The sequence below is a fragment of the Chryseolinea lacunae genome (genome assembly GCF_016735595.1).
GTDB lineage: Bacteria > Bacteroidota > Bacteroidia > Cytophagales > Cyclobacteriaceae > Chryseolinea > Chryseolinea lacunae.
Map to the genome: position 1 here is coordinate 1 of NZ_JAERRB010000008.1, position 115,343 is coordinate 115,343.

Below are 115,343 nucleotides of genomic sequence, written 5' to 3' on the forward strand. Positions count from 1 at the left end.
AACTGCTCCAGGGCTTTTTTCTTGATCTCCTCTAAATTGAATTCCTCTTGCTTTTTCTTTTTCATATTCTGTATCAAAGTTGGTGTTTTTTCACGCTTTGACACAGTTCACTTTACAGCCTCTAATCTCATGTTGAAGAACAAAAAAAGCATCAACGTTAACATTGCATACAACTTTTTAATGTTTTCCAATCCGGAATTAATGACTGTTAATGTGCGTAATATTAATATCAGCAATGACAACAAAACTATGCTAATAAACGCCTCAATTGACCTTGAGAATGTGTCGATCAACAGAGTGTTAGTCGAAAAATGTGAGCTCGTTAAATTGGTCCTTGTCACCATAAAAGATGATCTAGTTTATGTAGTTTCCCTTCGCAACCTATATGGCCATGGAAGCAATTCCTCCGAAGATGAAGCACTTACAAAACTTTTTGAATCTTTTAAGGTTGTAACGAAATGATATGGTACTACACCCTTCTAACCAAATAACGAAACTCAAAATAGCTGACTCGATCTTCAGACTTCAATGGCACGCACCTTCAGGTCATCTGGCGTTATAATTCAATCAATCCCCACCCATTCCTCACTGCCTCCAACCTCGGAATCAAACACGACTTCCCCTCATCCACCGGCGACACAAACACCTTAATCACATCCCCATGCTTCTTCCCGTTTAACACCAGCAAATCATTGGTCCACGATTCGGCCAGAATTTTCTGTCCGGAGCTGGTGGTGTATTGGTAGTGAACATCCACCGCGGGGCGCATTCTTTGCTTGGCTCCTCCGCGCCGGGGAGAAACGGAGATCAATTCGGCATCCACCACTTTTCCATAGCGAAAAAGATCCAGTTCGTGCTTGGCGCGAAAGAAGAGGTATATCAAAAATGAAAGGCCCACAATCAGAAAAACAGTGATGCCACCATAGATGTATTTCGTAGGCGAACCAAATTGATCAAGCCCTACAATGATCGATTCCTGCCCCAGATACTTCACGTCGACTTTATCGCCCACTTTCATGCGGTCTACTTGATCCGGCGCGAGAGTTCTGAATTTTGATTCTGTGTTGCCGTTTTCCGAGGAATAGGTATAGGTAAGAATTGACGGGTGTTTGTTGTTGATGGCGATGTTGTCTTGTGTTTCGATGTTGGTTAGCGTGGGCGTGGTTTGTTTGCCGTTGGCGTTGATGTTGTCGTAGTCAACGTCTTTCGCGCCCATGTCCATGTCTAAGTTGAAGATCGTGAACATAATGATCCATGAAAGAGGAATGAAGGTGAAGACTGTGCCCAGGATAAAAAATACGGAGTGGCGTCTAACCACTTCAACCTGGGTGCGGAATGTTACAGGTCTCGCTTGTTGAATCATATTCTGCAATGTATTCGTTTCGATTTGAAGTTAAAAGGTGTCGCGCACTTGCAGTGGCTTGTAGTTCTTGTAACGCACGTAGCCTTCCTTGTTGGCGGTGTCTCTCCGTATGACGTTTCTCGTTCCGTCCCAGTCAATTGTGCTCACCGTAAGTCCCTCAAACAAATCGACACTGGCAAATTCCCGCAGACTATCGCCGCTGATTTTCAGAAACACAGTAGAGGAGCCACCATAAACCAGAAAAGCATCGATGCAGTGCAGTGTTTCGTTGTAGAGCAGGTTCGGATACGCATCCGAGTTTTTCATAAGCACCAGGTCGTCTTTTGCTTTGTCGTATATAAACAGCCGTCTCACCTCGTTCGCCCCCCTGGCGGCAACGGCCGAGCGATAGGTCAAGTCATTCAAGCCGTCATTGTTAAAATCCGACAGTTCCGTGTCGAGCCCCACAATTCCATCTTTCGAAAATTCAAACGCATTCTTCAACGTCCACATGCCGTTTTTTCTGGAATAGAAATGAATGATCACGTAGCAACTATCGGCCGATCTGTATTTTGATAATTCAATTTTGTTATGCGATTTCATGCCGATCGTCAGACTATCGGCAAAGAACTCTTCCAACACCACGGTGCTTTTCCGAGCGCTATCCACGGATTCACGTTCTGGAGTATCGACCTTTTCAATCACAGCGGTCAACGGTTTCCGGTTGCTGCACGACAACAGCACGAACAGGGCTACGAAGAATATTGGTTTCACGATAAGAAACATTTAATATACAGTCAATGGCTGCGTCAATCGGAATATGTGCACCGCCCTCGAAAAACAAACAAAATTTGCGTTACAAACGGTCATCAATGCGATAGTCTGTTGTCTCACACCGATGTGCAGTCAACTATGCCGATTGTACCTGACTATGCCGGATTTGCGTGCACGTAGCCTGAATTGTTTTCATTATCTTTGAATCTAAACTCGAATACCAAAGCACAATTCTTGCAACATAGCATGAGATACCAGCGCACCATAGTTTCCCCGTTCAACTTTAATTTGGTCTCGTGCAGTCATGCCCAGAACGAATCACGAACACATCCTGGTGCACCTATCCTCCGTTGTGAAACCGTTCTGATTCCGTAGCGGCACCGGGACCTGGGCAGGGTAAAGGCACATCCTAAGCACAGTTAAAGCACACCCAAAGCACTGTCAAAGGCAACGATAAAAGCTACAATCCCAGTCGCTGCGCTGGCACGCACATGCGCGTTACGTCGGACGCAGCACACTACGCGTCAGAAACGCATCGCATTGATGCTGTCCATGCATGACCGCATTTTTCCGTACTACAAAAGAAAACGTAAAAAAAACTCAGCGCTTGTATTGAAGCTCCGCATCAAAGCGGCCGTGGCGGATGGTGATGGTTTCGGCAGGGCGTTGGGGATTAAAAAGCACGCCGTTGAACTCGCCCGAAACAATGCCAAAAAGGGTGTCGTAGTGATTGATCACCAATTCGCCGTGCGACTGGCGGGTGAGCACAAATTCCTTAAAATATTTCTCGTCCATGTTCTCCACCCAGATCATTTGTTCGCCCTCCAGCGAATCGAGCGAAAACACACCGGTAGAGGTAATGCCGTTGGCTTCCAGCAAAAATTGCTGATCGATGCCCAACCGGTTCACGGTGAAGGCGGCACTGATAGACAATGCAAAGGGTTTCTCAGCTTCCTTCTGCAACTGGGCCGTCACAAAATTATCGTTGCAGCGTGTGCCCACGCACCGGATGCCGTAGTTAGACCACACACAGTCGTTCACCATGAACCCAAGCGTGTTAAGGCCCTCGACCGATTTCTCCGGCAACACCAGATCGGGTGCTTTGTCGCAGCCAAAACAGCATGCCGCCAACAGAATGAGCAACGCTACTTTTTCACGCATTGTTCCGGATGTTGTTGATTTCAAACCAAGATATAACATTGCCGCGTAAACATTTATTGTCCTCCCCGAAATTTTATCATCACATATTCAGGGGACGTCAGCACAGATTTTCATTATTGTCAACATCACGCCTTTGGCTGCGGGGCATATCTTTTCCCGCCTCATGCAGCTATGCCTCCATAAATCAAGTTTGTCGAGAGTGCCTTTCAAAGCCCCGCAAGTTTTAACACCTTGGTGCGTTGTCTCCGCTCATCCCAAACCATTGATTGAAGCGTGCCATGAAAACCATCATCACTACCCTATTGTGTTTCGCCGCCCCGGCCCTGGCGCTGGCCCAAACGTTCACCCGCGAAGAGCTTGTGGGCGCATGGACGTGCAAGGAAGTTTCCTATTCCGAAGCCATCCCGGCCGAAGAAAGCGCCGCGGTCGAAAAAACAAAACGTGGCCTGGTGCAGTCCCGCTTCGTCTTCCAGCAAAACGGTTTTTTTGTCATGCAGCTACCCGCCAACGCACCCATCGAATTCAAGGAACTCGAATCCCTCAACAACAAAATGTGGCACATCAAAGCCAAAGAACGCATGGTCTTTGTAGGCTCACTCGACGACGACCTCATGATTCTCAATGTAAAAAACGTGAATGGCCTTTTCTATTTTTCTATTCAGGATACACCCCTGGTGTTGCGGATGGAAAAGAATCGATAAGCCTCAATCCAAGCATAGCCTCTCTTTAGAGGACTATGCGCCCCGTTGTTAAAAGACCACAATGCTCAAACACATTTAATACTTCATACCACAATCACAACCCTAACTGAAATCCGGCGACAGCACTACCCGAATGGGTTATTGATTAGACCGCCGAACATAGGTTGCTTTGTTCACACAAGTTTCACAAAAACGAAACCCTCTAAACAAAGCCCCCATGAAACATCCACTGTTGAATGCTGCCGCCATTGTCTTTTTGATGTTGGCCTCCTGCAAAGACGACACCCCTGTGAATCCCACCACCAAAAACGACTTCAAAAGTTTTATAAAAAACACCGAGTGGGTGGGCACACTGGATGGAAACGGTTATGAATATCGGCTTCCCGTCAGCCTTAAATTTAACGACGACAACACCTTCACACTCTATTCTCTTTTTGTGTTTTTCACCGATGGCGTAGAGGAAACACGCGACAGCATCACCGGCCCCATCATCAGCATCGACAGTCTGCCCGACGGCCGCATGCACATCGCCACAAACATCAACACCAGCTTCCGTCCCATCACCACCACATCGCTCTACATCACAGACCGCAAAGAGGTGATGGGGCTGTCGTCAGATCCCAATGAGTTGCCCACATTTCAGGCGGAGCTGTTTCCCGCCGAAGGCATATCGGCCAACGGCGAGTGGACGGGTCCCGCACGAACATCGCCCGGTGCCAACAATGCGTATCCCGATCTGAGCACCATCACCTTTCTGGCCAACGAGTCCGTGCCCGTTACCTACTACCGAAGACAAGGACAGCCTGTGCAGTTTGCCAACACGCAACTGAGAGTGGTCTATCAACAAAAAGGCGCAAGAGTGTACATGGACGGATACGACGAAAGCCGCAACGGCGGATCGCGAGTCCCTTATTTTGGCGTGCTCCTTCCCTCGGGCAACAAAATGATGGTGCATTCACGCGATGTCTACGCCCGGCTGCCGCACTATGTCTACACAAACGAACCGTATGGTCCGAACGGCGTGACTCCTACCATTGTGAGAAATTAAACTATGAAAACACCGGTGTATCTTTGCCCTCTATGGACTGGAGACTGGAACGCATCAAAATTTTGCACACCGCCATCTGGGTCGGATTCAACATCATACTTTTCTACATGCTCTTTGCCGTCATCACCAACCGGATCGACAAGTGGGTTTGGCTGGGCGTGGGTGCTGTGGTGCTGGAAGGTGTTGTTCTTCTCATCTTCAAACTCACGTGCCCGCTCACGTTGCTGGCCCGCCGGTATTCCGACTCCACGAAAGACAATTTCGACATTTACCTTCCCAACTGGCTCGCCAAGTATACCAAGGTCATTTACACCAGTCTGTTTGGTATCATCGTGTGTCTGCTCGCCTACAGGCTTCTCACAAATTGAAGCACGTAAGTCTGTTCACTTCGGAAGGCTTTCGCAGGATTGCTTTTGATATTAAATTAATCAACGTGATGGTGAGTGTAGTCAGGTCACGCCTTGCCTCAATCACCATAGTCAATATCCAAACTATGCTTATACAATAACCCGGCAAGATTCAACGCCGAGAATCGTGTGCGTTTCATTTTATTGGCATCTGGGTCGATAGCGAAATTTTGCGCTGTTCTGAAATCGGTTTTCTCAAGCTTGGTGTTCTGGAATTTGGTACCAAACAAGTCACACTTTTCAAATACGGCCGACGACAAATCGGCTTCGGTGAAATCGGTTTCCTTCAACGAACACTCCACAAACTTTGTCTTGCTCAGCTTCGTGCCATAGAATGTAGCATAGTCGAGATAACACTGCACAAATTCGAATGAGAACATAAATTTGTTGCAGCGCGTAAAATCCATGCCCAGCATTTTGCAGCCGGTGAACGACGCATCTCTGAAGCCCACACCTTCCACCAGGGCCATCGAAAAGTTGCACTGCTTAAACACGCAGTCCACAAAGTCGTTTCCGCGAAGGTCGCTTTTGGTAAAGTCGCAGTTCACAAACTCGCATTTAATAAACTCCCGGTTGTCCAACCGCTTCTCCGCGAAATTCACGTTGGCAAATTGTTTCTTCTGGTGTAGAACGGGCTCTGCGTTGCTCATACTTTTCCGACTGCTTTTCGATTCAATAACGACAGCCCATGTCAACACACCAGGCCATCAAAACAGCGGACAAGATAAGGTGGCAGCGTGGCATTCCGGGTCGTCCGGCATCCAATTAAACCGGGAATATTTTCAACATCCGGCTTGGAAAATCACTTCTCGTTCGGGAGAATATATCAGGACAGGCTTCATCATCGCGAAAGCGCAACCTCACACTTAGGCATGACCGGCCTGGAATCCACGCCCGGCGAAGCTCGTCGCAGATCAGAAATATTTAATTTTCGTAAAATCTTGTTTGAATTGTGTTAGTCACAGCCAATGGCAAGTCCCCACCTTTGCATTGTCAGACGCATGGCATCGCATTCAAACAGCGTGCTTCACACATGCTCCTGTTAGCTTTCCGCAACAGGACTTATTAACTTATCACTGAACAAAGACACGGCAACTATGAAAAAGCGTAAACTTGGAAACGGCGGACTTGAAGTATCGGCGCTCGGCCTGAGATGCATGGGACTCAGCTTTGGCTATGGCCCCGAAACCAATAAAGAAGACGCCATCAAAGTGATCCGCCGGGCGTTCGAACTGGGCGTTACCTTCTTCGACACAGCCGAAGCCTATGGCCCCTACAAGAACGAAGAACTGCTGGGCGAAGCCCTCGCGCCCATACGAGACCAGGTCGTGATTGCCACCAAGTTCGGTTTCGAAAAAGGAGAAACAAAGCTGGGCATGAACAGCCAGCGCTTTGAAGAAGAAAACAGAAAAGCAAACCAGGTGGTGGTCGACATGGTATCTGACTTTGCCCGACAAAAAAATGCAACCCCTGCACAAATCGCGCTGGCGTGGGTGCTCGCGCAAAAGCCATGGATTGTTCCCATTCCCGGCACCACCAAAATTCACCGCCTCGAAGAAAACATGAAAGCCGAACAGATCACACTCACCCAACAAGACCTGCGCGACCTCACCAACGCCGTGTCGCAAATCAGCGTGCAAGGTGCGCGATATCCGGCAAGTCTTCAACAACGTGTAGGAAAGTGATGCCGCGATCATCGGCACGGAAAACGCATTCAAAAAAAACTGTTCAACCCGGCGACGCTTGCCGAAACCCATTCAAACAGAACAACACAACATCATGAATACCGACACACCAACAACAAATCAACAGCCAACCTTCCCCAAAGGAGACCCCGCCCCGGCCGACTACTTCACCGGCAACGCATGGGTGCATCCCCTGGTGCCCAACGACGCAACATTCAATGTGGTGGTGGGCAACGTAGTGTTCGAACGCGGCGCGCGCAACAACTGGCACTTCCATCCCGGCGGACAAATTCTGATTGTTACCGAGGGCGTGGGTTACTATCAGGAACGCGGCAAGCCCATTGAGATCATCAAAAAAGGCGACGTCATCCGGATCCCTCCAAACCTCGAACACTGGCACGGCGCATCGGCCGAAAGCGGAATGACCCACATCGCCATGAGCACCAACACGCAACTCGGCGTGGTGACGTGGCTCGACCGAGTGACCGACAAGGAATACAACAGCTACACAAAATAGTTAGCTCTTGAACCGCTATTGAAAGAAACTGAAAGGCTGTCCTTTATGGCGATTGCCTACGGCGGTGAGCCGAAGCACAAACGTGTTGCGCTGCACGCGCGATGGAATAAGGCGGATAAAGCCCCGGGCTTCAAGGTCAAGCTTCACATGATAGACCAGCCAGGGCACGTCTGCATACATCGACAGCATCTTTTCGGCCAGAGCAATGAGTGTTCCCAGCGTCACATCATCGCCGTCTTTGATCTGGCGCAGAATAAAATTGGCGACTGCGGTATAGGCCTCCTTTTCGATTTTCACACCCTTGCTTTTGCGCGGATGCCGCGTCTCGATCAGCTCGTTGTTCACTTCCATCAGCAATATTCCATTTATTAAACTCACTACTTCCAATCTGGTGGCTACGTTGGGGGGGCTCCAATGATTGTGTAATATCGACACGTGGTCATTACGGCGAAATGCGCCCGATAGGATATTAGATGGATCGTTTGAAGATTTCGACAGACGCCCGTTTTCCGCAAAGAAAAACCGCGCGCAAAGGGCAAATGGATCGATCAACCGCCACGCATCACCATTTTGCCAACGATCGCTACCGTGAAAAAGACGACATAAAAAAAGAACGTGACCTCTGTCGTGCCACGTTCCTTTGCTAATCGGTGTAGCGGTTCGCTACAACCGCACAAACCTGTGCACCACCAGCGCACCCGACGAAACGATGCGCACCAAGTAAACACCTTTGCTCAGGCCATCGATGTTTTCAACAATCGTATTCTTCCCGGAAGTGACCGCCACACCACGTTCGCGAACCGGGCTGCCGGTGGCGCTCACCAGAGCAACGCGCACGGTCTGATCGATCGGCGACGCATAGTCAATGGCAATATTGCCACCCTGCGCCGGATTGGGATAGAGCGTTGATGTCGCACCCAACTCTTCCGGCTCGTTAGGCAAGCGATTAAAGAAGGAGGCGTCCCAAACGTTCGCGGTTTGCTCAGCCCTACCGTTGGTGAAACGGGTAAAAGCCTCTTCCACCGCGGCGGATCCCACAATGATGCCGTCCAGGTCAAAACCGTCGGCAGCGTTGTCGAACAGCTCCTTGTTGGTGAAGTCTTTAACGCGAATGAATTTCACATAGGGGAACCCCGCGTCAATCACAGAACTGATGTCGATAAACGACGTGCGGCAATACGAATCGGGTAAACTGCGCCATTGCGTTCCATCCGGCGACACCTGCACCACGGCCGACTCGGGATAGTTGAACACGCCCGCGTCGCTATAACATTTTTCGTCGGCACGCCCGAAGCTGGTTTCCACCAGAATGAAATCCGGTTTGTAGGTGCCATCGTCATACAGCTGCTGTTCCAGTTCCAGCGTGATCGTGCCGCCAAACCCAAGACTCACAAAGTTGTAGGTGTCGTTTTCCTGCGGTGCACCCAGTGCCTTGGAAGCGTCGGCGCGAAGGGGATCGATGGCCTTTCCATTTTTTGTTTTGCCTGCCGTAAACTTTTTCACCACCCCGGCAAACGACGCGTCCGAGGTTACTGTCAAGGTTTGAATGACGGGCGCAACCGGAAGGAAATAGTCCGACCCGCCATAAGACGCCGAAATCTGCGCGATGCCTGCTGCCTTCAGCCACACCGTGTCGTGCGACACCGTGGCCACCACCGGGTTCGAACTTCCATACACCACAGGCAGGCCCGTGTCAAGACGGCCCGTGAGCACAAACCACCCTTCGCTGGTGTTGTGATCGGCTAGCGGATCGAAGGTTAACGTAGGTTGGAACTTTGGCGGCAACGGACCGGCCAGCACGGTATTCGCCGCCGTGGGTCCCTCGGCCACACATTCAACGCCATGGGCATACATGGCACCGCTGAGCACATCGGCAGGCGCGGCATTCATCACCGATGCCCCGTGAATGTCGCCACCGGCAATCAGCACGCCATTGAGCTTGATATCAAAATCAACGATGTTGCGTCCCGAATAGTCAGACGAAATACCAAAATAGGTTTCGCGACCGCGGAGGGTGATCTCATCGGCAACGCGTTGCAGCGTAACCACCGGTGTGATGGTCTGCGTGGCGCCACGATGAACCAGCGTGCCCACCACCTGACTGTTATCGAGACACACAAAGCCTTCGTTGTAGATCGCGCCGGTCACGGTAAGCGTGGTGCCCGGCCTGAGCTTGAGCGACGCAGAGTTGAACAGGTAGGCGTTTTTCACGGTGTGCGATGCTTCCACGAACGTGACATTGCCTCCGGGGAAAACAAGATTGTCAGTGGCCGTAGGCAAGCGGTGCGGCGTCCAGTTGGCGGCGTTCTCCCACACGTTGTCGAAGCCCGACCAGTGCAACGTGTGGGCGGCGTCCAGCACGGTCAATGTTTGGCGCACGGTGTCGGTCTTGGCAAAAAACTTGTTGCCGGGCCGGAATGCCCAGATCTGCACTTGCCCTTCGGCGTGTAGGGTCAACGTTGAGCCAGCCACGCTGGCGATTGCGGGGTTATCGCTACCAAACACCGGGGCGCGTCCCGGTAAGGCGCCATCCAAACCCAACGCTATGGGCGCGTCGCCCAGATACGCTTCCTGCTGCAGTGAGAAGTTGACATACTGCGTGGCCCGCACCGTGATGGGTAGAGACGGCGCTGAACGTTCGGCTACACAATCGGGGCCAGTAACTTTCAACACCGAATACACCACATCGCGGTCGTGAATGTTGTTTGTGAAAAACACTTTGCTGTCGTTCCCCTGAATGCGTTCGTCGTTCACCCAGAATTCATAGTCCACCTCGTTCCTGCCGCCGGTGTTTACTTTGTCGGCAAAGAAGAGTGTGCTGCGCATGCCGTTCTCGTAGGTGGTGTCAGAATCAAGCGAGAGCAGCGCTTGTGGAATGAGGTAGTCCTGTCGCGGCGTGCCGGTGATGGTGCCATTCACTGCGCCGGTGGCACCGCACAGAAAGCCGTTGTTTGTGATGCCGCCGGGACTCGTTAAGGTGGCGCCGTTTTTTACTTTTAACGATGCTCCATTTTGAATGGTGAGGCTTCCCACCTGCGTCGATTGGTCGAGGGCCACATAGTGCGGATAGGCTGTGGGTTGAATAATCACCGCATCGTTGGCTGTGGGCACACGTTGTGGGGACCAGTTGGCGGGATTGCTCCAGGCGTTGTCGACCGTGCCCGTCCAGGTAACGGGCGGTGTGAATTGAGGATCGAACTCATACGCGCCGTTGCCACTTCTCACGTATGCCTTGTTGTTGGAAGTCCACAATGTTACCAGCCACGGCAGACTTACTGGTGCCTTGTTCTTCTCCGTCCAGCGATTGGCTCCCGGATCGTAGGCATACACCGTTGCATTCTTCAAACCGGACGTGTTGTACTGATCTCCCAATCCAACAAAACCTGTGTTTCCAATACTAAAACCGGTTCCCCGGTACATGCCCGCTGGCAGGCTCTTTATGGACCGCCACGAATTATTTATCAGGTCGTATTCATAGAACGATCGTAGCAAGCTATCGCTTGGAGGTGTTTGATTGGGATATGGCGGTGTGAAATCGGCCGCTGCACCGGCACCAACATAAGCCTTGTCGCCAATGATAAACGACACCCCATGTGTGCGAGGCACGCCGGGAATGGAGGCTACTTCCGTCCAGGTGTTGGCGACGGGATCATACATCCAGAAGTCGTTGGAGTACGTGCGCGTGCCGCCCGCGCGACCAGTTCCCACATATCCTTTTCCATTCCACACAAAACTCACCTGGCCGTCCACTCCCGAGCACTTGAAACCTCCTTTGCGCGTCCACGAGTCGAGCGCAGCATCGTATTCCCAAAATGCCCTTGAATCGTTGGGACTTTGGGGGTCGTATGATTCAAGACGACTCACGTAGACCTTGTTGCCGATCGTAAAGGCAAAACCGATAGTGCCCGACCCGGGCGGTGACTTTATATGCCAGGTGGACGTGATGCCGTCGAATAACCAGATCACGCCACTCGACACCACAAAGTAGTTCGTGCCAATATGAATTGTGGCACCTGACAATTCAGGACCAAGCGCCGGGCCGGCCTTCAACGTCCAAAGTCCATTTTGCGCAGCCACGTGCTGCCCGGCAAACAGCCACACGCCAAGCGTGAGCCATCGCATTTTTCGTAAAATAGTTTTCATGAGAGAGGGGTTTATTTTAAAAATCAAACTAACGATTCAACATTCAGGTGATGGATATCCTGAATGTTTACAAAATACAATCGCATCGATGGAAGTGTATTGGAAAAAAGCGAACGCACACCTGGTGGGCTACACTATTTCAGGAAGCACTCACTGAAAACCGTGAAGATATTTTTGCAGGCATTACAAAATGGCCAGAAGAATCATTGCATAACATTCGCATAACACTCGCGCAGCAAGACATGCGAAGCAGAATGGGTTCGACCTCACAGCTCACCGTTCGAACGTTGCAACACGCAGCATGACCGGTGGGGTGACGCCATCCCGAACCCGCCGAATCCTAAAATGGTCAAGCAAGCGGGACCTCTGCAAATTCAAAGACCCGCAAATCGCGAATCAAACAAAAAAAATCACAGCGTGTTTACACCACCGGTCATCGACCTCTCCAACTGATGTGTTACATTGAATCACCAAACAATCCCCATCTCCTATGAGCACCATAAAAAAAGAAGACATCAAACAAGAAGTATTCGACCTATACGACGACTACGCGCACAACCGCATTGACCGGCGTGACTTTGTGCAAAAGCTTTCTACCTATGCCGTGGGCGGCGTCACGGTAGCATCGCTCATGAGCTTCCTCATGCCCGACTATAAGGGTGCCATCCAGATCGGCCCCAACGATCCGCGGTTGAAATCAGAGTTCATCACCTATCCATCACCAAAAGGTGCGGGCACCATCAAGGCGTTGTTGTCGAAGCCTGCCGATGCAAAAGGAAAACTGGGGGGCATTGTAGTGGTGCACGAAAACCGGGGACTTAATCCCCACATCGAAGACGTGGCACGACGCGCGGCACTCGCGGGGTTCATCACTATTGCACCCGACATGCTCACGCCGCTGGGCGGCTATCCGGGCAACGACGATCAGGGCCGCGAACTGCAAAGCAAGCGCGACCGCAATGAAATGCTCGAAGACTTTATTGCTGCCTACGACTACCTGAAAGCAAACAAAGACTGCAACGGAAAAATCGGTGTGGTGGGCTTCTGCTTTGGCGGCTGGATTGCCAACATGATGGCCGTGCGCATCCCCACGTTGTCGGCAGCGGTGCCGTTCTATGGTGGCCAACCCACAGCCGAAGATGTTCCCAAAATCAATGCCCCGCTCCTGCTCCACTATGGCGAACTCGACACCCGCGTGAACGAAGGCTGGCCTGCCTATGAAGCCGCTCTTAAAGCAAACAAAAAAGACTACACGGCCTATATGTATGCCAACGCCAACCACGGCTTTCACAACGACACCACGCCGCGCTACGACAAAGCGTCGGCCGAACTGGCCTGGACACGAACGATTGATTTTTTCAAACAAAAACTGAAGTAAGCATCGGTCTTCCCGACGAAAACAAGCGCCCTGGCCGCCTGTGGAAAACACCTTGGGTTAGGGAAGAAATGCTGGATTTTTCTTTATTATTGTGTATAACCAACACATTAAAGTCCAGCCTATGAAACGAACGATAACCGCTGTGGTCCTTGGAAGCCTTCTTATACTGTTCCAGGCCAGCGCGCAAAAAAATGCGGGCACGCCCATTCAGAATGGAAAAGACATTGCCGTGGTGCAAACCAACGCGGGAAAAGTGCGCGGCTATATTCACAAAGGCATCTATACCTACAAAGGCATTCCCTATGCACAGGCCAAGCGCTTCCAGGCCCCCGAAAAACCAGCGCCCTGGACCGGCGTGCGAAGCTCAATGACCTACGGCCCGGTGAGCCCCCTGCTCACCCCCACCACACAAGTGGCCGACGAAACCGAATTCCTGTTTCACCACGACTGGGGCTACACCAACGAAGACTGTCTTCGCCTCAACGTGTGGACACCCGGCATCAACGATGGTAAGAAACGTCCCGTCATGTTCTGGATTCACGGCGGCGGCTACACCGCGGGCTCTTCGCAGGAACTGCCTTCCTACGATGGTGAAGCCATCAGCCGCAAAGGCGATGTCATTCTGGTGTCCGTCAATCACAGACTTAACATTCTTGGATTTCTGGATCTGTCGGAATATGGCGATAAGTATAAAGGCTCTGCCAACGCCAGCTTCCTCGATCTGGTGGCCGCGTTGCAATGGGTGAAAGACAACATCTCAAACTTTGGTGGTGATCCCAACAACGTCACCATCTTCGGGCAATCGGGTGGGGGTGGCAAGGTGTCCACGCTCATGAGCTCACCCCAGGCCAAAGGACTCTTTCACAAAGCCATTGTGCAAAGCGGTGTGTGGTCCGACTTTCAGGACAACCTCATTTCGAAGCGCATCGGCTCGGCTGTGTTGAACGAGCTGGGCATCATTCCCTCGCGCATCGACTCCATCGAAAAAGTGCCCTACGAAAAACTTGTGGCCGCGGGCAACAAAGCGCTTCAGAAAGTTCGCGACCAACTGGCTGCCGAAGGAAAACCCGTGGGCTTTGGCCTGCGCTTTGGTTGGACGCCAACGTTGGATAGCCAGTTCCTGAAGGACCAGATGACCGATGCCAAAGCCCTTGCCCTCTCGGCCAACATTCCCCTGCTGATCGGCTCCACAAAAAACGAATTCATGGCCTCCCTCCGGAATCCGGATTTGCGAACCGGAACCGCTGAGCAAGTGAAAGCCTACCTGCAAAAACAATGGGGCGACAAAACCGAAGCCTACATCGCCGCCGTGAAAAAGTCCTATCCCAACGACACACGCCCCAGCGACCTGGCCGACATCGACGGCTTTTTCCGTCCGGGCATGGTGGCCGAAGCCAATGCTAAAGCAGCCAGCGGCACAGCACCCGTCTACATGTATCTGTTCACCTGGCAGTCGCCCATTTTCGACGGCGAATACAAAGCCCTGCACTGCATGGAAATTCCCTTCACCATGAACAACATTGCGCGCTGCGAAGAAATGACGGGCGGCGGCAAAGAAGCCTATGTGCTGGCCGACAAGATGAGCCAGTCGTGGATAAACTTCGCCACCACCGGCGACCCCAACCACAAAGGGTTGCCCGCATGGCCCAAATATACCGAAGCCGTAGGCGCCACCATGATGTTCGACAACGTACCGGCCATACGCAACCACCCCGACAAAGACATTCTTGCCGTGACGGCCAGCACACCTCCCCGCTTCTGATCCACCACGCATAAACCCCATTGCCCATGAAGACCAACCGCAGAAAATTTATTCAGAACGCCGGCCTCAGTGCAGCCGCGCTGGGCCTGGCACCACAGGCCATGGCATCGCTTGCCCGCGACGGTGCCGACAAAGACGGACAGGTGTTATTCATCGGAGACAACATCGCCATCGCCAACACCACCAACGGCAAAGTGAAAGGCTTCATCCTTCGCGGCATCCATACCTATCTCGGCATTCCCTATGGCGCCGACACATCGGGCGCCAACCGTTTCATGCCACCACAGAAACCAAAACCGTGGACCGAAGTATTGCCCACGGTGTGGTGGGGCAACACGGCCCCGCAGAACATGGAGAAGCGCTACGCAAACACCTACGCTTCCTTCGCAGACCATTGGAACTACGACGACGTGAGCGAAGACTGCCTGAAGCTGAACGTGTGGACACCGGCCCTCAACGACGGTAAGAAACGCCCCGTGATGGTGTGGCTTCACGGTGGCGGCTACACCAACGGCAACGCTATTGAACAGGATGGCTACAGCGGCGAAAACTTTTCGCGCAAAGGCGACACCGTGTTTGTGTCGATCAACCACCGGCTCGGCCCCATGGGCTACGCACACTTTGGCGCCGCAGGCGAAAAGTTTGCCGCCTCCGGAAATGTGGGCATGCTCGATTGTGTGGCGGCGCTGGAATGGGTGCGCGACAACATCGTCAACTTTGGCGGCGACCCGGGCAACGTCACCATCATGGGCCAATCGGGTGGTGGCGCAAAAGTTTGCGTGCTCACCGCGATGCCCGCGGCAAAAGGACTTTTTCACAAAGCTGTGGCGCTGAGTGGATCGTCGTTGAAGGCTGTTGAAAAAGCCAACGCAGAAAAGCTGGCGTCCTATGTGCTCACCGAAGCAGGCCTCACCTACAACGACATGGACAAGCTGCAGCAAATGCCCTGGAAGCAATATTATGAATTTGCATCACGGGCCCTCACCAAATATCGTGAAGACATGAAGCTGCCCATGTTTGGTGGCGGCGGTGGTTTTGCTCCCGTGGTAGACGGAACGTATCTGCCACAGCATCCCTACAACGGGGAGCCTGCCGCGGCGGCGGCCAACGTGCCCATGCTCATCTGCTCCACCTTCAACGAGCAATCACCAAGCCGCACCGATGCCACACTCGAAACCATCGACATGGCCGGTGTGAAAACAAAACTCAAAGATCGTTTCGGCGACAAAACCGGAGACATTGTGGATGCCTATGCCAAAACATTCCCCGACAAACGTCCCATCGAAATCTGGTCGATGATTGCCAGCAACCGGCAAAACGCAATCGCACTTGCCGATGCCAAATCGAAACAAACACCGGGTGTGTATCTGGCCTGGTTCGGATGGCAGCCACCGCTGTTCGACAATCGCATGCGCGCCTTTCACTGTGCCGACATCTGCTTCTGGTTCGCGAACACCGACCTCATGCTCACGCACACGGGCGGCGGCGCACGACCACGCAAGCTCTCCACCAAAATGACGGACGCGCTGTTAAACTTCATGCGCACCGGCAACCCCAACGGCGGCACACTGCCGCGCTGGCCAACCTACACCAGCACCAACGGCGAGACCATGATCCTGGACGACACCTGTGTGGTGAAAAACGATCCCGATCGCGAAGCACGCAAAGCTCTGGCCTGAGCTGCAAACACGGAGGGCATCCGGAAACTCCGGGTGCCCTTCGTGTTTATCATCGGGCATTGGTACTTGAAAATTTACACGACAAAGAATATCTTCAAGGCATGATCAACGCCATCAGGGAAAGTTTGTGGACTCAATTCGGAGCCAGCATCGACATGCTCGAAAACGCCATTGCACAATGGCCCGACGAACGCTGGCACACCCACAAAAAATTCTTCTACATGGCCTATCACTGCCTGATCTTTCTGGACTATTATCTCACCGTTCCATACCAGGAATTTTCAGGCCCCCTACCCTACGCCCTCGCCCAATCCGAAGATGCCATAGACCCCGAAGCCCTCGACGATGTGGTGCCCGATCAAATTTATAGCAAACAAGAATTATTGGACTATCTGCAAGCCAGCCGCGAAAAATGCAGGCAGCTCATTGGCGGATTGACCGAAGAGAAAATCGTGAATCAACGCTGGATCAACGAAGCGGAAAACCGAAACTATGCGTTACTCGAAATTCTGCTCTACAACATGCGGCATGTGCAACACCATGCGGCCCAGCTAAATATGCTTCTGCGAAAAGAAATCAACAACGCACCGCGATGGGTTTCGCGGGCCAAAGACGCTTTGCAGCATAAAAATTCCGACTAACCACGCCCGGCCTAAACGCGTCTTCTTTCAGAACCGAGAGCTGGGGCAATTCCAGCGCGTCCAGCCTCAACTACATGCGCCCCATCTGGAAGAAGCTGAACGACATGCACTGCAACACCGTGCTCACGCCCGTGTATTCGGAACTGATGGAGCCATTGTTCGTGCTATGTTCCCGCGTGGATTAAAAAAAGACTACAACACCTACACGCGCGCACATGACAAAAACGGAAAGCCACAGGAAATACTTTCACCCTTCAGCGCTGCCAAAATCTTCAAGCCGACACCGATGCGTTTCGCGCCTTGCTCAAACACGTGAAGGGAAAAGATGCTGCGCGGCAAACGGTGATCATGATACAAGTGGAAAACGAAATCGGTATGTTGCCCAGCGCCCGCGACCATCATCCCGAAACCACAAAGGCGTTTCATCAAAACGTGACCCAACCGCAGATTCAACACCAGTTTGGCGGCTGCGGCGTATAGGCCACCCCAACTTGACGACAGATCTCGTCCATGGTCTGGCTTAGCAACAGCGTGAAGTCGAGCGGCATCAACGTGCTTTCTTTTGCACCGCGATCCAAACACGCCAACACTTCCTGTATCTGAAACTCAAATCCGTTTCCGCTGTAGCCTACATCAATCTGCACAGGCGGTTCATTGAACTTGTGCAGCGAGATGGTCTTGGTTTCATACCAGAAAGGATGAAGGCTCAGCGTGCCTTCGGTGCCAATCACTTCGGCCGCGATGGGCGTGTGCACGATGTTTGACGAAAGCATGCTGCCAATCTTTCCACTGTTGTAATAGAGCAACGCACTGGCCAGATCGTCGGCCCCGGTCTCGGCAAGGTGACCCACCGACGTTATCTGATCGGGTTTGCCCAGCAGAAGAAGAATGAGAAACAAAGGATAGATGCCGATGTCGAGAACGGAGCCGGCACCAAGTTTCAGATCGTATACACGGCTTGTGGGGTCGAACGCAAACTGATCGCCAAAGTCGCCGCGCACACACTTCACATCGCCGATCGCCCCGGCCTGCACCAGCTCAAGCACTTTGAGCGTGGCGGGCATGAAACGGGTCCACATGGCCTCCATCAAAAACGTGTTGTTGGCACGTGCAGCCTGCACCATCTTCAACGCGCTGGCATAGTTCACCGTCATGGGCTTTTCGCACAACACGGGCTTCTTGTGTTCGAGGCAAAGCAGCGTCTGGGCTTCGTGGAAAGAATGCGGCGTGGCAATGTAGACAATGTCTACCGCGGGATCTTCCACCAGCGACCGGTAGCTTTCATACACCACCCGTGCGCTATACTTCGCCGCAAACTCTTCGGCCCGAAGCTGATCGCGCGACGCCACCGCATAGATGGACGAGCCGGGAACATTCCGAACCGCGTCGGCAAAACGATGGGCAATTTTTCCGGGTCCGAGTATGCCCCATTTATACGTTCGTGTCATGCCTGCGATCTGCGGAGTTTTAGTTTAGAATTTAGCCGGCATCCCCAACCGCTCCTGCCATTGCAGAAACGATGCGTAAACGCCATCGAGTGTTTGTTTATCGGATGCCGAAAGCAGGGTCTTGGTGGTTCTGGAAACCGGCTCGATGGGCAATCCCCGTTTCTGAAGAAAATATTTGGCACTGTTCGGATACACGTTCGAGATGATGGCATCGGCGCGCGTAAGCTCCGACTGCAACCACTTCACATCTTCCTGCTTGTCGGGGTTGTTCACGTTCTTGCACATCCAGCCAAAAATATCGGGATAAAAATTTCCGGCAATGGCCGACATGCCCCTTGCGCCCGCTTGCAGCGAATACATGGTGTTTGGCGTGTGTGCGTCATAAAATTCAAGTTTGCTGCCTTTAGCAACGGCGAGCTTTGCCTTGACCTTATCCAGGTCGAGGTTGGTGTCTTTGTGATAGACAAACCGGTTGGTGTCAAGCAAAAACTTGAGCGTGGCCGGTGTGAGCACGCGCTTGTAGGGCGACGGACATTCATATGTTCCCAGGGGAATATTGCCCGTGAGTTTCAAAAATTTTTCAACGTTCTTCTTAAACACATCGTCGTTCTCGTCTTCCTTGGCAAAGTGACTGGTGATGAGAATGACGGCATTGACGCCGGTATCATACATCCGTTTGGTGAAGGCCGCACGTTCTTCGATCGACTCACCAAACGATCCGGTAGCCACCACGGGCATGGCACCATTCACCTGCTTCACCACGTGGCGCACCAGGGCAATGCGTTCTTCAGGGTCAAGCTGATACATTTCGCTGCTGAGACAGTTTGAAAAGAAACCTTTCACACCGCAGTTGCGATAAAATTCGATGAGCTTGGTGAGGGCTGTGTAGTCAATTTTCAGATCGGGCGTAAAGGGCGTAAGCATTACCGGAACAAACTTCTTTTCGTCGCCGGCAAACACCGTTGTTCCTGCATCGGCCAGGCCGGGTTGCAATGCATTTGAAAAGGCTTCCAGGCTTACGTGCGACAAAGATGTCAACACGGCTACCTTGCGCAGGAAGCTTCTTCGGTTAGATCCTTCATCTTTCATGGGTGTAGTTTTTTATTAACCGAAGGTATCACGTTTTATCGCCTTGAAGGAATTGTGGCGCCACTATTTACGCGTCAGCACAAACCTTTATCCGTGATTTGAGGAAAGATAAATGCAAAATGAGGAATGCGTTGCGCCGCGATGAGCCTCCAGGATTTCCCGAAAGGAACGGATCCTAATGAATCAAATGAATCATCCCTTTTTGATCGGGAATGCACTTGCCGTGCAGCGCATAGAAGTAGATGCCCGTGCTGAGCGTTGTTTGCGGCCAGTTGTTTTCGTAGACCGATGTGGCAAAGACGCGTTCTCCCCAGCGGTTGTAGATGGCCAGGGAAGCATCCTGAACGTTGTCGGGCAACAGGAAGTAGTCATTCTTTTTGTCGCCGTTGGGTGTGATCACGTTGGGAATAATAATGTCGCCGGGATCTTTTATGGTCACCAGCACGTCGTCTTGTGTTGTGCCGCAGGCGTTGGTCACCGCGACACCATAGGTGCCCGGCTGCTCTATGGGCAACGTTGCCTGCGCGCTGCCATCCGACCACTGCACCGTTTCGCCCGGCTTGGCGGTGTAGGCCAACTGCACCGCTTTTCCATCGCATAGCTTCTGATCGTCGCCCAGGTCAACCACCGGCAGCGGCTTCAGCGTTACCTTGACAACATCTGTTTTAGTGGTGCACCCATTCGAAACGCTAATACCATAAACACCTTCGCCGGTTACGGTCATGGCCGCGCTGGTGTTGCCATCGGACCATTGAATGGTTTCTCCCGGCGCCACGGCATACTGCAACACCACGTCCTTTCCGGCACACAATGCAATGTCGTCGCCAAGGTCGACAACCGGTGTAGGTTTGATCGATACGGTCGCCGTGTCGATCAGCGTCTGACAAGCATTGGACACCTTCACCCAATAAGAACCTGCCGTGCTCACTGTTTTCGTTGTCGCCGTGCTTCCGTCATTCCATTGATAGGTGGCATCTGCGAAGTAAGGAAGATTCCAGGACACAGCACTGCCCGGGCAGATGAGCTGATCGTTGCCGAGCGAGAATGCCATAGGCGCGCGACGGAATATTTCAATTTCAGCACGCACGGTATTGCCTTGCCAGGTAACATCGACCCAATATTTGCCGGGCTCCGAAACTTCAATTGTGTTGTTGTTGCTGCCCGTGCTCCACACAAATTGTGCATTGCAACGCGCGCCGGGCGTGAGCACAACCTTTTCGCCAGGGCACAGGGTCACGTCGGCCCCCAGCGAAACAATGTTCGTAGGCGGTGTTGGTGGTGTGGAGCCACCCGCATCGGGCGACGGATTAATGCCTAATGATGCGATGACCATCGAGACCTCATCGTCAGTGATGTCTGTTGTTCCAATCGTGGTGGTGCCTCCAGGGATCGGCATAAAAACCATGGCCCACACGTTGTCGCCACGATCCAGTTCGATGTTCCAGAAGATGGCGTCCGACGTGCCCGTCACAAAGCGGGCACATTCCACGGTAGTCAGATCGTTTGACAACGTGGCAATGAACGAATCGCTGGCCGTGCCCAGTTTTGTTGAGGTATAGGGACCGATGGTCAACACGCTGCTGTAGTAGTAGGCTGCCAGCAACACGCGTCCCTCACTGTCAACTTCCACCTGCGTGCCCGCATCGAACGCTGTGTCGCCAAAGGAACGCGCCGCGATTGGATTGCCATCGGGATCTATTTTTGCCACGAACACATCTGCACCGCCCGCACCCGAAATGCTGATCGGCCCAAACCGGGTGCCCGCATCATAAAAGCGGCCCGACACAAAAATGTTATCATCGCCATCCACGGCCACACCATAGCCGCCCTGGTCCACACCACCTTCACTTTCGCGAACCCAGAGCGCGTCTCCATCGGCATCAAGCTTCATGAGAAAGAAATTTTCAGATATGGTGAAACTGTGAACCACCAGACCATCCACCGAAATCTCGGGCGAGTTGAAATATCCCGTAAACACAATGTTATTCTGTGAATCGGTTTTAACATCGAGAATATAATCATACGCATTGCCATCGCCGCCCACGCCCTGCGTCCAGGCGACCGTGCCATTAGGCCGTATGGCCGCGATAAACGAATCATAGCCCCCTTCAATCTGCACCGCCGATCCCGTTATTACCGGCACCCCGCCCATGGTGACATCGGGACTTCCAAGTCCCGGTGTAACACCGCTGCGCTCCACAAAAGTTGACGCCAGAATGATGTTGCCGTTGGGCGAAATGGTGAGACCAGACGGTCCCTCGTCGTCGGCCCCGGTGGAGCTCGTGGCCCACAGCGGAACGCCATCGCTCGAATAGTTCACTACGAAAATATCGGAACGGCCTGTATTAGGAATGGTGATGCAATCAAAGGTGGCGGGGCCGCCATAGAATGTGCCGGCCACCACAATGTTGTGCTGCGCATCCACTTCAATCTCGGAAGCGTAGATGTGTGGAGCGGTCGGATTCTTGGCCCACACAAGCGAAAAGTTCTTGTCGAACTTGGCTATGAACGCCCCGTTTCCATCCGTTGAAACCGGGAACGTATAGGGCCCGATCGTGAAGTCATCAATGTAATAGCTGCCGGCCACATACGTGTTGTCGAATGGGTCGCGTGCCACGTCGTCTATCTGGGCGTTCTTGTAGTAGATCAGTTTTTCCCAGTCATTGCATTGCGCGACGCACGCCAGGGAACATAACAAACAGGCAAAACAAAAAAGAAAGCGACGGATCGTGAACATCGAATGCGTAGAATTAAAACAACTGGCAACCATTACCCGAATCACCGACAAAGCCAGATGCGCAAACATACTAAATCCCGAAACAGGCAGGAACGCGCTGTAGGTTTTTTGAAACTATTCGAGTTTTTGAAGAATGGGAGCTCGCAGACTCAACCGTAATCAATTCAATTCCGGGTCCGACAAAAGAATCTGAATTCGACAGTCATTCACAACATAGCCACCGTGGCACTCAGAAGCCTATCGAAGATTACTCAAACAACCGCACCACTTTTATGAAACGTTCTTTGTAGTGTTTGTTCAATTCCGTCTCCGTCACGCTATGAGCCTTTCCGGAAGAGGCATGAAGAAACACCACGCTGTCGCAGCCCTGGGTGATGACGATGCCCATGTGCCCCACGCGACGGACTTTGCTGTTGGTACCCGTGAACAGTATGAGATCGCCGGGCATGGCTTCTTGCAATTCGATGGTTCTGCCCACATGCGTGAAGTCGACGGAACTGCGGGGAACCTGTATGCTGAAGTGCTTGAACACATAGTGCACAAAGCCCGAACAATCAAATCCTGTTTTCGGACTGGCGCTGGCATATTTGTAGCGTGTGCCTTTCAGCGTCTGCGCAAAAGAGATAAGGTCGATGGGATTTGTATCGCCTGTGGGGATAACTTTTCCTTTCGGTTTTAACGCAACGCTATCGGCATGCGCCGTACGGGTTATCGTTGTCAAGGACGGCACGGGGCGATCGAATTGCTCTTTCACAACACCTGGAAAGAGAGAGACAAAGGGAAGCAATACATGGAAGGCCAGAGCTTTGAACATCCTGCAAAAATAACAATAAACCGTAGATCTAAAAAACGGCCTAAATCATGTCCACAAGTGGAAAAATCATCCAGACAATGCATGATGCGCCGTCGAATTGACAATTTGCCCGGTTAATTTTTTGCTGAATTGCGATGTTCTGATTCGTAAAAATAGCAGCCACACCGTTGCTCTGGAAATATTTTCTTCCCTCTGGTCAGCAACAACCAGTTTCGTTACAAAAGCCTATAGCACCGATCTTATTTGAACCGATAATACCTTGCTTAAATTGGATACGACAACCTTACTCATCAGAAACACATACCCTATGTTGCGTGAGCGTGACTACACTAACTACAAAAAAATATTCTTAATTGTTCGCCGACAAGAAGAGTGAATGCCGACGATCCTCGCAAACAACTCAGGCGTTCGTTAGCGCAAAGACGATCGATGAATGAGTTCCGATCATCTGTTTTACAAATCCTCCACAACTTGAAACATTTCCATCTGGTCACCGTGTTATCCCTATCGAAGACTACCGACACAACCCGGATTGAATCCCCCACCCTAACCCACGCGCGATGCCAACCCTCTCCGAAGTTCGAAACACTGAAATGAACGACCTGCCCTTCATCTTCACACTCTTCGACCACTCCATTCTATACCAGGAAAAGAAAGGCTTTCCCGTGTGGCGTGACTACGATCAAAACGCCATCCGCGCAGACATCGGAAACAGAAATCAATACAAAATCGCGATCGACTCAACCATAGCCATCGTCTTCAGCACCGGCTATCGCGACAAAATCATCTGGCGCCAGCACGACACCGGCGACGCGCTCTATCTTCATCGCATCGTGGTGAACCCCACGTTCAAAGGGCAAAAGCTTTTTGGATTGATCGTGCAATGGGCAAAAGAACACATTAAACAAAGAGGTTTGAGAAGCATCCGAATGGACACCTGGGCCACAAACCCCACCATCATAGACTATTATAAAACCTTCGGCTTCCGGGTTGTTGAAAACTACACAACACCCGATAGTTCAGAACTGCCGGTGCACAATCGAAACCTGGCACTCACACTTTTGGAATACAACGCATCAAAAGACTAACACACATCATCGCACCACGGGCGCCACTTTCGCAGCAAACGTTTCTATTCCCTTCATCACATCCGAAAACGACTGTCCTCCCACATCAATCTGTCCCACATAGCGGACAGCGCCAAGGTGCTCCTTCACGTACATGATCTTGTCAACTACTTCCTGCGGACTTGCGGCAAAGAGCGACCCGTGCGACGAACACATGTGCCGGTATTGATCCATCGGCATGGCTTGTCTGAACAACGGTTCGAGATAGGCCGAGTAGTAGGGATAAAATTCCTGAAATGCATGCTTCGATTCACTAATATGCAAATGCGAAAACACAGCGAGTTTCATGGACTCTTCTGCACGTCCGCTCTGCAACCATGCCTGCCGGTAGATGGACGCGATGTGCGCATAGTTTGGCAGCGTGCTTCCAAGCACCGGAATCACCACGGGATAGCCGAGCGCCGCAGCCCGCGACACACTGCCCGGCGATCCTGCACCAATCCACACGGGAAGTTTTGGCTGCGACGGCCGCGGTGCAATCTCAGCATCGTAAAGCGCAGGCCTGAATTTTCCTTTCCAGGTAACGCGCTCGTTTGCATTGAGCTTTTCAAAAAGCATGAGCTTCTCTATGAACAACGCGTCATAGTCGTTGGTATCAAACCCAAACAACGGAAAATTATCAGTGAATGCGCCACGGCCAAAAATGAGTTCAACGCGTCCGTTAGAAATCAGATCGGCCGTGGCAAATTCCTGAAACGTTCGCACGGGGTCGGCAGTACTCAAAAGCGTGGTAGCGCTGGTGAGGCGCAATCGTTTTGTAACAGCGGCCATGGCTGCGAGTGTGGTGGCCGTGGCAGAGTTCACATAGCGAAGACCGTGATGTTCGCCCACACCAAGGATGTCGAGCCCGGCATCGTCGGCCAGTCGCGCCATCTCCAGCATTTGATTCATGCGCTCTTGCGCCGTGGCCGTCTTGCCCGTCTTCACATTGCGCACCAGATCGCCGAATGTATAAATACCTAACTCCATATCAGTACTGCTCGCGCGCGCAAAGACACGCTTGCTTATAGACTATAAACCACCAACTCCCACGCCGCTTTCACCAAATTACTTCGCCTGTACAAATTCCATGTTGGCATTCAGCGTCACATCGTCGCCCAGCAACACACCGCCGGTTTCAGAAAGCATGCTGAAGCTGATGCCAAAATCTTTCCGGTTCAATTTGCCGTTCATGGTGAACCCGGCGCGCGTGTTGCCCCAGGGATCTTTCACAATGCCGCCGAAGTCAACATTAACCGTGAGGGGTTTGCTCACGCCGCGCATGGTGAGGGTGCCGTGCATTTTGTAGTCTGCATCTGTCACCTTCTCCAACTTGTTGCTCACGAAGCTTACTTGTGGATGGTTGTCGGCGTCAAAGAAATCGCCCGAGCGAAGGTGTGCATCGCGTTGTTCGTTGTTGGTGGAGATGGAGCTCAGATCGGCCTTGAAGGTGACGGAGGCTGTAGCAATATCGTCGCCTTCGGTCTCTACTGTCGCCTCAAATTTCTGGAACGCACCGGTGACCCACGACACCATGAGGTGACGCACCTTGAACTGAACTTCGGAATGGGTGGGGTCGAGTGACCATGTTGTTTTTGCCATGATTATTTTGTTTAGATATCGCTCAAAATTAGGCTATCTTTGCTATACAAAAGTAACCGGTATACCAAAGTATAGTGCCCAATTCAACGCAAAATCAATCGTATGACAGTCACGCAGGAAGTAACGTTTGGAGAATCGCTCGATCACACCGAGTGCACCAAGTCGCTCATGGCCATCCGCGACGCGCTCGACGTGCTCAACGGAAAATGGAAACTCCAGATCATCATCGCCATCTCCTCCGGCCAACACAAATTCAAAGACATCGAACGCCAGATTCCAAAAATCACCCCGCGCATGCTGTCGAAAGAATTGAAAAGCCTGGAAGAGAATCAATTGCTGAAACGCATTGTGTACGACACGTTGCCGGTGACTATTGAGTATAAACTGACGCCACATGCAAAGACGTTAGAGAAGGTGATCGCGGAGTTGAGGAATTGGGGAGCGTTGCATCGGAAGAAGATTTTGGGGAGGTAGTCCGTTCAAATCTTTTTATATGATCGTTAAAGAACTATTTTCGCGCATGCATCTGCAAATCTCACAGCTCCACACCTACCTGAGTCTTGGAAAAACAGTTGAAAATGGCTGGGCACAGCGCAACTCGACGACAATGTCATCATTAAATGGGTGAGCATCTATCGCGAGAGAACTGGAGAATACAGTGTTGTCTATAATGAAACGTTTGATGATGGACACGAGGACTTCCTTGATGTTTATGAATTCAGTGCCGTAGATCCGGATTTGGAATTTGGGAAGATTGATGTTTTTACGACATACCAGGAAGCATTGGACTTCTCGTGTCAAACCTATCACTGCGCGTTGGATAAGTTTGTAAATATCGGGATGATTCAGGAGGAGTATCGTCTCTATAAGATCGGGACGAATTGGAAATAAATAGACAACCTGGCCACATCACAATTCACGGCTCAAAAAAAGCAAAACAGATTTTGGTAAGTGTTCACACTATAATATTGAACAATGGAAAAGTTCACAATCATCCTTACAATATCCGCATTTAACTTAGGATCATATTGGGCCACCCTATTGAATGGCTCCCGAAACACGATGTTATTTTACATCGTCGCGATGATTTCAATAACGATTTGTTGGGGCGCATTAAATGCACCCCATTTCGAAGTTATGCGAATGTCGACCCTTCTATTAATGCTTTATGTGGTCGGAGTTGCATTATACAAATTTATAGCAATCCCACTTGCTCAGAGTCTCAACATAAGACTTTCACCATATGTAATAAAAATCCTTAGATATGGTTTGGCTCCAGTGGACGTGAATAGCTTCACATATCAGGGAAGACACTTAAGTCAGATGAATCAGCACGAGTTACGTCAAATGTCAAGCATAACAAGACAAGCATATAGATTTAATGGAACTACATATCGAAATGGAAGATGAAGTATGCTTTAATAATTCTTTTATCGACATTGAACGCTTCCGCAATGGGACAAATCAAGTTTAAACTGTACGCATACAGCCCTTGCTCGGAAAAGGTGACAAAAATTGAATCTTTTGGACTAAAAAAGAATGGTCTTACTTTGGCAATAGCTGACACAAGTGGTGTGCTTTTGCTTAAAGATACCGGCAGATATACCTTATTGTATGCTATGGAAAAAATTGATAGCACTCAACTAAGAAGAGAATACTATGTTAGTGCGGTTGAATGTTTCAGTGATACCTTAAAGCTCATAAGTATTGATGCTTGTTTGGAGCCAACATCGCATCCCAATTTCATAGGCTATTGCTGTTGCGAAAAAAAATGTCAAGGTACTCAGATCGATTTTTACGAAAATGGCAATAAAAGGATTGAAGGTTTTTTTAAGGAGGGGATTCCAATTGGGCAATTGAAATTTTATTATCCAAACGGAAAACTAAAAATGATCAAAGATTATTCAAAAAAAGGTAGATTAAAGAATATCAAGTATGCAGATCATTTGAATCCAGAAGCGAGGTTCTGATCCATTGAGCTAGCGTTCGGTTAACATCATTTTTGAGTTAAGGGTTGATGGCGTCCATCCGTGAGTATTAACAATTTGTCCATTGGGGCTAAAATCAAAGGAAACTCCAATTCAACAAGGTTCTTCATTGCCATCGCACACTATACAGAGAAAAAGAATAGTTTAGGCGCATTGGACATTTGGTAGACCGAACAAATTGACTATTCGCCCTTAAGAGATTCGAATAGCTCTTTAATGCTGTGTGGTTGAGTTAACTTGTAAGCAGGAACCGGATGCATACCCTTTGAAAGCTATTCTAGTCGCAAATCTGTAGGACGCGATAACTAACTTTGAACAGTATTGGTCTATTTAATTGTAAGCAACACGTACTTTCGAAAGCGTCCCTAAAAAGCGAAGCAGGAGCTGTTTCCCAAGGTGTCCTTCCATATGTAGTAGTTCCGACTTAATCTGACAGTTGGGTTAACTTAGAAGTGCAAACTATCTAAAGTCAAACCCTTTAAACTGTCAGATTAAGTCGGAACTACTACACATAAAAAATCCAGCTAGTCCCAAAACTCCGCTTTCGAGCCCTTGGCCACGTAGAATCTCCGAAAGTATTTTATGTTTGATCTGCTTTTTGTCTGTGCGTCAATTAACTCCTGAATTTCCTCTTTCGTATACTGGGTAGTATAACATTTTGCCGCTTCAAACATTTTCCGTTCGTCTTCATCGGTATAGCTGATTTTTAAGTTGAGATATTGTTTATCGACATAGCCGTTGCCACTGTTATCCATTACATCTTCCTTGATGTCTGCCGGGAAATAAAGCGGATACTTATCTACCCATCCTTCTCTTAACAACAGCTCTGTTACGATAGCTCCGGTCACAATATGTTCGGAGTGGCCATACTCTCCTTCCGGGCCGAATGTTAAGAGTATGTCGGGTTGAAGTTTTTGAATATGCATTTTAAGATCCTCCATCATCTTTGTTCGTCCGTTAAGATAGGCGCGAACTCCGAATTTAGTATCGAGTCTGTCAATGTGTAAATAAATCGGAGGATTGATTCCTAACTTCTCGCACGCACAGAGGGTTTCCTTTTGTCTGAGCCTGCCCAATGAGTCGCCTGCTGGAACTTTCGTTACCCGGGTTCCATCCTTTCCATCCGTCGCTATGATGACGTATACCTTGTGGCCAAGTCGCGCATATTTTGCAAGCACATGACCAATCATGTTCTCATCGTCAGGATGCGGAAAAACACCAAGAATAACTTTGCTTTTTGTCTGACCGCTGGCGGAATCCATTGAAATCAAACAGCACATCAGAAACAGGATGATGAATTTCATAGTTCTCCTTTGATTAACTTTTATACTTGTAACAATCCTACCGAAAGCTTACGGGCCGATATAGAAAAAGCGGAGACAAGCTCCGCTTTTTCTACCTGATCGGAAATTTAATAACCAAGGTTTCCTGTTCCTTGAATAAGCCAACGCTCAAACCGGGAGCTGCTTTATCAATGATGGGGATTTTCGCTCAGGCTTCATCAATCAATACGGTTTCGATGTTCCCTCCAGCAACCAGAATTTTGACCATGCACTATTGTTGGTAGGGTCACTACCCTTATAGGAAGTAGGTACTAGTCTGCTTATCGCCTCATTGGCATGCTCCGTGTTCGTATTTATATCATCGTCAAGGCTGTAGTAAAAGCGAAGTGGCAACTTAGACCTTGCGCCCGAAGGACCGGCTGCGAGGTCCGGCAGGCCGGTTCTGCGCCAATCGAACCACGCTTCGGCGGCAGCGGTCCAGCTTGCTATCCATTTTTGTTGAATGATGCTTTCAAGGCCGGTATACGGTGCGCCGGCAATGTAGTCGGCAACATCATCACTTACGCCCCACGCGTTGAATGACTCCTGAATCCCTTGGGCATAATACGTAGAAGCCCCCGAAATCCAGGTGTAAGAGGCTGCTTCGGCCAAAATGAAATTCACTTCGGCAGCCGATATAAGTCGCATCTGTAACAAATCGCCCGTAGCTTCCATGTACATGCTGTTCAATTGCGATATGTGCGAGTTGTAGCGGCCTTGCCCCGCGGCGTTACCTTCCAGCTGAAGATTGTAGAACAACGCTCCCCCTATGGCCGGAGGAATACCAATGTAGTCGGTGCTATAATCTATTGGGGTATTGTAGGTGTCTTCATAGGTTTGCACCACGTCGGCAGAAACTTCCCATGTTTTACCATCTGCACTGGCATGGCTTACGTCTGTGCCGCCTACAAGGACAAGCGGCTGTGGCACTTTATCGAACCAGACTGCAATGCGCGGATCATCCAAATCTTTGAGCGCGTTTACTAAAGTAGCGCAAGGTTTTGTGCGCATATATTCGCCATCGGGTGAGATGTTGAACACCATGTTGGTAGGCCAGGCCGTGGAAATTTTGCCTCCCGAAGTATCATCTGATGTTCCAGGATAGGCAACATTGGCATCGTCGGCGGCAGTGGTAATCAACGGAAACGTAGCTGGGTCATTTACGATTTTGACGACACCTGCTTTTGCAAACTCTGTTTCTTTGGCTTGCAAACGCATATAGTAGCGCAGTGCCAATGAATTCGCAAACTTTCTCCATTTGGTCAGATCACCCGCAAAGAGCACATCTTGCGTTTCGTTGATGGGTTTGCCACCTTCCTGCGACAAAAGTGTGTTGGCGGCTTCAAGATCGGCAAGAATACCATGGTAGATGCTCTGTTGTGTATCAAATACAGGTTTGAAATACGCTGCACCTTCTTCTGCACGCAAAGCGTCTTTGTATGGGGCGTCGCCCCACAGGTCGGCAATCAAACCAAACGTGTAGGCTTTCAAAATCATGGACACTCCTTCGTGATATACATAGTCTCCTTTCTGCGCCTTTTTATACAACTCATCGGCATTGCGTAAAACGCCATAGTAATCCGTCCAACTTTGACCCGGTGAACTCCAATCGTAGTTATTGTGACCACTTGACCAACCCGTTTTCTGCGTATGCTGCACTACTCCTGCAACATCTCCGATACCAAGGGTAATTACTCGACTTCCCAGGCTCGTGATCACGGTGGGCAACAACAGGTTTAGGTCTGTTGACTCCGGTGAGGGCGCATTGGGGTTTATGTTCAACTCGTCCAGATCTTTACAGCCGCCAACCATCAGCAGGATGATTAACGAAAAGGTCATTAGTTTATAATTCATCTTTTTCATACTCGCATCTGATTTTTAGAATGTAACACCCACCTTAAAACCTACAGGGACTATCCAGGGGGAAACGTTGTAGCGTTCAACACCTTGATACAGTCCATTACCCGATGGCTGAAAAGCCCGTTCAGGATCTACGCCAAATCCGCTCTTTGTCCACAACATGATGTTTCGGCTGTAAACCCCGATGTAGGCATTTTCCATCTTCACTCTCTTGAGCCAGCTTGCGGGAAGGTTGTAGCTCAATGAGATTTCGCGAAGCTTAATATAGTCGGCATCATACACTGCGTATGTACCCACTGACCACGGATTGCTGGCACCCCAAGGTTCAAAGATCGTTCCCGGGTTTCCAAGGTTTTCCTGATACAGCGTAAAACGTCCATCGGCGCCCATTTCACCAAACACACCCGGGAAGAAGACTCCATCCCTATTGCCGGGAAACGCCATGTTGTCGCTTTCCGGAAAGCCACCGGTTTCGGGTGTAGGACCGCCAATTGGATAAACGCGATCCGGATAAATTAACGTGCCGGCGTTCGCTACTACCCAATCGCGAAGCGCCTGACTTGCCTCACCACCACTCACACCGGGAGTGACTACCTTGCTTGCCCACCATGCCGTTAGCATGTCATCATTCATGTAGCGCGACGTTTGTGATACGAATTGGCCACCATGACGCCAGTCGAAGGTTGCGCTAAGTGAAAAGTTTTTCCAGGTAAGGGTGGTTTGCATCCCCATGATGAACTTAGGATTGTAATTTCCAACCTTCGAATAAATTGATGAGTTGGTCAATTCAGGATCATCATCGAAACTTCCTGTTAAGGGATTACCTGGAATAATCGGGTAACCAAAGTATGGTGATTCTTCATCGGTAACCCGAAGTGTTTTGCGTGTGTATAAATTACCCGTCAATCCATCGGCGATGGTGCCATCCGGCAACGTAGCGCCTTTCACATATCCTCTGTTCACTACGTTGGCTTGGCCCCAGGGCTGAACATAGTCAATGTTGTCGGCCAGCTCCAATATCTTCGTTTGGTTTTTGGTAAAGTTCAGGCTTACGTCCCATGTCCAGTTGTTGGTACTGATCGGTGTGCCCCCAATAACAATTTCAACGCCACGGCTTTGGAGCAAACCTGCATTGATATTAACGCTTCCAAACCCTGAGGATTGAGCAAGCGGAACCTGGAAGATTTGGTTTCGGTCGTTCATGGTGTAGACGGTTCCGTCAAAGCGAACGCGGTTGCCAAATAACTTGGCTTCAACACCATACTCCTGCGACGTGATTTGTTCCGGCAACAGGTTCGGGTTGAGCAATCCACTTTGTTTGCTCAACATGAGGGCTTCGCCCCACTGGCCGGCGTTGGCATACACTTGTAGTAAGTTATACGGGTTGGTATCGTAACCTGTGCGCGCCACACCTGCCCTTACTTTTAGTAAGTCGACATTCTTAATGGCTACGAATTCATTGATCAAAACGCTCAATGAAGCAGACGGATAGAAGTACGATCGGCTAGCGGCAGGCAATGTGCTGCTCCAGTCGTTACGTCCAGTCAAATCGAGATAAATCCTTTCTTTCCATGCCAGGTTGGCTTGACCATAAACGCTATTAACTGCTTTTTGATAACTGGCAGAAGAGTATTGCAATGCTGTGTTCGCAATGTTGCTTAACGTAAAAAGATTGGGGATTATCAATCCCGAACCAGGCTTTGATGAGTTGCTCACGTTGGCCGACTTGCTGTAACGAATGTTGCCACCCACCGAAAGATTCACCGAAAAATCACCAAAGTTGTCTTTATAGGAAAGTAGTGCATCTGTATTGCGTTCAAAATTGTTGCTGTTGCTGATACCGTAGGCTCCATTGTGCGGCTCATCCGTATACCCCAATCCAATTTTTGATTCTCGCACTTCGTCCACCTTATCGATCATCATCCGCGCCATAAGCGAGAGTTTTGGCGTAAACTCATAGGTAGCCATCACATTGCCATAGAGCTGATAACGGTTAAAACTGTTGTTTACATCATAGGCCAACATCCACGGGTTGTTGCTATCGCCCTGCACTACGTTTTTAATCGTATTTCCCTGACCGATGTCATAGTCTTTCAAATCCATGATGTTCACATAAACCGGCGTGTAATACGCCCATTGCAGCGGGTTTGTTCCCCGGTCGCCCGAGGGCCTGTTTTTAGCATAGCTGTTTGAAAAGTTGATGTCGGTGCTTACCGTAAACTTTTCAGTTGCCTTTGCCGATGCCGATAACGAGAGGTTATTTCTTTTGATATCCGAATTCGGAATCAACCCTTTGTTGGTCATGTTGGTCAAGCCCAGGCGGAGGCTCAAAAACTTTCCACCGCTGGAAACCGATGCCGAATTGGTGCTGGTGACACCGTAGTTGTTCAGGAAATTTTTTACGTTGTTGGGATACGATTTCAACTCGATAGGAACGGGTTGGCCGTTGGCATCCACAGGCGAATTCCATTGCGTTGCCCAGTAGCCTTTATTCAATTCAGCACCGACACCGAAGGGCGATATCAGCGAAGGCATTACCGTGCTTCCGTTTTGTTCGGGTGTCGTAATAATATAACCACCGTACTGCTGTTGTACACCTAAAAAACGTTGGGGCATATCGAAACTATTGTTGGTCGACATGGATACTTTCAACCCCGAACCTGCCTTGGCTTTTTTGGTGGTGATGAGTATGACACCATTCGATGCACGAGAACCGTACAGCGCGGTAGCACTCGCACCCTTCAGCACCGTTACGTTTTCAATGCTTTCCGGATCAATATCCGAAATGGCATTTCCATAATCCACCGTGCTGTTGCCGCTACCAAAACCGCCTACGTTATTCACGCTGTTGAACAGCGGCACACCATCTACCACGTATAAGGGTTGGTTATCGTTGCTCAGTGATTTTGCACCCCGGATAATCACACTTACCGTTGAACCAGGGCCACCGGTTTCGTTAACCGTTACGCCCGCCACTTTTCCCTGCATGGACGTTAAGAAGTTTTCGCGTGCCACTTTGGTGAATTCTGCGCCCTTCACTTTCGACACCGCATAGCCAAGTGATTTTTCATCGCGTTCGATACCCAATGCGGTAACCACCACTTCTTTGAGTTGCGTAACATCGGCCTCCAGGGTTACGGCAATGGTAGTTCTTGCCCCTACCACTACTTCCTGTGTGAGGGAACCTATGAATGAAAATATAAGCACATCATTCTCGCCGGCGGAAATAGAAAACTTACCATCACTATCTGTGGTGGTGCCGCTCGTAGTGCCTTTTTTAACAATGTTCACACCGGGAATACCCAGATTATCAGTATCGACTACTGTTCCGGTAACAATTCGTTCCTGCGCATAGGTGCTCGAGAACATCAGCAGAAAAACGATAACCAAACTTGTTCGCGTTAATCTTACGTAGAATCTTTTCATATATGTTGATGAGTTCGTTAGTCTATTTAATCTTTTCAACCAAACAGTCTCAGACTGCTTTAAAAGTCATGACAAGCGCGTGAGAAGCCTTCGGGTATTCGCCCGGATCGGCAGCAATGAAGATCACCAGACGCATGCTTTTATCGGTGATACTTTGCAGGATTACTTTGGTCTGCGCATCCAGAAAACCGACATACCCATTCCCCGTAAAGGAGAGTGTCTTGACTCCAGAGTAGGTCACGCCGGCAATGGATGGTACTGCGAAATTTTCATTTTCAGCAAAGGTAAAGGCAGCATTCGCGTCGGCCGCGTAGTTGGCCGTACACAAGTCGTAGACATCCGATACGCCATCGACTGCCTTTACACCGGTTTTACCAGTAACCAGTGCGTTCACGTAACCTCCAAAGGCTTTGCCATCGCTGCTGGGACCGCCATTGGCATTCGCGGTGTATTTGCCATCAAAATAAAACGTGAAGGTATCGTCGTAGGCTTCTCCATATCCAACACCGCTAAAGACGCCGGTGCTCAGCGCTTGAACAGATGTGAATGAATCGTCTGCGAGCGCAAACTTGTCGCCACTCGGATGCGAACTGTCAATTTTCCAGGTCTTCCCGCCCTCGGCGGTTGGCCCGCCAGTCAATAGGATATAGGGCGTCACGTCAACTGCCAACTGAGCGGTTTTCTGGTCGGTTCCGGTTTTGCCGGTCACACTCACAGTCACTGTATAATACCCGCCACTGGCATACACGTGCACAGGATCTTTGTCGGTGCTCTTCTGCCCGTCTCCAAAATCCCACGCATATGAATCCGCGCTGTGTGACAACGCGGTGAATGCTGCCTGCTTTCCAACAACACTGTAAGAAAGTTCAACCGATGTAGGGAATTCCGAAACACCATCATCCGAACACGCTAATAGAATCACGGCTAGCGTAATGGCCGTATAAAACCTTTTGTATAGACTCTTCATTTTTCAATAGTTAAGTTATTATGGGGCTAAAATTTGAAGGTAAAATCTTACGATGTAGTTATACTAATCTCTGTCGCTTCTTGCCTTAGAAAATGATTTGCCTTGAGACAATTGCCTCCGGATATACGTACGCACTACACTTTTTTTACGGTATGAGCGAAGGGAACTCCAAACTCCTGTCAACGCCCAAGTGTCGTGTTGTAAAAGTTGAGTCTTAAACAATTCCCTTTACCGTATGAAAGTATTCCTATTTCCCTCGATACCAGCCCGGATTTGCGTCAAAAAGGCGTCATTTTGCGCAAAGCACTGAAATGTTAATTTAATATTATTTAGGCATTACCTAACCAAGGTGATTGTGTTATATTCCTTCACCGGAGCCGAGATTTTTTTTGCTTGACTTTGTTTTCCAATACTACCAGGGAAACACCTTCTTTCAACCATCGCTTGTTTATACCCGTTGCATCGCCCATCGGTAAAATGCTAATGTTAGACCCTAACACGATATCCACGTCTCCATCCCTATCATAATCGTTGGCGTCCATTGCAATCCATCTTCCTATACCCATCTCAGCAAAAGTTGAAACACTAAATCTCATATTGCCCTGGTTTTGCAAATAGATGAATCCTACTTCCTGAGCGTTTGCATAATCAGGAAAGTAGGATATGGCTGAAATATCGAGATCGCCATCCTGATCGTAGTCTTTGGCTATTGCCTTGTATGCCCCATTCAATTGATGAAAGAAATGTTGCTTAAAGGTAAAATCGCGCTGCCCGAGAAATATATAAATACCATGATACTCTTTTAAGAACGGTGTTTGGTCTGCATTGTCTCCGCTTGTATAAAGGATATCCTTCACGCCGTCTCCATTGAAGTCGATGTAATCAAAGAACGTGGATCCATAGAGTGGGGAGAAACGCAATATTAATTGTGCTGGATCAAATCCATTTCCATTGTTATGAAAGTAAAAGATGCCTTCATCTCCCTGCGCCATCAATGCCAGAATATCGGGCTTACCATCCGCATCTACATCGTCGATCACAACGTTCGTTGCACCTGGCTTTCCAAGTAACACATGAAACTGGTATTTGTCTTTCCTGTTTTCATACCAGCCCAGTGATCCAGTATAGGAACCAAACTCGCAGGCTACTATATCGTCAAGCCCATCGCCATTAAGATCTTTGTAAACTATATTAACAGGTCTTTTAAGTTTATTTAAAACGAGTTTGGGTTCAGGTGTAAGCGTGTTAAGATCGCGTACGGCCATGTGACTTATCCATCCCTCTCTTGCGTCCGTTGGAAATAAGCCCTTACCGATAGTCGTAATGGAATACGAGTCATCCTTAAGTTTTGTGTATTGAATAGGCAGCGCGGTCATTTTGTAGGACTGCACGTTCTTTAAGTCGGCGTTTAAAATATTCAATGTATAGGAGCGTCCATACGTTGTGCCGAACGCGATTTGAGAAGTCTCCGGCAAGATGGAGACAAAGGATGTTAAGGGCATGGGCGATGGAAGCTTGTAGGCTTTGTATTCAAAGTGGGGGAGTCCAATGGAAATGGGCTCCGTCCTAAAGGTTGGTATTGCGTCGGGGGCTCTCGAAATAAAATAATCGACAATGCGCTCCCAATCTTCGGTTGATACAGCCTGAGTGGATGGGAAAATATTTGCCGCTTCCACGATCTGGCCGCCCTCACCCGGCTCAATTAAAGTTTCGCGTTGTTTGGTGTTTCTATAGATTCCCAATCTATTTCCCATGGCTGGCAGCACATCTTCCTTCCACGATGATTTTATGAGCTTCTCTGGTGGCACAAACGCATGGCAACTGGTGCAATACCGGGCAGCCAATTTGGCGCCATCTTCTTCACGTGTATCGGATCGGTTTGCTTCGCTGGTTCGGTTACAGGAAAGAATGGTTGACAGCAGAAAAAGGATATATATATTCTTAATGACCATGGCATTCGTTTAGGCAAACTGACTTGCTATTAAAATACATGTATTGGATTCGAATACACCCAGGGAACAAATTGGTCGTCCAGTTTAATGTGCATTTCAATCCGATACACTCCTTTCTTGATTTGTTCAGACCATTGATATTCGTATTGCCCGTCAGCAGAAGTGCCAACAACCTTTCCGTTATAGATAAGTCTGAACTGGCCCGGCAACGGAGAAACAGCCTGCATGGATTTTACCTGATTTACTTGCACCGAATCTCCGAGAATGCCACTGACCTTCCCGTCATTATTTTTTGAACAGAACATAAATCCTTTTGCATCGCCAAGACTTTTAAAGGCGATAAAGAGATGACCTTTCTTCAGGTGATTGCTGATGGAAGGCACCGACAATGTGTCGGCGAATACATAGTTGGTAACATTATTGAAACTCGCTTCGTAGGTGTCAATCATAAATTTGAAGATCCAGCCACTTTCATCGGGCTCGTGAAATAGCCAGCGATTCCAAATGGTATTCTCCACCGTATCGATTGGTTTAGCATTTGGACCCAGCCATTCAATTCGTCCATCTTTCAAGAAGCGCGCCCTGAAATTCTGATTCTCATGAGCATCCACAGCCGCAAATCCTGCAATGGCTCTCCATTGGTTCAACGAATCCCAGTGCGCAAGAATGGACCTTTGCTCATCAAAAGATTCACGCATCCCCCAGGCTCTATTTTTTTCTCCACTGGCTATGAAGTTACAGATGATTGGAAGTAATGATTCATCTTTTATATCGGTATGAATGTTATAGATTTCCATTCCCTGATAGTAGGGGTTGTGCCAATTATGATCTTCTTCGCTATGGGCGTAAAAAATTATTCCGCCATTCGAAACAACATTTTTTGCTACCGTGTCTCTATCTACGCTCCAATCCGTTACGGTAGAACGAAGTGGCCAGGCGCAAAAGCCTTCCCTTTCCGTGCCTGGCTCAATCAACACACCATCGTAGTAACCTTTGTAGCCGCGGGGGATTGTGTCACTGTTTCCGTGTGCATGATCTGTCAGGAATATGAAATCAATCCCCACCTTTTTTGCCGCCGGGACAATGTCCAATAAAGTGCCCTCACTATCATGTGACCAAAAACTATGCGCATGAAGGGCACCGCGATAGACATTAAGTTGGGTCAACGATTTTGTTTCTTTTCGAAGAGACTGGAAAGCCTGTATTTGTTTTTCAAGTTTGGGATAAACAACCCACCTGTTCCACAACCCCGGGGAGAAAAAATACAGGAACGCGAGTAACAATAAACCTACTACAGAAAGCGAAAGGTATTTCAATATGCTTTTTATCATATGGGGCAAGCGATCATCAGGCAGATAGTCTTAAATGTTGTTCGTATTCGTAATCACTCTTGAAAGCTGTCGGATCAATTCCATTGTATAGTCACCCATGTTTGGACCAAACCAGCCCATGAGTTTAGGTTCATACTCATCAAGGTAGAAATATCTGCCCGGAACAATATACCCTGTATACCCACCATTGAAACTTGTAACGTTCGCATGATAGCCATAGGTGGAAAGTGAATTCTTTAACTGGAGCGCAAACTCACCACTAAAGTCGCACGGCGTGGTAATCCATATCATATTCCCCATTCGCACCGCTTGCAAATACACATTGCCCGAATTCGGCAAAAGTGAACTACTCAAGGCCGTAACGAGATTACGTTGTGTTGTCAACCGGATGTGATATTCTGGCAAATCTATTCTTAAGGACAGCGCGGAAAACTTCACCGTATCTTTTACAGCGATGCCCTGCAGGTGTTTGTTAAGACTGTCTGCCAGGGCTTCGCCAATAAATTTTGGCTTGTCAAATCCATCGCCCTCCCCTACTGGACTTTGACTACCAACCGAACCAGCAAAGAATAGTGCATAGTCGGCCGATGTTTCTTCCATTTTTTGCTGCCAGTATCCCGGATAATCGGCACTGATTTGCATATTGTCTGATCCCATAGTTGTTGCATGTGCGGAATAAGAACCAATAATCGCCTTCTTCTTTCCGATTTGCTCGAGTGTGATAAAACTAAAGTCGTTGTTTCTATTGCCCGACTCACCGATCAAACGATTACGTGTGTATTGCGCTACAGAAAAATCGCCGGTACCGATTCGCGCGGGCGTGAGATCAGCAAGGGCAGAAATAATCACTTTTGAAATTTGAAGAGCCAACCATTTCTCTACGCTCGTATTTTGTTTTCCCGAAAACTGTTCTCCTATAAAGCCTGGTGCCCAGGCTCCGACGCTTGAATGCGTGTGCGTGGCCGAGTAAAATATCTGCTCGCGTTTAATTCCCCTTTTCGAAAGTATTGAGGTTACGGAGTCAACAACATTGGGAGGCATGATGAGTAAATCGGATGCCACAAAGACAATCGTTTGGTGGCCCACTTTGATGGCTGCGGCTTTAACAAAGATACTATCGTGAATGCCCGTAGCGGGTTTACCTTTTCGCCCGCCAAATCCCGCCAACGGAAGCTGCGTGAATTTGCCTTGGGCACTGTTATCTTCAGTTTGATGGAGTGCCGGCGTAATGCTGACCTTGGCAAAGCCAGCATGAATCGAATCGATGGTAACAACCATGGATTCTTTTATCGTATCAAGTCTGGCAATCGTTTCATGATAGTACTTTTCATTAAAGTAGGTTTCGCTTTTTATAGATGAGGTACTGAAGTATAAAATCAAAAAGATGATCATTAGCAACGCGCCCAAAATGATTCCGATTCGTTTGATGACCTTCATTTCTTGCTTTTCTTTTATTTCTTGCTTTTCTTCTCAAATCGTTTCATGATCTCTTTCCAGTTGGTGATCATGATACCTTCTTTCCGAAAGAACTCGGTAACGATCGGATCGGAAAACAACTCTGCTTCCCAAACTCTTTGCTGCCACGATCCTGTAATCGATTCCAAATTATCCGTTTGCACGGAGGGGTGAAAAATTATTTCCGTTAGTCCCGGCTTTAAGGATTTTATCAAGGTCAGGAATTTATCGCGCTTTTGCTCGTATGTGGCACCCGCTCCAACACTGGTGAAATTGTCTAGTTTAGGCAATCGATATTTGTTTGAGGTGCTCAATACTTCGTCGTTAAAGGGATAACCTTGTCGTTTAAATTGGCTTACAAAATCGGGATCAGACATGTCTATCGCATTTGCCGGAATATTATACTCCTCCGCCACCTTATAAAAAGCTTTTGTGAATTCAACAGAACCATACAATGTGCCCATGTGTGTATCTAAATGCGTTGGCCTATATCCAAGGGCCAGGCATTTTTCAATCTGAGCACGAATTTCTGTTTCCACTTCTTGCGCCGATGCGTGAATTACCACGTCGGGTACTTCGTGCCAGAATTTTCCATCCGGATCAACCAAGCCAGGCACTTTTACTGCATCGGATACAGGGGGCCAACGGTATTCTTCCCATTCGCTGGTTAAGGTAAGATGCAAACCAATTTCAGCCGCGGGATGAGTTTTTGCCCACTCAATAAATTCCACTGCGTTAGGGCAGGGCATCATCACCGCTGCCGACATTATATTCTTGTTTTCTATATATCGAATAGCGGCTGTGTTGGCCTCCGGGCACATGCCGATATCATCCATATGGAGCAGTAATATCTTCTTCCCTTTCGGATAATTAAGTTTTTCAGCCCAGGTACTTTCCTTTTTCGTTTTATCCAATTGCGCCAATACGGGAAGCGTTACTAAAACACATGCCAGCACAATCATGCTGAGCGCGCCAGCGTGGGTGACTCGTTTCTTCATTTCATTCAATTTAACTACTGTCATTTAAACTTTCCAGCACCAAGCAAGCTCTTATTGCGGATCATTCAATTCATTTAGTAACTGCTTAATGCTTTCATGTAACAAGGGTGCTGTTTCCGGCCCCAGCGAATTTACTTCTCCGTAAGGCCGATCAGGTTTTCCGTATGTAAACGGCGCCTCGGCATCCCATTGACTTCGCGGAACAATATAACCGATCTCATCATTGGCAAGACCAAACACGAATTTATACTTGCCCGCCATCATCTCTCTCACAGGAGGCGTCTCCACCGGTGCAACACCAAAGTCTCCACCTTCAGGAGCCTCTACGCCACCGTTGATAATTTCAGGATAGACTTCGCCCGGAATGGTTGCAAACGAAAGCGGCCCGATATTGAATACCGAAACCTCCGAACGCATGTTCATCCATCCGGTTACGCCACGATCGAGTGTGCCAATCATTGTTCCCAATTGAAATAGTTTATTGGCCACTGGAAAATAAACTGTTTTTACGATAAGTGAAGTGGCCGCTGAATCAATTTCTTCAACTGGATTCTCCATGGCATTCAAAGCCAACAAAGCAAGTTGTTTGCCTTGTGCCTCCGTCTTTTCAAAGGTGGGTTCATCATATTTTTGATCGGTAAACGGATCCTTCACGGCCAGGCTGGGATGTGTCGTCATCAATCCTCCAATAGCGCCATTGATATAGACCGCTACGCCACCAATGCCTGGCTTAACCAGACTGTCGCCCTTGTAAATTCCGTTCTCAACGCCTTCGCGCACATAGTGTGGAAAATCCGAAGAGATCAGCAAATTATCGCTCCACAATGTTTCAGGATGATCGGCCCAGGAAATTAATGAGCCGAGCACCTTGCCATTTTCCTTGTCGATGGCTTTGATAAGTCTCAAGCCTGAATCAAAAACTTCTGGATTGCGTGTGTCTTTTACCAGGGGAATTGCACCCGTAAGATCTTGAGAAATCGATAACCGCGCGGGGCGCATATTTTGCAAAGCGGCTACGATGGACTTTACAGCTTGATCTTTTACAAACTCCATGTACTGTTTATTGATACCACTCTTCAAAGGAGAATCGCCCCATATCCCTACAAGATCGGGGCTTTCATGGTCATGGGTAGAGGCAATTATGGTATAGGTAACTCCGGCTTCTTTTGGTATACGCGACCGGATGTCCACAACATCGTCATGCAAATAGCCAATGGCATCGAGCACAACGATGGCGATACGCGTTGTGCCATCATCAATCACCATTGTTCTGGCCCAGAGGTCATCGTGAATTCCGTTGGCGGCTCTGCCCCCACTAAAACCTGCTATCCAAAATGCATCAAAAACACCATTGCCGTTGCCATCCTCAAAAGTATCTCCATCTTTTGTACGGTATTCGAAATCATGGTTTACATCCGTCCAACGATCGGGAATTTCGGGTGTGATCTTCAGAGCGGCAAATCCTGCCTTCAATGCGGAAGGATGGTTGCCCATAATTTTTATGTCTGCCTTGTAGTCAGGATTGCGATCTTTCAAATTTGAACGGATCCAAATTGCTAATCCAACGATGGCTATCAGCAAGATCAATCCTGTTGTTTTAAAGATTTTTTTCATCAACTAATTATTCAAAATGTTATCTAAATATTAAGCTTGAGTAAGGCCACTTCGATTTGATCCTGAATTTGCTTTTCAGAGAACGAAGAGTATAGTGTTTCAAGAATCGAAATCAAGCCATGAAACATACAAACTTGACCTTTCAAACCGCTTCACCTTTGCGCATTTCGTTGCGCATTATGCGCATTTGTAAGAAATAATCATGATGCTTGTGACTACGTATGGAATTACCGTGCAGGTGTCAAAGACCCAAGGTTGTCATGCAGGTATTTTGATACCTGGTTATACGTCGCCGAAAATCATCGACATTTCACGCCGACCGCCTTCGTACTCTTTAACAATCTTCTCAATTTCTTAGGCGAGTGTTTTAAACTTGTCTGTATCGATCGTTGACTGCGAAAATCCCGCGACAGAATGAAGTATCAGTCCAACAAAGTGAGGCGCCTTATTTGTCTTTCCCTCAAACGAATATTACCTAAACCTTTTTGCACGTGGCCCGCACGTTAGAAGCGGCCAAGTCATTCAAAATTTATTACGAATGGCGACACCGAATCCCGCAATACCTGGTAATTATCTAAATTCGGGTGTCGTAGTAATTGCCACCAGCTTATGTGAATGAGTATGACTGAAAAAGAAGAATTGACACCTGAAGAATTAAAGAAAATGGCCTATTCCATGGGGATGAGACTTAAAAACCAGGGGCTTGATGGCGAGACAATTTATGCACGCCTGGAAAAACAAGGGATACCAGAGGACATGGCAAAAGAAGTTGTGCACGACATTCTAACGGAAAGAAAAAGAGACGTCATAAAACAAGCTGAACCCGTCTACAATTTTGCGTTGATTAGAATTGGAATTGGTCTTGCGGTGGGTTTGCTAACCTACCTACTGACCAACATTGTTATACTTCCCATAGCGATTATTGCGGGTGGCGTAGTCGCCGCGTTGATGGCGAAAAAGAAAATGGAAGAATAATTTATTTTGGAAGTTTTGCTAGTGCACACGTGCAAAACGCCACCGCATCATACAATTGGTGGCGTTTGTCTCTTTTTGAATGGCAGAGAGAGAGGGATTCGAACCCTCGATGCGGTTGCCCGCATAACGGTTTTCGAGACCGTCTCATTCGACCACTCTGACATCTCTCTGGGTGGCTTCCTTTAATTAAGGGCACAAAAATAAAAACTCCCGCATGCTTTGCGAGAGTTTTTTGAAAAAGCTCGAAATATTTTTTTCACTCAAAGCGCAACGACTCGATCGGATCCAGTTTCGAAGCCTTCCGCGCGGGGTAATAACCCGAGATCAGCCCCACAAAAATACAGACGGAAAGGCCTACAAACATCAGAGTCCAGGGAATCACAAACGCGCTGATTCCCATGGCTTTGGCCAGCAAATTGCCGATCAGAATTCCCAAAATCACGCCCGTTATGCCGCCCAACAGGCACACCACAATGGCCTCAATCAGGAATTGTTGGCGGATTCGCTTCGGGGTTGCACCCAGGGCTTTGCGCACGCCAACTTCGCGGGTGCGCTCCGTCACCGACACCAGCATGATGTTCATGAGGGCAATGGAAGCGCCCAGCAGGGTGATGAACCCCACACCAAAACCACCCACGCGCAGGCCGCCCGTGATGCTTTCCAGCTCTTGCGCCAGGGTTTCGCTTTTCTGAAGGTCGAACGAGTCAGGGTGGCCCACCTGGTCGCGGCGGATGTTGCGCATCACGCCGGTGGCCTCACCCATGGCATATTCCATTTGGGAGGGGTCTGAAATGCCCACGGTGAGCTCATACCAAAGACCGCGGCCACCAGCCATCTGGTTGCCTTTGATGATGGGGATGAGCACCATGTTGTCGTAGTTGTTGTCGCTCAACTGTCCTTTTTCCTTCAACACGCCCACCACACGGAGCTGCACGCCCGAGCTGGTGATTTCCGTGCCGATGGGGTCTTCTTTCTTCCCATAAAGTGTGGTAAACACCTTGTAGCCGATAATGGCCACGGGCGTGCCATAATCGGTTTCGAGTTTTGAAAGGTTGCGCCCTTTTTCTACCTCGAGGCCTTTAATGGGCAGAAAGTCGGCGTTGATGCCCACCACGTGCACGTTGGGATTGGTCTTTTTCGACATGTGCTTCACCTCGGCAATCTGCGTTACCGACGCCGATAGACTGATGGTGGAAGGCACTTTATATTGATTGATGAATTTGAACGCCTCGTTCATGCGCAGCTGGCTGTAGACCTTTTCGGTCACGCCCTGGCGGTTGGAGCCGCGGTTGGTTTTGGACCGGATGTCGAACGTGTTCACGCCCAGCGAGGCGAGGCTTTCGTTCACGGAATACTCAATGCCGTCGATGGCCGTGAGGATGCCCACCAGCGACATGATGCCGATGGCCACAATCAGGGCCGTGAGGATGGAGCGCAGCAGGTTGGCCTGCACCGATCGCAACCCCTCTTTTATGTTTTCGATTAGATTCATGAAACGTTATACGGATTCGTTCGGTTAATACGTTGACAAAACACCCCCTAATGTTACAGCCGCGGCCGGTTATTTTTCGGAACGGCGCCTTATTTTTCACATTATTACAGCAAAAATGTCGCGTTTGAAGGACGCACATCCTAAATTTAAGATCTATAACGGGGAAAGAGTATGAAGCGTAGCGTGTTTTTCTTGTTTTTTCTGGCGGCCTACATCACGGCCCACAGCAATTCCATCTTCATCCCCATGGACGAAAAGCAGTCCAACCACCTCAAAGCTTATGGCATTGCCTATTGGATTCTGCGCAGCGAACTGCAGGTGGACTGGCTGCTGAACTATCGCGGCGGCAGCTTCATGTGCGACTATCACCCCGCCATCCAGAACGAACTGATGGTGCGCGGCGTGAGCTTCGAAATCATTTCCGACGCACAAACCAACCAGATCATCCAGGAAATCGCGAGCCCCGCGCTCAACTACGACCTCATGAAGCTGGAGAAGTTTCCGCGCATCGCCGTCTACTCACCCAAAACCAAACAGCCTTGGGACGACGCCGTGACCTTGGTTCTCTCCTATGCCGAAATTCCCTACGACATTGTGTTCGACGATGAAGTGATGAACGGCGCCCTCACCAAATACGACTGGCTCCACCTCCACCACGAAGATTTCACTGGGCAGTATGGCAAGTTCTACGTGCAATACAGCAACATGCCTTGGTATATCGAACAGCAAAAAGAAGCCGAAGACCTGGCCCGCAAACACGGCTACCACAAGGTATCGCAATTGAAACTGGCCGTAGTCAAAAAGATTAAGGAGTTCGTAACAGGCGGCGGATTTCTCTTTGCCATGTGCTCCGCCACCGACACCTACGATATCGCGCTGGCCGCCGAAGGTCTCGACATCTGCGACCGCATGTACGACGGCGACCCGGCCGATCCCACGGCACAGGAAAAACTGAAATACGAAAACACACTTGCCTTCACCGACTTCCGCCTGGAACGCAACCCGCTGCAATACGAATTTTCCGACATCGACAACCAGCCCAACGAACGCGGCCTGCGCCAGGACAACGACTACTTCTCGCTGTTTGAATTCTCGGCCAAGTGGGATCCCATTCCCACCATGCTCACGCAAGACCACACGCGCGTCATCAACGGCTTCTTCGGTCAAAGCACGGGCTTCAAGGAAACGCTCATCAAACCCGACGTGGTGATCATGGGCGAAAACAAATCCATCAAGGAAGCGAAATACATTCACGGCGTGCTGGGCAAAGGCTTCTGGACATTCTATGGCGGCCACGACCCCGAAGATTATCAACACCAGGTAGGCGAAGAACCCACCGACCTCAACCAGCATCCAAACTCACCCGGCTACCGCCTCATCCTGAACAACGTGTTGTTCCCGGCAGCGAAGAAGAAGAAACAGAAGACGTAAAAAGGATAAAACGCAACGAATTTCAAGTCGTTAACAAAAGACTATGGATATTCATACCGAGAAATTACATTTGATAGAATGGCTTGCGGAATTGAACGATCCAAAAGTCATTGAAGAAATTATTGCATTGAAAAAAGCAGCCGACAAAAACCCGACAGACATTTCGACTAAGCAGGCGATGCCCCTTCGCGCAGGCGATGCCTTGAAAGACATTGAAGCTGGAAACACAACAAAGTTGTCAGATTTTAGAAACGAAGTAAAACGTTGGGAGAAATCAAGAATTGAATTGAGTCGTAACAAAGCCTAGTGTATCCTATCCCCTCTCACTCCAAGCCTGCCCACAATCTCTGCCTCTGCCTCCAACCACTCGCGCCACCGCGCCATCACGGCCTCCTCGGGCATATACTCCTTCGCTAACTGCAAAAACGTTTTGTAATGCCCTGCCTCCGAAATCATCAGTTCGTGATAGAAGTTTGATAACTCCGGGTCAGCAATGTGCTTCCACAACATCTTGAAACGTTCGCAGCTTCGCGCTTCAATGAGGGCGTTAAGCAAAAGCTTCTCCACCAGTTGTTGTTCGCGGCTTCCGCCCTTCTTTACCAATTTAAAAAGCGCCTCCACATATTCATCTTTGCGCGAAGGCCCCAGCGAATAACCTCGTTTCTTTAGTTCGAGCAACACGCGCTCAAAGTGACTCCACTCCTCTGCCACAATGGGCGTCAACACTTCCACCAACTTTTCGCGATCGGGATGCAGTATGATAAGCGAGATGCACGACGATGCCGCCTTCTGTTCACAATAAGCGTGATCTACCAGAATGTCGCGGATGTGCAGCTGGGCAATGTCGGCCCAACGGGGATCGGTGGGAAGCTCCAGCCCTAGTGTGAATTTATCTTTACTTTCCACTGTAGAATTCTTTATCGATTCAGAAAAGCAATAGTATCAAACAATTCTGGTCGTGCACGAACGTATGCCATTACGCTCAATCGTAGAACGACCAGTCGAAACCAAAGTCCAGAATGCTGCGCTGACCGGGATATTGTGGCGTGGCCATGTAGCCCTCCTGGGTGAAGGCCTGCATGAGGTTATTATACTTCAGGAAGATGCGGCCGCGTTTGATGCGCGCGCTAAAAAACAAATCGATGAGCGGGAAGCTTGGCGACACGAACGACTGCTGCGTATAGAACTGCCGTAGCGGCACGTTGTAGCCATTGGCATAGTAGTCTGACTGAAAGTGAAACTCGGCGCCACCTTGCATATCGAGGTTGCCGTTGAAGAATATGTTTTCGTAGGCCAGTTGTGCGTTGGCAAACACGGCCGGCAACTGAATGGCGTCGCCCGAATTCTCCACCACGCGGGTGTAGAGAAACTGACTGTTGAAGGTGATGTGACGGGCCAGCGTGAGCGACACTTGTATCTCCGGCGAAACAATGACCTGCCCCCCGGTGGTTTGCACGGGCTCCACCAACTGCACGTCCTTGCCCGGGTTGTCGTTCGGTCTAAAATAGACATAGTTGTTCAGTGTAGTGAACGTGAGACCGGGCGAGATGGAAAACACCGGCGTGGTGTAGTGCACATACCCGTTCAGCTGCGTCACGTTGGTGTTATTGAAGTCATTGTTCCATTGGTTGTAGGCCCCGCGATAGCCCTGCATCACAAACGACGGCGCATATTGCATTTGCTTCAGCGAAGCTTCAAACCACTTGCTTTTAATGCTCCCCTCGATGCGATAGTTTCCGGCCTGTTGAACTTCCACCCAACCACCCACTTCGCCAATCGAATCCAGGCGCAACGACATGCGCCCGCCGATGTAGCTTTCGGTCAACGTGGTGGGCACTTGCAGGATGCTGGCGTTAATGTTCGAGTTGGTGTTTGTGACATAACGCACGGCATAGTAGCCGTTATAAAAAAGCTTCAACAGATTGCCTTTTATGCCCACCTCGTTTCGAACCGACTTGAACTTTGTGTTGTCGCGCGTGGTGTCTTCAACAATCGGCACATACAGGCCAAAAAAGTTTTCGGGCTCCGAGGCCAATATATCTGTGAACCACACCCCTTGGCGGTAGCGATCAAAGGTGTGATAGAGTTGCAGGGCCGACCCGATCTTGTATTCATGATGCAAGTGAATGTTCATGCGCAACTCGCCACTCAGCGCATCGTGCAGGTTGGGTTGGGCATCGGAGGCAAAATAGTCTTTGTATACAAATCCATCGCGTTGCAAAATGCCACCATACTCGTTTGTCTCATGACGCGTTCGTCTGAAGTTGAAGAAGAGTCGGTAGGTGCTGTCTTTCGATTGAAAGGAAGTGAAGATGTCGTAATAGGTGCTTCGCGTGCTGCGGTCGCCCTTGCCCTGCCGTTGAATCTGTTTGTCGATGAGGATGGCGCGATAGTCAAACCCGATGTTCCATTGCGGGGTGATGTTCCGGCTGAAAGTGGCCTTGGTCGTCGACCGTCCTTTGCCGCCCAGCGTCACGCGCATGTTCGAATAGGGCGACTTGGTGTCGTAGTAGCGAACGCTTTCCGCCTCCCAATACGGATCATAGGTGTTGAAGCCCGAGCTGGACCCGATCTGCTCGGGTGTCACATAAAAAATGGGACTCATAGACGTGCCTATGTTGCCCAGGTCCTGATAGAAATAATGCTTTTGCTGAACGTATGTCCACCGGTGAAAATTCCGGATGGCGGTGTCGATGCGGTGGTATTCCGGACGGTTAAAGAAAACGTCCTTTTCAAAATAATACTTCGATGTCCTTGGTCCATACACCTGTTTGGTGGTGTCGTCAATCACCCGCGAGCCCCGGCGGCGAGGGGCGTCTCCCTGGGCAGTCGCCTGAAACACGGCGGCGACAAAAAAGAGCAGGACGAGGAGTGGTCGTAAAAAATGCACCCGCAAAAATAACTGTTGCCCTTTGCGGAAAGACAGATTCATCATTTTTTTTATCTCAGACACGCTTCAAACTATTTAGCACGATCTCATCAAAATCCTGTCCATTTTTGATGAATTCGACTTCAATAGGCAAATAAAACATGGGTAAATTCTGCATGGCAGGGGCCAACGCGGGGTCCGCCAGCTTCACCTTGTCCTTTTCGGTCATCACAAAACAGGCATCCGGATGTTCGCGCAGGGCCAGCCTGAAATGCTGAATGTCGGCTTCAGTATAGTGATGATGATCGTCCAGATCGAAGTGGCGCACCACGGTATACTGTTGCTCGAGGTATTGTTCAAAAGGGCGCGGGTTGCCAATGCCGGTAATGAGAATGATTTTGTCATGAAGGGCATCAGGCTTCACGCCGTCAAACGGCTGGGGGCTGCCGTAGCGTATGCGGGTAAAGAACACGGGCTTCTGCACATAGCGGCGCACCTGCTGCTCCATCTCCATCATGGTGTCGTCCGATATCTCAGAAGGGCATTTGGTCACAATCACAAGGTCGGCGCGGGCTGCCCCGTTGCGTGACTCGCGCAGGCGGCCGGCCGGCAACAACAGGTCTTCAAAAAAGGGCCGATGATAGTCCGACAGCAATATGTTCAGGGACGGACGCACCTGTCTGTGCTGAAAGGCATCGTCCAGCAAAATCACATCGGTGTCTGAGTGTTCGTTGAGGATTAGGGGAATGGCCAGCGCGCGTTCTTCGCCTACCGCCACCGTGATGCGGTCACCGTATTTCTGAAAGAATTGAAGTGGCTCATCGCCAAGCGTGGCTGCGGTTTCGGTGGGACTAGCAAACCGGAAACCTTTGGTTTCGCGTCCATAGCCGCGACTCAGTGTGGCCACGCGACGGGTGGGGTTCAACAATCGGATCAGGTATTCGATCATCGGTGTTTTGCCTGTGCCGCCCACGGTCAGGTTGCCGACGTTGATCACCGGCAGCTCGAAGCCCACCGAAGGTTTAAAGCCGCGGTCATAGAGCCGGTTTCGGATTCCCGTAATCATGTTGTAGAGCACCGCCATGGGGAACAGCAGTATCTGCACTACGATGAGGCCGGGATAGAATGGGGTTTTCGGATTCACTTCCTGGGGTCTTGGTTATAGTTTGGACGGAACGCGCTAATTTTAAACCTTTAAGTCAACACCTGCCGCCGAAATTCATGAACGCAAGTATAAAAATAAAAGACGTAATCGTCGCGCTCGAGGCCCTCGCCCCGCGTGCCTATCAGGAAAGTTACGACAACTCCGGTCTTCTCACAGGCGATTCATCGGCCGTCGTCACCGGCGTCCTCGTCACGCTCGACTGCACCGAAGCCGTGGTGCAGGAGGCCATCGACACCGGCAGCAACCTCATTGTGGCCCATCACCCCATCGTGTTCAAAGGACTTAAGAAGCTGACGGGCAGCAACTACGTGGAGCGGGTTATCATCATGGCCATCCGCCACAACATTGCGCTCTATGCCATCCACACCAACCTCGACAACGTGATGGAGGGTGTGAACCGCCGCATCTGCGAGCGCATCGGCCTCATCAACCTCAAAATACTGGTCCCCAAAACCGACACGTTAAAAAAGCTGGTCACCTTCATTCCAAAACAAAACACACAGGAAGTTATGGCAGCCCTGCATAGCGCCGGAGCAGGCCAGGTGGGCAACTACAAAAACTGCAGCTTCCAGGTGACCGGCACCGGCACCTTCATGCCCAACGACGCAGCCCAGCCCCACATTGGCGAGGCGGGCGCTCAGGAGGAAGTGGAAGAAACGCGGGTAGAGGTTATTTTCCCCGCACCATTCGAAAATCGGGTGATGGCGGCTTTGCGGAAAGCACATCCCTACGAAGAAATAGCGTATTATTTAACCTCGTTAACAAATGAAAATCAGGAGGTTGGTTCGGGAATGACCGGCGAGCTGCAAACCCCGATGGAACCTTTGGAATTCCTGAAAGGTTTGAAAGTACGTATGGATGTAAACACGATCCGGCACACCAAGTTCACCAGCCCCTTCATCAAAAAAGTGGCCGTGTGCGGAGGATCAGGAAGTTTTCTGCTGCCAAAGGCTATTCAGGCCGGGGCCGACATTTTTATCACTGCCGATTTCAAATACCACGAATTTTTCGATGCCGACAACCAGATTATCATAGCCGACATCGGGCATTATGAGAGTGAAGCCTATACCAAACAACTATTGCAGGAGGTTTTAACAAAAAAATTTCCTACTTTTGCGATCAATTTTTCAAAGACTGTCACGAATCCAATAAGCTACCTATAAAGAATGGAAAATCAATCAGTTGCACAGAAGCTCGAAGCGCTTGTAAAACTCCAATTCATTGACACAAAGCTAGACGAACTGAAGAAACTACGGGGCGACCTTCCCGACGAAGTCCAGGATCTGGAGGACGAAATTGAAGGTTACAAGACCCGCCAGAATCGATTCGAAACTGACCAGAAGGACATTGAAGAAGGTATCAAAAAGTATAAAGAGGGCATAAAGGAAGCTGAAAAGCTCATCAAGAAATACACCGAACAGCAAAAAAACGTTAGAAACAACCGCGAGTTCGATGCCATCACCAAGGAAATAGAGCTTCAGGAGCTGGAAATCCAGATCTGCGAAAAGAAAATCAAAGAAGGCAAAGAAAACATCCAGGAGAAAAAGGACGAGATCGAAAAGATCAACAGCCAGATCAACGAACGAGGCGAACACCTGGACAACAAGAAGAAAGAGCTTGACGGCATCCTCGCCGAAAGCCACGAAGAAGAAAAAAGACTCCTGGCCGAACGCGAAAAGGCTACCAAGAAAATCGAAGACAAACTCCTCAAGTATTACGAACGCCTCCGCACCAGCCTCACAAACGGTTTGGCCGTGGTTCGCGTTGTGCGCGGTGCTGCCGAAGGCTGTAACATCGTGATCCCTCCCCAGAAGATCGCCGAAATCCGTGAGAAAAAGAAAATTGTGATTGATGAGCATTCTGGTCGTATCTTAGCGGACGTTGACATGGACTCTCTCGATGAAGGTGACAAGCCAAAAACTGCCAAAGCAGTCGTACAAGCCCCAGCCAGAAGAAAAAAAGTTGAATAACCGTATTGTATTATATACTAGGAAGGCAGGCGTTATCGCTTGCCTTTTTTTATGCGCCATGAGCGCCCTGGCCGCCGGCCCCGCACAGGAATGGAAGTTTGACCCCATTTCGCAGAAGGCCTACGACCTCGTGCTGAACCTACAGACCGTCGACGCCTACGCACTCATCCCAACCCCGCAATCGCCCCAGGATCACTACGTGCTGGCCCTGGGCGAAGCGCTCGAACTGCTCATCACCGAAGACGACGAAAAGTATAGCGACTACGAAGACCGCTACGAACAACGCCTCGAACGAAAGCTCAAACTCAACTCGCCCGACGAACTCCTGCTGTTGGCCGAGATCCGCATGCAATGGGCCTTTGTCTACCTCAAATACGGCCACGAATTCGACGCGGGCCTCAACCTGCGCCAGGCCTACCTCACCACCCAGGAATTGAAAAAACGCTTCCCCGACTATCAGGCCATCAAAAAAACATCGGGCATGCTGGAAGTGATCATCGGCTCCGTGCCCGAAAAATACAACTGGGTGCTGAGCCTCCTCAGCATTGAAGGTTCTATCGACGCCGGGTTGGCCGAGCTGGAATCCATCAGCAGCTCGCCACATCCGCTTGGCCAGGAGTCGGGCATGTTGCTGGCCCTTGTGAAAGGTTTTGTGTTGCAGCAAACCGACAGCGCCATGGCCGAAGCCCGGCGAATATTGGCAGCCCACCCCGGCAACCGGTTGGCCCTCTTTCTTGGCGGCGCGCTGGCTATCAAGAACTCGCAGAGCGAAGAAGGATTGTTCCTGCTGAACTCACTGGGCACAAAACACTCGGGTCTGCCAATCTATTACGCCGAATACCTGAAGGGTGAAATCTACTTGCACAAAGCCGAATACATGAACGCCATTGCCTCCTACCGCTGGTTTGTCAATCACTATAAGGGGCAGAACTACATGAAGGACGCGAACTACAAAATCGGATTGTGCTATTGGCTGGATGGCCGCGCCAACGACGCCTATTCCGTCTTTAAGGACGCGAAGTCCCTCGGCAAAGAAGCAACCGAAGCCGACAAATATGCCGCCCGCAGCATGGCCGACGACGAGATGCCTCACATCGGCCTCACCAAAGCCCGCTATGCCACCGACGGCGGCTACTACGACAACGCCCGCAAGATTCTCGATTCGCTCACACCCGCCCAGCTTCCCAGCAAACGCGACCAGGTAGAGCTCGCCTATCGTCGCGCACGCCTCGAACACAAAACCCAGCACCTCGACGAAGCCCGCAAGCTCTACAAACAAGCCATTGAAGCAAACGGAACCGAGCCGTGGTATTTTGCTCCCAACGCCTGTCTGCAACTGGGCTACATGGCCTGGGCCGACAACGACAAGGAAGGCGCGAAGAACTACTTCACACTGGCCCTCTCCTACAAGAAGCACGAGTATAAAAACAGCATCGACAGCAAGGCTAAATCAGCCCTCGCCCAACTGAAGCGAAAAGGAACGTAGAAGATTGAAATGGCGTGGACGGTGGCATTCCGGCCATCGCGCCAAGACTTCCTATAAAAATTTCTTAACGATATCGATCAACATCTCCTCAATTGAGGTGCGATGTGTCGTTATAACGCTCCACGGTAAAAAACTCGCCGTTGTAGTCGAGCAGATATAATCCCAGGTTTTCGTGCTCGAACATGTCCATCGATTTCAGGGGATAGTTCAGGAGAATGCAGAGCAATATGCGGATGGCGCGGCCGTGCATGCACACGAGAATAGTTTGCTCGTTGGGTTGGCTCATGATGTGGTCAAAGGCAGGCTTCATGCGCGTCACCACCTCGTCGGGGCTTTCGCCGCCTTCTATGCGGAGGGTGGTGTTGCCCAACTGCCATTGCTGCAACATGTAGTGATAATATTCGTCTTCTTCGGGGGTGATCTTGAAGCCCTCTTTGGTGCCCCAGCTGATCTCGTTGAGGCCGGCGAGGGATTCGGTGGGAAGGCCAAGGGCCAGGAACGCCTGCACGGATTCCATGGTCCGTTTCAGCGCCGAGGTATAGACCTTGTCGAACTTCACGTTCTTGTAGGTATCAAAAAAGGCCTGGGCCTGTTCGCGGCCGCGGGCATTTAAGCTGCTGTTTACCCCACTGCCCTGAACGATGCCTTGAAGGTTAAAATCTGTTTGTCCGTGGCGGATGAGGTAAATTTTTTTGCTGCTCAATTTTGCTTTATTTTGGGCGCAAAAATAAACGAAATAGTCCACTGCGGGCCGGTCGCTGCAAATAGTTTCATGGGAATTTTCAAAACCAATACCACCGTCGAAGCCATCAACAAATGGTCGGCCAATACCCTGGCCGAACAGCTGGGCATCACCTTCACCGTGATTGGCGAAGACTATCTGGAGGCCCAGATGCCGGTAGACCACCGCACACACCAACCGTTGGGCCTGCTGCACGGTGGCGCCTCCGTGGCGCTGGCCGAAACCATGGGAAGTGTGGCCGCAACCTTGTGCGTGGATGGAACAAAACAGTTCTGCGTGGGGTTAGAGATAAACGCCAACCACATCAAAAGTGCCCGCGAAGGCTTCGTGACCGGAACAACAAAACCCATTCACATCGGAAAGAAAACTCAGGTGTGGGAAATCCGTATCACCAATCAGATCGGTGAACTGGTGTGTATCAGCCGGATCACCATGGCTGTGCTGGACAGACAAAATTGAGGCGAACCCGGAAGCGCGTATGGACACAACTACATCGGTTTCATCACCCACCATCACTGAAATTGACCTTCTCTCCTATCTCATTCAACATGCCGTCGACAACCAGTTTTCTGTAGCCGTGTGGCGCCTGCCCAACAACAACACACGACATATCATCCTGTCGCGGCAGCACGAAAAACTCAAGACCGACATCACCCTCGAAGAACTCCCCACCGGGTTCATCTTCGCCCCTTTCGACACCGCCTCCGAACGCATCTACCTCAAAGCCGACTTTTCGTTTTCATTCACCGACGATGGGCTGAACGAGCCCGTCACCCCGCTGGAGATCACCTCCTCTGCATGGCTCCAGGCCAAGCGCGACGAAATCAAAAAACGAAAAGCCGGGTATTATCACATACAACGCACCTCCGGCGACACCCAAAAAGACGCCTACCTCAACGTGGTGGCGCTGGGCATCGCCGAAACCGAGAAAGAAACGTTTCAAAAGGTGGTGCCCTCACGGTCAAAAGCCGTGACCCTGCCACCCGACTTCGACATTGTGAACGCATTCATGAAACTGTGCGCGGGCAATCCCAACGCACTGATCTCGTTTGTGAGCACACCCGAAACCGGCAGCTGGCTGGGTGCAACACCCGAGATGCTGGTGAACGTGGAAGGACACACCATCTTCAAAACCGTGGCGCTGGCGGGCACTCAGCCCTACCGTGAAGGCATGAACCTGAAGTCGGTGGCCTGGACCCAAAAAGACATCGAGGAGCAGGCTTTGGTTGAGCGCTACATCATCAGCTGTTTCAAACGCATACGCCTGCGCGAGTACGACGAACATGGTCCCAAGACCGTGGTGGCCGGCAACCTGCTGCACCTCAAATCCGAGTTCACGGTCGATATGCAGGCCACAGACTTTCTGCAACTGGGCACCACCATGTTGCAGCTGCTCCACCCCACATCGGCCGTGTGTGGCATGCCCCTCAACGCGGCGCTTGACTTTCTGCGCAAGCACGAGGGCTATGACCGGCAATTCTATGCCGGCTTTCTCGGACCTGTGAATTTTAAGAACAACATTCATATTTTTGTCAACCTTCGCTGCGCACAGCTTCTGGAAAGCCAGGCTGTTCTCTATGCCGGCGCCGGCGTCACCATCGACTCCGTGCCGGAACAGGAGTGGGAAGAAACCGAAATCAAAATGAACACGCTCTTAAACGTCATCAGTCCCGTTCGCCCCGCATGAGTGCACGCCTCCAGCCCCTTTTCGACATTGCCGAACTCTGCGCACGCAAAAGTTTAACACACGCCATACTCTGTCCCGGCTCGCGTTGTGCGCCGCTCACCCTGGCCTTTGCACGACACCCCGGCATTCACACCCGCACCATCAGCGACGAACGCAGTGCCGGCTTCATCGCGCTGGGCATGGCCCAACACACCAAGCTGCCCACCGTGCTGGTGTGCACCTCGGGCACGGCAGCCTACAACTTTGCTCCGGCCATTGCCGAGGCTTACTTCAGCGAAACGCCTTTGCTGGTGTTCACGGCCGACCGGCCGGCCGAGTGGATCGCCCAGCAAGACGGGCAAACCATTCACCAACCCGGCCTCTATGGGCAGCACGTAAAAAAAACATTTCAGCTTCCGCAAGACTACGATCATGCCGACAGCATGTGGGCCATCAACCGCATCGTGAACGAAGCGATAAACCTGTCCCTGCAGGTGCCACAAGGACCGGTGCACATCAACGCACCCTTCCGCGAGCCACTCTATCCCGCCAAGGACGAAACCATCGCCTACAGCGAAGACGTGCGCGTGATGGAAGCCCATCCCGCAGGAAGTGCGCTCACCGAAGAACAAAAGCGAGTGATCTCCACCACGTGGCCAGCCTTCAACAACGTACTCATTGTGTCGGGACAGCAACACGACGACACCAACTGCGTGAGCTCGCTCAATAATTTTTTCTCGACACACAACGTGCCCATTGTGGGCGACATCATCTGCAACCTGCACGCCATCGAAAAGGTGGTTCGCCATGCCGATCTGTTTCTCGGGCAGTCGTCGGCAGCGGTAAAGAAAACGTTGCAACCCGATCTGCTCATCACCATCGGACAGTCGGTGATTTCTAAAAACCTGAAACTGTTTTTGCGCGACTACGCCCCAAAAACCCATTGGCACATTCAGCCAGCAGGTGTGGTGGCCGATTCGTTCAAGAGTGTTACGCAGGTTTTTCACGCGTCGCCCACGTCGTTCTTTAACTTTTTGAGCACGCTGCAATTTCCCGACACGTTCAAGCAGCAAAAGCAAAACAACTACAACAAGTTTTGGGAAGTGGAAGAGCGCCGCGCATTGCGCACGCTGGATGAATTTTTTCCGCAAAAAGAAATTGCCGAACTGGAAGTGGTGAACGAAGTGATAAAACAACTTCCGCCCGACGCCAACCTGCACCTGGCCAACAGCATGAGTGTGCGCTACGCCAATTTTATTGGACTAACGGCCTCTCAAAAAGACATTCACGTGTTTGCCAACCGCGGCACCAGTGGCATCGACGGTTGCACAAGCACGGCCGTGGGACATGCGCTGGCCAGTGCCCGCCCCAATGTGCTTATCACCGGCGACCTCGCGTTCTTTTATGACCGCAATGCTTTCTGGCACAACTATCCATTGCCTAACTTGCGCGTGGTGTTGCTCAACAACCATGGCGGCATCATCTTCAAAATAATTGACGGCCCCGGCACCGTGCCCGAAGCCGACGAATATTTTGTGACGCAACAAAAGTTGAACGCCAAAAAACTCTGCGAAGAGTTTGGTTTCGAGCACCTGAAACTTGACAACAAACGAAAGGTGAAGAACCTGCTGAAAGATTTTTTTGAACCCGACGGTCAAACCAAAGTGCTGGAACTGGAAAGCGACAGCACCTTGAACAAGGCCCTCTTCGACCATTTGAAACAGAAAATAAACAAAAGCTATGAGTTATAAATTTCCCTGGCAGCCGGTGAAGGAATACAAGGACATCCTCTTTCACAAATACAACGGCATCGCCCGCATCAGCATCAACCGTCCTCAGGTGCACAACGCATTCACGCCGTTGACGGTGCAGGAAATGATCGACGCCATGTTGATCTGTCGCGAAGATGCCGAAGTGCGTGTGATCATCCTCACCGGCGAAGGCGGCAAAGCATTTTGCAGCGGTGGCGACCAGAGTGTGCGTGGTCATGGCGGCTATGTGGGCGAAGACACTACGCCACGACTTAACGTGCTCGACCTGCAACGCATCATCCGCTCCATTCCAAAACCCGTCATAGCCGCGGTGGCAGGTTGGGCCATTGGTGGAGGGCACGTGCTGCACGTGGTCTGCGATCTTTCCATCGCAGCCGAGAACGCCCGCTTCGGACAAACCGGTCCTAAGGTCGGCAGCTTCGACGGCGGCTTTGGTGCTTCTTATCTCGCCCGCGTGGTGGGACAAAAGAAAGCCCGCGAGATCTGGTTCCTCTGCGATCAATACGACGCGCAGGAAGCCCTTGACATGGGTCTTGTGAACAAGGTTGTTCCCCTGGAAAAACTTGAAGAAACCTATGTAGAGTGGGCCCAGAAAATTATCAGCAAAAGCCCGTTGGCGATCCGCATGCTGAAGAGCTCGTTCAACGCGGAGCTCGACGGTCAGGCCGGCATACAGGAACTTGCCGGCAACGCCACGCTGCTCTATTATCTGAGCGACGAAGCCAAAGAAGGAAAGAACGCCTTCCTCGAGAAACGCGATCCGGACTGGTCGAAGTATCCGAAATTCCCTTAGTCAACCTTTCTTACACCGAGACATAATCCTTCATCATGGACATCGAAAAACGGGAGATATACCGATCCATTGCCGAACTGGCCTACGTGATCGCCATCGCCGACAAAGGCCTGAGTGCCGAAGAACGTTTTGCCTTCAACAAGATTGCTGAAGAAGAACTGGACTATGAATCGTGGGCGGCACAGAGCCGGTTCGAATTGCTGGACGAAGTGGTTCAGCCATCGATCGAGAAGGCCTATAACGATGCGTTGCACGACCTTCGTAAACACAAAGATCATTTCACCACAGAGATGAAGGAAACCGCGGTGCGGGTGATGCAGAAGGTGGCGGCGGCATGCAGTGGGTTCAGTCCCAAGGAAGCGTCCATCATCGATCGCTTCCGGAAGGATATCGAAAATTTATAACGCGCATACAACAACCGGCGCCTGGCATCCATGAGCAACGCCTACCCTTTCGAAACGATCACGGTCAATACAAGGGAAGTTCGTCTTCACGATGTTCTGGAGCAACGCGAAGCGCCACGCGACGACTTTGAGACATCGCTCTTTGCTTTCATTTGCGAATGGCAATCGGGCGCGGAAAACTTCACGCAACACACCAGCGGCTCCACGGGCGCACCCAAAGCCATTACCGTGACGCGTCGCCAGATGACTACCAGCGCGCGCATGACGGCCGAAGCACTGATGCTGCAACAAGGCGACACGGCATTGATTTGCCTGAGCCCGGATTTCATCGCGGGAAAAATGATGGTGGTGCGCTGCTTTGAAACAGGCATGAAGCTGATTGCTCAAACCCCCTCGGCAAACCCGCTCGCACAACTGGGCGACCAGACAATCGACTTCACGGCTTTTGTTCCCTACCAGGTTCACGACGGACTTCGCTCACCACACGCCAGCACGTTGCAGCAAGTGCGCAAGCTGATCATCGGTGGCGCCGCCCTGGATGCCGAAAGTGAAAGAATGCTCCAGGCTTATGGTTGTGCGTGCTACGCGACGTATGGCATGACAGAAACCGTGTCGCACATCGCGCTGAAATCGTTGAACGGCCCCCGTGCTTCGGGTGATTATAAAACTTTACCGGGCATCGTCATCACCACAGACCCGCGCGGTTGCCTGGTGATTGAAGCGCCCCATTTTCCGGACCGGATTGTGACCAACGACCTTGTCAACATCAAAGATGCTCACACCTTTTCATGGCTGGGCCGTTGGGACAACGTGATCAATTCCGGGGGGATGAAGATCATTCCGGAAACCCTGGAAGCCGAGATCGGTAACGTGATGGCTGAGCAAAACATTACCCTGCCCTTCGTGATCGGAAGTGTTCCCGACGAAAAGCTCGGCAACAAGCTTGTTTTGGTGATGGAAGGCGTCGTGAACACGCCTCAGCAGCAAGATCTGTTAGCAGCCTTGCGCACCCACCTTGTCGGCCACAAGGCACCGAAGGAAATAAAAACATTGCCACGGTTTGCCTATACCGACAACGGAAAAATTAACCGGAAGGAAACCATGCGGTTGATACAACCCGCTTCCGGTCAGTGACGTATCACAGACACACATTCACATAAACATGTCCGCTCATTAACACAAATTCCACCAGTCAATCCATGCCCGAAATCATAGACGCCACCCCCGCCGACATTCCCCTCATTCAATCGCTTGCCGAGCGCACGTGGTGGCCTACCTATTCGTCTATCGTGAGCGACGAGCAGATTCGTTTCATGCTCAACGCCATCTACACGCCCGAGGCGCTGCTGACGTCGATGACCGAAGGGGCCCAGCAATTTATTCTGATCCGGGATGAACACGGTGTGCAGGGTTTTGCCGCCTATGGACCCCGCAAGGAAGACGCGACCCAATTCAAACTTCACAAACTCTATGTGCTGCCCGAAAACCAGGGCAAAGGCTATGGTGCGAAGCTGATCGACGAGGTGAAACGCCGTTTGCTGGCCCTCAACGTCCATGCCCTCGACCTGAACGTGAACCGCCACAATGCCGCCAAAAACTTTTATGAGCGCGTTGGGTTTGTGGTGGTCTATGATGAAGATGTGGCCATCGGCCCCTACTGGATGAACGACTATGTGATGCGAATCACCTTCTAGGCCTCCACCCCCGAATTTCCATTCCCACAACTCCTCTCAAAAGAGTTGCAGAAACAAAATGCGAATCGTTAATTGCCGTTTGTAAAAGGTCATAAACAGCGAAATTGTGCTTTGGTATCGTGAATTTGGGGTTACAGAATGGATTTTCATCGCCGCCTTCGTGGTGCTGTACGTCTTTTATTTTATCCGCATCATCCGCATCGCACAGCGGCTCAAAACACCTTATGCCAAGGTTTTTATCAAGCTGGTGTTCCGCACCCTTTACTTCGCATTGTTCATTATAGCCCTGCTGGGGCCATCCTTTGGTGGCTCGAAGAAGGAAGTGAAATCGGTAGGCAAAGACATCATGATCTGCGTGGACCTTTCGAAGTCGATGGACGCGTTCGACATTCAGCCCACACGCCTGGAGAAAGTGAAGTATGAAATGAAAAAGGTGGTGGCCGCCTTCAACTCCGACCGCATCGGCTTCATCATCTTCTCGTCGGAAGCCTTTATGCAATGCCCGCTCACCTACGATCAGAACGCACTGAACCTGTTTATCGAAACCATGAACTCGGGACTGGTGCCTGCTTCGGGCACGGACTTTGGCCCTCCCTTGCGCATGGCCCTGAAGAAACTGGAAGAAAACGACACCGCACCAAATGAGCAGGCAAAGTCAAAAGTGATCATCCTCATCAGCGATGGCGAAGATTTTGGGGAAGACACCGAAGACGTGACCCGCGAAATCGAGAACCGTGACATCAAACTGTTCACCCTGGGTGTGGGCACCGAAAAAGGCGGCAACATCTACGCCGGCAACACCCTGAAAACCAATCGCAACGGCCTCATTGTGGTGACCAAACTCAACCCCAAAGAACTGGTGAGCCTGGCCGACAAAACCGGGGGCCAATATTTCGAAATCAATGAAACCAAAAACGACGTTTCGCGCTTAATCAATACAATCGGGAAGATCGAAGGTGAAGTGCGCGACGCACGCTTCATTGACGTGACCGCCAACAAATACTTCTACTTTCTGGCGGCTGCCGCGGTGTTGTTTTTGCTGGATATCCTGATCAACATTCCGACCATCAAGATATGAAATACGTGCTGGCCATATTCCTCGCGCTTGTGATCGATCCGGGAAAGATCGCCCGGGTAAACAATGCCAAGACGGAAGCGCGAAAAGCCTACACGTCGGGCGACTATAAAAAAGCACTGGAGAAATACCGTTTCCTGGCCGACTCCATGGGTGTTCGCGAAGACGAAGTGATGCTGAACCTGGCCCACTCCTACTTTCAAACCAACGACACCGCGCAAGCCATCTCCACCTATCAATCGCTCATTGGCAGTGGCAAAACCGAAGTGCGTTCCAAAGCCCGGCAGCAACTGGGCATCCTGCACCATCGCCAGGGCAAAATGGAAGAAGCCCTCGCCGACTTCAAGCAGGCCGTGAAAGCAGACGCCAACAACATGGACGCCCGCTACAACTACGAGATGCTGAAACGCAAACTCGAAGACAAGAAAAAGCAGGACGAGAAAAACAACAAGAAGAAACCCGAACCTTCGGCCTACGCCAAGAAACTTAAAGCCCAAGCCGATGCCCTGGTGAAACAATTCCGCTTCGGCGAAGCCAGCATCCTGATGAACGAAGGAGCCAAACAGGACCCCACGGTGCAGCACTACGAAGATTTTATGAAACGTCTGCAGGACGTGGATCAAATAAACAGACCAAAATGAAGCCGACACTGAAAACATTTTTCTGCCTCTTGACCTTGACGCTGGCCACTACTGTGGCGAGCTTCGCGCAAGGTGCACAGGCCTACTTTAACACCGCCGGCAACCTGTATGTGAACGGAAAAATGCCCGAAGCCCTGAGCTCCGTCACCGAAGGCATGAAGAAGTTTCCCTCCGACGCAAAATTGAAAGCACTCTACGACAAGCTGAACCAGGAGAAAAAAGACCAGGACAAAAAAGATCAGCAACAAAAGCAGGATCAGCAAAACAAAGACAAGCAGGACAAGGAGAAGAAGGAAAAAGAAAAACAGGATCAGGACAAGCAGGACCAGGAAAAGAAAGACCAGGACAAAAAAGATCAGGAGAAGAAAGACAAGGAGCAGCAGGAAAAAGAGAAGCAGGAGAAAGAACAAAAAGACAAGGAAGGCAAAGAGAAAGAAAAGAAAGACCAGCAGGAACAGAACAAGGAAGAAGAGAAAGATAACAAGAAAGAAAACGCTGACAAGTCACCACAACTTTCGCAAAAGCTGAAAGACATGAAGATCAGCGAAGACAAAGCGAAGATGATTCTGGAGGCCATGAAGAACCAGGAAGTGCAATACCTGCAACAAAACAAACGGAAGTCGACCAAGCCACGCGACAAGAGCAAGCCGGATTGGTAGTTGTGCCGAAAGGACACCTGACTCAACATCGCGATACATAGCATTTCATCACGCAGTTCGCGAAAGTTTAAAATTGAAAATCTGTTACGCATGAAAGAAGTATATATCGTATCGGCTGTGCGCACTCCCATCGGGAGTTTTGGCGGCAGCCTGAGTTCGTTAACGGCTGTGAAATTGGGAGCGATTGCGTTTAAGGCCGCCGTGGCCAAAGCGGGCATCGATCCAAAGCTGGTGCAGGAAGTGCTGGTGGGTAACGTGGTGTCGGCAGGCTTAGGGCAAGCACCTGCCACGCAAGTTGCCGCCGGTGCGGGACTTGGTTTCGAAATTCCCTGCACTCTGGTGAACAAGGTGTGTGCGTCGGGCATGAAAGCTGTGATGCTGGGTGCGCAGTCCATCATGCTGGGCCACCAGGACGTGGTGCTGGCGGGCGGCATGGAAAGCATGAGCAACATCCCCTACTACCTCACCAAAGCCCGCACAGGCTACAAGTTTGGTAACGGCGAACTCATTGACGGTCTCTCGTTCGATGGTCTCACCGACGTATACAACCAATGCGCTATGGGCGTTTGTGCCGACAACACCGCCAAGGAAATGAACATCTCGCGTCAGGACCAGGATGCCTACGCCATCGACTCCTACAAGCGCTCGGCCGCCGCATGGGCTGCCGGCAAATTCAAGGACGAAGTGGTGCCCGTGGAAATCACCGATCGCAAAGGCACTGTGACCCTGTTTGCCGAAGACGAAGAATACAAGAACGTGAACTTCGACAAGATCCCCGGACTGAAACCGGCCTTCTCGAAAGACGGCACCGTGACCGCCGCCAACGCATCGACATTGAACGACGGCGCATCGGCCATTTTGCTGGTGAGCAAAGAAAAAGCGGAAGCCCTGGGGCTGAAACCCCTGGCCAAAATCCGCGGCTTTGCCGATGCCGCACAGGATCCGATGTGGTTCACCACCACACCCTCCATCGCCATTCCAAAGGCCATGAAGCTTGCAGGCGTGGATAAGAAAGACGTGGGCTACTATGAAATCAACGAAGCCTTTTCGGCCGTAGCCCTTGCCAACAACAGCAAGTTGGGAATAGACGTGTCGAAGGTGAACGTGAACGGTGGCGCGGTTGCCCTGGGCCATCCGCTGGGCGCTTCGGGTGCGCGCATCATGACCACGCTGATAAACGTTTTGAAACAGAACAACGCCAGCATTGGCGTGGCCGGCATTTGCAACGGCGGCGGTGGCGCATCGGCCATTGTCATCGAAAATGTTTAGCCAATTCCCGAACAACATCAACTATAGCCTTGCGTTATCTGCAGGGCTATTTATTTTTAGACTGTGAAGCATTCATACACCGCCATTCTCCTGCTGTTTCTGTGTGGCACCGCCTTTGGCCAAAAGGAAATGCGCACCTACTACGAAGGCCCCAAGCACCAGGTGCAGGAAATCTATTTCGTGGCGCGCGACGATGCCGAAAAATATGTGGGCCGCTATCAACGCTTCTTCGAGAACGGCAACGTGATGATCGATGGCACCTATGACGACGACGGCCAGAAGGCGGGCCTCTTCACCGAATATCATAGCAATGGAAAAATGGCCCGCAAAATCACTTACGTGAACGGTCTTCGCCATGGCGTGGTGCAGGTGTTTGACGAAGACGGCAAACCTTTTCAAAAAGCCTACTACCAAAACGATATCCTCACCGACAGCATCCAACTGTATTTCGACAACGGCGCTGTGAAGCGCGAATCGTTTTTTGTGAAGGGAAAACCCGAAGGCATGGTGCGCGAATATTTTCCCAACGGAAAAGTAAAAAAGGAAATGCAATATGAAAAGGGAAAACCAAACGGCATCTCGCGTTCCTTCTACACCGACGGAAAAATTGAAACCGAAGGCAACTACAAAAACGGAATCCTCACAGGCTTCTACAAAACCTATTACGCCAGCGGCCAGCTTCAAACCGTTTCAACTATGGAGCAGGGCACCAAGAACGGCCAGTTCAAAAGCTACGACGAGCAAGGACATCTCGTGCTGGATGGAAACTTTCTGAACGCCAAACTCCACGGCAACAACACCGGCTATTTTGCCGACGGCGCTGTGCAACACAAGTACCAATATAAAGACGGCAAGAAAGTAGGTACCAATTTCGACTACTACCCTTCCGGCAAAATAAAAATCAAAGAGCAGGCGGGCTCCAGCGGCGTCGACGCAACGGTAGAGGAATACGACGAAGACGGAAAAGTGTTGTCGGAGAAGAAACTCAAGAACGGCAAGCTGTCAGGCACCAGCACCTACTATTATCCCGGAGGCAAGCCCGTGAAGTTGAAAGAGACGTTTGAAAACGGAAAGCTCACCGGCGTGCGCTATTCGTATTTCCCTTCCGGAAAAATTCAAAAAGAAGAAACTTTTAAAGTGAATTTATTGGCTGGCCCAGTGAAAACCTATTACGAAACAGGTGGCGTGGAGTCGACTACCGAATACAAAAACAATCGCCGCCACGGCCCCTATATTGCCTATTTTGCCAACGGAAAAGTGAAAGAACAAGGCGAATACGTCGGCGACAAGAAGTACAAAGAGTGGAAGACGTTTGATGAAGAGGGAAAGCTTTTGAGTTCGGTGGTGTATAAGGCCGGTGTGCCGGTGAAGAATTGAGGGCGGCGTTGACGTTCTGTGTTTCGCAATGTGTTATTTTTTTCAGTATCTTTGAGTGACCCCAAAAAACTATTGTTAAACCACATTTGTTCATTGGGAATATGGCACGACCTATTAAAGAAACTCCGATTTTAAAAGGCAAAGACGCTAGGGTTTTTATAGAAAAAACCAACAATGTTGTTCGCGTTAGCGATGAAAAAAGAGCAAAGGTTTTAGAAAACTTTGCCAAGCTCCAAGCCATCGCAAAATTCTAGTGACCTCGTTTCCGGCGGGTTCATCTTTCACCAGACTCACCTCAGATTATCAATTCAAACCGTTCAATTGCGGCGATGACGATTTGAACGACTTCTTGCTAAATGATTCCAAGAGTTACACCCGTAAACTTTTGGCAGCCACCTATATTCTTGAAAACACTACTGAAACAATAGCGTTCTTCAGTCTTCTGAATGATAAGATAACTGCGCAGGATGTGGACAGCGGCAATCAATGGAAAAAACTCTTTAAGCTCACGACAGGCAAAAACTTCAGTAGTCATCCGGCGGTGAAAATTGGACGATTGGGCATTTCAAATTCATTCAAGGGACAGGGAATAGGAAGTATGGTTCTCGACTACATCAATGGACTCTTTCTAACAAACCATCAAACCGGCTGCCGGCACATTACTGTGGATGCGTATGGAGCATCATTGCCATTCTATCTAAAAAATGGTTTTCAATTTCTCACGAGAAAGGATGAAGACAAGGCCACCCGCCTCATGTTCCTGGACCTGATGACGTTGACAAAGAGGGGATGAGAGCCCTGCGAACAAGCAAAGGATGAAATGATGCGCCTTTTCCTTCTGCGCCTGCCGGCTCTGAACGCCCCAATATTTTCCCAAACCGCCCAAAAAAGATTTTAAATTCCTTCCCTTTAACCTTTAACTTGCACGCTTTATATTGCTTTGCATGCAGGCTATCAAAGAAACTAACTTCACTTTCCCCGGCCAGACGGGCTTTTACCGTGGCAAGGTTCGGGATGTTTACTACTTCGGCGAACTGATGGCTATGGTGGCCACCGACCGCATTTCGGCTTTTGACGTGATCTTGCCCCGCGCCATCCCCGACAAGGGACGGGTGCTGAACCAGATCGCGGCCTTTAACCTCCAGGCTACCAAGTCGCTGGTGCCCAACTGGGTTATCTCCACGCCCGACCAGAACGTGACCATCGGCTTCAAATGCGAGCCCTTTGCCGTGGAAATGGTGGTGCGCGGCTACCTGGCCGGCCACGCCTGGCGCGAATACAAAGCTGGCAAACGGATCCTCTGTGGTGTGCCGCTGCCCGAAGGACTTCGCGAAAACGACAAGCTACCCCACCCCATCATCACCCCCACCACCAAAGCCCATGTGGGCCACGACGAAGACATATCGCGCGAAGACATCCTGAAGCGTGGCATCGTGTCGGAAGCAGACTATAACACCCTCGAAAAATATACGTTTGCCCTCTTCGAAAAGGGAACCGCCCTGGCCGCCGAGCGTGGCCTCATTCTGGTGGACACCAAGTATGAATTTGGCAAGCACAACGGCACCATCTTCCTCATCGACGAGGTGCACACCCCCGATTCGTCGCGGTATTTCTATGCCGAAGGGTATGAGGCCCGTCAGAAATCGGGCGAGGCCCAAAAACAGCTTTCCAAAGAGTTTGTGCGCCAATGGCTTATCGAGAACGGATTTCAAGGTAAAGACGGTCAGAAGGTTCCGGAAATGACAGACCCCATCGTTTCCTCCATCTCCACACGCTATAAAGAGCTTTACCAGCACGTGCGGGGTGAAGCGTTGCCGGCGGTGGATTATGATCAGATCACCCAAAGAATCGAACAAACCATCTTGAATTCGATAAAATCCGCTAACTTAGAAACCAAGAAAATCTGATTTATGAAGTATACTATTGATAAGCAGGAGAAGTACAGTTTGTTGCGTTTGCACGAAGAGAAGCTTGACTCCAGTGTTGCTCCTGGCCTGAAATCCGAATTGATCACCCTGCACGCCGAAGGCGTTCGCAATATTGTGCTGGATTTGGCCGAAGTGAAATACACCGACTCTTCGGGACTGAGCGCCCTGCTAGTGGGAAATCGCATTGTTCAGGAAGACGGAGGCATCTTCATCCTCACCACCCTTTCTGACCACACCCTGAAGCTGATCAAGATATCGCAGCTCGACAGCGTCCTCAACATTCTCCCCAAAGTGGAAGAAGCCATCGATGCCGTGTTCATGCACGAAATCGAAAAGGACCTGAAAGATTCCGACGGAAATTAAACGATGGTTACATAACCGGAAACCAAAGCCCCACAGCTTTGGTTTTTTATTTTTACAGATAAACTGAAGGTTGCGTTGAGTTTTAAAATCACGATTCTTGGCTCCAGCGGCGCCGTGCCCGCCTACGGACGACATACTTCCTCTCAACTGGTTGAAATCCAAAACCGCTATTTCCTCGTGGACTGCGGTGAGGCTGCACAGATTCAACTCATGCGCGTGCAAGCCAACATGCACCGCATCGATCACATCTTCATCAGTCACCTCCACGGCGATCACTACCTGGGCCTGATGGGCCTCATCTTCACCATGCACCTGCAGCGACGCACCAACGACCTGCACCTCTACAGTCACCGCGGCCTCGACGAGATCATCACCGTGCAGCTCCGCTATTCACGCTCCATCCCGAACTTCAAGATCATTTTCCACCGATTGGAGAAGAACGTGCGCGAGGTGATTTTCGAAGACGAAGCGCTTACAGTAGAAACCATTCCGCTTAGTCACCGCATCCGCTGCTCGGGCTTTTTGTTCAAGGAAAAAACAAAACCACGCCGCATCGACAAAACACGCTTGCCCTCGGGCATTCCGCTGGTGCAGGTGGCCAACCTCAAAAAAGGCGACGACGTGGTGGACACAGACGGAAACATCCTCTACAAAAACGAAGACCTCACCTTCGACCCGCGCAAGTCGCGTAGCTATGCCTATTGTTCCGACACGGGCTTCCTGCCGTCTATTGCCGAGCAGATAAAAGACGTGGACATTCTCTATCACGAGGCCACCTTCGAAGAAGAAGAAGCCGCCAAGGCAACGGAAACCCTGCATAGCACGGCGCGGCAGGCGGCCACCATTGCCACCCTGGCCAACGCAAAGATGTTGGTGCTCGGACACTTTTCGGCGCGCTACAAAGACCTCACGCCCATCTTGCTGGAGGCGCAAGCGGCATTCGCCAACGCTCACCTGGCGCTGGAGGGCGAGTCGTTTACCATTTCGGATTAATCCTTATTTTTAAGTTCATGGAAACTACGCTTCACGAGAAACGCAACCGCCTCTTTCTGATCCTCGCCGGCATCTTCATCACCAACACCATGCTGGCGGAAATGATCGGGGTGAAAATATTTTCGGCCGAAGCCACCCTGGGTCTCAACCCCGTCAACCTCAACATCCTGGGCTTCACCATGGACTTCAATCTCACGGCCGGCGTGGTGATCTGGCCAGTGGTGTTCATCACCACCGACCTCATCAACGAATATTTTGGCAAACCCGGTGTGAAACGGATCAGCTACCTGACCGCAGCACTGGTGGCCTATGCGTTTGTGGTGATCTTCATCAGCATACGGCTGGCCCCTGCCGATTTCTGGATCGACGGAAAAGACAACGATGGCAACGTGATCGTGAACATGAACATCGCCTTCAACAAAATCTTCGGCCAGGGCCAGCGCATCATCATCGGCTCGCTCACGGCCTTTTTGCTGGGGCAGTTGGTGGATGTGTATGTCTTTCAAAAACTCCGCGTCGTGACGGGAAGCAAATGGTTATGGCTACGGGCCACCGGTTCCACACTGGTGTCGCAGTTTGTAGACAGCTTTGTGGTGTTATACATCGCGTTTGCAGGCACGTTCACAAACAAACAGATCATCGCCATCGGCATAACCAACTACATCTATAAGTTTACCGTGGCCATCGTGCTGACGCCCCTCATTTACATCGGTCACGGTTTTATTGACCGCTATCTTGGAAAAGACAATGCCGACAAGATCTCGGAAGAAGCAGCCCACGGAAGCCGTGGATTTTTTTAAGAACCATTGGTATCTATGGCCCTGTTACAAAAACAAAACACAGCGCTTTAGAATTTTTGTTTGCCTTACCTTTGCATCACCAACACACTGTTAATCCTTTAGCACATCGTGGAAATTTTTGATCAGCTCGACACGGAAACAAACAGCACCCTCTTCGCGGAGTTGCTGTTGCCTGTGCCCATACCCAAGCTGTTCACCTACCGTGTGCCCCAGTCGTTGAATGAAAAGATCATGGTGGGACAGCGTGCCATTGTGCCCTTCGGCGACCGCAAGATTCTGACCGGTGTGGTGGTGTCAACCCACAGCAATCCGCCAAAAGACTACGAAGCCAAATACATTTTCGAACTGCTCGATGATTTTCCGTCGGTTAGTGAAATACAATTCAAGCTTTTTCAATGGATCGCCGACTATTATCTCTGCACCATTGGCGAAGTGATGAACGCAGCACTGCCCAGCGGGCTGAAGCTGTCGAGCGAGTCGATGGTGCAGCTGAATCCTGCTTTCAACCTTGAGGAAACGGACTACGATTTTTCGGAAAAGGAAAGAATGCTCCTGAAACGTCTTGAAGGCGAGTCGCTGGAGTATTCGGCCATCAGCAAACTGCTGGGTGTGAAGCAAGTCTACAGCCTGCTGAAATCGCTGGTGCGCAAGGAAGCCATCATTCTCTATGAAGAAGTAAAAGAAAAATACAAACCCCGCACCGAACGACGCATACGCCTCACCGAAGCCTACCTCGCTGCGCCAACATTGGAAACGTTGTTCGAAACGCTGGCAGCAAAACCAAAGCAGGAAAGCATCGTGCTGAAATATTTGCAGGACGTGCCCGTGCTGAGTCATGCCGAACAAAACAAACACGGCATCGCCCGCAAGCAACTGATGGACGACACCCTTTCGGAGTCGTCGCTGAACACGTTGATCAAAAACGGCGTGCTGGAAGAGTTCGATGTGATTGTGTCGCGGTTTGAAGAAGAAACCCTCCCCGACTACCACATCATTCAGCTGAGCGAAGAGCAACACCGGGCGCAGGTGGAAATTCTGGCCAGCTTCAAAGATCACAACACCACCCTGCTGCAAGGCGTGACGGGCAGCGGCAAAACAGAACTCTACATCAACATGATCCGGCAGGCGCTGGAAGGCGGCTCGCAAGTGCTCTACCTGCTTCCTGAAATTGCGCTCACCACGCAGATAGTGCAGCGTCTCAAAAAGATTTTTGGTACATCCATGGGCGTGTATCACTCCAAATTTTCGGACAACGAACGCGTTGAAGTGTGGAACGGCATCCTCAACGGTCGTTTCAAATTTGTGGTGGGCGTGCGTTCGGCCATCTTCCTTCCCTTCGACAACCTCGGCCTCATCATCGTTGACGAAGAACACGATTCGTCCTACAAACAACAGGAGCCCGCACCACGCTATCACGCCCGCGACGTGGCCATGGTGATGGCGCAACTGCACCACGCCAAAGTGCTGCTCGGTTCAGCAACTCCTGCCGTAGAAACATATTACCAGGCGCTCCAGGGAAAATACGGCTACGTGAAGCTCGACAAACGTTTTGGCGAAGCCCAACTCCCCACACTCGTGCTGGCCGACATGGGTCGCGAGCGCAAACAAAAGACCATCAAGGGAGAATTCTCCGGGCTACTTCTTAAAAACATCGACGAAGCCCTCGCTAAAAAAGAACAGGTCATCATCTTCCAAAACCGCCGTGGCTACTCGCCCATGGTGAACTGCGAAGACTGCGGCTGGGTGCCCAAGTGTGTGAACTGCGCCGTGAGCCTCACCTATCACCAATACCGCCACGCGCTGGTGTGTCACTACTGTGGCTATCGCGAAGCCTTGCCACAGCATTGCCCCACGTGTTCCTCCACGCGCATAAAAACCGTGGGCTATGGTACCGAGAAGCTTGAAGAAGAACTGAAATTCCATTTCCCCGAAGCCCACGTGCAACGCATGGACCTCGACACCACCCGCTCAAAAACGGGCTACGAAACCATCATCGATCAATTCGAAAGAGGCGAAACAAATATTCTGGTAGGCACCCAAATGGTGACCAAAGGCCTCGACTTCGATCACGTGAGCCTCGTCGGCATTTTCAACGCCGACCGCATGATTCACTTCCCCGACTTCCGCTCCTACGAACGCGCCTTCCAACTCATCACACAAGTGAGCGGCCGCGCAGGCCGAAGAGCGGTGGCAGGCAAAGTGGTGATTCAGACTTCGAGTCCCGATCACCCGTTGCTCGAAACCATCCTGAAACACAGCTTCGAAAAATTCTACAACGACCAGTTGGCCGACCGGCGCATGCATAGTTACCCGCCGTTCAGCCGCCTCATTGACGTGACGCTGAAACATTCCGATAAAAAAATCTGTCAAGCCAGCGCCACCGCACTGTTTGAATTGCTGCGCACCGCCTTGCCCGGAACAAAAATCCTTGGCCCCGGCGAGCCGATGATTTCCAAAATCAGAAATCAGTTTTTGATGAGCTTGTTGATAAAGATCCCGCGTGGAAGCAGCGAGCTCGCTGTTTTGAAACAGGCGTTGGTGAAATGTATTTATCAGTTATTGAAAGAAAAGGAACATCGGAACACGCGGGTGGTGATGGATGTTGATCCTGTATAGAACTTCCCTTTAGATATTTTCGGGTTTAACACGTCCGACCTTACTGGCCGACCTGGCTTTTTGATGCTTGCGATTTAGCAAACGGCTTTCAGTTTTATCAACTGCTTTTGTTTCTTTATTGAATCCAATCTTGATTATGAGAAATACATATAAGCAGAAGATTGAACCGAAGGCGATATAAACTGGAATGGCACTCATTTCTTGTTTACCAGGTTATTAACTTTAAAAAAGAAAAATGCAACAGCGCCAGCCATAAAAACCGAAAGAAATATAAGAAGAGACCATAAGCCCAGTCCCATCGAATTATCTTTCGCACGGTATTCGACATAAATCGTTGCGGTTAACCCAAATGCCGCTACGATACACGTATTAGCAATCGCTAATAGCAAATCAACTTTTTTCTCGTCCATATCAAATTCATTCTGAATAACGGGGTCGATGTGAATTTAATACTTTTCGAATTTCCGAGAATCAAGAAACTGAAAATAATTTTCTCTCTAAAGAATATCCCACAATTCATTCAACACCGGCAACGCCTGATGCGCGGTGAGATCGAATTGGCAAGGCACTATGGAAACATAGTTGTTTGCAATTGCCCACTCGTCGTTGTCTTCGCCTTTGTCGAAGTTCACGAAGTTTCCGGCCATCCAGAAATAGCGGCGGCCGTTGGGGTCGAAGCGTTGGTCGAATTCTTCGATCCATTTGGCGTTTGCCTGGCGGCAGAGACGGATGCCTTTGATGGCTTCGTTGCGCTTGGGTGGGAAGTTTACGTTGAGGGCTATGCCTTTGGGAAGGCCTTTGTCCAACACCTGCAGGGTTATTTTGCGGATGTATTCTTCGGTGTGCGAGAAGTCTGCATCGTGCGAAAAGTCGCAGAGCGAAAAGCCGATGGCGGGTGTGCCTTCGATGGCGCCTTCGATGGCGGCCGACATCGTTCCGGAATAGAGCACGCTGATGGACGTGTTGCTGCCGTGGTTCACACCGCTCACCACAACATCGGGTTGGCGGCCGTCTTTCAACACAAAGTGACGGGCCATCTTCACACAGTCGGCCGGTGTGCCCGAACATTCGTAGGCCTTTACATCTTCGAAGATGAAGTTTTCTTCGAGGCGCAACGTGTCGCCTACGGTGATGGCGTGGCCCATGCCCGATTGCGGGCCATCGGGTGCCACCACAATCACATCGCCAATGCTTTTCATCACATTGATGAGCGTGCGTATGCCTTTCGAGGTGATACCATCGTCGTTCGAAACTAAGATCAGGGGCTTCATGGGGTGGGGCGTGGATTGAATTGAGGTTACCGTTGTGTCACAAAAGATTCGCTCACATCAGCGAATTGTAATAGGCCACAATTCTAACAAAATCATAGGGATCGTCATACTTCAACCGGTTCTCTTTCATATATTTTTCGACCTCCTCCGATTTCTTTCCCATGCGTTGCAGCAGGTCGCTCTTGTTGCCGGTGAATTCCGAAATGTTTCCGTTCTCGTCGAGTAGGTAATATGTATGCACAAGCACCACGCGCGAGTAGCTGTTGTTGTAGTAGCCGCCGTAGTAGGGCGATGAATTATACATGCGTGTCTCCAGCGATTCGCGACACAGGAGGGTCATCTTTCCTTCGGTGAGCAATTCAAAAAATATAGGGGCTTTATAGTCGGCGCCGGTGCCCATGCCCATGTAGGGCAGTGCAAAAAACTGGCGGTAGCGGCGCACCGAGGTATCGTATATTTCAAAAAACAAAACCTTGCGCGCGCTAAAGGCTTCGGTGCGATTGTCGCGGGCAGTGTATTGCACGAGGTTTTGTGGAAGGTCATACTTCACCAGGCCTTTCAACGTGTCGCCTTCCACCAACACAATTTTGCCTTCATGCCACAGCTCAGACGGAAACTGCGCAAACGCCTGCGTGAGGCAGCCCATCATCAACAACATCACCATCGCTCCGGATATGCCAAAGCGTTTTCCGTTTCTCCCCCTCATGTCTGTCGGTTGATGCAATCTCATTTTTTCTTTAATATGTTATGCCCCAGCTTGTCGCGCTTGGTCATCAGATACTTTTCGTTGTGTGGGTTGGGCACCACTTCAATGCCTACGTTTTCAACAATCTCCAGTCCGTAGCCCATGAGCCCTACCCGTTTCTTCGGGTTATTCGTAATCAGGCGTATTTTGGTTATACCTAAGTTACGAATTATTTGTGCACCCACGCCATAGTCACGCTCGTCCATGTCGAAGCCCAATTGCAGGTTGGCTTCCACAGTGTCGAGGCCTTGCTCCTGCAGCTTGTAGGCCCGCAACTTGTTGAGCAGGCCAATGCCCCTGCCCTCCTGTTTCATATAAAGCACCACGCCTTTGCCTTCCTGGCTCACCATCTCCATGGCCTTGTGCAATTGCGGCCCGCAGTCGCACCGGCACGAGCCAAAAATGTCGCCTGTCACGCACGACGAGTGCACGCGCACCAGCACCGGCTCATCCTTTTCCCACGTTCCTTTCACTAACGCCAGATGCACCTCGTTGGTATTCACCTGGTCGAAAGCAATGAGGTTGAAATGTCCGTGTTCCGTGGGCATATCCACTTCTATTTCGCGCTTGATCAGCGTTTCCTTCTCTATTCTGTATTCGATAAGATCCTTAATAGAAACCAGCTTGAGGTTGAATCGTTCCGCCACTTTCACCAGGTCGGGCAGGCGCGCCATAGAACCGTCTTCGTTCATGATTTCCACCAGCACACCGGCCGGTTTAAATCCCGCCAGACGGGCAAAGTCGATGGCGGCTTCGGTGTGACCCGAACGACGCAGCACACCACCACGTTTTGCTTTCAGGGGAAAGATGTGGCCGGGGCGCCCGAGTTCTTCTGGTTTTGTTTCCGGATCAACAAGGGCGCGAATGGTTTTGGCGCGGTCGTGTGCCGAGATGCCGGTAGTGCAGCCGTGGCCAATGAGATCGACCGACACGGTGAAGGCCGTTTCGAACACGGCGGTGTTTTTGCCCACCATCATGTCGAGGCCCAGTTCGTCGCAGCGGTCTTCGATGAGCGGCGTGCAAATGAGGCCGCGGCCGTGGGTGGCCATAAAGTTCACGATCTCGGGGGTGATGCATTCGGCGGCGCAGATAAAGTCGCCTTCGTTTTCCCGGTCTTCATCGTCCACAACAATAATCACTTTACCATTTTCAATGTCTTCGATGGCTTCGTCGATGGTATTCAGTTTAATGCTATTCATACGTATCGTTATTCCTCCCCAATTTTTAGCCGCCTCACCGGTCAGCGTTAGTAACAAATTTTATCTCGCGGATGTTCCTGAATGTTATTTTGGCACTACAATGCCGAGTAAGGTTGCCAGCTCTTTTTCGGCTTCCTTCAATTGCTCGTGTATGGTGAAATGTTTTTCAAACTCCTCCTCGTTCGCCGCATTTTTCAGCTGCAACAGGTTGTCTTCTGTCAGTTTTTGAATGAGTCTGAATTTGAGGCGCAACACGTTGGTGTAGGCCAGGTCGTGCAACACTTCTTTTTCGTCGGGAATATTGATATGGTATTTTTCCGACCAGTGTTTGCTGGCTTCATAACGCAACGTGGTGAGGTCGGCCACCAGTGATTTCACCGCCGCAGTGCCGTGCTCCATGAAATAGAGCGTGTCCACAATTTCACCCCGGTCGGCGCCGTCTTTAAAGCTCTGGTAAATTTCTTTCAACACCGGGTTGGTGAACTCCACATCTTCCAGCTCGGCCAGCATGAAGTCTACGAGGCGTTGTTCGTCGTAGTGATTTTCGGCATAGTTCAACAACAGGCGCATCGACTCGCGTTCCTGCAATTGCACCATGCCCGCAACGTCCAATTTGGTGGGCGCGGTCACTTCCACGTCCGGCTCGTCGGGGGGAATGTGGAGATCTTCGCGGGCGCGGTCCTGATCTTTTTTGCGCTTGTCGCCGATCACGATCTTGTTCATCTCCGTCAGCAGCACGTTTTCCGGCATGCGCAAAAGCTGGCTGGTCTCCTGTATGTAGACCGACCGTTTTATGGGATCGGGAATGAGCGAGATGCTGGTAACGATGTCGCGGATGGCTTCCGCTTTTTTGATGGGATCGTGGCCTGCGTCTTTGGCGTGCAGGTCGATCTTGAACGATATAAAATCGGTGGTGTGATCTTTCAGGTATTGCTTGAAGGCCGTGCTTCCCATTTTGCGTGAGAAGCTGTCGGGATCGTCGCCATCGGGAAACAACAACACGCGCACGTTGAGGCCGCCCTTCAGCACCAGGTCGATGCCGCGCAAGGCTGCCTTGATGCCGGCCGCGTCGCCGTCGAAAAGCACGGTCACATTTTCGGTGAACCGGCGGATGAGTTTGATCTGGTCTTCGGTGAGGGCCGTGCCCGACGAGGCCACCACGTTGTCGACGTCGGCCAGGTGCATGGAGATCACGTCGGTGTAGCCTTCCACCAGATAACAATTGTCTTCGCGACGGATGGCGTTCTTGGCCTGGAACATACCGTAGAGCACCTGGCTCTTGTGGTAGATTTCCGTTTCCGGCGAATTGATGTATTTGGGCTGGTCCTTTTCCTTCGTGAGAATGCGGGCGCCAAAGGCGATTACTTTTCCCGCGAGGTTGTGCACGGGAAATATCACCCTTCCGCGAAAGCGGTCATAGAACCGGCCGTCGTCGCGTTTGATGATGAGGCCGGCCTTGTCGAGCATTTCCTCGCGATACCCTTCGCGCAGGGCCTTCTTGTTGAAATCGTCCCACGCGTTGATGCTGTAGCCGAGCTCGAATTTTTCTACGGTGCGGTCGTTAAATCCGCGTTCGCGGAAATAGCTGAGGCCGATGCTTGTACCCTCGTCGCTGTGGAGCAGTCGTTCCTTGTAATGCTCCTTGGCGTAGTTCATCACAATGTAGAGGCTGTCGCGTTCGCTGGCCTGCAGGCTGTATTCCTGCGACTGGGCATCTTCACGAATTTCGACTGCGTATTTTTTGGCGAGGTAGCGGATGGCTTCGGTATAGCTCATGCCCTCGTGCTCCATCACGAACGTGATGCCATCGCCGCCCTTGCCGCTGCTGAAATCCTTGAATATGCCCTTGGCAGGAACGACGTAGAACGACGGCGTTTTTTCGTTGCTGAAGGGGCTGAGTGCCTTATAGTTCTGGCCCGACCGCTTCAGGGCCACAAAATCGCCGATCACGTCAACAATGTCGACGCGGTTTTTTACTTCATCTATCGTTTCGCGGGAAATCACGTTCTGTCCGTTGGTTGCGACGAGAAAAAATATAAAGGCCCCGTCAAAAACTTTGCGTCAAAGATACTGGTTCGCATAATACGTGAATAACTTTTACCCATTAACTGTTTTCCCCCTAAATTGCACCGCAAAAACTTACGAACGGAAGAGATGAGCTTTACGCAAACGGATATTTTGAAGGCCCTGGGCACGGTAGAGGACCCGGATTTGAAGCGAGACCTGGTGAGCCTGAACATGATCAAGGATTTGGTGGTAAGCCCTGACAAAGTGGGCTTTACGGTGGTTCTGACCACCCCGGCCTGCCCCCTGAAAGAGAAAATACGCCAGGATTGCGAAGAAGCCGTAGAGCAGGTTGTGGGCCCCGAAGTGGCCATCAACATCCTCATGACCAGTTCGGTCACCACCCAACGCGACAATGCCCCGCTGCTGCCCGGCGTGAAAAATATTGTGGCGATTGCCTCCGGAAAAGGCGGCGTGGGCAAATCGACCGTCACCACCAACCTGGCGGTGGCCCTGGCCCAGGCAGGCGCCAAAGTGGGCCTCATCGACGCCGACATCTATGGACCGTCAATCCCCGTCATGTTTAACTGCGAGTTTGAGCAACCCGCTGTGAAACAGGTGAATGGCAAGAACGTCATCATCCCCATCGAACACTATGGTGTGAAGCTGCTCTCCATTGGCTTTCTCACCCCCCCCGAAAGCGCGGTGGTGTGGCGTGGCCCCATGGCCAGCGCGGCCCTGAAACAGTTTTTCAGCGACACCGACTGGGGCGAACTGGACTACCTCCTCATCGACCTGCCTCCGGGCACCAGCGACATCCACCTCACCATGGTGCAGACCGTGCCCGTGACCGGTGCCGTGATTGTGACCACCCCGCAAAAGGTGGCACTGGCCGATGCGCACAAAGGCATGGCAATGTTCCGTCAGCCACAGATCAACGTGCCCATCCTGGGCGTGGTCGAAAACATGGCCTACTTCACTCCCGAGGAACTTCCCGATAACAAATACTACATCTTTGGTCAGGGAGGCGGACAAACACTGGCCGACAAATTCGAGGTTCCGTTGCTGGGCCAGGTGCCGTTGGTGCAGGGTGTTCGCGAGAGCGGCGACAGCGGTTTCCCTGTGGTGATGAAAGAAGGTGTGACCGCCGGTGTATTTAAAGACCTCGCCGAAACCATGGCGCGCCAGATTGCCATAAGAAATGCTAACTTTACACAAACACAACGCGTAGAACTGAAAGTCTGATGAGCACAATCGAAGAACTTACCCAGAAAATTGAAGCCTCACTCGATTCTATCCGTCCTTATTTGAAGGCCGACGGCGGGAATGTGACGATCAATAATATTTCGGACGACCACGTTGTGCAACTGGAGTTTGTAGGCGCCTGCGGAAACTGCAGCATGTCTACCATGACCTTCAAAGCCGGCGTGGAAGCGGCCATCAAACGCGATGTGCCCGAAATAAAAGCCATTGAAGTGATCAATCTCACGCCCATCAATCATTAATATTTTTTGAAGATGTCGTCATATCTGCGCCAATGATCCGATTGTTTGGCAGATTGGTCTACGTCTGCATACGCCAACACCGGGCCGTTACGTTTAGCTGGTTATATTAGGGTTACACTTTGCTATATTTGAATGATTAATGCTGCTGGCTTTAACCTGGAATTTGTGCGGATCCACACCTTCTTTCGTAAACTCTCTTTCGCTATTCTCTTTCTGGCAACAGCGTGGCCAGCGTTTTCGCAAGAGCGATGCGGCACCGTGGAATACACCAGCCAACTGCTCAAGAACAACGTGCAGGTGGAAGACCAGGGCCATTTCGAAAAATGGCTGCAGCAAAAGATAAAGACACGCGCACAAGCCACCAACACCCAACGCACGCAGTCGGCACCCTACCAGATTCCCGTGGTGGTGCACGTGGTGCACTTTGGTGAAGCCCTGGGTGTGGGCCGAAACATCCCCGACGAGCAGATCATTTCGCAGATCTCCGTGCTCAATCAAGACTACAAACGCCTCAACGGCGACGCCGGAAATACACCCGCAGAATTTCAACCCGTGGCCGGAAGCCTCGACATCGAATTTGTGCTGGCCCGGCAAGACCCCGAAGGCCTGGCCACCAACGGCATCGTGCGGGTGAAAGGCTCAAAAACATCGTGGTCGATAAACGACAACTACGAGTTGAAAGCCCTCAGCTACTGGCCCGCCGAAGACTACCTCAACATCTGGGTGTGCGACCTCACGTCGCTGCTTGGCTATGCTCAGTTTCCCATCTCGAACCTGGCCGGCCTGGAAAACTCTTCCAGCAATCGCCTGACCGACGGTGTGGTGATTGCCTTCGATGCTTTTGGTTCGACGGACGATGGCAACTTTAGCCTGCTGGCCAATTTTGCAAAAGGACGCTCCGCCACCCACGAGATCGGTCACTTCTTTGGCCTTCGCCACATCTGGGGCGACGATGAATCGTCGTGCTCGGGGACCGACTATGTTGACGACACCCCAAACCAAAGCGGCAGCAGCACCGGTTGCCCCGTACAGCCGCTGGTGACGTGCACCGTGCACGCCATGTTTCAAAACTACATGGACTACAGCTACGACAATTGCATGAACCTGTTCACCGCGGGACAAGTGGACCGCATGATCAATGTTATTGAAAACAGTCCGCGTCGTCTCAGCCTGCTCACCTCGCACGGCCTGAACAACCCTGCCCCGGTTGCCAACGACCTCGGCATCAAGACCGTGGTCTCTCCCCGCGAAGGCGAGTGTAGCACCCCCGTGCTTCCCACGCTGGAGATTCGTAACTACGGCTCAAACAACATCGCTTCGGCGCGCATCCAACTAAAGAAAAACGGTGTGCCCATCGAAACCAAAGACTTCACGTTTGTGCCTGCGCTAAGTCCGTTGCAAACCACAACGGTCAGCTTCTCGTCGATCATATTCCCCGGAGGCACCAGCACGGTGGCGTTCGAAGTGCTGCTCACAAACAGCACCACCGACGGCCTCTCGACCAACAACACAGAACAACAATCGGTGGCCGTTCCCAACAGCATCAACATACCGTTTCTTGAAAACTTCAATGCACTGCCTTCCACCTGGGCCATCGACAATCCCGACCAGAAAGTGACCTGGACACTGGCCACCACGCCCGTGAACGGCACCAACAAAGCCATGGTGATGCAGTTCTTTAACTATGAAGACAACCTTGGTGAAATAGACCTGCTGGTGACGCCCACATTCGATCTTTCGACAGCACCCGCGGCGTTGCTTAAATTTGATGTGGCCTACGCGCGCTTTCAAACCAACAACGACGGACTGAAAGTGGTGCTGCTGAACAATTGCAATACCGACGTGACACAAGGCATTGTGCTCTACGACAAAGCTGGCTCAACCCTGGCCACGGTGGCTTCGGCCACCACCGAGTTCACACCATCAAGTCCCGAACAATGGCGCACGGAACAAATTGACCTGAGCGGCTACATTGGCCAGAAGAATTTGCAGATCGCCTTTGTGGGCGTGAACGACTGGGGCAACAACCTCTACCTCGACAACGTGTCGCTGACCACAACGCCGATCTATGATGTGGCACTCGAAGATGTGCTGGCACCCGAGCCCGTTACGTGCCAGGAACAAACCTCGCCCGTGCTGCGCGTGAAAAACTCCGGAACGCTCATCACTTCCCTGACGGTGAACACCACCCTCAACGGCACGACCTATACGCAAACCATCAACGGCCTCAGCATCACCGGCGGTTCGCGTCAGAACATTCCCCTCACCGCAGTGCCGCTCATTGCCGGTGAAAATAGCATCACGTTTCAACTGTCGGGTCCCAACGGGCAAGCCGATTTCACACCCGACGACAACAGCAAAATTGTGAAGACCATTTTGAACGCATCGAAAGATGCCATACCCCTTCGCGAGAATTTTCAGAACGCCTATCAGCCTCAATGGACCGTGGCCAACCCCACGGGCGAAATGCTCTGGCGACCAGTTGACATTAGCGGCAACAAAGCCATCTTCTTCAATGCCTTCGACAACACGGTGGCCAGCGACGAAGCCTGGCTGGTGAGCCCCACGCTTGACTTCTCGGGCGCCACGGAAGCCAGCCTTTCGTTTGATGTATCGTATTCGTTCCGCTCGGGCAAAAACGACGTACTGAAAGTGCTGGCATCGAAAGACTGCGGCAACAGTTTCAGCGACACACTCTATGTGTCTTCGGGCACCGTGCTGGCCAGCGGCCGAACATCAACCAACTCGTGGAGACCCGCTGCCGCTGCCGACTGGACCAATCACAACCTGGTGCTTAGCACACTGGCGGGACTCACCGACGTGCGCATCGCCTTTGTGGCCACGAACGCCAACGGCAACAACATCTACCTCGACAACGTGGAATTCTTTGAGACCGAAACACACGTAGCCTCCGCTGACCCCTTCTCGGTCTATCCCAATCCTGCAAAAGGCGGCGACGCAAACATCACCTTCAATATTGTCGACAAAGGCCCGGTGGAACTTGAGGTTGTAGACAGCATGGGTAAGACGCTGCTTAGCGAAAATCTGTCGGGCATCCTCAACCAAACCTTTGCACTCTCGCTGGCCACGGCGGCCGACGGTGTGTATGTTATCCGGGTAAAGACATCGTCGGAAACACACTTCAAGAAACTCATCGTCATTCACTAGCCGATTGATTGCCGGTCTTGGATTTCACGGGCCAGTGTTGTCCGGAGAATAACTTCGTGCAACTTGTCACTTTCCCGCGTTCAACTTCTTCACTTTCCTTCATTTCACTATCTTACGCCGTGAAACCAATTCCTTCATGGCGAAAAAGAAGAAAGTAGCAATTCTATACGGCGGCCGTTCTGTGGAGCACGCAGTGTCGGTGAACTCGGCCCGTAACATTTTTGAATTCCTCGACAAGTCAAAATTTGAGCCCGTGGCCATCGGCATCAGCAAAGGCGGCCAGTGGTTTCTCACGGAAGGCGTTGGCAAAGACATTGAAAAAGGCAAGGCCGTGAGCCTCACGCTCAACCCGGCAAAGCCCTCGTTCACCGTCATCAAAAGCGGCGACAAATTCACCGTCGACATTCTCTTCCCGGTGTTGCACGGCACGGACGGCGAAGACGGCAGCATTCAGGGCCTCATCAAAGCGATGGACTTGCCTATGGTGGGCACGGGCGTGCTGGGATCGTCGCTGTCGATGAACAAGATTGTGGCCAAGCGCCTGTTGCGCGAAGCAGGATTGCCGGTGACGGACTTCCTCACGTTCCGCTACGACGAAAAAGACAAGATCAGTTTCAACGCGCTGTCGAAAAAACTGGGCTTGCCCTTCATGGTGAAGTCGGCAAGTCTGGGATCGTCGGTGGGTGTCACGAAAGTGAAAACTAAAAAAGATTTTAAGGCCGCTGTAGAAGAAGCCTTCAAATACGACGACGAGATGCTGGCGGAAGAATACATCACGGGGCGCGAACTTGAATGTGCCGTGCTGGGCAACAATCCTCCCGAAGCCTCGCTTCCCGGCGAAATTGTGATCAGCAAAAATTATGAATTCTATACGTTCGACGCCAAGTATGTAGACCCGGACGCCGTGCGCATCGACGTTCCTGCAAAATTGTCAAAGCCCGTTGCCGAAAAAATCCGCAAGGCTTCCGTCAAAGCGTTTGAAGCGCTGCATTGCCTCGACTTTTCGCGCATCGATCTTTTCCTCGACAAAAAGGGGAATATCTACATCAACGAAATCAACACCATCCCCGGCTTCACCAACTCCAGCATGTTTCCCATGATGTGGAAGGAACGGGGCATCAGCTTCCCTGACCTCATCACCCGGCTGCTCAACCTGGCCCAGGAGCGTTACGACCGCGGGAAACGGATAGAACGCGATTTTCAATCGGCACTCAAATTCTGATGCGTATATTTGTAGAGGTTGGGAATACCGTTTCCTGACCCCTAAACGTTTAAACCTACGGACGACGAACGCCTCGGCCTTCCCCTCCGGCTTTTTAAGAAGACATGAAATTGGATATTCTGAAATTCAAACGGGACACTCTGGGCGGCATGCTCCTTCACCTGTTGCTGGCGGCCTCTGCCCTGCTGCTCGTAGCCATCCTGTATTTTTACGCCTACCTGCCCAGCTCCACCAACCACAACGAGAGTATCACCGTGCCCAACACCGAAGGCATGGAAATTAGCAAGCTCGACGACTTTTTGGGAAAACGCACGCTTCGCTATGAAGTGACCGATTCCTCCTATTCATCCGAACTGCCACCCCTCACGGTCATCAAACAATCTCCGCCCGCGGGCGCTAAAGTGAAAGAAGGCCGGAAGATATCGATCACCGTCAACCGCACAAACCCTCCCACCGTGCCCGTTCCGGATCTGGTGGACGGATCGGTGGTGAATGCCGACGCCGTGCTGCGCAGCAACGAATTGAAACGCGGAAGAATTGAACTGGTGGCCGGCCCCTTCAACGTGGTGAAAGCCATGAAATACAAAGGCCAGACCCTGACCATTGGCGACCGCGTTCCCAAAGGCGCCGTGATCGACCTGGTGGTGATGGACGGCGGCAACAAAGACTATCCCATGCCCGATTTGCTCAGCTCGTCTTATGAAGATGCCAAGGTTCCCGTGTTCGGCTCCAACCTCGTGTTCGGCACGATCACCTTGGTGGGCGACACCACCGGCGGCGATGCCGTGATCCTGAAACAAAAGCCGGAACCCAATGCCTTGGTGCGACCTGGCGACGTTGTTGATTTGTGGATTGGCCAACTGGGCACCGAGATCCCGGAAGATGATGGCAATGAAAATTAAGACCGAGCATACTATATCACAATCTTTCACGCGATGGGCTTTTGCCTTGAAAGGGGCGCTCTTCAGTTTACTGCTCTTGCTTTGGCTTGCCGCTTCGGCCAACGCACAGTTTCAAACTTTTCCACTGCCGACAAAAGCAAAGGTTGCTTCTCCGGTGAAACGTTCCAACCCCGCAGCGCGTCCGCAAGCGTTGGGTCCGAAGTCGCTTCCTTTCTGGGATGACTTCTCGTTCACATCGGTAGACAATCCCTTCGACACCACGTCAAACATTCCCCGCGACACGCTTTGGTTTGTGATCGACACCGTGGCGCAAACCACCTGGATCAACAGCGGCCTGGGCCTCAATCCACCCTCGGCCAACGTGGCCACGTTCGACGGCCTGGATGGCAACCATCAGAAATATTCAGAGCAGTTGGTGAACAACGGCACACGCGACAGCCTCACGTCGCGCCCGCTCAAACTGGGCGAGCCGAGTGTTAGCATCGCCGAACGCAGCACAGTGTTTCTCAGCTTCTTCTTTCAATGGGCCGGAAATGGCGAGCCACCCGACGCCACCGACTATTTGCGCGTAGAATTTAAGAACAACGTCGGCGTGTGGAAACCAGCCATGACCATCTACCCCAACTCGACCAGACAAGCCAGCGTGTTCTACGACACCCTGCTGCAAGTGGTGGGCGACGAATTTTTTCACGACAATTTTCAGTTTCGCTTCCGCAACTACGGTCGTCTTTCGGGTCCTTACGACACCTGGAATATTGACTATGTGTACCTCAACAAAAACCGGAACGACAACGACATTTCTTTTCCCGACCAAACCATTGCCGGTCCGTTGAGCGGCATGTTTGGAACATACCGGTCCATCCCCTATCACACGTTCAAAGTTCTGAAGAGTGTGACGCAACCCAAGTTCGAGATCTACAACCTGCGCCTTGGTGTTCCGGAAGTGTTGAGTTATGCGGTTCGTGGCACCATGACAAACTACAAAGACGGTGTGATCACCAAGAGCACATACGACACGATCAAGACGCCCATCAACGACAACAACACCAACAACATCGGTCCGCTGGAGCGTAAAACCGTGACGGTCAAAAATCTTCCCGATCCCAACAATACCGCACACTTCGATCCGGATGCAGATTCGGTGCGCGTGAAGCTGAACGCTTACCTCTATACCGGCGACACGTTCGATCCCATCTTTGGCGGTTTCGCGAGCGACTATGATCTGAACTACGTCCCCATCGACTTCCGCGCCAACGACACCACCAGTGTCACCTATTTTCTGAAAGACTTCTACGCCTACGACGATGGCGTTGCCGAATATGCCGCGGGCCTCACACAGGCCGGAAATCGCGCAGCCGTGCGATTCGACCTGGTGACAGAAGATCCCGACACGCTGGTGGGCTTCGACATTTACGTGCCCGACTATGGCCTGGTGAGCAATCTCACCACCGACTTCACGGTGTATGTTGACAATGCCGGGTTGCCGGGCGATGTGTTGTATACCATCCCGAGTTTCACGGTGCAACGAACGCTGGTGAATCAATTTCAACGCGTCCGCATTGTGCAACCCAAGGTGGTGCGCGATGCGTTTCACATCGGCTGGAAGGCACCGGTAGGTGGCACGTTGAAAGTAGGGCTTGACTACAGCAGCGATCAGCAAGACAAAATCTCCGTGAACACCAACGGCTCCTGGCTACCGTCTGATCTGACGGGCACACTGATGATACGCCCTGTGATGGGCTCGGGCAACATCACCGGAATTGAAGACGAGCTGAAGGCACTCAGCGTCTACCCCAACCCCAGCAGCGGCGAGTTCTACATCAGCGGACCGTTTGATCGGCTCACGGTGTTAAACATCACAGGACAAACCATTCCCCACCAGCAGCAGGTTGTTGATGGCGGCCATAAAATATCCCTGCACACGGCAGCAGGACTTTATGTTCTTAAGATTCAAAAAGGAAATTCTTTTGTGACGAAGAAGATCGTTGTGCGCTAGTTTGCTTGGCCTTCGAAGTAGTGGACGTGATGGCGTTGTTCCTACTGCATTGTTTTGATTGATGACCTTGTCAGGGACACACCGTGAGCCAAAACTCACCTCCCGCTTTTTTCATCTAAAAACAATATCTTCGCCCTTCATCTTATTGAACTCTTTTCAAACAAAAATGGCCGAGATCTTACCCATTCGCCCCTGGCGATATAACCCTTCCCTCAGCGGCGACCTTGACGCACTGGCCTCTCCCCTGTTCGATGTGGTTTCGGAAAAGCAGCGTAAAGCACTCTACCAAAACCCGCTCAACAGCATTCACCTGTCGGTGCCCGAAGGACCGGACCCGACAAACCGTGCGGCGGCGTTGCTGGCAAAATGGAAATCGGAAAAGGTGTTGGTGCAAGACAAGCTTCCGGCCATCTATGTTTATTATCAGTATTTCAAACTGGCTGGCGATTCAAAAGAATATTGCCGCAAAGGTTTCATTGCCCACATCCGCGCCTACGATTGGGAAGACGGTGTGATTCTGCGACACGAGAACACCATTCCCAAAGCGGTGAACGACCGCGTGGACCTGCTCGAAAAAACCGAGTTGCATGTGAATCCCACACACGGTTTGTTCACCGATCCGCATTTCACGCTGGAGCACTACATGGATGCGGCCATCCAAAACCCGCTCTACGAAACCGAAGACTATCAGGGCGTGCGCGACGTGCTGGCCGTGATACACGACGCATCCATCATTCGCCGTTTCATCGATGTGATGAGTGGCAAAACCATCATCCTGGCCGACGGACATCATCGCTATGAAGGATCGTTGATCTATAAGCAGAAATGCATCGCGGCCAACCCAAACCACCGCGGCGACGAAGGCTACAATTTTCACCTCATGTATTTCACCAACACCGAGGCCGACGACCTGCGCATCCTGCCCACACACCGGATCATCCGCGACCTGCCCGACTTCCACGAGCAGGACATCCTGGCGCGACTGGAACCTTACTTCACCATCACACCGGTGGAAGACTCGCACACCGTGAACGAAATCATTGCTGGCAAGCCGTGGGCGTTTGGTTTGTTGTTTAGCGAAAACGCCTACAAGGTGCGCCTCAAACCCGATGCGCTGCAAACCATGTCGTGGCCTTTCCCCGACGTGGTGAAAAAACTTGACCTCACGGTGATGCATTATTTCATTATCGGCAAAGCCCTGTGCATTCCCGGCAAAGTGCAGCGACAGTCGGAGTATATCGACTTCGACCGCAGCTTTTCCGATTGCCTGCAGCGTGTCATCAAAGGCGATGCACAGATGGCCATCATCACCAACGAAGTATCGATCGAAGAAGTGAAAGCGGTTTGCCACAGTGGCTTCACCATGCCGCAGAAGTCCACCTACTTCTATCCCAAAGTGATTGGTGGATTTTTGTTCACCTCCATCCGGCAAGCCGAGTTTGAGCTGCCGGTTTATTCGCCGATCTGAACTATATTGAATTCGAAAAACACCTGCGATATGAGCATCCCAAACCGTCCGCTGGTGCTGGCGTCCAGTTCGCCCCGGCGCCAATACCTCATGAAAGAAGCCGGCTTCACCTTCACGCTGGAGAAACCCGACGTGGAAGAAACCTTTCCCGACTCCCTGCCGGTGGAACAAGTGGCGCGCTACCTGGCCGAAAAGAAAGCCGAATATTTCCGGCCCACCATGAAGGACGAAATCATTGTGACGGCCGACACCGTGGTGATCATCAACAACACCATCATCAACAAACCCCAGGACCGCGCCGAAGCCATTGGCATGCTCACCATGCTGTCGGGCAAAACCCACCGTGTGATGACGGGCGTGTGCATCATCTCCAAAGAAAAAGAACAAACCTTTGACGATACCACCGAAGTGACCTTTCAAACGCTGACACCCGAAGAGATCGCCTACTATGTGGATCACCACAAACCCTATGACAAGGCCGGTGCCTATGGCGCACAGGACTGGATTGGGATGGTGGCCATCGAAAAAATTGTCGGCTCCTATTTCAACGTGATGGGGTTGCCGATTCACAAGGTGTATCAATATCTTTCGCGCTGGTAGGCCCTTGCGTTGTTCATGAAGAAGATCTGGAAGTTTCTCGTTCACCATGTGCAGGAAGATTTTAACCTGCGCGCCTACCTGCTCACCTTTTTATTTCTGACGGTCTCGGTCTATGTGAACTACAGCCTTGATTTTGAGGATACGTTTCTTGACACACAAAAAGGATTTCTGAAATTTTTCTATTACTTCCTTTTCTATGGCTTTGCCTACTACAGCACCATGGCCATCGTGTTCTTTTCAAAAAAGGGAAGCACATTTTTTCGCGAGCGCGATTTCTGGATCCGTAGTGTGCTGGCGCTGGCCGCCCTGAGCCTCGACGGCAGTCAGCCCTATCTGCACAGCATCGTGAACGCGCTGGCTCCTGCACAACTTCAATATTGGGTCTACAAAGTAGCAAACAACCTCATCGGGTTTGTGAACATACTCTTGCCACTACTTTTGTTTCATCGCTATTACGATCACAACCGGAAACACTACTACGGCCTTCAGGTGCAACACTTCGACACACGTCCCTATTTTGTGTTGTTGCTCATCATGCTGCCACTCATTGTGGGCGCATCGTTCGAGCCCAGTTTTGTGAAGCAATATCCTATGTATAAAGTCACGGCGGCGCATACTTATCTCGGTGTGCCCGAGTGGGTCACGGTGGCGTGCTATGAGGTTGCGTATGGACTTGATTTTATCACCGTTGAATTTCTGTTTCGCGGCTTCATGGTCATTGGCATGATGCACGTGGTGGGGCGCAACGCCGTGCTGGCCATGGCCGTCACCTACTGTTATCTGCACTTTGGAAAGCCTGCGGGCGAAGCGGTGAGCTCGATCTTTGGTGGCTACATTCTGGGCGTGGTGGCCTATGAAACAAAGGGCGTGTGGGGTGGCGTGATTGTGCACGTTGGCATTGCGTGGCTCATGGAGCTTGTGGCCTTCCTTCAGAAATTGCGCTGACTCAACCCTGGTAGAGCGCCATCAAGTCTTTGGCAATCACTTCCGGTCTGAATTGACCGATAAATTTTTTACCGTCGGCGATCATCTGCTTTCGCAGCTCTCCGTCGCTCAGCACGCGGCTCAACTGATGGGCCAGCTCTTCGGCATTTTCTGGATCCACATACAACGACCCCGGCCCTGCGGCTTCGCTAAAACACGATCCTGTTGACGTGATTACCGGAATGCCCGACGCCATGGCTTCCACCAGCGGGATGCCAAACCCTTCGAAGAGCGAGGGGTATACAAACACTTCTGCGCCCTGAAAGAGCGCCGGAAATTCCTGGAAGGGAACCTCGTGCAAAAAGATGAGGCTCTCCAACACACCCGACTGCTGCGCCTCTTCCACCACTTGTTTTTTATAGGCCGTTTCTTTGCCCACAATCACCACCGGCAAACGTTCAGCTGGTTTCTGCAACGCCAGTGCCTGGATGAGGAGCAACACATTTTTCCGTGTTTCGAGCGTGCCCACATTCAACACAAATCGTTCGGGCAACGCATACTTTTTCTTCACTTCCTGGATTTGGTTGGGCGTGGCCACGGTGTTGAACTGCGGATGACATCCCTGATACACTACTTTGATCTTTGAAGCAGGCACCTGCAGAAAATCAATCAGGTCCTGTGCCGTCTGCTGGCTGATGGCCACCACAACGTCGGCCGACTTGCAGGCGGCATTCACCTTCGTTTTGTAGATGGCTACATCGATGGGGTTGTAGAGCCTGGGGAAGCGCAGAAAAATGAGATCGTGCACCGTCACAATCTTCTTTATGCCCGTCGGTAAATTCACCGGCAGCTCCTGGCTCAGGCCATGAAACACCTGCAAGGTTTTCACACTGGCTTCACCCGCGATGCCCACGGTGCGCCAGAGACTCGCCGCCTTAAAAATTGTGTAGGACCACGGTGGTGTAACCACCTGCACCTGGGCACGCCCCACCAGCGGCGTCACTTCCGGATGTTTGCGCGTTTTGGGTGTATAGAGAACATAATGATGCCCGGGCTCGAAATCACAAAGGGCGTTCAAAACAAACCGGCTGTAGTTGCCCAGGCCGGTGAAGTTGTTGAAGAGCCGCTTGGCGTCGAAGCCTATGTTCACTTGGGGAAAGTCTTTTTATACAAGTCGATGCTCTGCTGGATGATCTCCATCGCTTTGGCCTTCGACTCAAATTCGTCTACGATCACAACCTTGTTTTCAAGGGTTTTGTAGTTCTCGAAGAAATGTTTCAGCTCGTTTCTGAAATATTCGGGCAACTGGTCCATCTCGTTGATGTGGCTCACGCTCACATCCTGTTCGGCCACGGCGATGATCTTGTCATCGGCTTCGCCCTTGTCGATCATGCGCATCACGCCAATCACTTTGGAAGGAATGAGGCAGCGGGGCACCACGGTAACTTGCGTGAGCACAACGATGTCGAGCGGGTCGTGATCTTCACCCAGGGTTTGCGGAATGAAGCCGTAGTTGAGCGGGTAGTACATGGACGCATAGAGCACGCGATCCAGTTTGATGAGACCGCTGTCTTTGTCGATCTCATACTTTGCGCGCGATCCTTTCGGAATCTCGATGATGCCGTTCACATGTTCCGGGGGATTGTCGCCAATCGATACTTCGTGCCAAGGGTGCTTTACCATACATTTTGAGTTGAACCCAAAATTAAATAAAAAGCCCCCCGATTGCTACCGGGGGGCTTTGTGTTGGTCGTTAATTTTTTACTTGTCTTTCTTCTCAGGCTCCTTCTTCTCTGCCATTTTCACTTTGTCGCCATCTTTCAATCGTTTGGAAACGGCCAGGAACGGTCCGGTGATCACTTCGGTGCTGTCGCTCACACCCGACACAATTTCGATGTTGTCGTAATCGCTGATGCCGGTTTTCACCTCCACCATTTTCGCCACGCCTTTGTCGTTCACAAAGATCACCGTTTTGTCTTCTTTTTTCTTCTCGGGCTTTTTGTCGGTGCTTGCGGCCGGCGGAGGTCCGTCGTCGTCGTCCATGCCACCGCCACCGTTGTTCTGGGGCTCTTCGGTCTTGGTGCCGTCAGCGCTTCGGGTGGTCACTGAAGCCAGGGGTACCGACAAGGCGTTGGCTTTGGTTTTGGTGATGATGTCTACGCTGGCAGTCATGCCGGGACGGAAGGGAAACTTGTTGCCCTCTTTCACCAGGTCCTGGTAGGACGAGCTGAGGATGAGGATACGCACTTCAAATTCCGTGATGGCATCGGTTGATGTTTTGTCTTTGGCGGTGTTGGCAATGAGCGTTACCAGGCCTTTAAATTCTTTCTTCTGGTTGGTGTAGGCGTCCACGTCGATGATGGCCGTGTCGCCCAGGTGCACGCGCACGATGTCGTTTTCGTTCACGTTCACGCGTACTTCCATTTTGTTGAGGTCGGCGATGCGCAACATTTCCGTTCCGGCCATGGTGGCGGTTCCTACCACGCGCTCACCATTTTTCACAATGAGCTTTGACACGATGCCGTTCATGGGCGCCACCACCGATGTCTTGCGGAAGTTTTCGCGCGCTTCTTTCAACGACGCTTCCGTGCTGCGGATGATATAGTGTGCCGCTTCTACCGATTGCTGTGCCGAGGCCACATCGTTCTTGGCGATCTCATAGTTTTGTTTGGCCAGTTGCCAGTCGGCATCGGAAATTACTTTCTCGTTAAACAACTTTTCGTTCCGCTTGTACTCCAGTTCCGTGCGGGTGAGCGTGGCCTGCGAGCGAAGCAGGTTGGCTTTCGATTGCTCAAGGTTGGCGCGTTGCTGGCTCAGACCGGCTTCGGCACGATCGAGCTGGCTTTGCCAGGTGTCGGGACGAATGCGCACCAATGTTTTTCCTTTGGCCACCGAGTCGCCTTCTTCAATGAGAAGGTCGATGATTTCGCCCGATACTTCGGGTGCGATCTTCACTTCCGTGACGGGCTGAACCGTTCCGGAGGCGCTCACTTTCTCAACGATGGTTACACGCTTGGCTTTGGCGAATTCAACTTCTATCTCCTTCGGCTTCCCTACCCAGCCCAAACTTTTGCCAACTAATAAGAAAAGGAAAATAACTACGACGGCCCCGATGAGCCAATAAATCATCTTGTTCGATTTGCGTTTTTGTGCCATTGCGTGGTTTATTAATATTCGATGGGTTTGCCTTGATAGAAGTCCAGTACTTTCTTCTTGAAGATGAAATCATATTTTGCCCGCGACAAATCGGTCTGGGCCTGGAACAGGTTGTTTTGCGACACCTGATATTCAAACGAGTTTGCCGCGCCTGCGCCAAAGCGTTGTTCCATCATGCGATAGGCTTCGGTGCGCGCCGTTACCTGACGCAGCGCCGAGTTGTAGGTCTTTGCAGAAGCCGCCGCATCGTTATAGGCCGACTCCACATTTTGACGGAGCGTTTGTTCAATTTCCTGTGCGTTTATTTTTGCCTGCTGATTTTGAACGATGGAGCGCTGAACCGAAGCCCGCGCCGTGTAGCCGTTAAAGATGGGGATCGTTAATTGAAGCCCCAGCGTTTTGTAAATGTTGTCTTTGATCTGGTCGGCAAACTTATACGTGTTCAGATACGAACCATTCGGGTTCCGCGTATATACTGGCATGCCCGTGTCCTGGTTCACATAGGCAACAGGCGCCTTCGAAAACGAAAAGGTGTTGTCGGGATAAAACTGTGCTTCTTGTGTGCTGGAGTAGTTGGTGTTCAAGCCTGCATTGAGGCTCAGGCGTGGGTAAAGATTTCCACGCGCAGCTTTCACCGCATAGTGCGAGCTCTGGATCTTATATTCAGCACTTCTGATTTCGGGCATGGTTTGACGGGCCTGGTCAAAGATCTCGTCGCGACTCTGGTCGATCACCAGGGCTTCGGGATTCAGGTCGGGAATCTCCACGTCGAGGCCTTGCGTGGCGGGGATGCGCAACGCTTGTTTCAAACGCAACAGCGACAACGCCAGCGCGTTTTCCTGTTGGATCAAGGTCACTTCGTTGCTGGCCACCTGGGCATCGAGATTGAGTTGTTCCGATTTGGCCAACGCACCCGCGGCTACCTGCCGGGTTGTGCGGTCCAATTGCTTTTGGCTGGACTCCAACTGGAAGCGGGCATTGTTTACCAGCTCCTTGTTGAACACCACATTGATAAACAGGTTGGCCACATTCAGGATCAGATCGTTCTTTGCCTTTGCCAGGTCTTCGGTAGACGCCGCATAGGTCGTTTGATATTGCTGTATGCTGTTGTGAATGCGAAAGCCGTTGAAGATGGGCAATGACGCGTTGGCCGCGAGATTCGACGACTTGATTTCCTGCGACGTAAATGCGTTGCTCACGGGGTCAAGACCGCGACCCCAGCTGTAGCCATACGAAGCCGATCCGTTTAAGCTTGGCAGTCGAGCAAATTTTGACTGTCTCAAATCCACCTCGCTGCTTTCCACATTGTAGGCACTGCGTTGCACGGAGAGGTTGTTAGACAACGCATAGTCTATGCACTGTTTGAGCCCCCACTTCACATTCGTGGCGGGCGTTTGGGCTTCCTGTTTCACCGTGTCGATTTGCGCCCAGGTGACTTTCGACACCATCAAAATCAAAACTGCCAGTAGTATTCTTTTCATGTGCTTTTATCAACGATCAATATCCGGTATATAAATAATTTGTTTCACCCAGCTAAGACTCTTTAAGTATGCTAATGTTACATCCTTGAGTCCGGAATCCATCTCAATGACCAGTCCCGCCAGGTCGTTCTTCCCCTTCCGCGAAACCGACATGGTGGCAATGTTGCAGTCGTCGTGGGCCAGCACATCGGCAATGAACGCGATGCTGCCCTTCACGTCGGCGGCGGTGATCATGAGTGTGTGCAGGTTGGCGCTGAAGTCGGCCTTGAACCCGTTCACCTCGGCAATGTTGATGAGCCCTCCGCCCCGGCTTTCGCCAATCACTTCCAGGGTCTGGTCGCCTTTCCGGAGATTCAGTTTGATGGTGTTGGGATGAAGCGTGGAAGCGTTGCCCACCGATTTGAAATGGAACACCAGGCCCTTGTCGCGGGCAATGTCGATGGCGTCTTTGATGCGAACGTCGTCTGTTTTATAGTCCAGCAGGCCGGCAATGATGGCGCGGTCGCTTCCGTGCCCTTCATAGGTACGGGCAAACGAATTGTAGAAGGTGATGTCGGCCTCGTCAGGGATGCCACCCAACAACTTGAGGGCTGCGCGGGCTATCCGCACCACCCCCGCCGTATGGGAACTGGAAGGTCCGATCATAACGGGGCCAATCATATCGAAAACACTGCTTTTCTCCGCCATACTGGGTTAGAATACGCAATCTGTCGACAAAAAGATGTAATTGTTACAAACAATCAGGGTTCAACATGAAAAAGATGAATGCCGGGAGGAAATGCCCTAAACGGCAATGGGTGCCTTGATGGACGGATGCGACTGGTAGTTCACAATTTCAAAGTCCTCGAACCGGTAGTCGAAGATCGATTCCGGCTTCCGCTTTATGTTCAGCTGCGGCAGCGCATAGGGCTCGCGCGATAACTGCAACTGCGCCTGCTCCAGGTGGTTGCTGTAGAGGTGCGTGTCGCCGCCGGTCCAGATAAACTCGCCCGGAGCTAGGTCGCACTGCTGCGCAAACATGTGGGTTAGCAACGCATAGGACGCGATGTTGAACGGCACCCCCAAAAAGTAATCGGCACTGCGCTGGTAGAGCTGGCACGACAATTTTCCATCGGCCACATAAAACTGGAAAAGGGCGTGGCAGGGCGGCAAAGCCATCTTGTCCACTTCCGACGGGTTCCAGGCGGTCACAATGTGGCGACGCGAATCGGGTTTGCTTTTGATTTGTTGAATCACCTGCGTGATCTGGTCGATGTGGCGGCCGTCCGGCGCGGGCCAACTGCGCCACTGGTGGCCATACACGGGGCCTAGCTCACCGTTTTCGTCGGCCCACTCGTCCCAGATGCTCACACCGTTGTCTTTCAGGTATTTGATGTTGGTGTCGCCGTTGAGGAACCAGAGAAGCTCGTAGATAATGGACCGCAGGTGAAGTTTTTTGGTGGTCACCAACGGAAATCCTTCCGCGAGATCGAAACGCAACTGCCGGCCAAATACAGAAAGCGTGCCCGTGCCGGTGCGATCGGTTTTCTGAGCGCCGGTTTGCAGGATGTCGTTCATGAGGGCCAGGTATTGCTTCATCGCGCGTGATTTTAAGGTTGCAAGTAATGCAATCCCGGGCGTCCGTAAAATAAAAAAGCCCGGAAAAAATCCGGGCCTTTTAAGAATTCACAGCGGAGAAAATCATTTCCTCCGGTTGAACTTTTTCCTAGTTCACGTTGATGTTGCGGGTCACGCCATTCACGGTGATGACCACCGATTTGTCGCATGTTCCGTCGCCATAGTCGATGGTGATTTCTTTGCTGCCATCGATGAGGTATTTCTTGATGCCTTCCACGGCGATGCCGCAGAAGCGTTTGTATTTCAAAGCTTTTGACAGGGAAACCGAATAGGTTCTGCCACCGCGTGTGGTTCCGCTGGCGGTGCTGGCCTGGTCGATCAGCAGGTAGTCGTTGAGGGGATTCGCCTCTCTTATCCATTGCCAGGTAATGTTCGACTCGCGTTCGGCCACAGTGCCGTCGGCTATGAACGTGGCTTTGCCGCCCACCAGCTTGGCGTTGAATTTAGGTGCTTCGGCCGTGCTGCCCGACACGTTGGTGAGGGTTCTCACGCCTTCCAGTTTCACCCCGTTGATGGTATAGTTTTCTACGGTAGTCACCACGGTGGAGCCGGGTTGGAAACGGCGTCCGTTATAGGTAAAAATCACTTTGCCGGTGCGCGTGTTGCCACGGCCGTCGGCACAGCCTGTGGTGCCGAAGTTAACGATGAGCACGCCTTTGGGAGCTTCAAGGGTAGAGTTGGCATCGGGTGTAACACTCACCACCACGCCGTCACAATCAAAACGATCGTCTTGCACAGTCACCGAGTAGGTGGTTTCTACCCTGCCGTTTTTCGAATACTGGTCGTCGGTCGGTGCGCTCACCGCCACACCGGCCAGATCGTCCATGTCCTGATAATACGAGTCGGTAATGGCTTCTTCTGTGATGTCCTGCGTATCGGCCAGGGTGAGCTTGTCTTCGTCTTTACAAGAAATGACGAAAGCGAACGTTCCCATGAGGGCCACGGAAGCAATTTTTCCAAAGAGATTACTGGTTTTCATACGTTATATTGGTGGTTTCTAGATTAATTTGCCTGCTTAGATAGGCCTTCTGTGGAAAGGTTTAAGGACAAAGTAAATTTTTTTCCACCTTTAAGTATTGATAACCGCGCCATGGTAACCACGCATGTAAGATTTGCACTCCTGTTCCTTCTTTCGATGAGCTTCGGCTTTGCACAAGCGCAACTGAAAATGAAACTGGCCAAGCTCAAGTATAGCGGCGGCGGCGATTGGTATGCCAACAAAACATCGTTGCCCAACCTCATCAAGTTTTGCAACACCGAAATGGGCACGCTGCTGGAACCCGAAGAAGACGTGGCCGACGTGGGCAGCCGCGACATCTTTCTTTATCCCTATGTATACATGACGGGCCACGGCAACGTGGTGTTCTCCGATGCCGAAGCGGCCAACCTCCGGAAGTATCTCACCGCCGGCGGCTTCCTCCACATCGACGACAACTATGGGCTCGACAAATTTATCCGCCTCGAACTGAAGAAAGTATTTCCCGAACTCGAGCTCGTGGAACTTCCGTTCGATCATCCCATCTATCATCAGAAATACGACTTCCCAAAAGGCCTACCCAAAATTCACGAACACGACGGCAAACCCGCACAAGGATTTGGACTGGTATATGAAGGTCGGCTGGTTGTCTTCTATTCGTATGAATGCGACCTCGGCAATGGCTGGGAAGACCAGCGCATTCACAACGACCCCGAAGAAAAACGACTGCAGGCCTTGCGCATGGGCGCCAACATTCTGAGCTACTGCTTCACTCATTCGATGTAATCAAACACCGCCCGCTTGAAGTCAACGCTTAGTCTCTTTGCCCTTGTCATTGTTGTGGCAAACATGCTGCTCTCCTGCAACTCGCAAGATCAAAAGGAAGAACAGCTGGCCCGTCAGTATTGTGGCAGCTGTCACATGTTTCCGGAGCCGTCGCTACTGCCCAAAAAAACGTGGGAGAAAGACGTGATGCCACAAATGGCATTGCGCATGGGCATTGAATATGGCAAGCTCACGGAACTCCCCGACGAAGACCGCGCCATGGTACTGTCGTCGCTTCCGCTCAGCCCGATGGTGAGCGATGCCGAATGGAAAGCGATCCAAAACTATTTCCAGAAAAATGCACCAGACTCCGTCATCGTAGAAAAATTGCCAACACCCGCCGCGATCACACAGTTCGATGTCACGGCCTTGCCTCTTCCAATCGAAGGCCATCCCACCACGTCGATGCTCGCAGCCGACACGGCGCATCAAACCATTTTCCTGAGCGACCGCCGCGCCAGGCTTCATCAATTTGATGAGCATCTCAATCTGACCGCCACGTTCCAGATGAGCAGCCCCGCTGCCCAAATGTTGTTCGCGCCCAATGCCGATCCGGAACTGGTGGAGATGGGCATCATGGACCCTAACGATCAGGCGAAGGGGGCCATCGTTCGTTGGAATGGCGAGAAGATTTTCACACCGTTGATCGATTCGGTGCAGCGGCCGGTCTTTGCCGAACGCGCCGATCTGAATAACGACGGACAGTTGGATTACGTGGTCTGCGCCTTTGGAAACTTCACCGGCAGCCTCGCGGTTTATGAAGCCAAAACAAACGGTGCCTTTACCAGACACGTTCTACAAAACATGCCGGGAGCACGCAAAGTGGTGGTGAGAGATTTCGACAACAACGGCATGCCCGACATTCTTGCGCTCATGACACAAGGCGATGAGCGACTGGTCCTATTCCTCAACCAAGGCAACTTCAGGTTCCGCATCAACGTGCTGCTGCGCTTCCCGCCCACACACGGGTCGAGCTACTTCGACCTAGCCGACTTCAACAACGATGGCAAGGCCGACATTCTGTTCACCAACGGCGACAATGCCGACTACTCCCCCATTCTGAAACCCTATCACCGCGTGGCGATCTATCTTAACGACGGCGCCAATCACTTCACAGAGTCATGGTCATATCCGTTGCAAGGAGCAACCCAGGCCCGCGCCATCGACTTCGACAAAGACGGCGACCTTGACGTTGCCGCTATCGCATTCTTTCCCGACTTCGAAAATTCACCGGAACAAGGCTTCGTCTATTTTGAGAAAACACCAGAAGGTTATACACCCTATGTGACACCGCTGGCCAGCCAAGGCCGATGGATCACTATGGAAGTAGCCGACATCGATCGCGACAATGACGACGACATTCTTTTAGGAGCCCTTGATTTTTATTCGGGCGTACCCAAGCCCGTAAATAGCGGATGGATGAAATCGGACGTGTGGTTGTTGATGCTACGGAATCGGCTGCATTGAAACTATCACAACAGCATTAATACACGCTAGTGTTGTCGGTTCACAATTTCGTTCTTGATGCGTTTTTCGGTGATGGTTCGAATGTCGCGCACCAGCGAATATAGTATTGAAAGGGGATTCAGCGATTGATTCACGATCGCGTTGTCGGTCTTCTCTTCGCTTGCCAGTTTCAGATTGCGGGTTTCCGTTAGCACAGCACTTTGGTTGAGTTCGCTGCGGATGGCCTGCGCCAGATTTTCCAACTCCGGCTTGTTCAGGGTCACGTTAAACGATTTGTCGGTGACCAACGACGTGATGTGCCCCGTAAGCATGTGGTTCGCTATAACAAACTGGTGGATGAGTGTGGACTGTCCCAATTCTTTTGGCTCGGCGAGGATGCGTTGAAAGTTGTCAGACAAGTTGGTCAGCGCCACCAACGCGTTCTGACGCGCCGCCCGATATTCGCTTTTGGGGGACGTCGGATCAAGAAGGTATTTCCAGGTAGTGTTGAAGAACGCCTCGTTGGCCACCAGCATGTCGTGCATGTTCTTTTCAATCTCCTGCCGTCCCCACGTAGGCAACACAAAGCGCGACGCAAGGGCCGCGATGATGGAGCCCACCAGTGTGTCGAGCATGCGCTCTCTCACCATGGTGTTGAGGTCCACGGGATAGAGAAAGTGAAACGTGATGACAATGTAGATGGTGAGAAACAGGACGAACCCGAAATAATTTAGCCGCAGCAAACTGTAGCTGATGACCATGCAAAAAATCATGATGGCCAGCAACGCAGTGTTGCCGTGAATAACAAACAGAATGCCCGTGGCCGCTACCGCCCCCGTGAGCGTTCCCAACAAACGTTGTGCATTGCGTTTCCGCGACACCGTGTAGACCGGCTTCAGAATGGTGACGATGGTGAGCAGCACCCAATAGATGTGCTGCAACGAAAAGTAGGCCGATATGCTGAACCCCACAAGAATCGCCACCGTGAGCCGCACAGCATGGCGAAAGTCGTTGGACTGCAGCGTGAGGTTTTCGCGAAACGTTTGCCAGTCGATGGGATGCCCAACCAACGTTTTGTTTGTTTCGCTGCCGGTGTTTGTTTTGTCGATGTCCACCTGCAAACGTGTATACACCACGAGGCGGTGAAGGCGGTTCACAATGCTTTGGATGTTGGCAACAGTCTTCTCCAGCGCGTGAAGGCTTTCCTTTGTGCTTCCCTCCACCGCCTTCTCCTGGTGCACGCGCAATGCATCCTGCAACGCACTGGTTATCGGAATAAGATCCAGGTCGCGCTTCACCTCTGCACCGCGTTGAATAGACAACCCCACATATTCCATCGCGGCCGCCAATTGAAGCACGGCGCCATAGAACTTGTTTAGCAGATCAGTGCCGTCCAGGTTCTTATGAAGCTGATTATAATCCTGATAGGAAGAGATCGAATGTTCGAAAAGATCCACGGCATCGAGAAAGAGCATCATCAGGCTCCGGCTCTTGGGGCTGGCGTCCATCACAAATTGCCGTGTCTTGAAAAGGAGCTCGCGGGTTTGATCCTGGCTCTTCATCACCTTGATCTGTTCTTCCATCACCAGCGTGAAGCAGCGATTCACGTCGGCGCCATCTTTATACAAAGCTCCCCGTGCCCGGATGAAGTCGGCCATGGCGATGAGCATTTCGCCAATAGCCTGCTCAGCCAGCCGGTAGGGCCGCAAGCGATAGAGCAGTAAACTAAAGAGTGTATACCATATTCCTCCGCCGGCAATGAGGGCGGCCACATAAAAACTGTTTTGCTCCACACGCCCTGGAACCAGATTCAACAACATGATGATGAGGGCGAGCGTGCCCACCGCACTGGCCCGTGCACCATACACGCCCAGCAGCGAAAACAAAAATGAGAACACCACCACCTCTGTCAACACCAGCGCTGCATGCTCGCGCAGCAACAACGTGACTAGCGCCGTCACCGTGTTCAAGGCCACAGAAGCCATCAACCCATTCCTGCGATGATGTATAGGACCCGGCGCGTCAGTAAGACTGGCAAAGAGCGCGCCCCACAAAAAGGGAAGCCCCAGAATGAGCGAGTCGGTTTGGGCAAGAATTAGCGTGGGCACCATCACACCCGCCGTAATGCGTACGCCCGTGCTCCAGTACTGACTGGTGGTGAACTTCTGTACTTCCTTTAAATAGTCGTTGCCGTTGAGCATGAGCCCCTAAAATACCAAGAAAGAATTCGTTTTGCGAAACGATGATGGTTTGCCGTGGTTGTTGGATTCGGTTGAGCGGCTGTTCGGCCGCATCGAATGGAGATGGAACGGACGGCAAAAAAATTTTTCGAACAGATATTGCTTTCGTATAACTAAAGTTTTAGTTTTATACCTAAATACATAGTCAATGAAGGATCTTAAAGAACTGACCAAAGCAGAGGATCAGGTGATGCAGATATTGTGGAAACTGGAAAAAGGGTTTGTGAAAGACATCGTAGAAGAGATGCCCGAGCCCAAACCGGCCTACAACACCATCTCCACCATTGTGCGCATCCTCGAAACAAAAGGTTTTGTAGACCACAAAGCCTACGGCAAAACACATGAATACTTTCCGCTGATCACCAAAGAGAAGTACACGAAGTTCTATCTCAACAACCTGCTCAAAGGTTACTTCAACGGATCGTTTCAGAACCTGGTGTCCTTCTTCGCGAAGGAAAATAAAATGGATGTAAAAGAACTTGAAAAAATTCTCAATGAACTAAAAAAACAATAGCCATGAACAGCTACATCAACTATCTGCTGGAGGCCAACTTCGGGTTGGTGCTCTTCCTGCTCCTGTATGTATTGCTTTTGAACAGTGAAACCAACTTTGCTTTCAAGCGAACCTATTTGCTGGGCAGTTTGCTGGTGGCTGTTCTTTTCCCTGTGTTCACGGTGGCCACAGCGCAGAGCGCCATCCCTTCACTGGGTCAAATCGTTCCGCCAAACTGGCTTCCTGAATTTGTGGTGGTGGGCTATGGCGCCAAGCCCGTGGATGCCTCGCCTTCCATAAATGTATGGCAGGTGGTGTCGTGGCTCTACCTTGCCGGTGTGGCGTTGTTCGCGATGCGTTTTTTGTGGCAGGCGTTTCAACTTGCACGTCACCTGCAAAAGGCCAATGTGCATTCACAAACGGGCAAATACAAGATCACGGAACTTGATGGCCCCTTCCCCACCTTCTCGTTCTTCAATCATATTTTCATAGGAAATGCCGAGGCGTTGTCGGCAGAAGACCGCGCCATCATTGTGCGACACGAGCGTGTTCACGCCGATCATTTCCACTCCATCGACATACTGTTCCTCGAAGTGCTGCGCATCGCGTTCTGGTTTAACCCGGTGCTGTACTTCTATAAAAAGATATTCATCAACGTTCATGAGTTTCAAGCCGATGCACAGGCGGTAGAGCATCATGACGTGAACCAATATTGCAATCTCCTGGCGAAGGTTGCTTTGATGTCGGCCGACTTCAGACTCGCCAATCACTTTAACAATTCACTCACCTTAAAAAGAATTATCATGATGAAAACCATCAAAAAGAAAATGCGTGTGTGGAAAGTAGCCGCCGTTGTCGTTATTGTGGCCGGCTTCTTTTTCGCTGTGGCATGTCAGGACCAGGTTCTGACCGATGCCACAGAAGTCGCCAAGACCTCGACCATGGCCCTCGATGTTCCCAAAGAAGTGCAGGCCAAATTTGACGCCCTGCAAAAGGAAAAGCCCAACGCCAAGTTCGTTATCATTGAAGTTGACGAACAGGGAAAAGCCAAACTGGAAAGCATGAAGTCGGTCTATGACGACCTTATGGCCCATGGCGATCAATCCATTGCATCGATGAACGTCATAAAGCCCACGGCAGGTCCGTCAGAGCCTGTCCGGAATTTTGTGATCGTAGAGTACAAAGATGAAATGCGACAAATCAGCGAAGCCTCTAAGAGTGGCGAGGTCTTCACCATTGTGGAGCAAGCCGCAGAGCCGGTGGGAGGCATCGAAACGGTGATGCGTGTGCTGAGCACCAATATCTCCTATCCCAGCGACGTCCGCATGAAGGGCATCGAAGGCACTGTGTTTGTAGGCTTCATTGTCAACAAAGACGGTTCGCTTTCCGATTTCGAGATCAAGAGAGGTATTGACCCGCAGCTTGACAAAGAAGCGTTGCGCGTAGCCCAACTCCTGCCCAATTGGACTCCTGGAAAACAAAGCGGACAAGCCGTTCGTCAACAATTTGTATTGCCCATCGCGTTCCGGTTAAACGCAGGTAAGCCCGAAGCGCCGCGTGTGACGGCGGTCGAGAAAGATTTGAAAGTTACATTTCAAACCGTTCGCCGCGAAGGAAAAACGCTTGTAGAAGGATCGGTGCTGGATGAATCGGGAAATCCCATGAAGGGCTCTAATGTCATTATCAGCGGCAGCACACGCGGCACCACCACCGACGATCATGGCAAATTTGTGATCGACGTAGGCAATGCCAACGGGCAACTCGCGGTTTCGTTTGTCGGATATAAAACTGAGTTTGTGTCGTTCTAAAAAACAAAGGACTGGCTTAATGTTTAAGCCAGTCCTTTATTTCCTCATAGGGAATGAGCACTTCCGTGGGGCCTGAAGCGTAGGCCGCAATTTCATAGCTGTTGTAGTAGAACACGATGCCTTCCTTTTTGAAACCAAAATTCCGGTTCAACTGAAATTTGTCGTCGGGAAATTCAAAGTAGCTTGCATTCAGCGAGGCCGTATCCGAAAGCTCACGCACCTTACGGAAAATCTTTTCGCCTATTTTCGTGAGGGGATCTTCAAAACCTGGCTTCAGCAAATTCTCTAACGTGAATTCTTCGCCGGTGCGTGGATTGAGGTTGATGTAGTAGATGCCGTAGCCGCCATGGGCTCCACCGGTATAATACTCTTCCTGTACCGAGAGACTCAGCAAACTATCGGTCAATGTCTCTACCGTCACATTTGCTTTGTAGTTCCAGCTGCCCGGCACTTCGGGCATTTCTTTGCGAAAGTCTTCATAGTCCTGAATGAATCCCGCGCCAATCTGTTCCATGGTTTTTCCTTCGGCTTCCGGGTTGCCCATCGACACAGAGCTGTCGATGTCTTTCTTCAGTATGGCAAGCACGGTAGTATCTAACCCCGTGAATGCCGGATAGCTGACCTGATAGAACGCACACAGCGAATCTGTTTTGCAGTGGATCTTAGACTCCACACGAAACGTTTTCATCTCATAGGAAATGGGCGTGAGCTTCTTCTCTTCCTTACGACCGCACGAAAGCAGCGCAAAGGGCAGCGCCAGGACCAGCAGTATGCGCTTCATCCTAATTTGACTTGGTATTGAAAATTTCGTTCAGCTTTTTCTCCAGCGCCGCACCACGAAGGTTCTTCGCGATGATGACCCCTTTAGGATCGAGCAGGAGCGAAAAAGGAATGCCGGTGATGTTGTAGGTCTTGGCGGCTTCCGACTGCCAGTATTTCAAATCCGAAACGTGTGTCCACGTAAGATTGTCTTCACCAATGGCGCGCACCCAATCTTCCTTGCGGCGATCGAGCGAAACACCAAACACGGTAAATCCTTTGTCTTTGAATTTATTGAAGACACGAACCACATTCGGGTTTTCCTGACGGCACGGGCCACACCACTTTGCCCAGAAATCAACCAGCACATATTTGCCTTTCATCGACGACAGTTTCACGACCTGGCCGGTTGTGTCTGGCAAAGCAATTTCTGGAGCGGGTTGACCGATGGCAATGCTCTTCATGGTGTTCACGAGCGTGACAAAAGTTTTCGCGTGATCGTAGTTCGGCCATTCCTTTTTCAGTCTGTCGGCAACAGCCATATACACGTCAAAGTATTGATCCTTGTCAAGCACCGATCCACCTTGCAGCAAGTTGATGACGCCCAACGATGGAGGCTCCTTGCGCATGAGGTCGGCTATCTGATCGTGGCTCTTCTTGATCTCTGTCATGTAGGCTTCCTGGATCGCGGCGATCTTTTCCTGATCGTGAGCCTGAACGGCAGTTTGAAAATCGGAATTGAGCTTGGCAATCACGGGCGACGATTCTGCGCTGCGCAAAATTGCCTGCGTTTTCCGGATCACATCAATCTCGGGCGATCCCTTCACATCGGCAAATCCATTCTGATCGTTGCCGTCAACATTCACCTCCAGGTTGCTCTTGTAGAGAATGATATCGACAGTTTGACGTCCATAGAAGTTGATCTTGTAGTAGCCCGGTTGTGACAGCGGCACTTTCTTGGAGAAGGTGTAGTTGCTCTTCAGGGTGATGGTGTCTTGCCAGCCTGAACCGCCGTTCTTCATTTCCTGAATCACGATCTGACCTTGCTGGGGAAACCCAACCTTGCCAGTCACGATCACCGTCCAGGTGGCGCCGGGAGCGTCTGCAGCCACGGCGCTGTTTCCTTCCTTCGAGGAAAACGAACACGAGAACGAAATAGCAAACAACAGGAAGACCAGGGCCGACCGTTTCAGCGGCGGCATGCTGGAAGTATTTCTCCCGACAGTAGATGACGTCTGGTTCACCATGTTCATCTGTTTCACATTCTTCCTCATACTTCTTCCAGTTTTTTAGTTATCAGTGCATTGGCTACTTTCGGATCGGCTTTTCCCTTGCTGCGTTTCATCACCTCGCCCATGAACATGCCTACGATGCCTTTTTTGCCATTCTTATACTCCTCCACTTTCAGCGGAAATTCTTTTATCACTTCGTCGATGATCGGCAACAGGGCGTCCTGATTGCTCTCCTGAATGACGTTCAATTGCTGTGCCACTTCAAGTGCCGACTTGTTGGGATTTTTCAGCAGCTCGGGGAACACGCGCTGTGAGGCCACCGAGAAACTGACTTTATTGCCGTCCACCAGGTCCATGAGCTCCACTAAAACCGCCGGGGTTACAGGAAATTCATCGGCCGACAGGTTGAGTTCGTTCAAATAGGATTTCACGGGACCCATCACCCAGTTTGATGCGGCTTTGTAATTTTTGGTGAGCTTACAAACTTCTTCAAAATAGAGGGCCACGTCTTTGGTGTCGGTCAGCACCTGCGCGTCGTATTCGGGCAGTCCCAACTCTTTAATGTATTTGTTATACAAATCGCGGGGCAGGGCCGGCATAGAGGCTTTGATTTTCTCCAGCCATTCTTCCGATACTTTCAGCGGGCTGAGATCAGGATCGGGGAAGTAGCGATAGTCGTTCAGCTCTTCTTTCGTACGCATGCCATAGGTAAGGCCTGTGCCGGCGTCGAAGGTTCTTGTTTCTGAAAAGATGTGGTTGCCTTTTTCAACTTCCTCGATCTGGCGTTCAATCTCGTGATCGATAGCGCGTTGCACGTTGCGAATGGAGTTCATGTTTTTGACCTCCACTTTCTTTCCGAATTCTTTTGCCCCCACCAGCATCACAGAGATGTTGGCATCGCAGCGCAACGATCCTTCTTCCATGTTGCCATCGCAAATGTCGAGGTAGCGCACCAGCTTCCGCACCTCGGTGAGGTAGGCGTAGGCTTCGTCTGAGGTTTTAATGTCGGGCTGTGTCACGATTTCAATCAGCGGAACCCCGGCCCGGTTAAAATCCACCAGCGTGTCAGGCTCGGACGCCAGGTGCATCGACTTGCCCGCATCTTCTTCGATGTGGATGCGGTGTAGCTCGATGTTGCGTTCGCCGTCTTTTGTGTTGATCGTTACATAGCCGCCCACGCAGATTGGTGTGCGGTCCTGTGTGATCTGGTATCCTTTCGGAAGATCGGGATAGAAATAGTTTTTTCGGTCGAAGATGTTGAACCGAGTGATGTTGGAGTGGCACGCAAGGCCCATCTTGATGGCATACTCCACCACGTTCCTGTTCAGCTTTGGCAAGGTGCCGGGATGTGCAAGAGTAATTACCCCAACGTTGGTGTTCGGCAAGCTGCCATATTCGGCCGAATCGCTGTTATAGATTTTCGTTTTGGTCAGCAACTGCGCGTGAACCTCGAGACCAATAACGGCGATGTACTTATCTCTGATAGACTTCTCCATGTATTCTGTTTGTGAGCGCGCTTCACCGTGTCGGATGCGTGCTCTGTTCAATTTGTTATTTATAAACTGTCTTTTCCAAACGATCAATTCGTTCACGGTCTTTCGCGAGCTCCATCAAAGAGAGGGAATTCTGCGACGAAACCAGATTGAGTTTCACCAGTTCACCCTCAACATTGGTCAACCGTCCCTCAACACGGATCAGTCTACCCTCAACACGCGCCAATCTGCCTGACAGGTCATCCCTCAAAACAGATATTTCTCCCTTGAGGTCAACCTTAATATTCTCCACCTTTTCACTGAGGCCATCCACCTTTTCCGCAAGCCGGTCGAATCTTCTTAACGACTCCGCCAGCAATTCTTCAATTCTTGATTGATTCTCCATAACGTCCATATTTTTCAGGTTAAACATTATTTTATGAGGATCAATACTTTCTATTTATAAACTGTCTTTTCCAGACGATCAATTCGTTCGCGGTCCTTGGCGAGCTCCATTAAAGAGAGGGAATTTTGCGACGAAACCAGGTTGAGTTTCACCAATTCACCTCCAACATGGGTCATTCCGCCTTCGACGTTTCCCAATCGGTTTTCAACGTTCCCTAACCGATTTTCAACTTTATCCAATCTGTTTTCCACGTTTCCCATTCGACCTTCAACGCGCACGATCCGGTTTTCAACGCGCATCAACCGTTCTTCTACACGCGTCAGACTACCCTTCAAATCACTTCCCAGGTCAGAAACTTCTTCCTTCAGGTTATCTACCTTCTCATTCAACCCCTCCACCTTTTCATTCACCTCGTCCACGTTTTCATTCATCCTGTCCACTTTGCCATTCAACCCGTCCACCTTTTCTGCAAGCCGGTCAAATTTGATCAACGACTCTGCCAGTAATTCTTCGATCCTCGATTTGTTTTCCATAACATTCATAATGGTTTGTGTTTAACATTTTTTTACAATGAGGATCAAATTCAATACTACTTGCGTGGCACTTCTTTCGGCACTCCGCGCAAATTACTTTATCAATTTACGTGCTTTTTCAGTAACGGCATCCAAACCGCTTAAGTTCTTTCCACCGGCTGTCGCGAAAAAGGGTTGACCTCCCCCACCGCCGTCGATTTCCTTTGCCAATTCTTTCACCATGTTGCCTGCATGATAGGTGTTGGTTTGCGCCAATTTCTCGCCGATCATCACAGATACCTGGGGTTTCCCATCAACGTCGGCCGCGAGGATCATCAGCAAATCGTCAAATTGGTTGCGCAGTCCGTAGGCAATATTCTTCAATGCGTCGGCCGTGGGGACCGACACTTTTTCGATGATGAGGCTGTAGCCATTCTGCTTCACCACTTTCAATGCAAGCTTGTCTTTCAATTGGTTGGCTTGCTCCTGCTGATACACTTCCAGCTTTTTCTCCAACGCATGCTTCTCGTCCAACAGATTTTTTGTTGTGGCGATAAGATCTTTGGGATTTTTAAAAAGCGTCTTCACGTGATCCAGTACGTCAAGCGATTCCCGCACAAAGCGTTCTGCTTCTTCGGCCGTGATCGCTTCAATGCGGCGAACACCGGCCGCCACCGAGCTTTCCGACACGATCTTGAACAACCCGATCTGGCCGGTAGACGACACGTGCGTGCCTCCACAAAGCTCGACCGAGAACTTGGGATCGAACGTTATTACCCTGACAAAGTCTCCATATTTTTCGCCAAACAATGCCATCGCACCCAGGGTCTTGGCTTTCTCGATGGGCACATTCCGTTTTTCGTCGAGAGTTATGTTCTCGCGAACTTTGCGGTTCACGATGTCTTCCACCTTCTGGATTTCTTCGGCCGTCATGGCCGCGAAATGCGAGAAGTCAAAGCGCAGAATCTTGTCGTTCACCAGCGATCCTTTTTGCTCCACGTGCTTGCCCAATACTTGTCGCAGGGCAGCGTGTAGCAAGTGCGTGGCGGAGTGGTTGTCCATGCTCAGCTGACGTTTGTGTTTGTCGACAGTGGCATGAAACTCCACTTCCATATTCGAAGGAAGCTTCTCAGCGTAATGGACGATCAGTTCGTTTTCTTTCTTGGTATCGGTGATCGCTATTTTCTCGTTGGGATTCTCGATGAAGCCCGTGTCGCCTTCCTGCCCACCGCTCTCGGCGTAGAATGGCGTGCGGTCGAATACCAACTGAAACAGCTCTTTGTTCTTCTGCTTCATCTTGCGATACTTCACCACTTTCACTTCCGACTCCAGGTGATCGTAGCCAATAAATTCCGGCTTCTGATCTTCGCCCACCAAAATCCAGTCGCCCGTTTCTTTGGCCGCATCGGCCTTGGAACGGTTCTTCTGTTTGGACATCTCTACTTTAAAACCATCTTCGTCCACGGCAAAGCCACGCTCGCGTGCGATCAACGACGTGAGGTCAAGCGGGAATCCAAACGTGTCGTACAATTCAAAGGCTTGCTCGCCGCTCACGGTTTTATTCACCAGTTCGCTCTCCATGCCATCAATGCGTTTCAGGCCTTTGTCGAGTGTGCGGAGAAATGAAGTCTCTTCTTCGAAGATCACTTTGCTGACATAATCTTTCTGTGCATCCAGTTCGGTGAACACATCTTTCATTTGTTGTGCCAGCACGGGCATCAGCGCATAGAGGAAAGGCTCTTTGAAGTTCAGGAATGAATAGCCGTAGCGAACCGCTCTTCTCAAAATGCGGCGAATCACATAGCCCGCGCCAGTGTTTGAAGGCAACTGTCCATCGGCTATAGCAAACGAAACGGCACGCACGTGATCTGCAATAACACGCATGGCGATATCCGTTTTCTCGCTGCTGTTTTGTTTGGGATTGGTGAGGTTTGTTGCGTTCTGGTAGGGAATGTTTGAATGTTCGGAAATGTGATTGATCAGCGGCGTGAAAACATCCGTGTCATAGTTGGAACTTACCAAATTGATGGCACGACACAGACGTTCGAACCCCATGCCGGTGTCAACGTTTTTGTTGGGCAGCGGTTTGAGCAGGGTCAGGTTGGATCGCAGCTTTTCGCGTGCCGCTTTCTTATCCTCTCCTTTATAGTCGAGGTCAAATCGCAGCATCTCGCCCGATCCGCCTTTCTGTGGATTCCAATAGCGTTCGAATTCCATGAACACGAGGTTCCAGATCTCGATCACCTGCGGGTGATCGTTGTTCACCAGGTCGCGACCAGGTGTAGCCTTTCTCTCGGCATCCGAGCGCAGATCCACATGTATCTCCGAACAAGGACCACACGGTCCCAGGTCGGCCATCTCCCAGAAGTTGTCTTTCTTGCTGCCCTGAATGATACGGTCTTCGTTCACAAACGACCGCCACAGATCGAACGCTTCCTGATCGAACGGAAGGTTGTCGTCCTTGTCGCCGCCGAACACGCTCACATACAGGCGATCTTTCGGGAGGTTATATTCTACCGTGAGCAGTTCCCAGGCCCACGCGATGGCTTCTTTCTTAAAATAATCACCAAACGACCAGTTGCCCAGCATTTCGAACATGGTGTGGTGATAGGTGTCTATGCCCACCTCTTCCAGGTCGTTGTGCTTTCCACTCACGCGAAGGCACTTTTGGGTGTCGGCAATGCGCGGGCTTTTCGGCACCGCGTTGCCCAGGAAATAGTCCTTGAACTGCACCATGCCCGAATTGGTGAAGAGCAGTGTAGGGTCGTTTTTCAGCACCAGGGGCGCTGAAGGCACGATAGTGTGGCCTTTGGAGGCGAAAAAATCTAAAAACTTCCGTCTGATCGAACCCGAGTCCATTACCTGTTTGTGTGGTTTAAAAATTTTGAACGTTACGATTTTTACTATATTAGCCCGCAAAAAAATACGGCAAGCCACAAAATTAAGCGCATATGACAGAGAATAAGCAGGTTTCGAAGTTTTTTTTCTGGCTTGAACACACCTTAAACCCGTAACGTCTTCGAACCTGATGTCGAATTTCAAGTATTACTACAATCCTAAAACCTGTCAGTACGAGCGTGCGCGCTGGAGTGTGAAGGATATCCTGTGGTATGTCGCCGGATTGGTTACACTGGGCCTTGTGTTCTGCGGTGCCATCATTGCCGTGCACGATTCGTTGATGGAGTCGGAAACCGAAAAGGCCCTTCGTGCCGAAAACAAAACACTTGAAAAGCACAAACCTGTTTTAGAAGAACAACTGGCGGCCATCGAAAGCACGTTGTCAAATTTGAAATCGGAAGATAAAACCTTGTATGCCAAGGTATTTAACTCCGAGCTTCCGCAGTCGCAGGCCACTCCTTCCACTCTTTCGAAAGAACAAATTCTTCTGGCCGATGCGTCGGGATTCAAAAACCTGATGGACATTCTGCGCTCCAAATCGGAAGCGCTTCGCAAAACCTCAGCCAACACCAACCTCTCGTTTGGCAACACCATCCACATTTCAAAAGATCAACTGGACCTGATGAGTTCCATTCCTTCGACACAACCCGTGGCCAACACACAGTTGGACCTGCTGGTGTCGGGATTCGGCGAACGCATCAATCCTTTTCATAAAGGAAAATACAATCACCCCGGTGTGGACTTCGCAGCAGCGCGGGGAACCGAAGTGTTTGTCACAGCAAAAGGCAAAGTGGTGACCGTGAGCCGCACGTCGGTTCAAGCCGGCTATGGCAACTACGTTGACGTGGACCACGGCAACGGCTTTGTGACACGCTATGCCCACCTCGACGAAATCAAAGTGCAGCGTGGCCAAACCATTCCCCGGGGAACGACCATCGGCACCGTGGGCAGCAGCGGTGGCTCCATTGCGCCTCACCTTCACTATGAGGTGATTCGCGACGGCGAACCCGTTGACCCGGCCCGTTACCTGATGGAAGGACTCTCCAGTGAACAGCACGCCGTGTTGCTGAAACTAAGTTCCAAACAAAACCAGTCGCTGGACTAATGGGCAAAATCAAATACCGATATAATCCGAAGACGTGTAAATACGAACCCTGGTATTTGAGGGGCAAAGCGTTGCAGGATCAGATCGCCATTTTCATCACACTCTCCCTCGTGCTGGGCGGTATATTTTATTTTGGCTACAGCAAAAACTTCGACTCGCTCGACGAACAAATTCTCAAGAAGAAAAATCTCACGCTCAAGGTGGAGTGGCAAATTCTGGAAGAACGCGTTCAGGCCGCCTACGCGGAATTGAATACGCTGATCGATCGCGACGACAAAAACTATCGCGTCATCCTCGACTCCAGCCCGTTGTCGCCCGAAATACGCCAGAGCGGTGTGGGCGGCAGCGAGAAATTCAATACCGAAGACATCAAAGACTATCCCAGTGTGATGTCCGGCTATGCAAACCTGGAAAAGCTGAAGCACACGGTAGACGTGGAAGTGCAGTCCTACAAAGAACTCAACTCCATTTTAAAAGAACGCGTCAGCATGTGGGCATCACGCCCGGCCATACAGCCCATCAACAACAAACAGCTGGAGCGGCTTCACATGAGTTATGGCAGTCGCTTCCATCCCATTTTCAAGCGCTACATGGATCACAAAGGTCTCGACTTCGCGGCCGACAACGGTACGCCTGTCTATGCCACGGGCGATGGCAAAGTGATTATGGTCTATTTCTCCGCTTCCTACGGAAACGTGATCTACCTCGAACATGGCCATGGCTATGAAACCCGCTATGCCCACCTGTCACGCTTTGCCGTGAAAGAAGGCGACGTCATCAAACGCGGTCATGTGATTGGCTATGTGGGCAGCACGGGAAATTCAGTTTCGGCTCACCTTCACTATGAAGTGTTGTTCCAGGGTTCGCACGTGAACCCCATCAACTTCTTCCAGCGCGACCTCAACAACAAAGAATATGAACGCCTCATCGAAGCCGGAAGCATCGACGCCAAGGTGTTGGATTGATTTTCGCACGATCCCTGAAAATTGTTCGTGACGTGCACGTTAAAAGGGTGACAGCTTCGCTGAATTTCGCTTGTTGCTTTCTTAAATCTCCGTTTCTTTGCAGGTACGTTATACGTTCCAAATTCCCATGCGCATTTTTCTGCTGTCAGCTCTCGTATTAATCCAAACCGCCCTTCGTGCGCAAGACACAACGACCATCTCTAGGCCACCGTCAATTCCGACTCCGGCAAAAGACACGGTGAGCATTGTAGGTGTGGGCGATATCATGATGGGAACGAGCTACCCCGAAAGCATGCTGCCTGCCGACGACGGCGCATTCCTCATGAGAGACGTGGAGCCCTACCTCAACGATGCCGACATCACCTTTGGCAACCTGGAAGGAACACTGCTCGACGCAGGAGGGACACCAAAGACCTGCCGCGATCCAAAAGTTTGTTATGTGTTTCGCACACCGGTGCGTTATGTGAAGAACCTGCAACGCGCCGGCTTCGACATGATGAGCCTGGCCAACAACCACGCCGGCGACTTTGGCGAAACCGGGCGGAAGAGCACCATGAAAACACTAGACACGGCGGGCATCAAACACGCCGGACAGTTGGTGCAGAAATATGTGCTCCTCACCAAAGACAGCATCACCTATGGCCTGGTGGCTTTTGCGCCCAACACAGGCTGCGTGAACCTGAACGATCTGGAGGGCGCCAAAAAACTGGTGGCTCACCTCGATTCCATTTGTGACATCGTGATTGTGTCGTTTCATGGTGGCGCCGAAGGAGCTCAATACCAAAATGTTCCGCGGGCCATCGAACCCTTTCACGGCGAAAACCGCGGCGACGTATATAAGTTTTCACACACACTCATCGACGCCGGAGCCGACGTGGTGTTTGGCCACGGGCCGCATGTTACACGGGCCGTTGAAGTCTATAAAGAACGATTCATTGCCTACAGCATGGGGAATTTTTGTACCTATCGGGGAATCAGTGTCTCCGGTGTGAATGGTCTGGCACCCATCATAAAACTTTATACCGACCCGCACGGAAAGTTTTTCAAAGGAAAGATCACACCCACCTATCAAACCTATGGCTCTGGCGTGAAAGTTGATCCTCAAAATCAGGTGATTAAGAAGATACAGGAACTGACAAAAAAAGATTTTCCTGAATCTCCGATTCGCATTGCCGAGAATGGTTTAATTACTTACCTTGCTCAATAAGATGGCGTATAAGGAAAAGGAAATAGAAAAACTTTACTACTCCATTGGAGAAGTTGCAGAAATGTTTAGCGTGGCTCCATCGCTCATCCGTTTTTGGGAATCGGAGTTTGACCTCATCAAGCCTAAGAAAAACAGAAAGGGAAATCGCCAGTTCACCAAGGAGGACATCGATCATGTTCGCACGATCTATCACCTGGTGAAAGAAAAAGGATTCACCCTGCAAGGCGCCAAGGAGATGTTGCGTAACGATACACAAGCCGTTCGCGACAATATGGAATTTATCGACTCACTCAAAAGAGTTCGTGGTTTCCTCGTTGAGCTTCGCGAAAAACTGCATTAAAATCAGCATTTAAGTATCACCCTATTCCGAAGAAAACCCTTCGGTTTTTTTGTTCAGATCCTCCTCACTTTATCTATCTGTTGTATGGATCAGAACAGACTTTCCCTGCTTGCCCTGCATTTCATTCCCGGCATCGGCAATCAGCTCATTCGCCAGCTCATAAGCTATTGCGGCTCGGCCGAAAGGGTTTTCAAAACACCGCGAGGCAAACTCATGAAGATCCCGGGCATTGGCGCAGTGACGGCCGACAGCATTCGCCTTGGCAAGCCTTTTT

101 protein-coding genes and 1 tRNA gene (1 of these 102 running past the window's edge) are annotated in these 115,343 nt (G+C 51.0%); 56 read left to right on the forward strand and 46 right to left on the reverse strand.

What is annotated here, in order from left to right:
• Positions 1 to 556: 556 nt before the first annotated feature.
• The 3 genes from JI741_RS20845 to JI741_RS20855 all read right to left on the reverse strand — a co-directional run bounded on the left by JI741_RS20845 (position 557) and on the right by JI741_RS20855 (position 3,277).
• Positions 557 to 1,363 (reverse strand): hypothetical protein, encoded by an 807-nt coding sequence (locus JI741_RS20845; RefSeq protein WP_202013083.1) that lies wholly within the window; start codon positions 1,361 to 1,363, stop codon positions 557 to 559.
• Positions 1,364 to 1,393: 30 nt separating this feature from the next.
• Positions 1,394 to 2,116, reverse strand: a complete 723-nt coding sequence (locus tag JI741_RS20850; protein ID WP_202013085.1) for a hypothetical protein — start codon at positions 2,114 to 2,116, stop codon at positions 1,394 to 1,396.
• A gap of 600 nt (positions 2,117 to 2,716) precedes the next feature.
• Positions 2,717 to 3,277, reverse strand: a complete 561-nt coding sequence (locus tag JI741_RS20855; RefSeq protein ID WP_202013087.1) for a Riean_0653 family protein — start codon at positions 3,275 to 3,277, stop codon at positions 2,717 to 2,719.
• A gap of 278 nt (positions 3,278 to 3,555) precedes the next feature.
• Here JI741_RS20855 and JI741_RS20860 point away from each other — a divergent pair, with 278 nt between their 5' ends.
• From JI741_RS20860 to JI741_RS20870, 3 genes are all read left to right on the forward strand, one after another.
• A complete protein-coding gene (locus JI741_RS20860; RefSeq protein ID WP_202013089.1) occupies positions 3,556 to 3,978 on the forward strand; it encodes a hypothetical protein in 423 nt (140 codons plus the stop codon).
• A 217-nt stretch (positions 3,979 to 4,195) separates the two neighbouring features.
• Positions 4,196 to 5,026, forward strand: a complete 831-nt coding sequence (locus JI741_RS20865) for a hypothetical protein (protein WP_202013091.1) — start codon at positions 4,196 to 4,198, stop codon at positions 5,024 to 5,026.
• 32 nt (positions 5,027 to 5,058) lie between these two features.
• On the forward strand, positions 5,059 to 5,394 hold the full coding sequence (locus tag JI741_RS20870) for a hypothetical protein (protein WP_202013093.1): 336 nt from the start codon (positions 5,059 to 5,061) through the stop codon (positions 5,392 to 5,394).
• Positions 5,395 to 5,492: 98 nt separating this feature from the next.
• Here the strand turns inward: JI741_RS20870 and JI741_RS20875 are convergent, their stop codons facing one another.
• A complete protein-coding gene (locus tag JI741_RS20875) occupies positions 5,493 to 6,083 on the reverse strand; it encodes a pentapeptide repeat-containing protein (RefSeq protein ID WP_202013095.1) in 591 nt (196 codons plus the stop codon).
• A gap of 447 nt (positions 6,084 to 6,530) precedes the next feature.
• Between JI741_RS20875 and JI741_RS20880 the strand changes: the two genes are divergently transcribed.
• A complete protein-coding gene (locus JI741_RS20880) occupies positions 6,531 to 7,118 on the forward strand; it encodes an aldo/keto reductase (protein WP_202013096.1) in 588 nt (195 codons plus the stop codon).
• 58 nt (positions 7,119 to 7,176) lie between these two features.
• Positions 7,177 to 7,635 (forward strand): (R)-mandelonitrile lyase, encoded by a 459-nt coding sequence (locus tag JI741_RS20885; protein WP_236676206.1) that lies wholly within the window; start codon positions 7,177 to 7,179, stop codon positions 7,633 to 7,635.
• 15 nt (positions 7,636 to 7,650) lie between these two features.
• Here the strand turns inward: JI741_RS20885 and JI741_RS20890 are convergent, their stop codons facing one another.
• Both JI741_RS20890 and JI741_RS20895 read right to left on the reverse strand, forming a co-directional pair.
• Entirely contained in the window at positions 7,651 to 8,013 is a 363-nt protein-coding gene (locus JI741_RS20890; protein ID WP_202013098.1) for a DUF6958 family protein, read from the reverse strand.
• 285 nt (positions 8,014 to 8,298) lie between these two features.
• Complete coding sequence (locus JI741_RS20895; RefSeq protein WP_202013100.1) at positions 8,299 to 11,778, reverse strand: DUF8693 domain-containing protein; 3,480 nt, start codon at positions 11,776 to 11,778, stop codon at positions 8,299 to 8,301.
• A 490-nt stretch (positions 11,779 to 12,268) separates the two neighbouring features.
• Here JI741_RS20895 and JI741_RS20900 point away from each other — a divergent pair, with 490 nt between their 5' ends.
• The 5 genes from JI741_RS20900 to JI741_RS20920 all read left to right on the forward strand — a co-directional run bounded on the left by JI741_RS20900 (position 12,269) and on the right by JI741_RS20920 (position 17,718).
• Positions 12,269 to 13,156: a dienelactone hydrolase family protein gene (locus JI741_RS20900; RefSeq protein ID WP_202013102.1), complete on the forward strand. Its 888-nt coding sequence runs from the start codon at positions 12,269 to 12,271 to the stop codon at positions 13,154 to 13,156.
• A 121-nt stretch (positions 13,157 to 13,277) separates the two neighbouring features.
• The gene (locus tag JI741_RS20905) at positions 13,278 to 14,918 is read left to right on the forward strand and encodes a carboxylesterase/lipase family protein (protein ID WP_202013103.1); all 1,641 of its coding nucleotides are present in this window, start codon (positions 13,278 to 13,280) and stop codon (positions 14,916 to 14,918) included.
• Between the two features lie 101 nt (positions 14,919 to 15,019).
• The gene (locus tag JI741_RS20910) at positions 15,020 to 16,597 is read left to right on the forward strand and encodes a carboxylesterase/lipase family protein (RefSeq protein ID WP_439647553.1); all 1,578 of its coding nucleotides are present in this window, start codon (positions 15,020 to 15,022) and stop codon (positions 16,595 to 16,597) included.
• Positions 16,598 to 16,698: 101 nt separating this feature from the next.
• A complete protein-coding gene (locus tag JI741_RS20915; RefSeq protein ID WP_202013107.1) occupies positions 16,699 to 17,238 on the forward strand; it encodes a DinB family protein in 540 nt (179 codons plus the stop codon).
• A 312-nt stretch (positions 17,239 to 17,550) separates the two neighbouring features.
• Positions 17,551 to 17,718 (forward strand): hypothetical protein, encoded by a 168-nt coding sequence (locus tag JI741_RS20920; RefSeq protein WP_202013108.1) that lies wholly within the window; start codon positions 17,551 to 17,553, stop codon positions 17,716 to 17,718.
• On the opposite strand, the gene JI741_RS20925 is transcribed toward JI741_RS20920, so the two are convergent.
• From JI741_RS20925 to JI741_RS20940, 4 genes are all read right to left on the reverse strand, one after another.
• A complete protein-coding gene (locus tag JI741_RS20925; RefSeq protein WP_202013110.1) occupies positions 17,688 to 18,686 on the reverse strand; it encodes a Gfo/Idh/MocA family protein in 999 nt (332 codons plus the stop codon). The two genes, JI741_RS20920 and JI741_RS20925, sit on opposite strands and share 31 nt — an antisense overlap.
• A gap of 24 nt (positions 18,687 to 18,710) precedes the next feature.
• Complete coding sequence (locus tag JI741_RS20930; protein ID WP_202013112.1) at positions 18,711 to 19,775, reverse strand: dihydrodipicolinate synthase family protein; 1,065 nt, start codon at positions 19,773 to 19,775, stop codon at positions 18,711 to 18,713.
• Between the two features lie 175 nt (positions 19,776 to 19,950).
• A complete protein-coding gene (locus tag JI741_RS20935; protein ID WP_202013114.1) occupies positions 19,951 to 22,512 on the reverse strand; it encodes a T9SS type B sorting domain-containing protein in 2,562 nt (853 codons plus the stop codon).
• Positions 22,513 to 22,759: 247 nt separating this feature from the next.
• Positions 22,760 to 23,326 carry a C40 family peptidase gene (locus JI741_RS20940; protein ID WP_202013116.1) on the reverse strand — a complete coding sequence of 189 codons (567 nt, stop codon included), beginning with the start codon at positions 23,324 to 23,326 and terminating at the stop codon, positions 22,760 to 22,762.
• Between the two features lie 560 nt (positions 23,327 to 23,886).
• On the opposite strand from JI741_RS20940, the gene JI741_RS20945 reads away from it, so the two are divergent.
• Positions 23,887 to 24,414: a GNAT family N-acetyltransferase gene (locus JI741_RS20945; protein ID WP_202013118.1), complete on the forward strand. Its 528-nt coding sequence runs from the start codon at positions 23,887 to 23,889 to the stop codon at positions 24,412 to 24,414.
• A 6-nt stretch (positions 24,415 to 24,420) separates the two neighbouring features.
• Here JI741_RS20945 and JI741_RS20950 read toward each other — a convergent pair whose 3' ends face one another.
• A complete protein-coding gene (locus JI741_RS20950) occupies positions 24,421 to 25,422 on the reverse strand; it encodes an LLM class flavin-dependent oxidoreductase (RefSeq protein ID WP_202013120.1) in 1,002 nt (333 codons plus the stop codon).
• A gap of 78 nt (positions 25,423 to 25,500) precedes the next feature.
• On the reverse strand, positions 25,501 to 26,034 hold the full coding sequence (locus JI741_RS20955; RefSeq protein ID WP_202013121.1) for a YceI family protein: 534 nt from the start codon (positions 26,032 to 26,034) through the stop codon (positions 25,501 to 25,503).
• A gap of 102 nt (positions 26,035 to 26,136) precedes the next feature.
• Between JI741_RS20955 and JI741_RS20960 the strand changes: the two genes are divergently transcribed.
• Positions 26,137 to 26,508, forward strand: a complete 372-nt coding sequence (locus tag JI741_RS20960) for a winged helix-turn-helix transcriptional regulator (RefSeq protein WP_202013123.1) — start codon at positions 26,137 to 26,139, stop codon at positions 26,506 to 26,508.
• A gap of 932 nt (positions 26,509 to 27,440) precedes the next feature.
• Positions 27,441 to 28,004 carry a toxin-antitoxin system YwqK family antitoxin gene (locus tag JI741_RS20965; RefSeq protein ID WP_202013124.1) on the forward strand — a complete coding sequence of 188 codons (564 nt, stop codon included), beginning with the start codon at positions 27,441 to 27,443 and terminating at the stop codon, positions 28,002 to 28,004.
• 542 nt (positions 28,005 to 28,546) lie between these two features.
• On the opposite strand, the gene JI741_RS20970 is transcribed toward JI741_RS20965, so the two are convergent.
• The 9 genes from JI741_RS20970 to JI741_RS21010 form a co-directional block, all read right to left on the reverse strand.
• Positions 28,547 to 29,326, reverse strand: coding sequence for a PIG-L deacetylase family protein (locus JI741_RS20970; protein ID WP_202013125.1), 780 nt, complete (start codon positions 29,324 to 29,326; stop codon positions 28,547 to 28,549).
• 201 nt (positions 29,327 to 29,527) lie between these two features.
• Entirely contained in the window at positions 29,528 to 31,207 is a 1,680-nt protein-coding gene (locus tag JI741_RS20975) for a SusD/RagB family nutrient-binding outer membrane lipoprotein (RefSeq protein ID WP_202013126.1), read from the reverse strand.
• A 15-nt stretch (positions 31,208 to 31,222) separates the two neighbouring features.
• Complete coding sequence (locus tag JI741_RS20980) at positions 31,223 to 34,630, reverse strand: SusC/RagA family TonB-linked outer membrane protein (protein WP_202013127.1); 3,408 nt, start codon at positions 34,628 to 34,630, stop codon at positions 31,223 to 31,225.
• Positions 34,631 to 34,679: 49 nt separating this feature from the next.
• A complete protein-coding gene (locus JI741_RS20985; protein ID WP_202013128.1) occupies positions 34,680 to 35,597 on the reverse strand; it encodes a PKD domain-containing protein in 918 nt (305 codons plus the stop codon).
• Positions 35,598 to 35,965: 368 nt separating this feature from the next.
• A complete protein-coding gene (locus tag JI741_RS20990) occupies positions 35,966 to 37,549 on the reverse strand; it encodes an FG-GAP repeat domain-containing protein (protein ID WP_202013130.1) in 1,584 nt (527 codons plus the stop codon).
• Between the two features lie 29 nt (positions 37,550 to 37,578).
• Positions 37,579 to 38,865: a CehA/McbA family metallohydrolase domain-containing protein gene (locus JI741_RS20995; RefSeq protein WP_202013132.1), complete on the reverse strand. Its 1,287-nt coding sequence runs from the start codon at positions 38,863 to 38,865 to the stop codon at positions 37,579 to 37,581.
• 45 nt (positions 38,866 to 38,910) lie between these two features.
• Positions 38,911 to 40,317, reverse strand: a complete 1,407-nt coding sequence (locus tag JI741_RS21000) for a neutral/alkaline non-lysosomal ceramidase N-terminal domain-containing protein (protein WP_202013134.1) — start codon at positions 40,315 to 40,317, stop codon at positions 38,911 to 38,913.
• A 14-nt stretch (positions 40,318 to 40,331) separates the two neighbouring features.
• The gene (locus tag JI741_RS21005; RefSeq protein WP_202013135.1) at positions 40,332 to 41,333 is read right to left on the reverse strand and encodes a polysaccharide deacetylase family protein; all 1,002 of its coding nucleotides are present in this window, start codon (positions 41,331 to 41,333) and stop codon (positions 40,332 to 40,334) included.
• 51 nt (positions 41,334 to 41,384) lie between these two features.
• Entirely contained in the window at positions 41,385 to 42,947 is a 1,563-nt protein-coding gene (locus JI741_RS21010; protein WP_202013142.1) for a neutral/alkaline non-lysosomal ceramidase N-terminal domain-containing protein, read from the reverse strand.
• A 621-nt stretch (positions 42,948 to 43,568) separates the two neighbouring features.
• Here JI741_RS21010 and JI741_RS21015 point away from each other — a divergent pair.
• Positions 43,569 to 43,922: a hypothetical protein gene (locus JI741_RS21015; RefSeq protein ID WP_202013144.1), complete on the forward strand. Its 354-nt coding sequence runs from the start codon at positions 43,569 to 43,571 to the stop codon at positions 43,920 to 43,922.
• 80 nt (positions 43,923 to 44,002) lie between these two features.
• Here JI741_RS21015 and JI741_RS21020 read toward each other — a convergent pair.
• A tRNA-Ser gene (locus JI741_RS21020) sits at positions 44,003 to 44,092 on the reverse strand.
• 86 nt (positions 44,093 to 44,178) lie between these two features.
• Complete coding sequence (locus JI741_RS21025) at positions 44,179 to 45,414, reverse strand: ABC transporter permease (RefSeq protein WP_202013146.1); 1,236 nt, start codon at positions 45,412 to 45,414, stop codon at positions 44,179 to 44,181.
• Positions 45,415 to 45,585: 171 nt separating this feature from the next.
• Here JI741_RS21025 and JI741_RS21030 point away from each other — a divergent pair, with 171 nt between their 5' ends.
• Both JI741_RS21030 and JI741_RS21035 read left to right on the forward strand, forming a co-directional pair.
• Entirely contained in the window at positions 45,586 to 46,845 is a 1,260-nt protein-coding gene (locus JI741_RS21030; RefSeq protein ID WP_202013148.1) for an asparagine synthetase B, read from the forward strand.
• Between the two features lie 43 nt (positions 46,846 to 46,888).
• Positions 46,889 to 47,152, forward strand: coding sequence for a hypothetical protein (locus JI741_RS21035; RefSeq protein WP_202013150.1), 264 nt, complete (start codon positions 46,889 to 46,891; stop codon positions 47,150 to 47,152).
• Here the strand turns inward: JI741_RS21035 and JI741_RS21040 are convergent.
• The 3 genes from JI741_RS21040 to lpxK form a co-directional block, all read right to left on the reverse strand.
• Positions 47,149 to 47,751, reverse strand: coding sequence for a MiaE family protein (locus JI741_RS21040; RefSeq protein ID WP_202013152.1), 603 nt, complete (start codon positions 47,749 to 47,751; stop codon positions 47,149 to 47,151). The two genes, JI741_RS21035 and JI741_RS21040, sit on opposite strands and share 4 nt — an antisense overlap.
• Positions 47,752 to 47,827: 76 nt before the next feature.
• Positions 47,828 to 49,780, reverse strand: coding sequence for a putative porin (locus JI741_RS21045; RefSeq protein ID WP_202013154.1), 1,953 nt, complete (start codon positions 49,778 to 49,780; stop codon positions 47,828 to 47,830).
• 10 nt (positions 49,781 to 49,790) lie between these two features.
• Positions 49,791 to 50,858, reverse strand: a complete 1,068-nt coding sequence (gene lpxK / locus JI741_RS21050; RefSeq protein ID WP_369411838.1) for a tetraacyldisaccharide 4'-kinase — start codon at positions 50,856 to 50,858, stop codon at positions 49,791 to 49,793.
• 77 nt (positions 50,859 to 50,935) lie between these two features.
• Here lpxK and JI741_RS21055 point away from each other — a divergent pair, with 77 nt between their 5' ends.
• From JI741_RS21055 to JI741_RS21065, 3 genes are read left to right on the forward strand one after another with little or no spacing between them, the layout of a single operon-like run.
• Positions 50,936 to 52,042: a Nif3-like dinuclear metal center hexameric protein gene (locus JI741_RS21055; protein WP_202013162.1), complete on the forward strand. Its 1,107-nt coding sequence runs from the start codon at positions 50,936 to 50,938 to the stop codon at positions 52,040 to 52,042.
• Positions 52,043 to 52,045: 3 nt separating this feature from the next.
• Entirely contained in the window at positions 52,046 to 52,849 is an 804-nt protein-coding gene (locus JI741_RS21060) for a zinc ribbon domain-containing protein (protein WP_202013164.1), read from the forward strand.
• Positions 52,850 to 52,907: 58 nt separating this feature from the next.
• The gene (locus JI741_RS21065; RefSeq protein WP_202013166.1) at positions 52,908 to 54,335 is read left to right on the forward strand and encodes a tetratricopeptide repeat protein; all 1,428 of its coding nucleotides are present in this window, start codon (positions 52,908 to 52,910) and stop codon (positions 54,333 to 54,335) included.
• An 88-nt stretch (positions 54,336 to 54,423) separates the two neighbouring features.
• On the opposite strand, the gene JI741_RS21070 is transcribed toward JI741_RS21065, so the two are convergent.
• Positions 54,424 to 55,038 (reverse strand): histidine phosphatase family protein, encoded by a 615-nt coding sequence (locus JI741_RS21070; protein ID WP_202013168.1) that lies wholly within the window; start codon positions 55,036 to 55,038, stop codon positions 54,424 to 54,426.
• A 69-nt stretch (positions 55,039 to 55,107) separates the two neighbouring features.
• On the opposite strand from JI741_RS21070, the gene JI741_RS21075 reads away from it, so the two are divergent.
• The 19 genes from JI741_RS21075 to priA all read left to right on the forward strand — a co-directional run bounded on the left by JI741_RS21075 (position 55,108) and on the right by priA (position 73,127).
• On the forward strand, positions 55,108 to 55,536 hold the full coding sequence (locus JI741_RS21075; protein WP_202013169.1) for a hotdog fold thioesterase: 429 nt from the start codon (positions 55,108 to 55,110) through the stop codon (positions 55,534 to 55,536).
• 19 nt (positions 55,537 to 55,555) lie between these two features.
• Entirely contained in the window at positions 55,556 to 56,764 is a 1,209-nt protein-coding gene (locus tag JI741_RS21080; protein ID WP_202013171.1) for a chorismate-binding protein, read from the forward strand.
• On the forward strand, positions 56,761 to 58,494 hold the full coding sequence (gene menD / locus JI741_RS21085) for a 2-succinyl-5-enolpyruvyl-6-hydroxy-3-cyclohexene-1-carboxylic-acid synthase (RefSeq protein ID WP_202013173.1): 1,734 nt from the start codon (positions 56,761 to 56,763) through the stop codon (positions 58,492 to 58,494). The genes JI741_RS21080 and menD overlap by 4 nt, the downstream gene beginning before the upstream one ends.
• Positions 58,484 to 59,308: a 1,4-dihydroxy-2-naphthoyl-CoA synthase gene (gene menB, locus JI741_RS21090; protein WP_202013175.1), complete on the forward strand. Its 825-nt coding sequence runs from the start codon at positions 58,484 to 58,486 to the stop codon at positions 59,306 to 59,308. Before menD ends, menB begins: the two co-directional genes overlap by 11 nt.
• 35 nt (positions 59,309 to 59,343) lie before the next feature.
• On the forward strand, positions 59,344 to 59,712 hold the full coding sequence (locus JI741_RS21095; RefSeq protein ID WP_202013177.1) for a TerB family tellurite resistance protein: 369 nt from the start codon (positions 59,344 to 59,346) through the stop codon (positions 59,710 to 59,712).
• A 30-nt stretch (positions 59,713 to 59,742) separates the two neighbouring features.
• Positions 59,743 to 60,846 (forward strand): AMP-binding protein, encoded by a 1,104-nt coding sequence (locus tag JI741_RS21100; RefSeq protein WP_202013179.1) that lies wholly within the window; start codon positions 59,743 to 59,745, stop codon positions 60,844 to 60,846.
• A 65-nt stretch (positions 60,847 to 60,911) separates the two neighbouring features.
• Positions 60,912 to 61,406 (forward strand): GNAT family N-acetyltransferase, encoded by a 495-nt coding sequence (locus JI741_RS21105; protein WP_202013181.1) that lies wholly within the window; start codon positions 60,912 to 60,914, stop codon positions 61,404 to 61,406.
• A gap of 106 nt (positions 61,407 to 61,512) precedes the next feature.
• On the forward strand, positions 61,513 to 62,484 hold the full coding sequence (locus tag JI741_RS21110; protein ID WP_202013183.1) for a vWA domain-containing protein: 972 nt from the start codon (positions 61,513 to 61,515) through the stop codon (positions 62,482 to 62,484).
• On the forward strand, positions 62,481 to 63,122 hold the full coding sequence (locus JI741_RS21115) for a tetratricopeptide repeat protein (protein WP_202013184.1): 642 nt from the start codon (positions 62,481 to 62,483) through the stop codon (positions 63,120 to 63,122). The genes JI741_RS21110 and JI741_RS21115 overlap by 4 nt, the downstream gene beginning before the upstream one ends.
• Positions 63,119 to 63,781, forward strand: a complete 663-nt coding sequence (locus JI741_RS21120; RefSeq protein WP_202013186.1) for a hypothetical protein — start codon at positions 63,119 to 63,121, stop codon at positions 63,779 to 63,781. Before JI741_RS21115 ends, JI741_RS21120 begins: the two co-directional genes overlap by 4 nt.
• A 90-nt stretch (positions 63,782 to 63,871) precedes the next feature.
• Positions 63,872 to 65,050 carry an acetyl-CoA C-acyltransferase gene (locus tag JI741_RS21125; RefSeq protein ID WP_202013188.1) on the forward strand — a complete coding sequence of 393 codons (1,179 nt, stop codon included), beginning with the start codon at positions 63,872 to 63,874 and terminating at the stop codon, positions 65,048 to 65,050.
• A gap of 63 nt (positions 65,051 to 65,113) precedes the next feature.
• Complete coding sequence (locus tag JI741_RS21130) at positions 65,114 to 66,427, forward strand: toxin-antitoxin system YwqK family antitoxin (protein ID WP_202013191.1); 1,314 nt, start codon at positions 65,114 to 65,116, stop codon at positions 66,425 to 66,427.
• A 101-nt stretch (positions 66,428 to 66,528) separates the two neighbouring features.
• A complete protein-coding gene (locus tag JI741_RS21135) occupies positions 66,529 to 66,681 on the forward strand; it encodes a hypothetical protein (RefSeq protein ID WP_202013192.1) in 153 nt (50 codons plus the stop codon).
• A 131-nt stretch (positions 66,682 to 66,812) separates the two neighbouring features.
• Positions 66,813 to 67,220, forward strand: coding sequence for a GNAT family N-acetyltransferase (locus JI741_RS21140; protein ID WP_202013194.1), 408 nt, complete (start codon positions 66,813 to 66,815; stop codon positions 67,218 to 67,220).
• Positions 67,221 to 67,371: 151 nt separating this feature from the next.
• On the forward strand, positions 67,372 to 68,334 hold the full coding sequence (locus tag JI741_RS21145) for a phosphoribosylaminoimidazolesuccinocarboxamide synthase (RefSeq protein ID WP_202013196.1): 963 nt from the start codon (positions 67,372 to 67,374) through the stop codon (positions 68,332 to 68,334).
• 3 nt (positions 68,335 to 68,337) lie between these two features.
• Positions 68,338 to 68,718: an STAS domain-containing protein gene (locus JI741_RS21150; RefSeq protein WP_202013197.1), complete on the forward strand. Its 381-nt coding sequence runs from the start codon at positions 68,338 to 68,340 to the stop codon at positions 68,716 to 68,718.
• Between the two features lie 75 nt (positions 68,719 to 68,793).
• Entirely contained in the window at positions 68,794 to 69,711 is a 918-nt protein-coding gene (locus tag JI741_RS21155; protein WP_202013199.1) for a ribonuclease Z, read from the forward strand.
• A gap of 17 nt (positions 69,712 to 69,728) precedes the next feature.
• Complete coding sequence (locus JI741_RS21160; RefSeq protein WP_202013201.1) at positions 69,729 to 70,511, forward strand: queuosine precursor transporter; 783 nt, start codon at positions 69,729 to 69,731, stop codon at positions 70,509 to 70,511.
• A 108-nt stretch (positions 70,512 to 70,619) separates the two neighbouring features.
• A complete protein-coding gene (priA, locus tag JI741_RS21165) occupies positions 70,620 to 73,127 on the forward strand; it encodes a replication restart helicase PriA (RefSeq protein ID WP_369411839.1) in 2,508 nt (835 codons plus the stop codon).
• Between the two features lie 194 nt (positions 73,128 to 73,321).
• On the opposite strand, the gene JI741_RS21170 is transcribed toward priA, so the two are convergent.
• The 5 genes from JI741_RS21170 to dnaG all read right to left on the reverse strand — a co-directional run bounded on the left by JI741_RS21170 (position 73,322) and on the right by dnaG (position 78,346).
• Positions 73,322 to 73,537 (reverse strand): hypothetical protein, encoded by a 216-nt coding sequence (locus tag JI741_RS21170; RefSeq protein ID WP_202013203.1) that lies wholly within the window; start codon positions 73,535 to 73,537, stop codon positions 73,322 to 73,324.
• Between the two features lie 87 nt (positions 73,538 to 73,624).
• Entirely contained in the window at positions 73,625 to 74,398 is a 774-nt protein-coding gene (gene surE / locus JI741_RS21175; protein ID WP_202013204.1) for a 5'/3'-nucleotidase SurE, read from the reverse strand.
• Positions 74,399 to 74,450: 52 nt separating this feature from the next.
• Positions 74,451 to 75,104 (reverse strand): hypothetical protein, encoded by a 654-nt coding sequence (locus tag JI741_RS21180; RefSeq protein WP_202013206.1) that lies wholly within the window; start codon positions 75,102 to 75,104, stop codon positions 74,451 to 74,453.
• Positions 75,105 to 75,124: 20 nt separating this feature from the next.
• Positions 75,125 to 76,342: a bifunctional 3,4-dihydroxy-2-butanone-4-phosphate synthase/GTP cyclohydrolase II gene (locus JI741_RS21185; RefSeq protein WP_202013208.1), complete on the reverse strand. Its 1,218-nt coding sequence runs from the start codon at positions 76,340 to 76,342 to the stop codon at positions 75,125 to 75,127.
• An 84-nt stretch (positions 76,343 to 76,426) separates the two neighbouring features.
• Positions 76,427 to 78,346: a DNA primase gene (gene dnaG / locus JI741_RS21190; protein WP_202013209.1), complete on the reverse strand. Its 1,920-nt coding sequence runs from the start codon at positions 78,344 to 78,346 to the stop codon at positions 76,427 to 76,429.
• A 150-nt stretch (positions 78,347 to 78,496) separates the two neighbouring features.
• Here dnaG and JI741_RS21195 point away from each other — a divergent pair, with 150 nt between their 5' ends.
• The 9 genes from JI741_RS21195 to JI741_RS21235 all read left to right on the forward strand — a co-directional run bounded on the left by JI741_RS21195 (position 78,497) and on the right by JI741_RS21235 (position 90,152).
• Positions 78,497 to 79,591 (forward strand): Mrp/NBP35 family ATP-binding protein, encoded by a 1,095-nt coding sequence (locus JI741_RS21195; protein WP_202013211.1) that lies wholly within the window; start codon positions 78,497 to 78,499, stop codon positions 79,589 to 79,591.
• Positions 79,591 to 79,851, forward strand: coding sequence for a NifU family protein (locus JI741_RS21200; protein WP_202013213.1), 261 nt, complete (start codon positions 79,591 to 79,593; stop codon positions 79,849 to 79,851). Before JI741_RS21195 ends, JI741_RS21200 begins: the two co-directional genes overlap by 1 nt.
• Before the next feature lie 132 nt (positions 79,852 to 79,983).
• Positions 79,984 to 83,019, forward strand: coding sequence for a T9SS-dependent choice-of-anchor J family protein (locus JI741_RS21205; RefSeq protein WP_202013215.1), 3,036 nt, complete (start codon positions 79,984 to 79,986; stop codon positions 83,017 to 83,019).
• A gap of 136 nt (positions 83,020 to 83,155) precedes the next feature.
• Positions 83,156 to 84,241: a D-alanine--D-alanine ligase family protein gene (locus JI741_RS21210; RefSeq protein WP_202013217.1), complete on the forward strand. Its 1,086-nt coding sequence runs from the start codon at positions 83,156 to 83,158 to the stop codon at positions 84,239 to 84,241.
• Between the two features lie 104 nt (positions 84,242 to 84,345).
• Positions 84,346 to 85,143 (forward strand): PASTA domain-containing protein, encoded by a 798-nt coding sequence (locus JI741_RS21215; RefSeq protein ID WP_236676207.1) that lies wholly within the window; start codon positions 84,346 to 84,348, stop codon positions 85,141 to 85,143.
• Positions 85,133 to 87,139, forward strand: a complete 2,007-nt coding sequence (locus tag JI741_RS21220) for a T9SS type A sorting domain-containing protein (RefSeq protein WP_202013219.1) — start codon at positions 85,133 to 85,135, stop codon at positions 87,137 to 87,139. Before JI741_RS21215 ends, JI741_RS21220 begins: the two co-directional genes overlap by 11 nt.
• Positions 87,140 to 87,305: 166 nt before the next feature.
• Positions 87,306 to 88,607, forward strand: a complete 1,302-nt coding sequence (locus JI741_RS21225; protein WP_202013221.1) for a DUF1015 domain-containing protein — start codon at positions 87,306 to 87,308, stop codon at positions 88,605 to 88,607.
• 30 nt (positions 88,608 to 88,637) lie between these two features.
• On the forward strand, positions 88,638 to 89,207 hold the full coding sequence (locus JI741_RS21230) for a Maf family nucleotide pyrophosphatase (protein ID WP_202013223.1): 570 nt from the start codon (positions 88,638 to 88,640) through the stop codon (positions 89,205 to 89,207).
• 15 nt (positions 89,208 to 89,222) lie between these two features.
• Positions 89,223 to 90,152 (forward strand): CPBP family intramembrane glutamic endopeptidase, encoded by a 930-nt coding sequence (locus JI741_RS21235; RefSeq protein WP_202013225.1) that lies wholly within the window; start codon positions 89,223 to 89,225, stop codon positions 90,150 to 90,152.
• 1 nt (position 90,153) lies between these two features.
• Here the strand turns inward: JI741_RS21235 and JI741_RS21240 are convergent, their stop codons facing one another.
• The 7 genes from JI741_RS21240 to JI741_RS21270 form a co-directional block, all read right to left on the reverse strand.
• Complete coding sequence (locus JI741_RS21240) at positions 90,154 to 91,281, reverse strand: glycosyltransferase family 4 protein (protein WP_202013227.1); 1,128 nt, start codon at positions 91,279 to 91,281, stop codon at positions 90,154 to 90,156.
• The gene (locus JI741_RS21245; RefSeq protein ID WP_202013229.1) at positions 91,278 to 91,814 is read right to left on the reverse strand and encodes an inorganic diphosphatase; all 537 of its coding nucleotides are present in this window, start codon (positions 91,812 to 91,814) and stop codon (positions 91,278 to 91,280) included. Before JI741_RS21245 ends, JI741_RS21240 begins: the two co-directional genes overlap by 4 nt.
• A 78-nt stretch (positions 91,815 to 91,892) precedes the next feature.
• Positions 91,893 to 93,287, reverse strand: a complete 1,395-nt coding sequence (locus tag JI741_RS21250) for an efflux RND transporter periplasmic adaptor subunit (RefSeq protein WP_202013231.1) — start codon at positions 93,285 to 93,287, stop codon at positions 91,893 to 91,895.
• A gap of 11 nt (positions 93,288 to 93,298) precedes the next feature.
• Positions 93,299 to 94,768 carry a TolC family protein gene (locus tag JI741_RS21255; RefSeq protein WP_202013232.1) on the reverse strand — a complete coding sequence of 490 codons (1,470 nt, stop codon included), beginning with the start codon at positions 94,766 to 94,768 and terminating at the stop codon, positions 93,299 to 93,301.
• 9 nt (positions 94,769 to 94,777) lie between these two features.
• Positions 94,778 to 95,455 (reverse strand): L-serine ammonia-lyase, iron-sulfur-dependent subunit beta, encoded by a 678-nt coding sequence (gene sdaAB, locus JI741_RS21260; protein WP_202013234.1) that lies wholly within the window; start codon positions 95,453 to 95,455, stop codon positions 94,778 to 94,780.
• A 96-nt stretch (positions 95,456 to 95,551) separates the two neighbouring features.
• A complete protein-coding gene (gene thyA / locus JI741_RS21265) occupies positions 95,552 to 96,346 on the reverse strand; it encodes a thymidylate synthase (protein ID WP_202013236.1) in 795 nt (264 codons plus the stop codon).
• A gap of 127 nt (positions 96,347 to 96,473) precedes the next feature.
• A complete protein-coding gene (locus JI741_RS21270; protein ID WP_202013238.1) occupies positions 96,474 to 97,364 on the reverse strand; it encodes a hypothetical protein in 891 nt (296 codons plus the stop codon).
• 111 nt (positions 97,365 to 97,475) lie between these two features.
• Here JI741_RS21270 and JI741_RS21275 point away from each other — a divergent pair, with 111 nt between their 5' ends.
• A complete protein-coding gene (locus JI741_RS21275; RefSeq protein WP_202013240.1) occupies positions 97,476 to 98,147 on the forward strand; it encodes a DUF4159 domain-containing protein in 672 nt (223 codons plus the stop codon).
• Between the two features lie 15 nt (positions 98,148 to 98,162).
• Entirely contained in the window at positions 98,163 to 99,653 is a 1,491-nt protein-coding gene (locus tag JI741_RS21280) for an FG-GAP-like repeat-containing protein (protein WP_202013242.1), read from the forward strand.
• A gap of 26 nt (positions 99,654 to 99,679) precedes the next feature.
• Here JI741_RS21280 and JI741_RS21285 read toward each other — a convergent pair whose 3' ends face one another.
• Positions 99,680 to 101,833, reverse strand: a complete 2,154-nt coding sequence (locus JI741_RS21285; RefSeq protein ID WP_202013244.1) for an FUSC family protein — start codon at positions 101,831 to 101,833, stop codon at positions 99,680 to 99,682.
• Positions 101,834 to 102,020: 187 nt separating this feature from the next.
• On the opposite strand from JI741_RS21285, the gene JI741_RS21290 reads away from it, so the two are divergent.
• Entirely contained in the window at positions 102,021 to 102,386 is a 366-nt protein-coding gene (locus JI741_RS21290) for a BlaI/MecI/CopY family transcriptional regulator (RefSeq protein ID WP_202013245.1), read from the forward strand.
• Between the two features lie 2 nt (positions 102,387 to 102,388).
• Positions 102,389 to 104,173, forward strand: a complete 1,785-nt coding sequence (locus JI741_RS21295; RefSeq protein WP_202013247.1) for a TonB family protein — start codon at positions 102,389 to 102,391, stop codon at positions 104,171 to 104,173.
• A 16-nt stretch (positions 104,174 to 104,189) separates the two neighbouring features.
• On the opposite strand, the gene JI741_RS21300 is transcribed toward JI741_RS21295, so the two are convergent.
• From JI741_RS21300 to alaS, 6 genes are all read right to left on the reverse strand, one after another.
• Positions 104,190 to 104,954 (reverse strand): DUF3298 and DUF4163 domain-containing protein, encoded by a 765-nt coding sequence (locus JI741_RS21300; protein WP_202013249.1) that lies wholly within the window; start codon positions 104,952 to 104,954, stop codon positions 104,190 to 104,192.
• Position 104,955: 1 nt separating this feature from the next.
• Positions 104,956 to 106,206 carry a TlpA disulfide reductase family protein gene (locus JI741_RS21305; RefSeq protein WP_202013251.1) on the reverse strand — a complete coding sequence of 417 codons (1,251 nt, stop codon included), beginning with the start codon at positions 106,204 to 106,206 and terminating at the stop codon, positions 104,956 to 104,958.
• Positions 106,203 to 107,660 carry an Asp-tRNA(Asn)/Glu-tRNA(Gln) amidotransferase subunit GatB gene (gene gatB / locus JI741_RS21310; RefSeq protein ID WP_202013253.1) on the reverse strand — a complete coding sequence of 486 codons (1,458 nt, stop codon included), beginning with the start codon at positions 107,658 to 107,660 and terminating at the stop codon, positions 106,203 to 106,205. The genes JI741_RS21305 and gatB overlap by 4 nt, the downstream gene beginning before the upstream one ends.
• Positions 107,661 to 107,715: 55 nt before the next feature.
• Positions 107,716 to 108,042, reverse strand: coding sequence for a hypothetical protein (locus JI741_RS21315; protein WP_202013255.1), 327 nt, complete (start codon positions 108,040 to 108,042; stop codon positions 107,716 to 107,718).
• Positions 108,043 to 108,092: 50 nt separating this feature from the next.
• A complete protein-coding gene (locus tag JI741_RS21320) occupies positions 108,093 to 108,584 on the reverse strand; it encodes a coiled-coil domain-containing protein (protein ID WP_236676208.1) in 492 nt (163 codons plus the stop codon).
• Between the two features lie 84 nt (positions 108,585 to 108,668).
• Positions 108,669 to 111,413: an alanine--tRNA ligase gene (alaS, locus tag JI741_RS21325; RefSeq protein ID WP_202013259.1), complete on the reverse strand. Its 2,745-nt coding sequence runs from the start codon at positions 111,411 to 111,413 to the stop codon at positions 108,669 to 108,671.
• Positions 111,414 to 111,582: 169 nt separating this feature from the next.
• Between alaS and JI741_RS21330 the strand changes: the two genes are divergently transcribed.
• The 5 genes from JI741_RS21330 to dprA form a co-directional block, all read left to right on the forward strand.
• The gene (locus JI741_RS21330; RefSeq protein ID WP_202013261.1) at positions 111,583 to 112,557 is read left to right on the forward strand and encodes a M23 family metallopeptidase; all 975 of its coding nucleotides are present in this window, start codon (positions 111,583 to 111,585) and stop codon (positions 112,555 to 112,557) included.
• Positions 112,557 to 113,522 carry a M23 family metallopeptidase gene (locus JI741_RS21335; protein ID WP_202013263.1) on the forward strand — a complete coding sequence of 322 codons (966 nt, stop codon included), beginning with the start codon at positions 112,557 to 112,559 and terminating at the stop codon, positions 113,520 to 113,522. Before JI741_RS21330 ends, JI741_RS21335 begins: the two co-directional genes overlap by 1 nt.
• A 127-nt stretch (positions 113,523 to 113,649) precedes the next feature.
• Positions 113,650 to 114,729, forward strand: a complete 1,080-nt coding sequence (locus JI741_RS21340) for a CapA family protein (protein ID WP_202013265.1) — start codon at positions 113,650 to 113,652, stop codon at positions 114,727 to 114,729.
• 1 nt (position 114,730) lies between these two features.
• Positions 114,731 to 115,069, forward strand: coding sequence for a MerR family transcriptional regulator (locus JI741_RS21345; RefSeq protein WP_202013267.1), 339 nt, complete (start codon positions 114,731 to 114,733; stop codon positions 115,067 to 115,069).
• An 84-nt stretch (positions 115,070 to 115,153) separates the two neighbouring features.
• Positions 115,154 to 115,343 carry the 5' portion of a DNA-processing protein DprA gene (dprA, locus tag JI741_RS21350; RefSeq protein WP_202013269.1) on the forward strand. Its footprint extends 917 nt past the window's final position, so the window shows 190 of its 1,107 coding nt (coding positions 1–190); it begins with the start codon at positions 115,154 to 115,156; the stop codon falls past the right edge of the window.

Bases quoted from the DNA above. Each gene is read 5' to 3' on its own strand.
- JI741_RS20930 (WP_202013112.1), bottom strand. From the start codon at position 19,775: ATGAAAGATGAAGGATCTAACCGAAGAAGCTTCCTGCGCAAGGTAGCC.
- JI741_RS20925 (WP_202013110.1), bottom strand. From the start codon at position 18,686: ATGACACGAACGTATAAATGGGGCATACTCGGACCCGGAAAAATTGCC.
- menD (WP_202013173.1), top strand. From the start codon at position 56,761: ATGAGTGCACGCCTCCAGCCCCTTTTCGACATTGCCGAACTCTGCGCA.
- JI741_RS21030 (WP_202013148.1), top strand. From the start codon at position 45,586: ATGAAGCGTAGCGTGTTTTTCTTGTTTTTTCTGGCGGCCTACATCACG.
- JI741_RS21235 (WP_202013225.1), top strand. From the start codon at position 89,223: ATGAAGAAGATCTGGAAGTTTCTCGTTCACCATGTGCAGGAAGATTTT.
- JI741_RS20975 (WP_202013126.1), bottom strand. From the start codon at position 31,207: ATGAAAAAGATGAATTATAAACTAATGACCTTTTCGTTAATCATCCTG.
- JI741_RS20970 (WP_202013125.1), bottom strand. From the start codon at position 29,326: ATGAAATTCATCATCCTGTTTCTGATGTGCTGTTTGATTTCAATGGAT.
- JI741_RS21305 (WP_202013251.1), bottom strand. From the start codon at position 106,206: ATGAGGAAGAATGTGAAACAGATGAACATGGTGAACCAGACGTCATCT.
- JI741_RS20955 (WP_202013121.1), bottom strand. From the start codon at position 26,034: ATGGCAAAAACAACATGGTCACTCGACCCCACCCATTCCGAAGTTCAG.
- gatB (WP_202013253.1), bottom strand. From the start codon at position 107,660: ATGGAGAAGTCTATCAGAGATAAGTACATCGCCGTTATTGGTCTCGAG.
- JI741_RS21180 (WP_202013206.1), bottom strand. From the start codon at position 75,104: ATGAGGGGGAGAAACGGAAAACGCTTTGGCATATCCGGAGCGATGGTG.
- JI741_RS20965 (WP_202013124.1), top strand. From the start codon at position 27,441: ATGAAGTATGCTTTAATAATTCTTTTATCGACATTGAACGCTTCCGCA.
- JI741_RS21340 (WP_202013265.1), top strand. From the start codon at position 113,650: ATGCGCATTTTTCTGCTGTCAGCTCTCGTATTAATCCAAACCGCCCTT.
- JI741_RS21200 (WP_202013213.1), top strand. From the start codon at position 79,591: ATGAGCACAATCGAAGAACTTACCCAGAAAATTGAAGCCTCACTCGAT.
- JI741_RS21250 (WP_202013231.1), bottom strand. From the start codon at position 93,287: ATGGCACAAAAACGCAAATCGAACAAGATGATTTATTGGCTCATCGGG.
- JI741_RS20960 (WP_202013123.1), top strand. From the start codon at position 26,137: ATGACAGTCACGCAGGAAGTAACGTTTGGAGAATCGCTCGATCACACC.
- JI741_RS21145 (WP_202013196.1), top strand. From the start codon at position 67,372: ATGCAGGCTATCAAAGAAACTAACTTCACTTTCCCCGGCCAGACGGGC.
- JI741_RS21135 (WP_202013192.1), top strand. From the start codon at position 66,529: ATGGCACGACCTATTAAAGAAACTCCGATTTTAAAAGGCAAAGACGCT.
- JI741_RS21210 (WP_202013217.1), top strand. From the start codon at position 83,156: ATGGCGAAAAAGAAGAAAGTAGCAATTCTATACGGCGGCCGTTCTGTG.
- JI741_RS21205 (WP_202013215.1), top strand. From the start codon at position 79,984: ATGATTAATGCTGCTGGCTTTAACCTGGAATTTGTGCGGATCCACACC.
- JI741_RS21150 (WP_202013197.1), top strand. From the start codon at position 68,338: ATGAAGTATACTATTGATAAGCAGGAGAAGTACAGTTTGTTGCGTTTG.
- menB (WP_202013175.1), top strand. From the start codon at position 58,484: ATGAGTTATAAATTTCCCTGGCAGCCGGTGAAGGAATACAAGGACATC.
- JI741_RS20940 (WP_202013116.1), bottom strand. From the start codon at position 23,326: ATGTTCAAAGCTCTGGCCTTCCATGTATTGCTTCCCTTTGTCTCTCTC.
- JI741_RS20950 (WP_202013120.1), bottom strand. From the start codon at position 25,422: ATGGAGTTAGGTATTTATACATTCGGCGATCTGGTGCGCAATGTGAAG.
- JI741_RS20870 (WP_202013093.1), top strand. From the start codon at position 5,059: ATGGACTGGAGACTGGAACGCATCAAAATTTTGCACACCGCCATCTGG.
- JI741_RS20880 (WP_202013096.1), top strand. From the start codon at position 6,531: ATGAAAAAGCGTAAACTTGGAAACGGCGGACTTGAAGTATCGGCGCTC.
- JI741_RS21185 (WP_202013208.1), bottom strand. From the start codon at position 76,342: ATGAATAGCATTAAACTGAATACCATCGACGAAGCCATCGAAGACATT.
- JI741_RS20875 (WP_202013095.1), bottom strand. From the start codon at position 6,083: ATGAGCAACGCAGAGCCCGTTCTACACCAGAAGAAACAATTTGCCAAC.
- JI741_RS21075 (WP_202013169.1), top strand. From the start codon at position 55,108: ATGGGAATTTTCAAAACCAATACCACCGTCGAAGCCATCAACAAATGG.
- JI741_RS21245 (WP_202013229.1), bottom strand. From the start codon at position 91,814: ATGGTAAAGCACCCTTGGCACGAAGTATCGATTGGCGACAATCCCCCG.
- JI741_RS20855 (WP_202013087.1), bottom strand. From the start codon at position 3,277: ATGCGTGAAAAAGTAGCGTTGCTCATTCTGTTGGCGGCATGCTGTTTT.
- JI741_RS21055 (WP_202013162.1), top strand. From the start codon at position 50,936: ATGAACGCAAGTATAAAAATAAAAGACGTAATCGTCGCGCTCGAGGCC.
- JI741_RS21270 (WP_202013238.1), bottom strand. From the start codon at position 97,364: ATGAAAACCAGTAATCTCTTTGGAAAAATTGCTTCCGTGGCCCTCATG.
- JI741_RS21100 (WP_202013179.1), top strand. From the start codon at position 59,743: ATGAGCAACGCCTACCCTTTCGAAACGATCACGGTCAATACAAGGGAA.
- JI741_RS20945 (WP_202013118.1), top strand. From the start codon at position 23,887: ATGCCAACCCTCTCCGAAGTTCGAAACACTGAAATGAACGACCTGCCC.
- JI741_RS21035 (WP_202013150.1), top strand. From the start codon at position 46,889: ATGGATATTCATACCGAGAAATTACATTTGATAGAATGGCTTGCGGAA.
- JI741_RS21105 (WP_202013181.1), top strand. From the start codon at position 60,912: ATGCCCGAAATCATAGACGCCACCCCCGCCGACATTCCCCTCATTCAA.
- JI741_RS21015 (WP_202013144.1), top strand. From the start codon at position 43,569: ATGACTGAAAAAGAAGAATTGACACCTGAAGAATTAAAGAAAATGGCC.
- JI741_RS21300 (WP_202013249.1), bottom strand. From the start codon at position 104,954: ATGAAGCGCATACTGCTGGTCCTGGCGCTGCCCTTTGCGCTGCTTTCG.
- JI741_RS21225 (WP_202013221.1), top strand. From the start codon at position 87,306: ATGGCCGAGATCTTACCCATTCGCCCCTGGCGATATAACCCTTCCCTC.
- JI741_RS21285 (WP_202013244.1), bottom strand. From the start codon at position 101,833: ATGCTCAACGGCAACGACTATTTAAAGGAAGTACAGAAGTTCACCACC.
- JI741_RS20860 (WP_202013089.1), top strand. From the start codon at position 3,556: ATGAAAACCATCATCACTACCCTATTGTGTTTCGCCGCCCCGGCCCTG.
- JI741_RS21335 (WP_202013263.1), top strand. From the start codon at position 112,557: ATGGGCAAAATCAAATACCGATATAATCCGAAGACGTGTAAATACGAA.
- JI741_RS21045 (WP_202013154.1), bottom strand. From the start codon at position 49,780: ATGATGAATCTGTCTTTCCGCAAAGGGCAACAGTTATTTTTGCGGGTG.
- JI741_RS21080 (WP_202013171.1), top strand. From the start codon at position 55,556: ATGGACACAACTACATCGGTTTCATCACCCACCATCACTGAAATTGAC.
- alaS (WP_202013259.1), bottom strand. From the start codon at position 111,413: ATGGACTCGGGTTCGATCAGACGGAAGTTTTTAGATTTTTTCGCCTCC.
- JI741_RS20895 (WP_202013100.1), bottom strand. From the start codon at position 11,778: ATGAAAACTATTTTACGAAAAATGCGATGGCTCACGCTTGGCGTGTGG.
- JI741_RS21010 (WP_202013142.1), bottom strand. From the start codon at position 42,947: ATGAAAAAAATCTTTAAAACAACAGGATTGATCTTGCTGATAGCCATC.
- JI741_RS20900 (WP_202013102.1), top strand. From the start codon at position 12,269: ATGAGCACCATAAAAAAAGAAGACATCAAACAAGAAGTATTCGACCTA.
- JI741_RS21170 (WP_202013203.1), bottom strand. From the start codon at position 73,537: ATGGACGAGAAAAAAGTTGATTTGCTATTAGCGATTGCTAATACGTGT.
- JI741_RS20915 (WP_202013107.1), top strand. From the start codon at position 16,699: ATGATCAACGCCATCAGGGAAAGTTTGTGGACTCAATTCGGAGCCAGC.
- JI741_RS21345 (WP_202013267.1), top strand. From the start codon at position 114,731: ATGGCGTATAAGGAAAAGGAAATAGAAAAACTTTACTACTCCATTGGA.
- JI741_RS20910 (WP_439647553.1), top strand. From the start codon at position 15,020: ATGGCATCGCTTGCCCGCGACGGTGCCGACAAAGACGGACAGGTGTTA.
- JI741_RS21005 (WP_202013135.1), bottom strand. From the start codon at position 41,333: ATGAAGAAACGAGTCACCCACGCTGGCGCGCTCAGCATGATTGTGCTG.
- JI741_RS20980 (WP_202013127.1), bottom strand. From the start codon at position 34,630: ATGAAAAGATTCTACGTAAGATTAACGCGAACAAGTTTGGTTATCGTT.
- JI741_RS21315 (WP_202013255.1), bottom strand. From the start codon at position 108,042: ATGGAGAATCAATCAAGAATTGAAGAATTGCTGGCGGAGTCGTTAAGA.
- JI741_RS20845 (WP_202013083.1), bottom strand. From the start codon at position 1,363: ATGATTCAACAAGCGAGACCTGTAACATTCCGCACCCAGGTTGAAGTG.
- JI741_RS21120 (WP_202013186.1), top strand. From the start codon at position 63,119: ATGAAGCCGACACTGAAAACATTTTTCTGCCTCTTGACCTTGACGCTG.
- JI741_RS21275 (WP_202013240.1), top strand. From the start codon at position 97,476: ATGGTAACCACGCATGTAAGATTTGCACTCCTGTTCCTTCTTTCGATG.
- JI741_RS21195 (WP_202013211.1), top strand. From the start codon at position 78,497: ATGAGCTTTACGCAAACGGATATTTTGAAGGCCCTGGGCACGGTAGAG.
- JI741_RS20985 (WP_202013128.1), bottom strand. From the start codon at position 35,597: ATGAAGAGTCTATACAAAAGGTTTTATACGGCCATTACGCTAGCCGTG.
- JI741_RS21255 (WP_202013232.1), bottom strand. From the start codon at position 94,768: ATGAAAAGAATACTACTGGCAGTTTTGATTTTGATGGTGTCGAAAGTC.
- JI741_RS21320 (WP_236676208.1), bottom strand. From the start codon at position 108,584: ATGAATGTTATGGAAAACAAATCGAGGATCGAAGAATTACTGGCAGAG.
- JI741_RS21220 (WP_202013219.1), top strand. From the start codon at position 85,133: ATGAAAATTAAGACCGAGCATACTATATCACAATCTTTCACGCGATGG.
- JI741_RS21290 (WP_202013245.1), top strand. From the start codon at position 102,021: ATGAAGGATCTTAAAGAACTGACCAAAGCAGAGGATCAGGTGATGCAG.
- JI741_RS20865 (WP_202013091.1), top strand. From the start codon at position 4,196: ATGAAACATCCACTGTTGAATGCTGCCGCCATTGTCTTTTTGATGTTG.
- JI741_RS21230 (WP_202013223.1), top strand. From the start codon at position 88,638: ATGAGCATCCCAAACCGTCCGCTGGTGCTGGCGTCCAGTTCGCCCCGG.
- JI741_RS21095 (WP_202013177.1), top strand. From the start codon at position 59,344: ATGGACATCGAAAAACGGGAGATATACCGATCCATTGCCGAACTGGCC.
- JI741_RS20990 (WP_202013130.1), bottom strand. From the start codon at position 37,549: ATGGTCATTAAGAATATATATATCCTTTTTCTGCTGTCAACCATTCTT.
- JI741_RS20905 (WP_202013103.1), top strand. From the start codon at position 13,278: ATGAAACGAACGATAACCGCTGTGGTCCTTGGAAGCCTTCTTATACTG.
- JI741_RS21295 (WP_202013247.1), top strand. From the start codon at position 102,389: ATGAACAGCTACATCAACTATCTGCTGGAGGCCAACTTCGGGTTGGTG.
- JI741_RS21330 (WP_202013261.1), top strand. From the start codon at position 111,583: ATGTCGAATTTCAAGTATTACTACAATCCTAAAACCTGTCAGTACGAG.
- JI741_RS21065 (WP_202013166.1), top strand. From the start codon at position 52,908: ATGAGCGCCCTGGCCGCCGGCCCCGCACAGGAATGGAAGTTTGACCCC.
- JI741_RS21125 (WP_202013188.1), top strand. From the start codon at position 63,872: ATGAAAGAAGTATATATCGTATCGGCTGTGCGCACTCCCATCGGGAGT.
- JI741_RS21115 (WP_202013184.1), top strand. From the start codon at position 62,481: ATGAAATACGTGCTGGCCATATTCCTCGCGCTTGTGATCGATCCGGGA.
- JI741_RS21215 (WP_236676207.1), top strand. From the start codon at position 84,346: ATGAAATTGGATATTCTGAAATTCAAACGGGACACTCTGGGCGGCATG.
- thyA (WP_202013236.1), bottom strand. From the start codon at position 96,346: ATGAAGCAATACCTGGCCCTCATGAACGACATCCTGCAAACCGGCGCT.
- JI741_RS21000 (WP_202013134.1), bottom strand. From the start codon at position 40,317: ATGAAGGTCATCAAACGAATCGGAATCATTTTGGGCGCGTTGCTAATG.
- sdaAB (WP_202013234.1), bottom strand. From the start codon at position 95,455: ATGGCGGAGAAAAGCAGTGTTTTCGATATGATTGGCCCCGTTATGATC.
- JI741_RS21160 (WP_202013201.1), top strand. From the start codon at position 69,729: ATGGAAACTACGCTTCACGAGAAACGCAACCGCCTCTTTCTGATCCTC.
- JI741_RS21060 (WP_202013164.1), top strand. From the start codon at position 52,046: ATGGAAAATCAATCAGTTGCACAGAAGCTCGAAGCGCTTGTAAAACTC.
- JI741_RS21025 (WP_202013146.1), bottom strand. From the start codon at position 45,414: ATGAATCTAATCGAAAACATAAAAGAGGGGTTGCGATCGGTGCAGGCC.
- surE (WP_202013204.1), bottom strand. From the start codon at position 74,398: ATGAAGCCCCTGATCTTAGTTTCGAACGACGATGGTATCACCTCGAAA.
- JI741_RS20935 (WP_202013114.1), bottom strand. From the start codon at position 22,512: ATGTTCACGATCCGTCGCTTTCTTTTTTGTTTTGCCTGTTTGTTATGT.